Origin of the sequence: Vibrio mediterranei, from assembly GCF_013364395.1 — a bacterium.
In the GTDB taxonomy this organism is placed as follows: domain Bacteria; phylum Pseudomonadota; class Gammaproteobacteria; order Enterobacterales; family Vibrionaceae; genus Vibrio; species Vibrio mediterranei.
The window spans coordinates 1,844,596-1,959,938 of the sequence record NZ_JABXGK010000008.1 but is presented as its reverse complement, the minus strand read 5'-3'; the positions used below and the strand labels follow the sequence as shown (position 1 = coordinate 1,959,938).

General features: G+C 44.3%; 104 protein-coding genes (2 of these 104 only partly in view). 54 read left to right on the top strand and 50 right to left on the bottom strand.

The window, feature by feature from the left end; all coding sequences use genetic code 11:
* The 4 genes in view from secD to HOP38_RS25840 are tightly spaced (at most 31 nt apart) and all read left to right on the top strand, a layout consistent with a single transcriptional unit that may run on beyond the window.
* Window positions 1–376 carry the 3' end of a protein translocase subunit SecD gene (gene secD / locus HOP38_RS25855; protein WP_198559387.1) on the top strand. Its footprint begins 1,415 nt before the window's first position, so the window shows 376 of its 1,791 coding nt (coding positions 1,416–1,791); its start codon lies beyond the left edge, outside the window; its stop codon occupies window positions 374–376.
* A gap of 2 nt (window positions 377–378) precedes the next feature.
* Window positions 379–1,281 (top strand): protein translocase subunit SecF, encoded by a 903-nt coding sequence (gene secF, locus HOP38_RS25850; protein WP_198559332.1) that lies wholly within the window; start codon window positions 379–381, stop codon window positions 1,279–1,281.
* Window positions 1,278–2,369 carry a calcium:cation antiporter gene (locus HOP38_RS25845; protein WP_198559331.1) on the top strand — a complete coding sequence of 364 codons (1,092 nt, stop codon included), beginning with the start codon at window positions 1,278–1,280 and terminating at the stop codon, window positions 2,367–2,369. Before secF ends, HOP38_RS25845 begins: the two co-directional genes overlap by 4 nt.
* Before the next feature lie 31 nt (window positions 2,370–2,400).
* Window positions 2,401–3,054 (top strand): DedA family protein, encoded by a 654-nt coding sequence (locus HOP38_RS25840; RefSeq protein ID WP_006069692.1) that lies wholly within the window; start codon window positions 2,401–2,403, stop codon window positions 3,052–3,054.
* A gap of 71 nt (window positions 3,055–3,125) precedes the next feature.
* On the opposite strand, the gene HOP38_RS25835 is transcribed toward HOP38_RS25840, so the two are convergent.
* The 6 genes from HOP38_RS25835 to HOP38_RS25810 are packed head-to-tail and all read right to left on the bottom strand — an operon-like array spanning window position 3,126 to window position 8,398.
* Complete coding sequence (locus HOP38_RS25835) at window positions 3,126–3,788, bottom strand: HAD family hydrolase (protein ID WP_198559330.1); 663 nt, start codon at window positions 3,786–3,788, stop codon at window positions 3,126–3,128.
* Window positions 3,781–4,809 carry an ABC transporter ATP-binding protein gene (locus HOP38_RS25830; RefSeq protein ID WP_198559329.1) on the bottom strand — a complete coding sequence of 343 codons (1,029 nt, stop codon included), beginning with the start codon at window positions 4,807–4,809 and terminating at the stop codon, window positions 3,781–3,783. Before HOP38_RS25830 ends, HOP38_RS25835 begins: the two co-directional genes overlap by 8 nt.
* A complete protein-coding gene (locus HOP38_RS25825; RefSeq protein ID WP_198559328.1) occupies window positions 4,806–5,612 on the bottom strand; it encodes an ABC transporter permease in 807 nt (268 codons plus the stop codon). Before HOP38_RS25825 ends, HOP38_RS25830 begins: the two co-directional genes overlap by 4 nt.
* Window positions 5,599–6,492: an ABC transporter permease gene (locus HOP38_RS25820; protein ID WP_006069696.1), complete on the bottom strand. Its 894-nt coding sequence runs from the start codon at window positions 6,490–6,492 to the stop codon at window positions 5,599–5,601. Before HOP38_RS25820 ends, HOP38_RS25825 begins: the two co-directional genes overlap by 14 nt.
* Window positions 6,489–7,295: an alkaline phosphatase family protein gene (locus HOP38_RS25815; protein WP_198559327.1), complete on the bottom strand. Its 807-nt coding sequence runs from the start codon at window positions 7,293–7,295 to the stop codon at window positions 6,489–6,491. The genes HOP38_RS25820 and HOP38_RS25815 overlap by 4 nt, the downstream gene beginning before the upstream one ends.
* Window positions 7,296–7,321: 26 nt before the next feature.
* Window positions 7,322–8,398, bottom strand: a complete 1,077-nt coding sequence (locus HOP38_RS25810; RefSeq protein WP_006069698.1) for an ABC transporter substrate-binding protein — start codon at window positions 8,396–8,398, stop codon at window positions 7,322–7,324.
* Window positions 8,399–8,621: 223 nt separating this feature from the next.
* Between HOP38_RS25810 and HOP38_RS25805 the strand changes: the two genes are divergently transcribed.
* Complete coding sequence (locus HOP38_RS25805) at window positions 8,622–9,338, top strand: UTRA domain-containing protein (protein WP_038221820.1); 717 nt, start codon at window positions 8,622–8,624, stop codon at window positions 9,336–9,338.
* Here HOP38_RS25805 and HOP38_RS25800 read toward each other — a convergent pair whose 3' ends face one another.
* Both HOP38_RS25800 and pdxH read right to left on the bottom strand, forming a co-directional pair.
* Window positions 9,339–10,139 (bottom strand): AraC family transcriptional regulator, encoded by an 801-nt coding sequence (locus HOP38_RS25800; RefSeq protein WP_006069700.1) that lies wholly within the window; start codon window positions 10,137–10,139, stop codon window positions 9,339–9,341.
* Window positions 10,140–10,419: 280 nt separating this feature from the next.
* Complete coding sequence (gene pdxH / locus HOP38_RS25795; RefSeq protein ID WP_006069701.1) at window positions 10,420–11,058, bottom strand: pyridoxamine 5'-phosphate oxidase; 639 nt, start codon at window positions 11,056–11,058, stop codon at window positions 10,420–10,422.
* Between the two features lie 357 nt (window positions 11,059–11,415).
* On the opposite strand from pdxH, the gene HOP38_RS25790 reads away from it, so the two are divergent.
* From HOP38_RS25790 to HOP38_RS25775, 4 genes are all read left to right on the top strand, one after another.
* Window positions 11,416–12,807: an HlyD family type I secretion periplasmic adaptor subunit gene (locus HOP38_RS25790; RefSeq protein WP_006069702.1), complete on the top strand. Its 1,392-nt coding sequence runs from the start codon at window positions 11,416–11,418 to the stop codon at window positions 12,805–12,807.
* Window positions 12,808–12,870: 63 nt separating this feature from the next.
* Window positions 12,871–13,527, top strand: coding sequence for a transglutaminase-like cysteine peptidase (locus tag HOP38_RS25785; RefSeq protein ID WP_051647558.1), 657 nt, complete (start codon window positions 12,871–12,873; stop codon window positions 13,525–13,527).
* Window positions 13,528–13,533: 6 nt separating this feature from the next.
* Window positions 13,534–15,444 (top strand): bifunctional diguanylate cyclase/phosphodiesterase, encoded by a 1,911-nt coding sequence (locus HOP38_RS25780; protein ID WP_198559326.1) that lies wholly within the window; start codon window positions 13,534–13,536, stop codon window positions 15,442–15,444.
* A 14-nt stretch (window positions 15,445–15,458) separates the two neighbouring features.
* Entirely contained in the window at window positions 15,459–17,573 is a 2,115-nt protein-coding gene (locus HOP38_RS25775; RefSeq protein ID WP_006069705.1) for a type I secretion system permease/ATPase, read from the top strand.
* A gap of 112 nt (window positions 17,574–17,685) precedes the next feature.
* Here the strand turns inward: HOP38_RS25775 and HOP38_RS25770 are convergent, their stop codons facing one another.
* Entirely contained in the window at window positions 17,686–28,239 is a 10,554-nt protein-coding gene (locus HOP38_RS25770) for a VCBS domain-containing protein (protein WP_198559325.1), read from the bottom strand.
* Between the two features lie 236 nt (window positions 28,240–28,475).
* The gene (gene gltS / locus HOP38_RS25765; protein WP_006069707.1) at window positions 28,476–29,702 is read right to left on the bottom strand and encodes a sodium/glutamate symporter; all 1,227 of its coding nucleotides are present in this window, start codon (window positions 29,700–29,702) and stop codon (window positions 28,476–28,478) included.
* 317 nt (window positions 29,703–30,019) lie between these two features.
* Between gltS and HOP38_RS25760 the strand changes: the two genes are divergently transcribed.
* Window positions 30,020–30,793 (top strand): DUF4344 domain-containing metallopeptidase, encoded by a 774-nt coding sequence (locus HOP38_RS25760; RefSeq protein WP_198559324.1) that lies wholly within the window; start codon window positions 30,020–30,022, stop codon window positions 30,791–30,793.
* 20 nt (window positions 30,794–30,813) lie between these two features.
* The gene (locus tag HOP38_RS25755; RefSeq protein ID WP_198559323.1) at window positions 30,814–31,200 is read left to right on the top strand and encodes a thiol-disulfide oxidoreductase DCC family protein; all 387 of its coding nucleotides are present in this window, start codon (window positions 30,814–30,816) and stop codon (window positions 31,198–31,200) included.
* 37 nt (window positions 31,201–31,237) lie between these two features.
* Here the strand turns inward: HOP38_RS25755 and HOP38_RS25750 are convergent, their stop codons facing one another.
* On the bottom strand, window positions 31,238–32,113 hold the full coding sequence (locus HOP38_RS25750) for an NAD(P)-dependent oxidoreductase (protein WP_198559322.1): 876 nt from the start codon (window positions 32,111–32,113) through the stop codon (window positions 31,238–31,240).
* 10 nt (window positions 32,114–32,123) lie between these two features.
* Window positions 32,124–33,032, bottom strand: coding sequence for a LysR family transcriptional regulator (locus HOP38_RS25745; protein WP_198559321.1), 909 nt, complete (start codon window positions 33,030–33,032; stop codon window positions 32,124–32,126).
* Between the two features lie 77 nt (window positions 33,033–33,109).
* On the opposite strand from HOP38_RS25745, the gene HOP38_RS25740 reads away from it, so the two are divergent.
* Window positions 33,110–33,352 carry a DUF2798 domain-containing protein gene (locus HOP38_RS25740; RefSeq protein WP_006069712.1) on the top strand — a complete coding sequence of 81 codons (243 nt, stop codon included), beginning with the start codon at window positions 33,110–33,112 and terminating at the stop codon, window positions 33,350–33,352.
* Between the two features lie 121 nt (window positions 33,353–33,473).
* On the opposite strand, the gene HOP38_RS25735 is transcribed toward HOP38_RS25740, so the two are convergent.
* The 4 genes from HOP38_RS25735 to HOP38_RS25720 form a co-directional block, all read right to left on the bottom strand.
* Window positions 33,474–34,190, bottom strand: a complete 717-nt coding sequence (locus HOP38_RS25735; RefSeq protein ID WP_006069714.1) for a YebC/PmpR family DNA-binding transcriptional regulator — start codon at window positions 34,188–34,190, stop codon at window positions 33,474–33,476.
* 85 nt (window positions 34,191–34,275) lie between these two features.
* Window positions 34,276–34,485, bottom strand: coding sequence for a DUF3283 family protein (locus HOP38_RS25730; RefSeq protein WP_198559320.1), 210 nt, complete (start codon window positions 34,483–34,485; stop codon window positions 34,276–34,278).
* A gap of 137 nt (window positions 34,486–34,622) precedes the next feature.
* Window positions 34,623–34,823 (bottom strand): PA3496 family putative envelope integrity protein, encoded by a 201-nt coding sequence (locus tag HOP38_RS25725; RefSeq protein ID WP_006069716.1) that lies wholly within the window; start codon window positions 34,821–34,823, stop codon window positions 34,623–34,625.
* Between the two features lie 493 nt (window positions 34,824–35,316).
* Window positions 35,317–37,287, bottom strand: coding sequence for a replication initiator protein RctB domain-containing protein (locus HOP38_RS25720; RefSeq protein ID WP_006069717.1), 1,971 nt, complete (start codon window positions 37,285–37,287; stop codon window positions 35,317–35,319).
* A 1,209-nt stretch (window positions 37,288–38,496) separates the two neighbouring features.
* Here HOP38_RS25720 and HOP38_RS25715 point away from each other — a divergent pair.
* The 4 genes from HOP38_RS25715 to HOP38_RS25700 all read left to right on the top strand — a co-directional run bounded on the left by HOP38_RS25715 (window position 38,497) and on the right by HOP38_RS25700 (window position 44,788).
* Window positions 38,497–39,714, top strand: a complete 1,218-nt coding sequence (locus tag HOP38_RS25715) for an AAA family ATPase (protein ID WP_198559319.1) — start codon at window positions 38,497–38,499, stop codon at window positions 39,712–39,714.
* 6 nt (window positions 39,715–39,720) lie between these two features.
* A complete protein-coding gene (locus tag HOP38_RS25710; protein WP_038227616.1) occupies window positions 39,721–40,692 on the top strand; it encodes a ParB/RepB/Spo0J family partition protein in 972 nt (323 codons plus the stop codon).
* Window positions 40,693–40,771: 79 nt separating this feature from the next.
* Entirely contained in the window at window positions 40,772–42,808 is a 2,037-nt protein-coding gene (locus HOP38_RS25705; protein ID WP_198559318.1) for a tRNA(Met) cytidine acetyltransferase TmcA domain-containing protein, read from the top strand.
* A 306-nt stretch (window positions 42,809–43,114) separates the two neighbouring features.
* Window positions 43,115–44,788, top strand: coding sequence for a DUF342 domain-containing protein (locus HOP38_RS25700; protein WP_198559317.1), 1,674 nt, complete (start codon window positions 43,115–43,117; stop codon window positions 44,786–44,788).
* Between the two features lie 30 nt (window positions 44,789–44,818).
* On the opposite strand, the gene soxR is transcribed toward HOP38_RS25700, so the two are convergent.
* Window positions 44,819–45,253, bottom strand: a complete 435-nt coding sequence (gene soxR, locus HOP38_RS25695; protein ID WP_006069722.1) for a redox-sensitive transcriptional activator SoxR — start codon at window positions 45,251–45,253, stop codon at window positions 44,819–44,821.
* Between the two features lie 91 nt (window positions 45,254–45,344).
* Between soxR and HOP38_RS25690 the strand changes: the two genes are divergently transcribed.
* Window positions 45,345–46,541, top strand: a complete 1,197-nt coding sequence (locus HOP38_RS25690) for an MFS transporter (protein ID WP_198559316.1) — start codon at window positions 45,345–45,347, stop codon at window positions 46,539–46,541.
* Here HOP38_RS25690 and HOP38_RS25685 read toward each other — a convergent pair.
* Entirely contained in the window at window positions 46,535–46,873 is a 339-nt protein-coding gene (locus HOP38_RS25685) for a hypothetical protein (RefSeq protein WP_006069724.1), read from the bottom strand. The two genes, HOP38_RS25690 and HOP38_RS25685, sit on opposite strands and share 7 nt — an antisense overlap.
* Before the next feature lie 194 nt (window positions 46,874–47,067).
* Here HOP38_RS25685 and lpdA point away from each other — a divergent pair, with 194 nt between their 5' ends.
* Window positions 47,068–48,477 carry a dihydrolipoyl dehydrogenase gene (gene lpdA, locus HOP38_RS25680; RefSeq protein ID WP_198559315.1) on the top strand — a complete coding sequence of 470 codons (1,410 nt, stop codon included), beginning with the start codon at window positions 47,068–47,070 and terminating at the stop codon, window positions 48,475–48,477.
* Window positions 48,478–48,562: 85 nt separating this feature from the next.
* Here lpdA and HOP38_RS25675 read toward each other — a convergent pair whose 3' ends face one another.
* From HOP38_RS25675 to HOP38_RS25650, 6 genes are all read right to left on the bottom strand, one after another.
* Window positions 48,563–49,609, bottom strand: a complete 1,047-nt coding sequence (locus tag HOP38_RS25675; protein WP_031495215.1) for an alcohol dehydrogenase family protein — start codon at window positions 49,607–49,609, stop codon at window positions 48,563–48,565.
* A gap of 15 nt (window positions 49,610–49,624) precedes the next feature.
* Window positions 49,625–50,152: a TetR/AcrR family transcriptional regulator gene (locus HOP38_RS25670; protein WP_124942225.1), complete on the bottom strand. Its 528-nt coding sequence runs from the start codon at window positions 50,150–50,152 to the stop codon at window positions 49,625–49,627.
* A gap of 120 nt (window positions 50,153–50,272) precedes the next feature.
* A complete protein-coding gene (locus tag HOP38_RS25665; protein WP_124942224.1) occupies window positions 50,273–51,265 on the bottom strand; it encodes a Gfo/Idh/MocA family protein in 993 nt (330 codons plus the stop codon).
* Window positions 51,266–51,278: 13 nt separating this feature from the next.
* Window positions 51,279–52,298 (bottom strand): zinc-dependent alcohol dehydrogenase, encoded by a 1,020-nt coding sequence (locus HOP38_RS25660; RefSeq protein ID WP_124941607.1) that lies wholly within the window; start codon window positions 52,296–52,298, stop codon window positions 51,279–51,281.
* Window positions 52,299–52,357: 59 nt separating this feature from the next.
* Window positions 52,358–53,899 carry a PTS transporter subunit EIIC gene (locus tag HOP38_RS25655; protein WP_198559314.1) on the bottom strand — a complete coding sequence of 514 codons (1,542 nt, stop codon included), beginning with the start codon at window positions 53,897–53,899 and terminating at the stop codon, window positions 52,358–52,360.
* A 17-nt stretch (window positions 53,900–53,916) separates the two neighbouring features.
* Window positions 53,917–55,245, bottom strand: a complete 1,329-nt coding sequence (locus HOP38_RS25650) for a 6-phospho-alpha-glucosidase (RefSeq protein WP_031494600.1) — start codon at window positions 55,243–55,245, stop codon at window positions 53,917–53,919.
* A 206-nt stretch (window positions 55,246–55,451) separates the two neighbouring features.
* Between HOP38_RS25650 and HOP38_RS25645 the strand changes: the two genes are divergently transcribed.
* Both HOP38_RS25645 and HOP38_RS25640 read left to right on the top strand, forming a co-directional pair.
* On the top strand, window positions 55,452–56,177 hold the full coding sequence (locus HOP38_RS25645) for a GntR family transcriptional regulator (protein ID WP_124941605.1): 726 nt from the start codon (window positions 55,452–55,454) through the stop codon (window positions 56,175–56,177).
* Window positions 56,178–56,317: 140 nt separating this feature from the next.
* The gene (locus tag HOP38_RS25640; protein ID WP_006069728.1) at window positions 56,318–57,118 is read left to right on the top strand and encodes an acyl-CoA thioesterase; all 801 of its coding nucleotides are present in this window, start codon (window positions 56,318–56,320) and stop codon (window positions 57,116–57,118) included.
* Window positions 57,119–57,159: 41 nt separating this feature from the next.
* On the opposite strand, the gene HOP38_RS25635 is transcribed toward HOP38_RS25640, so the two are convergent.
* The 4 genes from HOP38_RS25635 to ulaR form a co-directional block, all read right to left on the bottom strand.
* A complete protein-coding gene (locus HOP38_RS25635; RefSeq protein WP_006069729.1) occupies window positions 57,160–57,972 on the bottom strand; it encodes a Cof-type HAD-IIB family hydrolase in 813 nt (270 codons plus the stop codon).
* Window positions 57,962–58,207, bottom strand: a complete 246-nt coding sequence (locus HOP38_RS25630) for a hypothetical protein (protein ID WP_006069730.1) — start codon at window positions 58,205–58,207, stop codon at window positions 57,962–57,964. Before HOP38_RS25630 ends, HOP38_RS25635 begins: the two co-directional genes overlap by 11 nt.
* 55 nt (window positions 58,208–58,262) lie before the next feature.
* Entirely contained in the window at window positions 58,263–59,330 is a 1,068-nt protein-coding gene (gene ulaG, locus HOP38_RS25625) for an L-ascorbate 6-phosphate lactonase (protein WP_006069731.1), read from the bottom strand.
* A 112-nt stretch (window positions 59,331–59,442) separates the two neighbouring features.
* Window positions 59,443–60,198, bottom strand: a complete 756-nt coding sequence (gene ulaR / locus HOP38_RS25620; protein WP_006069732.1) for an HTH-type transcriptional regulator UlaR — start codon at window positions 60,196–60,198, stop codon at window positions 59,443–59,445.
* 365 nt (window positions 60,199–60,563) lie between these two features.
* Between ulaR and HOP38_RS25615 the strand changes: the two genes are divergently transcribed.
* The 7 genes from HOP38_RS25615 to HOP38_RS25585 all read left to right on the top strand — a co-directional run bounded on the left by HOP38_RS25615 (window position 60,564) and on the right by HOP38_RS25585 (window position 66,492).
* On the top strand, window positions 60,564–62,324 hold the full coding sequence (locus HOP38_RS25615) for a PTS ascorbate-specific subunit IIBC (protein ID WP_006069733.1): 1,761 nt from the start codon (window positions 60,564–60,566) through the stop codon (window positions 62,322–62,324).
* A gap of 56 nt (window positions 62,325–62,380) precedes the next feature.
* A complete protein-coding gene (locus HOP38_RS25610) occupies window positions 62,381–62,860 on the top strand; it encodes a PTS sugar transporter subunit IIA (protein WP_006069734.1) in 480 nt (159 codons plus the stop codon).
* 10 nt (window positions 62,861–62,870) lie between these two features.
* Window positions 62,871–63,563: an L-ribulose-5-phosphate 4-epimerase gene (locus tag HOP38_RS25605; RefSeq protein ID WP_198559313.1), complete on the top strand. Its 693-nt coding sequence runs from the start codon at window positions 62,871–62,873 to the stop codon at window positions 63,561–63,563.
* Window positions 63,564–63,567: 4 nt separating this feature from the next.
* Complete coding sequence (locus tag HOP38_RS25600; RefSeq protein ID WP_006069736.1) at window positions 63,568–64,389, top strand: Cof-type HAD-IIB family hydrolase; 822 nt, start codon at window positions 63,568–63,570, stop codon at window positions 64,387–64,389.
* Between the two features lie 5 nt (window positions 64,390–64,394).
* The gene (locus HOP38_RS25595) at window positions 64,395–65,042 is read left to right on the top strand and encodes a 3-keto-L-gulonate-6-phosphate decarboxylase UlaD (protein WP_006069737.1); all 648 of its coding nucleotides are present in this window, start codon (window positions 64,395–64,397) and stop codon (window positions 65,040–65,042) included.
* Between the two features lie 9 nt (window positions 65,043–65,051).
* A complete protein-coding gene (locus tag HOP38_RS25590; RefSeq protein WP_198559312.1) occupies window positions 65,052–65,930 on the top strand; it encodes an L-ribulose-5-phosphate 3-epimerase in 879 nt (292 codons plus the stop codon).
* A gap of 136 nt (window positions 65,931–66,066) precedes the next feature.
* Window positions 66,067–66,492 carry a hypothetical protein gene (locus tag HOP38_RS25585; protein WP_198559311.1) on the top strand — a complete coding sequence of 142 codons (426 nt, stop codon included), beginning with the start codon at window positions 66,067–66,069 and terminating at the stop codon, window positions 66,490–66,492.
* Between the two features lie 16 nt (window positions 66,493–66,508).
* On the opposite strand, the gene HOP38_RS25580 is transcribed toward HOP38_RS25585, so the two are convergent.
* Window positions 66,509–66,967, bottom strand: a complete 459-nt coding sequence (locus HOP38_RS25580) for a GNAT family N-acetyltransferase (RefSeq protein ID WP_031493571.1) — start codon at window positions 66,965–66,967, stop codon at window positions 66,509–66,511.
* A gap of 163 nt (window positions 66,968–67,130) precedes the next feature.
* Between HOP38_RS25580 and yegD the strand changes: the two genes are divergently transcribed.
* On the top strand, window positions 67,131–68,483 hold the full coding sequence (yegD, locus tag HOP38_RS25575; RefSeq protein WP_006069741.1) for a molecular chaperone: 1,353 nt from the start codon (window positions 67,131–67,133) through the stop codon (window positions 68,481–68,483).
* Window positions 68,484–68,538: 55 nt separating this feature from the next.
* On the opposite strand, the gene HOP38_RS25570 is transcribed toward yegD, so the two are convergent.
* A complete protein-coding gene (locus HOP38_RS25570) occupies window positions 68,539–70,557 on the bottom strand; it encodes an alkyl/aryl-sulfatase (protein WP_198559310.1) in 2,019 nt (672 codons plus the stop codon).
* Window positions 70,558–70,663: 106 nt separating this feature from the next.
* On the opposite strand from HOP38_RS25570, the gene HOP38_RS25565 reads away from it, so the two are divergent.
* Window positions 70,664–71,578: a LysR family transcriptional regulator gene (locus HOP38_RS25565; RefSeq protein ID WP_124941599.1), complete on the top strand. Its 915-nt coding sequence runs from the start codon at window positions 70,664–70,666 to the stop codon at window positions 71,576–71,578.
* Window positions 71,579–71,609: 31 nt separating this feature from the next.
* Here the strand turns inward: HOP38_RS25565 and HOP38_RS25560 are convergent, their stop codons facing one another.
* The 5 genes from HOP38_RS25560 to HOP38_RS25540 form a co-directional block, all read right to left on the bottom strand.
* Complete coding sequence (locus HOP38_RS25560) at window positions 71,610–72,950, bottom strand: MATE family efflux transporter (RefSeq protein WP_198559309.1); 1,341 nt, start codon at window positions 72,948–72,950, stop codon at window positions 71,610–71,612.
* Between the two features lie 97 nt (window positions 72,951–73,047).
* Window positions 73,048–73,884 carry an AraC family transcriptional regulator gene (locus HOP38_RS25555; protein WP_062456449.1) on the bottom strand — a complete coding sequence of 279 codons (837 nt, stop codon included), beginning with the start codon at window positions 73,882–73,884 and terminating at the stop codon, window positions 73,048–73,050.
* Between the two features lie 432 nt (window positions 73,885–74,316).
* The gene (locus HOP38_RS25550; RefSeq protein WP_198559308.1) at window positions 74,317–76,059 is read right to left on the bottom strand and encodes a methyl-accepting chemotaxis protein; all 1,743 of its coding nucleotides are present in this window, start codon (window positions 76,057–76,059) and stop codon (window positions 74,317–74,319) included.
* A 203-nt stretch (window positions 76,060–76,262) separates the two neighbouring features.
* Window positions 76,263–76,967, bottom strand: coding sequence for a DUF445 domain-containing protein (locus tag HOP38_RS25545; protein ID WP_006069748.1), 705 nt, complete (start codon window positions 76,965–76,967; stop codon window positions 76,263–76,265).
* A gap of 78 nt (window positions 76,968–77,045) precedes the next feature.
* Entirely contained in the window at window positions 77,046–79,796 is a 2,751-nt protein-coding gene (locus tag HOP38_RS25540) for a hybrid sensor histidine kinase/response regulator (protein ID WP_198559307.1), read from the bottom strand.
* Window positions 79,797–79,888: 92 nt separating this feature from the next.
* Between HOP38_RS25540 and HOP38_RS25535 the strand changes: the two genes are divergently transcribed.
* The 3 genes from HOP38_RS25535 to tnpA all read left to right on the top strand — a co-directional run bounded on the left by HOP38_RS25535 (window position 79,889) and on the right by tnpA (window position 82,093).
* Window positions 79,889–80,377: a hypothetical protein gene (locus HOP38_RS25535; protein WP_006069750.1), complete on the top strand. Its 489-nt coding sequence runs from the start codon at window positions 79,889–79,891 to the stop codon at window positions 80,375–80,377.
* Between the two features lie 3 nt (window positions 80,378–80,380).
* Window positions 80,381–81,466: a porin gene (locus HOP38_RS25530; RefSeq protein WP_198559306.1), complete on the top strand. Its 1,086-nt coding sequence runs from the start codon at window positions 80,381–80,383 to the stop codon at window positions 81,464–81,466.
* Between the two features lie 180 nt (window positions 81,467–81,646).
* Window positions 81,647–82,093 carry an IS200/IS605 family transposase gene (gene tnpA / locus HOP38_RS25525; protein ID WP_042473647.1) on the top strand — a complete coding sequence of 149 codons (447 nt, stop codon included), beginning with the start codon at window positions 81,647–81,649 and terminating at the stop codon, window positions 82,091–82,093.
* Window positions 82,094–82,171: 78 nt separating this feature from the next.
* On the opposite strand, the gene HOP38_RS25520 is transcribed toward tnpA, so the two are convergent.
* Window positions 82,172–83,095 carry a polyprenyl-phosphate transporter gene (locus tag HOP38_RS25520; protein WP_171389357.1) on the bottom strand — a complete coding sequence of 308 codons (924 nt, stop codon included), beginning with the start codon at window positions 83,093–83,095 and terminating at the stop codon, window positions 82,172–82,174.
* Between the two features lie 368 nt (window positions 83,096–83,463).
* Between HOP38_RS25520 and phnF the strand changes: the two genes are divergently transcribed.
* From phnF to HOP38_RS25455, 13 genes are all read left to right on the top strand, one after another.
* Complete coding sequence (gene phnF / locus HOP38_RS25515) at window positions 83,464–84,159, top strand: phosphonate metabolism transcriptional regulator PhnF (protein WP_124941595.1); 696 nt, start codon at window positions 83,464–83,466, stop codon at window positions 84,157–84,159.
* Window positions 84,160–84,606, top strand: a complete 447-nt coding sequence (phnG, locus tag HOP38_RS25510) for a phosphonate C-P lyase system protein PhnG (protein ID WP_062456436.1) — start codon at window positions 84,160–84,162, stop codon at window positions 84,604–84,606. It abuts the gene before it with no gap.
* A 55-nt stretch (window positions 84,607–84,661) separates the two neighbouring features.
* Window positions 84,662–85,303, top strand: a complete 642-nt coding sequence (gene phnH, locus HOP38_RS25505; RefSeq protein WP_062456434.1) for a phosphonate C-P lyase system protein PhnH — start codon at window positions 84,662–84,664, stop codon at window positions 85,301–85,303.
* A complete protein-coding gene (locus HOP38_RS25500) occupies window positions 85,294–86,403 on the top strand; it encodes a carbon-phosphorus lyase complex subunit (protein ID WP_171389360.1) in 1,110 nt (369 codons plus the stop codon). Before phnH ends, HOP38_RS25500 begins: the two co-directional genes overlap by 10 nt.
* Window positions 86,400–87,299 carry an alpha-D-ribose 1-methylphosphonate 5-phosphate C-P-lyase PhnJ gene (locus HOP38_RS25495; RefSeq protein WP_006069757.1) on the top strand — a complete coding sequence of 300 codons (900 nt, stop codon included), beginning with the start codon at window positions 86,400–86,402 and terminating at the stop codon, window positions 87,297–87,299. Before HOP38_RS25500 ends, HOP38_RS25495 begins: the two co-directional genes overlap by 4 nt.
* Window positions 87,296–88,138 (top strand): phosphonate C-P lyase system protein PhnK, encoded by an 843-nt coding sequence (gene phnK / locus HOP38_RS25490; RefSeq protein ID WP_198559305.1) that lies wholly within the window; start codon window positions 87,296–87,298, stop codon window positions 88,136–88,138. Before HOP38_RS25495 ends, phnK begins: the two co-directional genes overlap by 4 nt.
* Window positions 88,139–88,162: 24 nt before the next feature.
* Entirely contained in the window at window positions 88,163–88,918 is a 756-nt protein-coding gene (gene phnL, locus HOP38_RS25485; RefSeq protein WP_096443564.1) for a phosphonate C-P lyase system protein PhnL, read from the top strand.
* Between the two features lie 14 nt (window positions 88,919–88,932).
* Window positions 88,933–90,066, top strand: coding sequence for an alpha-D-ribose 1-methylphosphonate 5-triphosphate diphosphatase (phnM, locus tag HOP38_RS25480; protein ID WP_096443562.1), 1,134 nt, complete (start codon window positions 88,933–88,935; stop codon window positions 90,064–90,066).
* 3 nt (window positions 90,067–90,069) lie between these two features.
* Window positions 90,070–90,708, top strand: a complete 639-nt coding sequence (gene phnN, locus HOP38_RS25475) for a ribose 1,5-bisphosphokinase (protein WP_198559304.1) — start codon at window positions 90,070–90,072, stop codon at window positions 90,706–90,708.
* Window positions 90,708–91,475, top strand: coding sequence for a phosphonate metabolism protein PhnP (gene phnP, locus HOP38_RS25470; RefSeq protein WP_198559303.1), 768 nt, complete (start codon window positions 90,708–90,710; stop codon window positions 91,473–91,475). The genes phnN and phnP overlap by 1 nt, the downstream gene beginning before the upstream one ends.
* Window positions 91,472–92,116 carry a DapH/DapD/GlmU-related protein gene (locus HOP38_RS25465; RefSeq protein WP_038227585.1) on the top strand — a complete coding sequence of 215 codons (645 nt, stop codon included), beginning with the start codon at window positions 91,472–91,474 and terminating at the stop codon, window positions 92,114–92,116. Before phnP ends, HOP38_RS25465 begins: the two co-directional genes overlap by 4 nt.
* 307 nt (window positions 92,117–92,423) lie before the next feature.
* Window positions 92,424–93,191 (top strand): hypothetical protein, encoded by a 768-nt coding sequence (locus HOP38_RS25460; protein WP_198559302.1) that lies wholly within the window; start codon window positions 92,424–92,426, stop codon window positions 93,189–93,191.
* A gap of 80 nt (window positions 93,192–93,271) precedes the next feature.
* Complete coding sequence (locus HOP38_RS25455; protein WP_171389364.1) at window positions 93,272–94,543, top strand: DUF1254 domain-containing protein; 1,272 nt, start codon at window positions 93,272–93,274, stop codon at window positions 94,541–94,543.
* 84 nt (window positions 94,544–94,627) lie between these two features.
* Here the strand turns inward: HOP38_RS25455 and HOP38_RS25450 are convergent, their stop codons facing one another.
* The 5 genes from HOP38_RS25450 to HOP38_RS25430 all read right to left on the bottom strand — a co-directional run bounded on the left by HOP38_RS25450 (window position 94,628) and on the right by HOP38_RS25430 (window position 98,588).
* Window positions 94,628–95,566: a LysR family transcriptional regulator gene (locus HOP38_RS25450; RefSeq protein WP_124941587.1), complete on the bottom strand. Its 939-nt coding sequence runs from the start codon at window positions 95,564–95,566 to the stop codon at window positions 94,628–94,630.
* Window positions 95,567–95,683: 117 nt separating this feature from the next.
* Window positions 95,684–96,247 (bottom strand): HdeD family acid-resistance protein, encoded by a 564-nt coding sequence (locus HOP38_RS25445; RefSeq protein ID WP_006069768.1) that lies wholly within the window; start codon window positions 96,245–96,247, stop codon window positions 95,684–95,686.
* Window positions 96,248–96,310: 63 nt separating this feature from the next.
* On the bottom strand, window positions 96,311–96,928 hold the full coding sequence (gene msrQ, locus HOP38_RS25440) for a protein-methionine-sulfoxide reductase heme-binding subunit MsrQ (RefSeq protein WP_198559301.1): 618 nt from the start codon (window positions 96,926–96,928) through the stop codon (window positions 96,311–96,313).
* Window positions 96,925–97,929 (bottom strand): protein-methionine-sulfoxide reductase catalytic subunit MsrP, encoded by a 1,005-nt coding sequence (gene msrP / locus HOP38_RS25435; protein ID WP_006069770.1) that lies wholly within the window; start codon window positions 97,927–97,929, stop codon window positions 96,925–96,927. Before msrP ends, msrQ begins: the two co-directional genes overlap by 4 nt.
* Before the next feature lie 161 nt (window positions 97,930–98,090).
* Complete coding sequence (locus tag HOP38_RS25430) at window positions 98,091–98,588, bottom strand: GlcG/HbpS family heme-binding protein (protein ID WP_038227581.1); 498 nt, start codon at window positions 98,586–98,588, stop codon at window positions 98,091–98,093.
* A gap of 164 nt (window positions 98,589–98,752) precedes the next feature.
* Here HOP38_RS25430 and HOP38_RS25425 point away from each other — a divergent pair, with 164 nt between their 5' ends.
* Entirely contained in the window at window positions 98,753–99,427 is a 675-nt protein-coding gene (locus tag HOP38_RS25425) for a response regulator transcription factor (protein ID WP_006069772.1), read from the top strand.
* Window positions 99,411–100,793: a sensor histidine kinase gene (locus HOP38_RS25420; RefSeq protein WP_198559300.1), complete on the top strand. Its 1,383-nt coding sequence runs from the start codon at window positions 99,411–99,413 to the stop codon at window positions 100,791–100,793. Before HOP38_RS25425 ends, HOP38_RS25420 begins: the two co-directional genes overlap by 17 nt.
* A 142-nt stretch (window positions 100,794–100,935) precedes the next feature.
* On the opposite strand, the gene HOP38_RS25415 is transcribed toward HOP38_RS25420, so the two are convergent.
* Complete coding sequence (locus HOP38_RS25415) at window positions 100,936–101,367, bottom strand: GNAT family N-acetyltransferase (protein WP_006069774.1); 432 nt, start codon at window positions 101,365–101,367, stop codon at window positions 100,936–100,938.
* 251 nt (window positions 101,368–101,618) lie between these two features.
* Here HOP38_RS25415 and ahpC (HOP38_RS25410) point away from each other — a divergent pair, with 251 nt between their 5' ends.
* On the top strand, window positions 101,619–102,176 hold the full coding sequence (gene ahpC, locus HOP38_RS25410) for an alkyl hydroperoxide reductase subunit C (protein ID WP_006069782.1): 558 nt from the start codon (window positions 101,619–101,621) through the stop codon (window positions 102,174–102,176).
* 114 nt (window positions 102,177–102,290) lie between these two features.
* On the opposite strand, the gene HOP38_RS25405 is transcribed toward ahpC (HOP38_RS25410), so the two are convergent.
* The 3 genes from HOP38_RS25405 to eamB all read right to left on the bottom strand — a co-directional run bounded on the left by HOP38_RS25405 (window position 102,291) and on the right by eamB (window position 104,142).
* On the bottom strand, window positions 102,291–102,998 hold the full coding sequence (locus HOP38_RS25405; RefSeq protein ID WP_242456583.1) for an ArsR/SmtB family transcription factor: 708 nt from the start codon (window positions 102,996–102,998) through the stop codon (window positions 102,291–102,293).
* Window positions 102,999–103,085: 87 nt separating this feature from the next.
* Window positions 103,086–103,430 (bottom strand): antibiotic biosynthesis monooxygenase family protein, encoded by a 345-nt coding sequence (locus tag HOP38_RS25400; protein WP_198559299.1) that lies wholly within the window; start codon window positions 103,428–103,430, stop codon window positions 103,086–103,088.
* Between the two features lie 127 nt (window positions 103,431–103,557).
* Window positions 103,558–104,142: a cysteine/O-acetylserine transporter gene (gene eamB / locus HOP38_RS25395; RefSeq protein WP_198559298.1), complete on the bottom strand. Its 585-nt coding sequence runs from the start codon at window positions 104,140–104,142 to the stop codon at window positions 103,558–103,560.
* A gap of 112 nt (window positions 104,143–104,254) precedes the next feature.
* Here eamB and HOP38_RS25390 point away from each other — a divergent pair, with 112 nt between their 5' ends.
* Both HOP38_RS25390 and HOP38_RS25385 read left to right on the top strand, forming a co-directional pair.
* Complete coding sequence (locus HOP38_RS25390; RefSeq protein ID WP_006069779.1) at window positions 104,255–105,130, top strand: LysR family transcriptional regulator; 876 nt, start codon at window positions 104,255–104,257, stop codon at window positions 105,128–105,130.
* Window positions 105,131–105,318: 188 nt separating this feature from the next.
* The gene (locus HOP38_RS25385; RefSeq protein WP_198559297.1) at window positions 105,319–106,521 is read left to right on the top strand and encodes an alpha/beta hydrolase; all 1,203 of its coding nucleotides are present in this window, start codon (window positions 105,319–105,321) and stop codon (window positions 106,519–106,521) included.
* 216 nt (window positions 106,522–106,737) lie between these two features.
* Here the strand turns inward: HOP38_RS25385 and HOP38_RS25380 are convergent, their stop codons facing one another.
* On the bottom strand, window positions 106,738–107,232 hold the full coding sequence (locus HOP38_RS25380) for a YcxB family protein (RefSeq protein WP_198559296.1): 495 nt from the start codon (window positions 107,230–107,232) through the stop codon (window positions 106,738–106,740).
* 274 nt (window positions 107,233–107,506) lie between these two features.
* Between HOP38_RS25380 and ahpC (HOP38_RS25375) the strand changes: the two genes are divergently transcribed.
* Both ahpC (HOP38_RS25375) and ahpF read left to right on the top strand, forming a co-directional pair.
* Entirely contained in the window at window positions 107,507–108,064 is a 558-nt protein-coding gene (ahpC, locus tag HOP38_RS25375; RefSeq protein ID WP_006069782.1) for an alkyl hydroperoxide reductase subunit C, read from the top strand.
* Window positions 108,065–108,275: 211 nt separating this feature from the next.
* Window positions 108,276–109,868 carry an alkyl hydroperoxide reductase subunit F gene (gene ahpF, locus HOP38_RS25370; RefSeq protein ID WP_198559295.1) on the top strand — a complete coding sequence of 531 codons (1,593 nt, stop codon included), beginning with the start codon at window positions 108,276–108,278 and terminating at the stop codon, window positions 109,866–109,868.
* Between the two features lie 60 nt (window positions 109,869–109,928).
* On the opposite strand, the gene HOP38_RS25365 is transcribed toward ahpF, so the two are convergent.
* The gene (locus HOP38_RS25365) at window positions 109,929–110,900 is read right to left on the bottom strand and encodes a chromosome partitioning protein ParA (protein ID WP_198559294.1); all 972 of its coding nucleotides are present in this window, start codon (window positions 110,898–110,900) and stop codon (window positions 109,929–109,931) included.
* On the bottom strand, window positions 110,897–112,225 hold the full coding sequence (locus HOP38_RS25360) for a sphingomyelin phosphodiesterase (protein ID WP_198559293.1): 1,329 nt from the start codon (window positions 112,223–112,225) through the stop codon (window positions 110,897–110,899). The genes HOP38_RS25365 and HOP38_RS25360 overlap by 4 nt, the downstream gene beginning before the upstream one ends.
* 310 nt (window positions 112,226–112,535) lie before the next feature.
* On the opposite strand from HOP38_RS25360, the gene HOP38_RS25355 reads away from it, so the two are divergent.
* Both HOP38_RS25355 and HOP38_RS25350 read left to right on the top strand, forming a co-directional pair.
* Window positions 112,536–113,468 carry an esterase/lipase family protein gene (locus HOP38_RS25355; RefSeq protein ID WP_124941576.1) on the top strand — a complete coding sequence of 311 codons (933 nt, stop codon included), beginning with the start codon at window positions 112,536–112,538 and terminating at the stop codon, window positions 113,466–113,468.
* Window positions 113,469–113,471: 3 nt separating this feature from the next.
* Window positions 113,472–114,332 carry a lipase secretion chaperone gene (locus HOP38_RS25350; RefSeq protein ID WP_198559292.1) on the top strand — a complete coding sequence of 287 codons (861 nt, stop codon included), beginning with the start codon at window positions 113,472–113,474 and terminating at the stop codon, window positions 114,330–114,332.
* Between the two features lie 60 nt (window positions 114,333–114,392).
* Here HOP38_RS25350 and HOP38_RS25345 read toward each other — a convergent pair whose 3' ends face one another.
* Complete coding sequence (locus tag HOP38_RS25345; RefSeq protein ID WP_242456582.1) at window positions 114,393–115,229, bottom strand: DeoR family transcriptional regulator; 837 nt, start codon at window positions 115,227–115,229, stop codon at window positions 114,393–114,395.
* Between the two features lie 43 nt (window positions 115,230–115,272).
* Window positions 115,273–115,343, bottom strand: the 3' end of a protein-coding gene (deoC, locus tag HOP38_RS25340; protein ID WP_198559290.1) for a deoxyribose-phosphate aldolase. 589 nt of this gene lie beyond the right edge of the window; only the last 71 of its 660 coding nucleotides appear in the window; its start codon lies beyond the right edge, outside the window — the gene reads right to left on this strand; it ends in the stop codon at window positions 115,273–115,275.

The window sequence follows — 115,343 nt, the reverse complement described above, 5'->3', positions numbered from 1 at the left end:
TGGGTTAATTGCGCTGCTTCCCGGAGCTGTACTTACCTTACCTGGTATTGCAGGTATGGTGCTGACCGTCGGTATGGCAGTGGATGCCAATGTACTCATTTTTGAACGCATCAAAGATAAAATGCGCGAAGGGCGAACGCTAGCTCAGAGCATTGAAAAAGGGTTTAGCAGTGCCTTTCGTTCTATTTTCGATGCCAACCTCACCACTATGATTGTCGCCATTGCACTGTATGCCATTGGTAATGGTCCCGTTCAGGGCTTTGCTATCACACTAGGGCTTGGTCTATTAACCAGTATGTTTACCGGCGTGTTCTTATCGCGCGCCATCATCAATCTTGTTTGGGGGCGTGATCAGCGCCGAGAAGTGAGGATTTAGATATGACTCTTTCACAACATTCTCTTAGCCGAGTTCGCTTTAGCATGTCGGCAATTTCTGCGCTGCTTTTTGCTTTAGCCGTCGCTTTTATCAGTTTTAAAGGTTTTAACTGGGGGTTGGATTTTACTGGCGGTCTCGTGGCTGAAGTACGCTTAGACGCATCGATTGTCGCAACGGAGCTCAAAGCGTCACTTGATAACGCCTTGATGCAAGATGTCCAAGTGGTGAGCTCGACAGAGCCCGGCCGTTGGATCTTACGCTATAACCAACTCGATGATGTGGTGTTGTCCTTAACTCCAGCATTAAAGTCCATCAGCACATCCGTAGAGATCCTAAATAGCAGCATGGTAGGCCCTCAAGTCGGCCAAGATATGGTTGAGCAAGGTGGCGTGGCAATACTAGCTTGTTTTGTGTTGACCATGCTTTATCTAAGCTACCGCTTTGAATGGCGACTCGCTCTAGGCGCATTAGTGGCGCTGGTTCACGACATTGTTATCGTACTCGGTCTGTTTGCCGTCACCCAGATGGAGTTCAATCTCACCATACTCGCCGCTGTACTTGCAGTGCTTGGTTACTCTTTGAATGACTCCATCATTATCGCTGATAGAGCCCGCGAGCTATTCAAAGCAAAGCCAAACGAGTCAGCGGATGCACTTATCAATAACTCGGTACGTGCCACTTTCTCGAGAACTCTTATTACCTCAGGCACCACATTGGTAACCGTTTCTAGTTTGTGGTTACTAGGAGGACCTGCGTTAGAAGGCTTCGCGATTGCGTTGTGTGTGGGTATTGCCTGTGGGACATGGTCGTCAATTTCACTTGGTGTCACCTTACCTCAAATGATGGGTGTCCGACCTGAACACTACAGTGTGGCAACACCGAAACCAGAGGAGGCAATGCCATGACGCAATTCTTGAAGCAGGAATTCGTACTGCTGCTTGGCATCGTTACCGTTGTATTGTTTAAATTTGCTGGTGACACTATCTTGCAGGCTCAAATGAGCTCAACTATGGGTATGGTACTTACCATTGTTCTATTCATAGTGGTTATGGCGTCAATATTTGCTGTTGTTCGCCATTCTGACGCACTAGCTATCAAGCTAGGAGACCCTTATGGAACATTAATTCTGACCCTCTCAGTCATCCTCTTGGAAGTGGTGATGATTTCTTCTGTCATGTTGACGGGAGAAGCCAACTCCGTCTTGGCAAGAGATACTATGTTTGCAGTTGTGATGGCCGTCCTCAATGGTTTAGTCGGTATCACATTACTCATCGGCGGGCTGAAATACCACACACAGAAGTACAACCTTGATGGTCTGAAATCTTACCTCGTCGCCATCATTCCTTTATCGTTGCTGTGTTTGGTGTTACCTAATTTCACCAGCGTCACGGAATCAGGAGCAATGTCTAAGGCGCTCACCATCACGCTAGTCTTGGCTTCAGTGGTGTTATACAGCGTATTTCTGTTTATTCAGACGCGCAGCCACACCCATTTTTTCATGGATGAAGACCACCAGGATAACCACGATTTTCATGGCCCTCTAGAGAGTAACTTTTACCATTCACTGTTACTTGTAGGCTATTTAATCGTGGTGATTCTGCTAGCTAAAAGCCTGGCTATCCCTATCGAAGGCACCGTCAGCTTACTTGGTGCACCACCAGCACTGGGAGGTCTGATCGTCGCTATCTTGATTCTTGCGCCTGAAGCAGTCGGGGCTGTAAAAGCCGCTTTAAACAATCAACTGCAGCGCGCGATGAACTTGTTCTTTGGCTCCGTACTTGCAACTATCGCACTCACCGTACCGGCTGTCCTTCTAATATCTGAGGTCATAAAACAACCTGTTCAACTGGGCTTGGCACCCGCTGAAATGGTCTTGCTCGCGACCACACTTATGATGACCGCCGTCAGCTTTAGTAGTGGCAGAACCAACTCCTTAAACGGGATGGCCCACCTCATTTTGTTCTTTGCTTACATCATCTTGATGTTTGAGTGATGTACTTAACTGACCATTAAGGATTTTTATCATGCAAGAAATATTCGTTGCTATTTGGCACCATGATTTCGACACTCTGGCTCAAGTAAGCTCACTCAATAGCTTTCTCTTGTTGCTTGCGTTTATTTTATTACTTGAATCCAGCTTCGTTTTCTTACCACTGCCGGGAGACAGTTTAGTGCTGTTTGTCGGCGGATTAGTTGGAGTAGGAATTTTGGAGTTTTATCCCGCAGCTGGAGCACTCTGTTTAGCCGCGTCATTGGGAAGTATTAATGCCTATATTCAAGGACGAGTTTTAAACCAAACTCGGCTTGTGCCTTTTTTGCACCGCGTGTTACCGAATGATTCACTCCCTAAGGCCAAACACTTACTGAGCCGCTATGGATTCTTATCTTTATTCATCTCCAGATTTGTCCCATTTGTGAGAGTCTTGACACCGATGCTTATGGGATTATCGAAGCTGAATTTCATGCGAACTCTATTTATCAGCATGAGCAGTTCTGTTATTTGGTGCTTGATCCTTATGCTCTCTGGTAAATGGTTGATGATTCATCCAAGACTTAATGACTACCAAGAACTACTTTCTAAATCGTTGGTGATAGTCAGTTTATGCCTAATGGCGGGAGCGATTGTTGGTTTGTTGTACCGCTACTTACGCTCTAGCAAAAACAATATCGCCACTTAAGAATAGCGCCATGATGCCGCCGCTATTGGCTTAGATAGCAGCGGCGGATTTCTAGTATCAAGGCAGGAGTACTATAGTGACCACTTGAGTTGCTTCCACCCTTGCTTTTCACCTAATGCTTTTAGTGCTGGACATGGATTGACCAAATAAGCGTAATCAGCAAACTCGCACAAAGGTCGATCGTTAATGGAGTCGGTATAAAAATGAATCTCGGTATAGCTGTTATCTTGCGCAGATAACCATTGCGCGAGTTTTGCCACTTTGCCCTCTCGATAGGTCGCAATGCCTTTTATCTTGGAGGTGAAACTGTTCTGCTTGAGTTCTAAATCAATACCCATCGCTACATCAATCCCAAGACGCTTAGCTATCGCTTCAACTAAAAAGCTAACGGAGGCCGAAATAATAATAGTTTGGATATCGTCACGCTTTAGATCTGCAAGCAAAGTCTGCGCTTGTGGAAAGAGGCGGGACAGGATTTTTTCATCGATGCACTGTTCTACCCATTGCTGTACTCTCTCAGTAGGAACGTGGGTCAACGGTGCAATAGAAAACTCGAGGTAATCTTCCATATCCATCTTCCCTTCCGCATACAACGCCATTAGCCGTTTATCTTGGTCAAGGAAATCAGGTTGCATGGCAATGCCTTTCTCTACCAAAAACTCATTCCACAGCACGGCGCAGTCAGCATCAAACAAGGTTTCATCCATGTCGAATACATATAGAGGTTTAGACATTTTCGGCTCTCACAGGTTGAATTTCGTTAAGGTTAAATAGCAGTTCTAATTGGCTGCCTGTTGCGAGTAATCGCTCCGAAGAACGGTTAAGGAGATCCACCGTCAACTCACAGTCATCAATGTCGACTTGATAGCGAATAACATTACCGAGCAACTGATGGTTTTTAATCACGCCTGTTCGCGGCGCAGAGATATGGTTAGCGTACTCGCGTCCTTGTTCTTTGACATAAATCGACTCCGGACGAATCGCGACTTTCGAGTTCACATCCATATCAAATAACGATTTTGCTTTATCCGCTGCCACCAAATTGTAGTGACCCATAAAGCCTGCTACAAACTCATTTGCTGGATGGGTATAGATGGCTTCGGGTGCACCTTGCTGAACAATCTCGCCCTTATTCATCAAGAAAATTCGATCTGACATAATCATCGCCTCCTCTTGATCATGAGTGACAAAGATAGTGGTTAGATTAAGCTCTTTCTGAATAGAGCGGATTTGTTGCCTGAGGTTCTTACGAATTTTAGCATCCAGCGCAGACAGAGGTTCATCCAACAAGAGAATTCTTGGTTTGACGACCAGAGCACGAGCCAATGCCACGCGCTGTCTTTGACCGCCTGAAAGCTGATGTGGATAGTGGTTTTCTTTACCCTGCAGTTCCACCAGCTCGACGACTTTTGCAATTTCACGCTGTATTTCGGCTTTACCCAAACTTTGCATCTTAAGTCCAAAAGCGATATTGCCCGCCACCGTCATATTCGGAAACAGAGCATAGGACTGAAATACCATGCCGATACCACGTTGCTGAGGCGCGGCATGGGTAATATCTACTCCATCGACAATGATCTGCCCACCTTCTACTGGGTTCAGACCTGCGAGACTGCGTAGCAATGTCGACTTACCACAACCGCTGGGGCCAAGTAAGGTAATGAACTCACCTTTCTGGATGGTAAATTCGATGTCTTCAAACACCGTGTTGCTGCCAAATCGTTTGGTAAGATGATTGACGGATACGTAACTCATGATTTGCCCTTCTGTTGATTACTGCTAAAACGGCTGGCAAGCCATGTCAGTAGGAAGATAAAGAAAAAGTAAGTCATCACTAACGCCGAGGTGAAGTGACCACTGGTTTGACGCATGTTGTAAAGATAGATTTGTAGTGTTTCGTAGCGAGTTCCCACCAAAATATTGGCGAACACAAACTCACCGAGTAAAAACGAGAACGATAGAAATAACGACGCCAGCAATCCTTTCTTCAAATTCGGAACGATGATCAAGAGAAATGCTTTTGTAGTGCTCGCTCCAAGCAGATGTGCTGCGTCCATCAAATCGTTGAGGTTAATGGCCTCAAAGCTGTTCGAGATTGCTCTGTACATAAAAGGCAGTGCGATGGTGAAATAGGTTCCGATAAGGATCCATGGAGTTCCAACCAAAGGAATAACGCTATCGGCATAGATCTGAAGCAAACCTACCGATGACACTACTGGAGGTACCGCAAATGGCAGCAGAATCAGTACATTCATTAGCTTGTCGAGCTTTGGAAAGTAATAAAACACAACAAAGATAGCTGGAAGGATTAATACCACGCTAAGTGCAAGTGCCGCAAAGCACACCAGTAATGAACGCCCAAAGGCGGCGAGAAAGCGAGAATCCGTCAGTAGCTGAACATACCAATTTAAGGTAAATCCATCTGGCAATATGGTCGCACCCCAACTTGACGATAACGAGTAAACCAAAGTAGCGATAATTGGAATCAGCATGATACCAACAATTCCGTAGACAACGGTTTTGTGATAGTAAACGCTCACATTGCTATTTCGATGCATGATAACTCCTCGACAATAGCCACTGATTGATGATGGTAATAAAGGCTAGAATGGCCATGAGAATCACCGAGATTGCTGCAGCAAGGTTCGGTTCTAAGAACAAATCTCCAGACACCAAACTCGCAATTCGTACCGTAATCACGTTGTAGTTACCGGTTGTTAGTGCGTAGACGCTCGCATACGCGCCCATGGCATTGGCGATGAGAATAATGAAGGTGCCAAGTAGAGCTGGTGATAACACCGGAAGGGCTATTTGAGTCCAATATTGATGCGTTTTGGCACCGAGCAACGCAGATGCCGACTGCCAATCATCTTGCAGCGCATCAAAAGCAGGATAGAGCAACAACACGCCAAGCGGGATCTGGAAATAAATATAAATAACCAGTAATCCCCACTTGCCATACAAGTTGAAACCTTCAATCAACCCATACTGCTTCAGCAGTAGCGTGACTGCACCGTTAACCCCTAAAATAATAATGAACGCAAATGCCAACGGCACACCGGCGAAGTTGCTGCTCATATTGGTAAAAGCAATCACACCATCACGAAGCTTGCTGTCCACTCGGCGCAGTGATGACACCAACAATGCTGCGATAGCCAACCCAATGACACTCGACCAAATCGATAGCCAAATACTGTTGCTAAAGGCCTGCATCATAAAACTCGAATCGAAGACCTCTGAATAGTTCTCAAACGAAAACACGCCATCATATTGAAAACTATTGAAGAAGACCCAAACCATAGGAGCAAGCTGAAACAGGTAGAAAAACAGCACAAATGGCGCAAGCCAAAGTACAGGCTTGAACTTGTTCCACAGTGATTGTTTTCTGCTTATTCGCTGCTCATCTGGACAAGCAGGTGTTAATGCTGCGCCACTCATAATGCAATCAATTCCGGTGAGTAAGGCTTGCGATGTTCCAGCCCAAGCAACTGACAACAGATGCCACAAAGCTCCGTTTGCTTCACATCCGTTGCGGCATGGGTAAACTGCTCACCAATAACAAACAACGGCACTTCGCGCTCTTCAGGCAAAATACCACCATGCGACAAGTCATTATTCATACCGTGGTCACTGGTGATCATCACTTGATAGCCCGCTTCCACCCACGTCGTAAGGTAGTTAGATAGGAAAATATCGGCGGCTCTCGCACTGTTTCGATACTGCCTAGAGTCGAGACCATGCTTATGCCCAGTATTGTCGATATTCATAGGATGTATCAGCAAAAAGTCGGGGTGATATTTCTGCCTCAAGGATTCGGCATCAAGGAACAGGGCTTCATCAGGATAATGATCCCAATGATAGAAACGACCATATTGAATGTTCAACGATTCATCGTCAGTGAATCTATCGCGCACTGCATCATAAGGCGCACGGTTGTATAGTTCACTAACCCAATGATAAGCCGCGGCCGCGGTCACTTTACCCTGAGATTTCGCCAAGCTGAATACCGATTCTTGATTCGACAAGCGAACGATTTCATTGTTTACGATGCCACTTATGACAGGAGGAACTCCGGTCAAAATGCACTCATAAAGTGGTCTGGACATAGAAGGGAGTTCGCATTGAATGGGATACAACGTCGCTTTTTGTTGCTCGATTAAGCCATTCAAGTAGCCCATGCAATCACGGGCTACTTGATAATTGAGACCATCGAGGACAACAAGGATAACCTTATTGCTCATACTTACCTCTGTATAAAAGTCTCAAATTACTGTTGGTGAATCAGTACGTTTTCTTGCCACTGGCGAGGCAGGCGACGCGCTGACTTTTCCCAAGCTTTAAAGTCTGTGACAGGATGAACGTTACCGTATTGGTCGTTAGCAATCAGTTTAGCTTGTACCGATTCAGGCAACTTAACGTTGGAACGAATTGGACGCGCATAACCTTCAGCTAGGTTGATCTGCCCTCGGTCACTAAAGATGTGTTCACGAGCTAATTTTGCAGCGTTAGGGTTTTTCGCATACTTGTTGATAATCGTGGTGTAACCGGAGATCACCGAGCCATCTTGCGGGATATTGACGCTAAAGCGTGAGCGGTCAATTTGGTCACGATAATTAAGCGCATTGAAATCCCAAAGGATTGCCACTTCTACTTCACCTTTCTCAAGATTGGCAATACTAGGGTCAGTGAATGATAGACGCCCTTGCTTGGCAAGCTTAGAGAAAAACTCAATCGCAGGGCCAAGGTTAGACTCATCGCCACCGTTAGCGAAAGCTGCCGCCAATACGGCATTATTAGCCTGCGCTGCCACCCCCACATCGCCGACCGTCACTTTGTAGTCGCCCTCAAGAAGGTCTTGCCACGTTTTTGGGGCATCTTTGACCAAGTTGTTGTTTGAGATAAACGCGATAGTCCCTGTATACGCCAGTGCCCAGTGGCCGTCTTTATCTTTGGCCCAATCAGGAATTTCGTCCCATGTGGTAGGCTTATACGGTTGGGTTACGCCCTTTTGAACCGCCACTCGAGCGAACGCAAAGCCGACATCGCCAATATCTGCTGTCGCATTTTTCTTTTCAGCTTCAAACTTAGCAATTTCCTGTGCCGAGCTCATATCCGTATCTTGGTGCTTAAGTCCATAATCAGACTTAAGGTCATTCCAAGTATCTTTCCAGTTTGCCCAACTATCAGGCATACCCACACTGTAAACCGCACCTTCCTGCTTCGCCGCTTCTGTAAGAGCAGTGACGCTATCGTTAGCAAAAGCAGTGGAAGAAATCGCAGTGGCAATAAGTGTCACAGCACTGAGTTTTGCGGTGATACTTGCACGGTTAAGCAAAGTTTTCATTGTCTCTATCCCTCTGGACTAGGTCAGTAAGTTCACTTTTTATGCTATTTGGGGAATGTGACAATTTATGTGCCTGTATTTGACGTTTTTATTGAGGTTAGATGGCAGTTATACGTCAAATTTATTAAAGCCAGTGACTGATAAGTCAGTTTCTGTTGTCATGAAACTGTTACTCGCCTGTCGTATCTTGTTCATGCCGATGAATCATGGACTAGATCACTCAATGCCAATCCAAACAACACAGCTCAGTAAAATAAAGACGACTATTCGAGAACAAATCCAAAGTAATATCATGATTGCAGGCCAGAAACTGCCATCCGAACGAGACCTTAGCGACCTGTTTTCTACTACGCGTATTACCATTAAAGATGCGCTGACTTCACTAGAAACTGAAGGATTGATTTATCGAGAGGAACGTCGAGGTTGGTTTGTCTCTCCAGAACGTATTCGCTATAACCCATTGTCGCGCAGTCACTTTCATCAGATGATCCGTGAACAGCACCGTATCGCCGAAACTAAGCTAGTCAGTGTAAGAAGTGAAATGGCGAGCGGAATGTACGCCAAGGCATTGGCCGTAGATACCATTACACCCATCCATATTATTGAACGCTTAAGGTATATCGATGGTCGGGTCGTGCTGTTTGTAGAGAACTGCCTGATCGCTGCCCTGTTCCCAAAGATACTGGAAGAGAACCTGACACTATCGCTCACTAAGTGCTACCAAGAGAAATACCAATTCCATACCCAACGTTCACACTTCGACGTCATCCCTACGTCCGCTCCAAGTCATGTGGCACAAGCCCTTAACTTGGTGGAGGGACAACCCGTTGTCAAAATTTGCCGAGTGAACTTTAACCAATATGGGGTATTAATGGATTGTGAGTTTGAGTATTGGCGACCAGATGCCATGATGATTTGTATTGATAGCGAGTCGCAATGATCAAGAGAAGCGCTTTCGATATTGCGAAGGAGAAACACCTTGTAAACGTGAAAAGGCATGCGTAAAAGTGCTTTGTCCTGAAAAGCCTGTTAACTCAGCGACTTGACCAAGGTTTAAGTTGCCTTGCTCAATTAAGCGTTTTGCGGCATCGACACGTTTGTTCAATACATATTGATGAGGAGTAATACCGATTTGCTCTTTGAATAGCATATGAAATTGGCTTTCGCCTAAAAATACGCTTCCAGCTAATTGAGCCACAGAGATCTTATGACACAGGTGCTGTTCAATGTAACGATCGATCTGTTCAAGATCGAATCGTGAGTCACGAAGTGATGTTTTAAGATCCGAGATATGGCGTTGTAATAATGCTACGACCGTGTCATTGCATGCACGACTTAACAGCAAATCATCAGGGCTGCTTTTCATTTCCGCCACTAACATTTGTATCAGCTTTTGAATTTGGATATCCAACTGAAAATAAGTCTTGGATTGAGATAACTCGTTGATTCGTTGAAGAAGTACCGGATCGTCATTGTTAGGGAGAGGCATATTCAACACGAGAATATCTGGCTGATCAATCACACCTCCGAAAGCATGATCAAGGCCTGACGTTACCACGCACCCTTGCCCCGGGCCGACGAGGTTACCCACACCACCTACATCAAACTCAGATTTCCCCTTCAACCCAATCACAACTTGGGTGTATTGGTGCTCGTGTGAGTCCATATGAGAGGGTAACCGAACGATTTCTGCTGGTTTTGGGGAAGCATGATCAAGGATGTCATTGTTTCGTGTCACCATGTTTCCGGCCATCTTGTAAAATGAGATTCGATCCGCCGAGTATACCCATTTCAATAGCAATTGGAAAAAGTAATCGCCACCAAGCTTGTGATAACGGGCACGGAGTGATGATTTTGTATCCCGCTTAGAACTGCGAAAAAGGATCCTTACTTGATCAAGCTTCCGGAACCATGATCATGAAGCGATAAGTTACGGTGGTTGTAATTTGTGCGATATAGATGATAGAGACATAAAAAAAGCTGCGAAAACCGCAGCTTAGAAACAATATTTGCACTAATGGTTACGGAGCGAGTCGCTCTGCATCCCATTGACCTTGACCGTCTTTACTAAATAAGAAACGATCATGAAGTCGGTGTTCACCACCTTGCCAGAATTCAATCGATTCAGGGCGAATGCGATAACCACCCCAGAATGAAGGTACAGGAATTTCACCTTTAGCAAATTTCTGCTTTAACTCTAGGAACTTACCTTCAAGTACGCCACGAGTTGAAATACGACTACTTTGCTTACTTGCGATAGCAGCAAGTTGGCTTTCTTTGGGACGAGAGGTGAAATACTTCATGTTTTCCATTGCCGTCAATTTCTCAGCGACACCCGTAATATGCACTTGTCGTTCTAATGGATGCCAAGGAAAGTGTAAGCTTACTTTACTGTTGTGCTCTATATGTTGAGCTTTACGACTACCCAAGTTGGTGTAAAAAACGAAGCCTTCACTATCCACATTTTTCAATAACACGATGCGTTGAAACGGCATTCCGCGTTCATCAACCGTCGCCACTGTCATTGCCGTAGGATCGGTCAATTTAGCGTCGACAGCTTGTTGCAACCAAAGATTAAATTGAACAATAGGATCGCTATTCAAGTCCTTTCGACGTAACCCCCCTTGAGAATACTCTCGGCGGATATCTTCAATTCCCATAACCACTCCTCACGTTTTTCTTGAATTCTGCGCTCTAAACTACTAGAAAACAACCCGCTAACGGTATCTTATTATCGATTTTTGAATCCAATCTCCTAGTTTGTATTCGAGCTTATGACACACGCAGCCATAACAGACAAATTTTCGATAATTCATTACTTTATAAACAAGAATCCACTGCTAAACTTCTAAATACGTTGAAAACATACCGATAGATGCAATTCTTGAAATATTAGATTGTTGATAAATATGCAGGATAGATCGACTCTTTGTTGTTGAAAAGGTTACATTTCATTAACGATGGTAATAAAATCATATTATTAGATAAATCCTAGCCATCTGGATTCCGAGTTGAACATGGATAAAAAAGAATACAAAAAGGTCTCTGACGCTGAACTCGACTACATCGATGACAAAACCGCGGCCTTACTCCTTAATACCCCCACCAGTGCTCGGATTATGCTGTGGGTTATGGTGCTCTTTTTTATTAGTGCGGCAGTGTGGGCATCTTGGGCTGAAATAGACAAAGTGACGGTCGGGCAAGGCAAAGTCATTCCTTCATCACAAGTACAAGTGATCCAGAACCTCGAAGGTGGCCTTGTTAAAGAAATTTTGGTGAAAGAAGGTGACACGGTCAAGAAAGGTCAGCAACTTCTGCTTATTGACGATACGCGTTTCCGCTCAGATTACCGCGAACGAGAGCAACAAGTTCTCAATTTGACCGCCAACGTCCTACAACTCTCAGCCTCCTTAACCAGTGTGGTCATCAATGAAGATGTCAAAGATAAAGAATGGCAAAAGTCGGTGACCCTGGATTTCAACAAACTCGCGTTCCCACCTACTTTTGAAGAAGAGAACAAAGCGCTGGTTGCCAGACAACGCGCTGAATACCGTCAGGACCTCAACAAGCTACGCAATGAGCTTTCCGTTATTGATCAACAAGTTCGTCAAAAACAACAAGATCTGATAGAAATCCAAGCGCGAGTCCATAACCTCAGAGAAGGCTATAACCTTGCACGTGATGAACTGAATATCACCAAACCTCTTGCCGATGAGGGAGTTGTTCCTAAAGTCGAACTATTAAAGCTTCAGCGTCAGGTCAATGACACTCGACGTGAGTTAACCTCCACAGAACTGAAAGTCCCAGCTTTAAAATCTGCTATTCAAGAGTCCATGCTAAGCCGCATTGATATTGCACAGAAGTTCCGTTCAGAACAGCAAGAAAAGCTCAATCAAGCTCAAGATAAGCTCTCTTCTATGACTGAGTCAGCCGTAGGGTTGGAAGATCGTGTAAACCGTACTGTTGTGGTCTCTCCTGTTAACGGCACCGTTAAGACACTGAACGTCAATACTGTAGGCGGCGTTATTCAACCTGGAATGGATATCGTAGAGATAGTGCCAACGGAAGACACTTTGTTAGTGGAAGCCAAAATAGCACCACAGGATATTGCTTTCCTAAGACCCGATCTTCATGCCATCGTCAAATTCAGTGCGTATGACTTCACCAAATACGGCGGATTAGATGGCACCTTGGAGCATATCAGTGCCGATACGACTCAAGACGAAGAAGGAAATAGCTTCTATATCGTAAGAGTAAGAACTGACAAAACCAATTTTGGACACGATGAGCAGTTACCGATCATTCCAGGTATGACAGCGTCCGTGGACATTATTACAGGCAAGAGAACGGTTCTGGATTATCTACTCAAGCCAATACTAAGTGCGCAAAACAACGCACTGAAAGAATAAAGGAATGTAGTGTTACGGATTGAGCGGACAGGAAGTCTGCAAACTAAGTTCAAAACCGCACTATTGGTATGCGGGGTAATCACAGCTATTTCTTTGGCTGGATATAGTGACGCCTATACCAAGCAAGAGCAGCGTTGGATAAGCACCGTAGCAAAAACGTATGGACCTCGAGCCGGTAAACGAGTCGAAACTTGGCGCACTGTTATCGAAGATTTACAGGGTAAATCAGAGAAAGAGCAACTTGCTGGAGTGAATCAGTTTTTCAATCAACTCAACTTTGTCGACGACATACATTTATGGGGTAAGAAAGACTACTGGGCCACACCACTAGAATTTTTGGGCAGTAATGCAGGGGATTGTGAAGACTTTACTATTGCTAAGTACTTCTCACTGCTTGAGCTCGGTATTCCCGACAAAAAACTGAGGCTTGTGTACGTCAAAGCCATCGAATTGAACCAATTTCACATGGTACTCGCCTACTACGAGACACCGCGTTCACAGCCGCTGATTTTGGATAACCTGATTGGTGAGATCAAACCCGCTTCTAAGCGAGGCGATTTGCTACCGATCTACAGCTTTAATGGTCGCAACTTGTGGACCATGAAAACAACCCAGGGCAAATTAGCCGGAAAGTCGTCGAGACTGAAATTATGGAATGATTTGCGAAGCCGAGAGCGTTCATTGACGTTAAGGAAACCTAAGGTAAATTACGACGAGTAAACAATTATGACACTATACAGACAGCTAGTGGTCGGCATGATAGCAGTATTCATTATGCTATTGACGTCGGTGTTTATCATCGAGTTCAACACGACTAAAAACTTCCTAGAGCAGCAACAACGCTCAGAGGTAAACAACACGATTAACACCGTGGGGTTGGCCTTAGCACCTTACTTGAAGACACAAGACAAGGTTGCGGTTGAATCTGTGATTAATGCGCTATTTGATGGCAGTACTTATTCCACAGTAAAACTCGTTTTCCTAGAGACCGATGAAGAGATTGTCCGCAGCTATCCTATCAAACCCAACGGAGTACCAGATTGGTTTACCAACCTAAACCTATTTACGCCCATTCATGATTCCCGCGTGGTTACTAGCGGTTGGCTGCAATTGGCTGAAGTAGAAATCATCAGTCATCCCGGTGAAGCTTACGCTCAGCTTTGGCAAGCGTTTGAGCGCCTTGCTGGAGCATTCGTTGTTATCTTTACCTTAGGTTTGTTATCTATAGCCTTTATCCTGAGACGAGCTCTCACGCCACTTAGAGCTATCGTAAACAAAATGGAACAGGTAGCGAATAAGCAGTTTGGTGAACCTTTGCTTCGTCCCAACACGAAAGACTTGATCGCCGTCGTTGATGGTATAAACAGCATGTCCGCGCATGTTGAAGAGTCGTTCAAACAACAAGCGAAAGAAGCACAGAAGCTCCGTGAACGCGCTTATATGGATCCAGTCTCTCAACTTGGTAACCGCGCCTTCTTTATGGGCCAGTTAAATCAATGGCTTTCAGAGTCTTCGCTAGGCGGTGTGGCTATCTTACACGCTGAGTTCATTAAACAAACCTACAAAGCTGATGGCTACGAGGCTGGCGATGGATTAGTGAGAGAGCTGTCTGATCTCTTATCGATGACCATCAATATTCCCAACACCGTCATTGCCCGTATATCAACCGATGAGTTCGGTTTTGTATTCCCGAACATTGATGAAAGCGAATTGAAGTTCGCGGCAAATAGCATCATTACTTGTATTCAAGATCTAAACGCCGATCCTACAGGTCTGAGCAAAGCTAATGCATCGCTAGGTGTTGTCTTTAACGAAGAGCGTAAAAACTCAACACAAATGCTCTCCGTGCTCGATAACGCACTGACCAAAGCGAAATCTAATCCGGAAATCGATTATGGTTATATCTCGAGTGAGCATACTGGCGTCATCATGGGTAAACAGCAATGGCGTTCACTGGTAGAAGAAGCGATCAGCGACGATGCAGTGACCTTTAGATTCCAAGCGGCAAACAGCAGTGGTGGTGAGACGTATCACCGAGAGGTGTTCTCTGCCATCGAAATGAATGGCGAACGCTATACAGCCAATCAATACCTACTTGCTCTAGAGCAGCTTGATGCCAGCCATATCTTTGATGAGCACGTTATCATGTCGGTGATTAACAAGCTTGAGCAAGAAGAAATGTCTGATTCAATAGCGATTAACATCACCCCAACTAGTATCGCTCAACCAAGCTTCATTCGCTGGATTAGCCAAGTGCTCGCCAAGCATCGTGACATTAACGACAAACTACACTTTGAGATCCCAGAAAGCTGCTTTATCAATAATCCGCACCATACTGCGCTCTTCTGTAACGCTATTCGCAATGAAGGTGCCAAGTTCGGTGTGGATAACTATGGTCGGAACTTCCAATCACTGGAGTATCTCAACGAGTTCAGACCAGATTATGTGAAACTGGATTATCTCTATACCCACCAGCTTGACGATGAAAAACAGAAATTTACGCTAACATCGATTTCGAGAACGGCGCACAATTTGGGTATTAAAACTATTGCCTCACGAGTGGAAACACAAACTCAGCTCGACTTCTTGTCTGAGCACTTTGTGGATGTATTCCAAGGCTTTATCGTGGACAAATAATAGGTGCAGAATCCATGAAGGATCCGTTACTAAACTCGCTTATCTATATCAGCCGATACTACGGCTTAGCCAATTCCCCAGAAGCATTGGTGAACGGCTTACCGCTATCGGAAGGTAAGCTCACACCATTCTTACTTCCTCGTTCAGCCGAGCGCGCTGGATTGGTAGCGAAGGAGAATCGCTCTGATATAGATAAAATCCCAAGCATCGTATTTCCTGTGATACTGCTGTTGAAAGGTGGCGATGCTTGCGTACTAAACAGTATTGATTCCGATGCCAATGAAGCAGAAGTGATTACGCTTGAGTCCGGCATGGTCCCCATTTCCGTCCCGCTCGAGGATTTGAAAGAACAATTCACTGGCCGCTACTTCTTGGTCAAGAAGCAGTTTCGCTATGACGAGCGCTCACCGGAAGTCCTAAAAACTCGTGATGGCCACTGGTTCTGGGGCACTCTGTGGGAATCGAAACGCATCTACCGTGATGTGCTCATTGCCTCGCTATTGATCAATATATTTGCTGTAGCCGCACCACTGTTCACTCGTCTTGTTTATGACAAAGTGGTGCCTAACCTAGCATTTGAAACACTATGGGTACTGGCGGCAGGGATATTTATTGTCTTCGGATTCGATTTAGTACTTAAGCTTATGCGTAGCTACTTTATTGATGTTGCTGGGAAAAAATCGGACATCCTGATTTCCTCTAAGCTATTTAGCAAGGTTATGGGCATCAGAATGGAATCACGTCCTCCTTCTGTCGGTGCCTTTGCGCGTCACTTACAAGAATTTGAATCAATTCGTGAATTCTTTACCTCTGCAACGATTGCTTCGTTAATCGACTTGCCGTTTGCATTGCTATTTTTGGTGCTTATTTGGCTCATGGCGGGCAATCTGGTCATTATCCCAATCATCGGTGTGTTGATATTAATCATCTACTCGATGTTGATACAAGGACCGCTGCGTAAAACGATTGAAGAAGGTTCACGCCTAGCTTCTCAAAAGTACGCCAACCTTATTGAAAGTTTAGCTGGCCTAGAAACCGTAAAAATCTTCGGTGCACAGAGCCAATATCAGTATCGTTGGGAAGAAGCTGTGGCCCACATGGCGAACTGGAACATCAAAAGTAAGCGCATTACGGATGGGATTCAAAACACCGCAGGATTTGTTCAGCAATCTTCCAATATCGGAATGATCATTCTTGGTGTGTATCTTATTGCAGAGGGTGAGCTCACGATGGGTGGCCTGATTGCTGCAACCATGCTAAGTAGCCGTGCTATTGGCCCTTTGGTGCAGCTTTCATTGCTTTCTACACGATACAATCAAGCAAAGTCGTCGATGACCATCATTGAACAAGTAATGGCAATGCCCGACGAGCAAGAAGAAGGAAAGCGCTATATTCATCGCCCAATCATCCACGGCAAAATCGAATTGGATCGCGTGACCTTTCACTACCCTGATTCTCCAATGGCGTCCATTCGAGATCTGAGCCTTACTATTGAACCTGGTGAAAAAGTCGCGATTATTGGACGTATTGGCTCAGGTAAAACTACGCTAGAGCGCCTCATAATGGGCCTGTATCAGCCTACAGAGGGTCACGTGCGTATTGATGAGACAGACATCGCTCAATTGCATCACGTGGATGTACGACGCAATATAGGCTGTGTGCCGCAAGATTGTGCTCTGTTCTATGGCTCTATTCGCGACAACATTACGCTAGGGCGACCATTGGTCGACGACCGTGATGTTATGGATGCAGCAAACCGTGCAGGGGTGACCGTATTCACTCAGCAAGATCCTGCTGGTCTTGAGCGTCAGGTTGGTGAAGGTGGTCTGCTGTTATCCGGTGGTCAACGTCAAGCCGTTGCTATTGCACGAGCATTTTTAGCGCGTCCACCTATTTTGATTATGGATGAACCGACAAGTTCAATGGATAACCGTTCCGAACTGCATATCAAGACACAGTTAAAACAACTTAAGGAATCCGAGACCCTGATTTTAATTACTCATAAAACATCAATGCTAGATGTGGTAGACAGAGTCATCGTCATGGAGAAAGGGGCAATTATTGCTGATGGTCCTAAGGTGCAGGTGTTGAGTGATTTGAGACAAGGTAAAGTTCGCGCTGCAAGTTAAAACCAAACTATGTCTTCTCGTCCTCAATGTGTAAACTCATTTCAGACGACACAACAGAAACAAAAAGGCCGCAGCGATTAAGCTGCGGCCTTTTTGTCGCTATGCACTTAGATTAAGTGTCATGAATAATGATGATATTGCTCAACTGTTGAACATCCAATTCAGACAATCCAGTTACACCCTCGAGTTCAATGGTGACACTCTTATCGCCCTTGGTGACATTAACCAAGGTGCTCGTATTATCATCGTTTTCAGTGAGTGTAATCTTGTCTCCGCCGACGGCGACATTATCTAACAGTGCTTCTAATGATGTATTACTATCTTCAAATACCTCTGACAAGTCGATAACGTCGCGGTTTCCTTCCACTTGAGAGAAATCAGTAATCACATCATGACTGCCGTCTAAGTCACCTTCGCTCCATTTGAAGGTGTCATCTCCAAGACCACCAGTTAATACATCATTACCAAGTCCACCGGATAGAACATCGTCACCATCCGTACCATGGATAACTGTGACGCCACTGCCTCCCTGGACTGCATAATCGACTTCTTCAGACTCGTCCACATTACCATTTGGCATGATATTGACGTTAACGGTTGCCGTTTCTAGGCTTGGAAGTCCATCTGAATCGATAGCTCTATAATCAAATTGATCCGCTACCTCACCATCGGTAACCTTCACGCTTTGAAGCACAAAACCAGCGTCTTTGCCCTCAGCGTTAAATGGCATAATGCGCATTTCATCAAATGGTATATCCGATGCTACCTCAATAATTGCTTGATGGTCGTCGATAACGCCGTTATCCATCACGATTGGATTATCATCTAATAAAACACCACCAGCATATAGGTAAACAAAGACTTGAGCCGCACCATTACCGTTAGCCGCAGCACTAAATTGTCCAGTTAAGCTTCCTACGCCGACAAGAGCTCTTGTCATCATGCCTGCCGTAAATTTAATGGACATAAATTCACTTTGTTTGGCTTCAGTTTCTTTCCCCTGACCTCGCTCATCATCACGTTTAGTGTAGAAACCAGATTGCTTAGCTGCGCCTGCGCTATCAAAAGCTATCTCTTCCATTTCAACGCCAAGATGAGGTTTGTCACCCTCGTATGTTCCTCCAGTAACAACAATGTCATTACCAAACGGCTCATCTCCTTGAGGATTATAGCCCAGCGCTGAAACATCAAAACCAACTTCTAGGTCGTAAAATATATCGACACTATCTTCCACCACATCGCCAACGTCTAAGTCGAAGCGCTCACCAGAATTACTTAGGAAATAAAGTTGACCATACTCTGGCTCATCTGTGATTTCCACAAGAGTTGCTTTTGTATTACTGGCATCGTCCTCACTATCCGTAGAAAAATCTGCAAAATTGAGTGGAATAGTGTCATCCGGAGCAAAAAACTCAAAGTCTATGACTTCAGGAGGTGTATTTGATGCAGATGGCTCTGGATTATCTAGTACGACAAGGTTAATCGATTCTGAAACAACCTCATCTACCGGAGAATAGGTACCGTCCAATTCAGAGGCAATCGCTTTGATTGTAATAGGATAGGTTCCAACATCAGCCACTTTAATTTGCAGATCATTCAGGTCACTCCAATCAGATATATCGACTTCTCCAGAAGGTCCTATGATCGAAGTTTGAGTACCATTGGTGACAATAGCGCCTTGTGGTAACCCTTGAATCAGTAGAGTCAGTACTTCTGAACCATCGGTATCATTTAGACTGGCAGAAATATCACTAATATCAATGAAGGTGTCCTCGTAACCTACATTGCTTCGTGTCGAAAGTACTATATTATCAAGCAATGCCCCATAGCTATTCTGCTCAGGCGACTCAAAAACAACTCGATAATTAAAGCTATCCGGAGTTTGGAAAAACAGCTGTTCATCTTCAGACCAGTCTCTAACCACCAAACTATGCTCTTCTCCGCTACCATAGGATCGCAATGTTTCAACTTCAACCCAAACACCTGATGAGGTCTCTTTTTCAAGCTTAATATCCATCGGTGAATCGCTACGTCTAGCCGCAGCATCGAAGTTTAACTCGTAGAATTGTCCTGGAGTTCCTTTGAAGCTAGTAAATAAAGAGTCTTGTTGACCACTACGCCCCTCTATTTCAAAGATCTGGTTTTGCTCACCATTACCCAGATAAACGCCTTCTTTACCGACTTCACCTCTATTGGTAATAACGCCCCAATCCCCACTATTTAAGTCATCAGGAGTATCCACACTGAGTTGCGCACCACTAATATTGCCTTTCCAACTGCTATTACCCAGATTGACATTTTCAAAATTGATTGCAGAAACAATGTTCTCGCCGGTCACAATTAATGTTGGGGTATCTGTTATTGGTCGGACAGTAACCGCCAAATCATGCTGCTCTACCACATTATCATCTGCATCACGACCGGACACCGACAAAGTGAAATCGACATCGCTATCTTGTGGTGGCTTAATGGATAAATTCGCTAATTGTGATGGCAGAATATTTGCGGCATTGTTGGTCACGACTATCTCATCAGTACCTGAGAATAAGGTTGCTCCATCAGGAATACCACTAATCACAACTTCTGTTGCATCACTGTTTGCGGGCAACTGTATATCCAACGCAATCTTGTTGTCTTCGTCACCAATCGCGGCGGCAACAACTAGATCAGCGATCGCAGTAAAGTTAATAGTTGAAACTGCGGTATTTGATGGTTGCATTGCATCATCAAAGATCGTGATTTCAATGATTCTGTCCTCATCATCCGGAGATTGTGAGGAGTTGGAGAACTCAATTAGCTGAATAGCAGCTTCATAATCAGCAGGTGTCGCTTCTCCGCTCAGAGTGATTTTAATTGCACCAGAATCGAGTAGTTCTGTCGTATAACTAATGCCGCTAAGCAGTGGGTTAGTCGCACCATCAATCCCAAAATTGTCATCCGCTTTTGGATTGGTTAAGACAATTTCTGCCTCATGAATGACATTTTTCTCATCAAAAATAGTGATGTCACTATCGACAACATCAATAGCGCTATCACCCTCTTGGTAATTCGTATCGAAGCTTGTACCGTCAGCACTTAAGTCAAGATCGAGCGTTGGTGGCATATTGTTTTCACGCTCATCAACAATAGTAACAACAGATTCAGTGCTTTCACCTTCATCAGAGTCAACCGCTTTGTATTTAAAGCTGTCGTTCAGTGCGGTTTCTAGATAGCGTAGGTCCCAATTACCTCGACCATCAGTACCAACACTCACTCCCTCAATAAGCACCCGTCCTTCAAAATCACCTAAATCATCAACAGAGAAGCTCAGTTCATGGAATAAGACGTCATTTCCTGACGTATCTTTTTGTACATCAGGTGTGTAATCGACGGTATCGCCATTGCTGAGTGTGACCTTAATCGTCACAGCAGATTCGTTTCGGCCACCTAAGTCGCTATAGAAATAGCCTCCCATGCCATCCAAGCCAAGGTTAACGTGTGTGGCAGGACGATCTTCAAAGTTGATCGATAGCCATTCCCCCTCGTTAATACCTTGGCCACCACCAATACCTAAGCCATGACCAACATGATTATCTTGGACATCCCCTCGATACTGAGTGAGATTACCTTTGTTACTGATAATGGTGATATTGTCTGTGCTGCCGTCAGTGTTAGAGAGCTCTAATACTCTATTCTTACCATCGACTGCAGTACCCCAGTTGTAAAACTCTTCTTGAGTGCTTTCCATATCACTCGATGTTGGCACCACTTTAGTACCAAGAATGAAGCCTTGAGCATCAGAGTCAGGCTCATAGGTTATCTTAGTTGGATCAAACGTATCACCATTGGCAACATTTGTCTGAGTGATTTCCTCACCATCATGATAGAGCGTACCACCAATAGGAAGCTCGGTGATCGCAACTAGAACCTGTTCAGAATTTAAGTCATCTTCAATATCCGAAATATGGTCGTCGCCGTCTCCAGAATCTACACCATCAACGGCAGCTCTCGTAGTATCAAATACGACGGCTGTAACATCATTATCAGTGATACTGAAACTAAAGCTTTCTGATTCTGGTCCGTCATTGATAGGAACGACATTAATCGTTGAAATTGCCGTGTTTGATTCGATATTTTGGTCATCGAACACCTTGATTTCTATCTGTCTCGGAATCGCGCTTGGATCTTCACTATCATTACTAAACTCAACCCACTTCAGTGCAGCCTCATAATCTGAAGCACTGCCCGTGCCACTTATCACAATAGTATCGGAGCCTAATGCATGAGTGATTGTCAAACCTGAAGCAAGTACCGCCGCAGCTGCGAGTGCAATTGAGTCACCAGACTGAGCGTTGGTAAGGGTAATTTCAGCTCTAGTTATCACATCGATATCATCTGTGACAGTGACGTCTTGGTCAACAATGACAACAGGATCATCACCTTCACTAAAGGTTGTAGTGTAACCCGTACCATCACTTGCATTAGTCGGACGCAGGGTGACGACTAGATCATTAAAGTCTTTATCACTCTCATCGTACGCGATATCTTCAACACGGATTTCCAGTGCACCGTCATCAACTCCAGAAACCGTAAATTGATACTGAACACTATCTTCTGTTGATAAGTAGACAGGCTTACTTGGTATCTGGCCGTTTACCAGCAAGTCGCCTTGAGCATTAAAACTGAGTACTGCATCATCTGGGGTTTGATTTGCACCATTGGCAATAAGGAAAAACTCCAGCCCTTCCTTAGAATCCAGTTCAGCTAGTAACTGATCATTGGCAAGTCCCGCATTAGTATCATGTATTAACACTACAGGGTCGGTTGGATTACCTTGTGAGTCGGTGTAAAAATAACCAAACACATTAGAGTAACCCGCTCTTTCACTCTCAAAAACAATCTCGTAATCTTCGCCATTTAAGTCAATGGTAGGGGCTAAATTATCATTATCACCACCAGACTGCCCGCCTAGTTGCCCATCATCAGAAATAGTGGCACCAGCAGACACGCCTACGTTACCGTTAACTGTCAGACCAGCTGGCTCAGTCACTTTTAACGTAAAGTTCTCATCTTGCTCATAGACATCGTTATCTTGGATACCTACTTGGATATTGACGGAGGTAACACCAGCAGGAATGGTAATCTGGCCATTAACAATCTGTAGTGGAACATTGGTCGTCCCATCGTTATAGCTCGCCGTCGTAGTAGTAAAGTCATCATCATCGGTATCAACATCGAGTCGATCGAGCGCTACCGTGAGGTCAACATCAGAAGGATTACTTAAAGACAGAGTGAACGGAACACTTCCCGCATCTTCGCTCACTTCCCCACCACCACTCAATGAGAGTGTGATTGGATCGTTATCTTGAATATCTCCAGTCACGGTTTGACCGTCGACTACCAGAGTAAAGCCTTCGTCACCCTCATAACGATTATCATCGATTGTCGGCAACGTAATCGTAAAGTCAGAAACGTTAGCAGGAACTTCAAGCTCTCCAGTCACCTCGTTGTAAGTGACCCCATTGCTGAAGGTCATAGTCGATGGGTCAACATCATTAGCTGAAGCCTCATCGCCATTAGCGCCGAACTCAATGTCAAAGAAAGTCTTCACATTGGTAGAACCGTCCAGAGTCACGTTATAGGAGAAGCTCTCCCCTTCTTCAACACTAGCCGTACCTATCTCAAACCCGCTGACTGAAATCGGTCCAGGGTTGACCAGAACATTCACTGTTGCAGTGTCAAAGCCACCTTTATCGTCGGTAATTTGGTACTGGAACTCAGTGCGACCCGCAAAGCCTTCAGGCAAATCGAAAATGACATTACCACCTTCAATACGCGCATCACCTTGCGTCTCCCCGAACACGTAAGTGATACGAATATCATCACCATCCACGGCATCGTCGTTAGATAAAAGCTCTGAAAGCGGAATGACGACAGGTTCATCATGGTCGAAGACATAAGCGCCCGCACCGACCACTTCAATGCCCTGAAGGAAATAATCAGAAGAGTCAGTGCCACGTGCAGGGCCACCTGTAAAATCAACAGACTCAAATACCAATTTGTCGTAGGCAAAACCGCCCGTTTCAATATCAAACGTGCCTTTATTACCTGACTCATTATGGAAATAATCACTGGCAACCAGAGTATCGCCCAAATAAGCACTCCACTTACCTTGTTCATGACTGCCTGCCCCGCCCTCATTGGCGAACAAGTTGGTTACAGAAAAAGCCCCATCTACAGCTGGCTCTTTGAGCGTAATAATGAGCTGCTCAGACTCTTCTTCATTTCGGTTATATTGAATTTGAGATTCAGGGCCACCGTTGGTAGTGCCATCAGGAATACCAATACGGTCAGTACCGTCGATATTGTAGTTAACAGTTTGGCCATCATATTTCGCCTGAATGCTGTCAACCATATCCCAACCTTGATCGCCCGCTCCCATATCACCTTGAACAAGGCTATAAGACTCTGGATCATCAATCGCATCTGGTGCTAGGTTGGTACGTTGGTCATCGATAGTCACTGTTGATTCATCACTATATGCGCCATCAGAATCAAGTGCTTTATAATCAAAGGAGTCTTCTAAACTCGTCTCTAGGTATCTTAGTTCCCAGTTTCCATTACCTTCAGTTCCAACCGTGACACCATATATTTGTAACCCTTCAGCGCCAGAAAGATCATCGATTGATATCGTAATGTCTAAATCAAGATCGCTATTACCAGACGTCGTCTTTTGAATCGGATCTAGAACTCTCGTTGAACCATCGCTTAAGGTAACGGTAACTAGTACTGATGACTCATTGGCATTGTTGAGATTTTCATCAAAATAGCCACCTAGACCATCTAGCCCTAATGTCACTGAAGTGGCTGGTCTCTCGGAGAAATCAATCGAAATAGTCTCTCCCTCATTGATGCCTTGTCCACCACCGACACCAAGACCAAATCCAACGTGGTTAGCGTCTCCCCGGTACTGAGTGAGATCCCCACCAATTGAGGTAATCCTGATCGAGTCATCACCCAAAGTTAAAATGCGCTCTCCAGGATTATTACCGGGAGACCCCCAGTTTAAGAAATCGGTTTGCGAACTGGCTTCGCTGTCCAACCCTTGCGAATCTTTAACACCTAAAACAAAGCCTTGAGCACTTTCATCAGGTAGATAGGAAATATTATCTGGATTAAACGGTGTGCCGTTAGCCCCTCCTTCGACATGGAGGTCAGCTTCAACAATCGCTCGAGTTTCACCGTTTTCAGTGTAGAGAAGTGTACCGCCTAAAGGCAGCTCAGTGATTACAACTGACAGTGACTTTCCATCCGTGGTACTACGATCATCTTCATAGTCGGAGATATGGTCGGTTCCATCACCCTCAATAGAACCTTCTCCAGTATCAAAAATAACTGGAATCGCATCATCTCCGGAGAGTGTAATTGAGAAGTCTTCGGAGTCAGGTCTATCATTGGTACCGTTGATAGTAATTGTTACCACTTCAGTGTCAGTTGCTCCCCACTCATCTTCAACGATGACGTCAAAGGTAATTGGCAATGTCTCACCTTGAGCTAGCTTCTGAACGGCGTCTGATTCGTTATCTAAAACAAATTTCCACTCCCCCGTTTTTGGGTCAGTGATAACGAACTGACCGTACTGTGAGGTACCATCAGCAACTGAGAAAGTGAGGTCGTGCCCAGTATCTACATCATTAGCCACTATGGTCCCCGTTGCTTCAGGTGACCCTACATTGATGCCACCAGACTCAGTGACTGCACCCGTAAGGTCGCTTTCGTCTTCGTCAATTACTGGTGCATCATTGCTGCCTTTGACAACAATTCGAATCGTCTGCTCAACACTAGCACCATGTTCATCTTCCACGACTACCGTGTATTCAAGACGTTTCTTCTCACCTTCTGCCAACGCATCGGTCGCTGGTAGATCATCCTTCAGCTCGTAACGCCAGTCACCGGTTTCTTCATCAACAGTGAATGTGCCGTAAGTGGTGTCTGCTGGCTCTTTGAGTGTAAAGCTCAGCTCGGCTCCATTGTCGACATCCGACGCATCAATGAAACCCGTTGTGACAGCTTTACCGTTGTCATCATCACCGGCTTCACGCACTCGACCTTTACTGTCAACATCGTCTATGACTGGTGCATCATTGCTGCCTTTAACAACAATTCGAATCGTCTGCTCAACACTAGCACCATGTTCATCTTCCACGACTACCGTGTATTCAAGACGTTTCTTCTCACCTTCTGCCAACGCATCGGTCGCAGGCAGATCATCCTTCAGCTCATAACGCCAGTCACCGGTTTCTTCATCAACAGTGAATGTCCCGTAAGTGGTGTCTGCTGGCTCTTTGAGTGTGAAACTCAGCTCCGCTCCGTTATCGACATCCGACGCATCAATAAAACCTGTTGTGACAGCTTTACCGTTGTCATCATCACCGGCTTCACGTACTCGACCTTTACTGTCAACATCGTCTATGACTGGTGCATCATTGCTGCCTTTAACAACAATTCGAATCGTCTGCTCAACACTGGCACCATGTTCATCTTCCACGACTACCGTGTATTCAAGACGTTTCTTCTCACCTTCTGCCAACGCATCGGTCGCTGGTAGATCATCCTTCAGCTCGTAACGCCAGTCACCGGTTTCTTCATCAACAGTGAATGTGCCGTACGTGGTGTCTGCTGGCTCTTTGAGTGTGAAACTCAGCTCCGCTCCGTTATCGACATCCGACGCATCAATAAAACCTGTTGTGACAGCTTTACCGTTGTCATCATCACCGGCTTCACGTACTCGACCTTTACTGTCAACATCGTCTATGACTGGTGCATCATTGCTACCTTTAACAACAATTCGAATCGTCTGTTCAACACTGGCACCATGTTCATCTTCCACGACTACCGTGTATTCAAGACGTTTCTTCTCACCTTCTGCCAACGCATCGGTCGCTGGTAGATCATCCTTCAGCTCGTAACGCCAGTCACCGGTTTCTTCATCAACAGTGAATGTCCCGTAAGTGGTGTCTGCTGGCTCTTTGAGTGTGAAACTCAGCTCCGCTCCGTTATCAACATCCGACGCATCAATGAAACCCGTTGTGACAGCTTTGCCGTTGTCATCATCACCGGCTTCACGTACTCGACCTTTACTGTCAACATCGTCTATGACTGGTACATCATTCGTCCCTTTAACAGTCACCGAGATAGTTTGAGTAACCACCGCGCCCTGCTCGTCTTCAACTTGAACGGTAAAACTCAGAGGAACTTCGTCACCTTCAGCTAACGCTTCTACAGCATCCGCTTCGTTATCAATAACAAAACTCCATAAGCCATCGCTAGTGATACTGAACGTGCCATACGGGTTGCTAACGTCGCCTACTGAGCTCCACGTTAGGTTAGAAGAATCCACATCTGTCGCTGAAAGTTTACCACCTGTACTTGGTGCTCCGGCATCCTCAGTACCATTGTCAAAATGCCCAGACTCTCTTACTTCGCCTTCTGTAACCAATTCTGAGTCAATTACTGGCTTGTCGTTCGTACCTTGGATATTGATAACAATCGTTTGAAAGACATCAACACCTTGGTCGTCAGTGACTTTAACTTTGAATTCAAGAGAAGTTGATTGCCCTTCTCGTAAGGCTTGAACTTCATCTGCAGTGTTGTCTAGTTCAAATGTCCAGAAGCCGGCTTCTGTAATCGAAAAATCGCCATATGTAGAAGACACATCGCCGTCTTTTGACCAAACCAAACTTTCGACTGGAGAGTCTACATCTGTGGCATTCAACTGTCCGCTCACCGATGACGTTCCTATGTTCTCTGAACCGTCATCATTGTGTCCAGCTTCGACAACGTCACCACTGATTTCGCTATTTGCACTGATAACAGGTTTATCGTTAGTGCCAGTAATAGTGATTACAAATGGTTGTGACGTAGAGGAGTTTAAAGGGTCGGTGACTTGGACGGTAAAGGAGAGTGTGACAGTATCATTGACGTTTAAAGCTTGTGTGGCATCCGAGTCATTATTTAAACGGAAGGTCCATTGCCCATTATCAGCTAGCTCAAACTCACCGAAGTCAGATAGATTGTCCGGAGTAGAAATCACATCCCATGTTAACGTTGCATCGTCAAATTCAAGGTCGGTTGCTGAAAGCTGACCTGTCAGCTCAGCCGTACCGTCAAAATCACTACCGTCAGAGTTATGACCTGCTTCCACAACGTTTCCAGCTAAGGCTTCACTAAGAATTTGCGGAGCTGAGTTAACGAGTACCTGAAGAAGAGTATTAGATTGCGTCGCGGTTAGTCCTTGCGCCTCAAGGCCAGAGGTGTCGAACTGAGTTTTAGCTAGAGTTTGCGAATCATCACGCTCGATAGCGCCAGTAGTCGTTGGGCTTGAACCATTGGCTTCACCTGCAGCAGTAGCTTGTTCTTCATTTTGAGTCGGATCTTCTCCGGCCTCAATGGCAGCGATGATTTCTTCGGCATCAATATCAGAGACATCTATCTCTTGGTTTTCCCCATCTTCTTGAATCAATACAAGGTCTATATCCTCTCCGACTTCTGTATCGTTCAAAACGTTGATAACAACGTCCCCAGGTCTTGGTTCTGTTCCTTCAGGAAGGATGGTGAGTTTTCCTTGAGCATCTATTACTAACGTACCAGACACTTTTGCCAACCCAAATAGAGACAACGCACTCATGATTTACTCCTTGAATTGCTTCCGACGCCAGGAAACAATATCTTTTATCAGTTCTAGCCAGCCTTGCTTGCGCGGATGGACATATGCCCAAGCTCGAAATTTTACTTTTATTTTACATTTAGATATCAGATTAGTTGACGAAATGAAACTTTTTGGGGAAGTATTTTTCGTTTGTCTCAAAAACGAAAAAAGTCTCGCAAATACGAGACTTTTTGATGAATGTTTTAAGCTTAATCTTAGCCGATTACAGTGATAAATCCTTGTAAGATGATTAGGTTCACAATATCAATGAAAAACGCTCCCACAATAGGCACTACCATAAAGGCTTGAGGAGATGGACCGAATCGATTAACAATAGACCCCATATTCATAACCGCTGTCGGCGTAGCCCCTAAACCAAACCCACAGTGGCCACCGGCTATAACCGCTCCATCGTAGTTTTTGCCCATCACTCTAAACGTAATGTAATAAGCAAACAGCCCCAAAATAACCGATTGAACAGACAGTATGATTAAGAAAGGAATAGCCAGATCAAAGATGTTCCACAGCTGAAGACTCATCAATGCCATTGCTAAGAAAAGCGATAATGACACCGTACCGAGAATATCGACCGTTTCTGCATCCACTTTATAACTTTTGGTCACTTCGCAGATGTTGGTAATGAAAACACCGATAAATAACGCATAAACGAAGTCAGGAATCATTAACCAAGATATTTCAAATGTATTGACCCACGCATGTAAATACTTCGCTCCAGTCACACAGATGAGTAAGATAAACAGAACTTCAATAACCTTTTTAGCAGTCACGCGATCTCTTTCGTACTCGTTATAAGTTACCAATTCAGGGAAGCGCTCATGAGTATCATTGCCTCGGCCATACTCTGACTCAAAGTTATTCTTATCAATGAGTCGTTGTGCAACTGGACTACCAATAATACCGCCGATAATTAGACCAAAGGTTGCAGAAGCCATCGCTATTTCTAGTGTGTTGCTGATGCCGTAAGTCTCAGTAAAGGTTTGAGCCCAAGCAGCCCCAGTACCGTGTCCGCCCGACAAGGTAATAGAGCCCGCAATTAACCCCATTAACGGCTCTAAGCCGAGCATGGTGGCTAATCCAACTCCGACACTATTCTGGATAATAATATATACCGATGCGACCGCTAAAAAGACAAAGACTTTAGCGCCACCTTTCATTAGTTGGGTGTAGTTAGCCGCCAATCCTACGGTGCTAAAAAACATCAACATAAATGTTTTCTGCAAGGGCAACGAGAACTCAAGATTAACGTTGTTAAAGTGTAAAACCGTAATGATAAGGGCAACGATTAATCCACCAACGATGGGTTCAGGGATGTTGTATTTTTTTAGAACAGGGAGCTTACTATTAATGATGTGTCCCAGAAAAAGAACGCTGATAGCGATCAAAAAAGATTCTAACGTGCCAACAGAGATGGTGTTGTTCATATAACCTCTTTTTTTGCTTTATCGCTCATCTTCCTTAATGAGGTTCGACTAAATTGTAAAGTGTAGTAGAAATAGAATAGATGGCGACTCGCTTTACGCAGACACCAAACGACCTTGTTTAGACTATCTATCACTTCTTAAGGTGCCGGGAAGAATCGGCAAATATGTGGCCATAGTTAATTAACAGAAACACTGTTAACCTGTTGGCTACATTGAGTTTATGAATATAAAAAGAAGAACTACACTAAATTAATCGCGCAGTGTACCACAGTCAGGCCATTGCGACTAATTGAACCATCGAATATATGGATAACGGAATGAAATCTATACTAACAAGGACTGTTTTTTCAGTCGCTCTATTGACACCATTCGCTGCGATAGGCGCTGTCAATATTAGCTATGGCGATACAAATACAACGTCAGAACAACAAGCGAAAACTGCAATCGCACAAAGCAAAATAAATGAGCTGGTGGTACAGCTCTCCGATGCTTACTTTCCATTTAACAACGACCTAACGATTCAATATGGCGGTGATGACGGACCACTTTACGATCCTCAAGCTCATGTCGTGCATATTCCGTATAAATTCTATACCGACTCACTCAACTACTTTTTAAACAACGATTACCAAAAGAAGTTTGGCAAACCAGCTAAAGATGGGGCGCTTGATACTCTACTTCATACATTGTTGCATGAAGCAGGACATGCTTACGTAGCAGATCATGGGATTCCTATTCTAGGCAAAGAAGAAGATGCCGTAGATAACTTTGCGGCAGTGTTAATGCTCAACTACGTAGAAAACGGTGCCGATGCCACTATCAGCGCTGCAGATATGTTCTCCTTTGAATCCGAAGACCGGCCCGACTATTACGATTTTGCCGAGTACATCGGTGAGCATAGTTTTGATCTACAACGTTATTTCAGCACACTTTGTTTAGTATATGGTAGTGACCCAGAGAACCATGCCACGCTTCTGGATGAGATAGAAGAAGACTATAGAGACGAGCAAAAAGATAAATGTGAAATGACTTTCCAACAGATCGATATGAACTGGAAACAAGTATTAGGAATACAAGAAGAGCAAAGCTGAAAACAAAGAAAGGAGTTGATATGGCGACCCAGCTCATCGTATTTTTTGATGGTACGTGCCCACTTTGCGTCAAAGAAATGCAATCTCTAAAGCATCATGACAAAGCACTAGCCATTAAACTTATCGACATTTTCTCTCCAGAGTTTGAGGCCTACCCTGATATCGATCCTAAAGCGGCCTCAGAGCGCCTTCATGCCTACGATACAGAAGGAAAGTTGCTTCTCGGCTTGGACGTTACTCATAGAGCATGGAGCTTGGTAGGAAAACCACATCTTTACGGATTCACACGATGGCGAATCTTCAAGCCTGTTTGCGATTGGGCATACCTGAAATTTGCTCGTAATCGCTACCAAATATCGGGCTGGCTAACTGGAAAGAAACAATGTGAGCGGTGTCGGCTTGATTAATCGACTACCGCTCAGCGCTTTATTTACACTGTAAACGTTACAATTCAGCGTCTTTGCGAACTGCTTTAAGCAAAACAGACGTATCTGAACGATTTTCACCTTGCGAAGAGAGTGCTTTATATCTTTCGACCGTCTGTTCCGTCAATGGAAGTCGAATGCCCTGACGAGCCCCTTCATCCAAACAAAAACCGAGATCTTTAATCATCCAATCGATGGCAAAACCAAAGTCATACTTATCTTCATCCATGGTTTTGGCACGGTTTTCCATCTGCCAAGAACCCGCCGCACCATTTTTCAAGCAATCAACTAATGAAGGAATATCTAAACCACTCTTTTGCGCGAGTATTAACCCTTCAGACAATCCAGTTAGAACTCCAGCGATACATACTTGGTTAACCATTTTAGCTCGTTGTCCTTGACCAACAGTCCCCATCAAGACTGATGACTTACCGTAAGCATCAAATACTGGCTGCAAAGCGGTAAAAGTTGCTTGTTCGCCACCGCACATGATGGTCAGCACACCATTTTCTGCGCCAGCCTGTCCTCCAGATACGGGCGCGTCCATAAAACGGACATCCGCTTTATCACACGCAGCTCCAAGCTCTTCTGCCAACTGCGCTGATGTAGTCGTATGATCAACGAGAATAGCCCCTTTCTTCATGCTCGCAATGGCACCAGAAACGGATGTGGTCATCTGTCTAACGTCATCATCGTTGCCCACACATACCGCCACCACATCGGCGTCTCTAACACAATCCGCCACTGTTTCATGATATCGACCATTGTATTCTTCGGCCCAGCGTTTCGCTTTTTCTGTAGTGCGATTAAATACGCAAACCTCAAATCCTGCTTTAGCCAAATGACCAGCCATTGGGTATCCCATAACGCCTAATCCAATAAAACTAACTTTCATTTGTACTCCTTTAATTGCTGGTGGGGTTTACCGCGGCATCCATTGTATCTGCACTAGATAAAATCGCGTCTATTAGCGATTTGACGGCCTTTGGTTGGTATTTCCTATCTTTGTACACCAAAAACGCCTGTCGGTCACTACGATAGTGCTCAGGCAGCAGATGAACTAAATTTGAGTTGCCACGCACATGGCGTAAAGGTAGTGATGCAACTCCTAAGCCTCGCTCAACTGCATCGAGTAACGCTTGGATATCATTGACAACAAGCCTAGGTTTTATCGTCATGCTTTGCTCAAGAGTGTCATCACGGTAAATCGCCAGCTTCTGACTATTATCTATGGCAAGCCAATCTAGCTCTTGTAACTGCTCAATGTGGGTAATTTGGCCACATTTTGCTAAGTACTCAGCGCTAGCAAAAAAGCCGTGACGTGCAGTAAACAGTGGTCGAGCAATGAGATCATCCATCTCACTGATGTCAAACGTAATCAACAATTCTCGATTCGTTTGTGGTTTTAGCTGATCATGGTTTAAAGCGAGATCGATGTGAACTTTAGGGTATTGTTTTAAATACCCTTCAACCACAGGTGCTACGAAAGAATGGTAGAAACTGTGAGGGGCGGACAAACGTACCGTACCAGCAACCTGCTCCGTTTGCTCCGTTACATTACCTAACCCTATTTCGATCTGCTCAATACCACTGCTCAGTTGATCGAAAACAAGCTTACCAATTTCAGTCGCAGCTAATTCCCTACCCTTCTTCTCTAGCAAACGTAGCCCTAAACGCTCCTCAAGCGATGAGATACGTCTTGATACCGTCGATTGAGGCACACCCAATAGATTAGCGGTTTTTAAAACTGAGCCGTGTTCCACGACCTTACAAAACAAGTAGACGTCGTCTATATACCCAAATATGGAATCCACAATTCTAAATTACCCAATATTATCTATTTATGAATAGGTTTATACTTCTTATAACAAAAATCAACAGGAGAATAACAATGAGCAGAAAACAATTTTGGATCTCAGCCCTACTTTCATCTCTCACTATGGGAATCATGATGTCCGGTATTATCTCAGGATACAAAATGGGCTTTAGTAGCGCATGGCCACCGATATGGCTACAGAGTTTTCTTATTGCTTGGCCATGTGCTCTGTTGTTGAACCTTACGGTCTTGCCTCAAGTGAGAAACTTCGCAGCATGGATATGCACTCCAAGAAAGATCAAGAGCAAGGAAGCATGATCATGGGAAAGTACCTTGATCATGCTTCTGGAAATATCATATTCAATCACCGTTTAAAATCGAAAAAACGGCAATAAAAAAGAGCCGACTATGTCGACTCTTTTTCTTCATAACGAGCGTATTATTGCTCTGCGTTATGGTAAACCTGCTGAACATCATCGCAGTCATCTAGCATGTCGAGGAATTTTTGGAATTTCTCAGCATCTTCGCCAGCAATTGCAGTATGAGTTTGCGGTACAAACGTAATTTCTTCTACATCAACCGTTAGGTCTGGGTATTCTGCATTCAATGCCGTTTTCGCTTTGAAGAACTCAGTATGTGGTGCAAATACCGTGATGACGCCATCTTCAAGCTCAATATCAGTTACATCAACATCAGCCATCATCAGAGCTTCAAGCACCGCTTCTTCGTCGTCACCTTTGAACTGGAACACCGCTTGGTGATCGAACATGTGAGCCACAGTACCAGGGCTACCAATCTTTGCGCCAGTCTTAACAAAGCATTGACGAACATCTTGGAAAGTACGGTTGCCGTTATCTGTTAGACAGTCAACGATGACACTAACGCCACCAGGACCAAACCCTTCGTAACGTGCAGGCTGGTAATCTTCACCACCACCACCGCTAGCTTTGTCTAGTGCTTTATCGATAACGTGAGCAGGAACTTGATCCTTTTTAGCTTTAGCAATCAGGTGCTTAAGTGAAAGGTTCATTTCTGGATCTGCACCACCGTTCTTAGCAGCTACATAGATCTCTTTACCATACTTGGAATAAACTTTAATTTTCGCGCCCTGAGTCTTGGCCATTGAGGCCTTGCGCACTTCAAAACTTCTTCCCATCGGGATGTTCTCTCTAATTCATTTTAACGCGGAGGATTTTATCAAATCGTCGGTACAATTCAATTGTGAACGCCGTGAATGGCGCTTACATCACTCCCATCATTCGTTTGTATTTGTCGACACACTGTTCAAACCATGCTTGTTCAGCCTCATCCGCTATCTTTTCGAGTTGCTCGCGTATAGCTTCAGGCCCCGCTTTGGCTTCTTTTAATTGCCACACAACAAAGGAAGCTTGTTTATCAAGTTCAACTTTATTCTTTTCATAGGGTGGGAGAAGCGACAAATTATGGGACATGGTATTTAGTCAGTTGATGTTGGCAAGGGAGCAGAATATACCATTGATGAAGTATTAAACTCAAATGAAAGGGTGTGATTTGGGATAGATAGAAAATACAAAGGGTGGCCTTAGCCACCCTATCTGGTTATCCAATATTAGTGAATCAAGCCTAGCTCTCTTGCTTCTTCGAGAGTTAGACCACTTTCTCTGATTTCCCTCAACGCTTCAATGCGACGTCTAGCTTCTGCGGATTTTCCCTGTTTCGCAGGACGTATGTTTTCTTGGACTTCTTCAGAGTGATCCCACTTACTTGTCATGGATGTCATTTCGTCATGGTCGATTGAATTAATGGACATTGTTACCTCCTGATGAACCATGTCTGAACACCTAATCTGTAGCAAACGACAATTTTGTTGTTAAGAAAAACTGAGTCAGAATGTGATAGGGGCAATAGTTCTAAACAGAAGTTTTAGAAAGCGGTTTTTAAACTTTGAAATCCATCAGCGGTGGGATTACATTTAGGAGATTCCACCTCAGAAAATCAACTTGATCGAGATCTCCTTTTTTCTCCTCTAAGCCCACACCAGATATTAGTTGCACCTCACCCAGAAATGAGGGAATCGTCGAATTTCAGACAAAAAAAAAGCGAGTCCAAATTGAACTCGCCAAAATATATCAGAATGAATGTAACAATATGAGCCAATCTACTTATTTCATTAGAAAGGACAAAAGGTTGTCTATTCGGAATAAATATTAGCCAACCACACTTGTTACTTTGTCAGCTTATTGTCAGCGTTATGTGTTATTCCTAACAAGTTAGTACTAAGTGTAACAAGGGGTTAATTAGCGCTAAATAGCGACCTCATCTAGCACGCGAAATACCGTTTCATCGATATGCCCTTCGTGCACTTGTTTACACACTTTTTTACGGACGGCCAACGCTGAGATCAGTCGTTCAATCGACAAATGCTTGTTTTCTTGTCGAGAGTTATATAACTCCACAACACGACTTAGCACTTCATAGGGAATGACCTGGTCATCAACACGCAACCAATCCAGCTTCTCCATAAGCTCTGAGCACTCTTGTTTGATTGAGGCGACCGAATGCCCTGTCATGGCAGACAATGCCGTTACACTGCGTTCTAGAGCTTCTGATGAAGTATATTTAGATAAGATGATGGTTATTTCATCCGCATTGATTTCAACTAAGTGTTTTCTCTGCTTCACTCTACGGCCCAGGTTTCCTCTTGGAGACGGTGCTTTACGCTGAATTGGCTCAAACTCACCGTCAATGATTGTCGACAGCTCATCGAGTTGCTTACGAGTTACCAACTCGTTGCGTAACGGGTTAGGTAAGGTTGGTGCCATGTTTCGCTTACCTGCATTCGTGGTTCTTGCTCTTGAGTAACGCAATACTTCTTCCACATCACAACGAATATCAACCTGATAATCTGGTAGCTTAGCATCAGGATCTATGCATTGTAGTGTCAGATGATAGCCCCATAAGTTTACATCAAATTGATCATTGCTTGTGGATCCTTCCCCTAGTTTTCTAAGCTCTCGAAGAAGATCCATCGAGAAGCGTCGCCATTCTATGTTACGCGCAAGCTTTTGATTAAGCTCTGAAAGAAGAAGAGTATCGGTATGACGTCGGGCCATACGACTTCTGAAATACGAATACAACTGAAATACCAAGGTATGCTGTTTTAGAATTTCAGGCGGGAACAAGAAAAAATAGTCTCTCGTCAATAACTCTTCGTAGAACGACGGCTCCCACACCAAGATATATAAATTAGGCTTGATCTTGATCTCACCATCCGCGCCTTCACGTGGTGCCTCTTCAGATGCAGTGATCGTTCTGGCTAGAAACCTAAAACGATCACTCTTGAATCCTTCAGGCATATTTTCGCTGAGCCAACGACCTGTAAGCTCGTGCAATTGGAAATCGGTAAATTCAATTCGATCAATACTGTCACGAATGGAATCACGTGCTGGGCCACTGTCTTTTTTACCTCGAAGGGAAAGGATGTCAGTGATATATAAAGGGGTCTTGTTAGGCACATGTTTAGCATCAAGGTGATACTCTTCGTGGTGATGATCATGGTATTGCACCGTTAGCGTAAACAATGCAAACAGCGTCATAAGATCATCAACAGTCATGATATTCTTAGATGATCGAGTTTCAATCACCGCTTTTGTACCTGAGATGGATACCATCGACTTCTGATAGCTTTTACGTGTACGTGGTGGAGCGAGTGCTTGATCGATAATGCCTGCCCAGTTTGTTGGAGATACTACAAACTGATCTGCTTCATCGCGCATAGCTGGTGGCGTATAAAGTCCATGTTCATTCAACAAACGTTTATTCACTTGTGTTTGAGCCAATGCTTTTGATTTTTTTTGCTTTTCAGATTGCTTAACCGATTCGGTAACCAGGCTGGTTGCGCCCAAAACGGATACTAATTGATTGGGATTAATAAACCGATGAAGCATCGTTTTGCCAGCGAGGCCTTCCTCAAACTTAACACCATGTTGGCTAAACAAACCAATATTTACTGCGGCTCTCAAACGTTGCTGAATAGCTGCACGAGTTAGTTTACCGTCAGTGGCGTCGATTAACTCGGTAGTTGAAACGTAACCATCTTTAGAACTGAATCCGCGTAAAGAGATAAGATTCAGCAGTTCCAAAATGCTCTTGGTCACGCCTTTGAAGTGCTGATACTGCTCAATCCAATCGACAGACGTTTCTGTCACTTCAAAAAGATGTCCGCCTTTGTGATCTCGTGGAGATCGGATCAATAATTTTTCATCGTTGCTCATGATTGGATCTATATCACACTATCCGTAAATTCGATATTGTTCCATAGAATAAAGAATAATGCCGAATAAATAAAGATCTATTTTATTGCTCTTAATAAACTGATCTTTACTGATAATACTGATCTAATATGATTAAGTGATCTTATGATCTGGCACTTTTATGGATTGTAACTCTATGTTTTTAAAAGCAAATGTTTGACAAGGATTCGGACGCATGATCATAGTAATTACGAAACGATGATCATTGTTTTTCGAATGCATGATCATAGAACTCTGGAGGCATGATCATCATCTGCCCGAAAATATGATCATTACGCTTACGGATAGATGATCATGAAGTCATCACAACTTATCCACAGAAAAAGTAGAAAAGCTGTGAATAGCTTAATGTAAATATCTTTTAAATCATAAATTTACCTCGAAAGCATGATCAAGGTGGAAGAATTATTTGTCGTCTTAGGCAATTGATGAAAGTAATTGTTCAGATATTACTCGAATTGAATAAAGATAAACGAACAGACGCTTTTTCATCGTTAATGGCTTTAACCCTTATATATTAGGAAGCATGATCAAGTAAGTTTATTGAACCTGTTATTGCATTTTGAATTCTGTCGTTAATCACTGAATCTTACCACTATCCCTTGTTCTATCGGGCATAAGCCGTAATTTGGTCGGAGATTTACATGCTTCCGTAGTGACAAAGTACTTGATCATTCTTCCAAGATAAATGATCGACGTAACAGACCAATAATCCAACGTCTGTTTCTAAAACTCCCCTTGATCATGCTTCTATAGTTTCGGAACTATGATCATGAGTTTTGTCTTTTGGTGCTCTAACATTTCTTCACTGACCAATGAACAATTATTTTTGTGCCTAAAAAGACGCCTAATTTGAAATAGCTGAGGTAGAAACAACAAAGTCCGTAAGTTATCCAATATTTATAATCGTTCCGAGATGTTTTTTATTTACATTGTAAATAGGTTACGTGGTAACGTTTGAAATCTGTTGAGGTTTCTGTGTCTTTCACTTCATTATAACTTGGATTGTTTGATGTATTTTTCATCAGCTTTGTAGGCAAAATCACGATTTAGCTTTTATGTGGTCAATTTATTGTAAAAAACAACACTAAGTGAGTGGACAGCTTTTTGATGTGAATGTACGATATAGCTGTACATTAATTCATTAGGTTACTTGGTTGGAACTTAGGTATGAAAAGAGAACAAACAATAGATAATCTCTACCAACTTGCAGAACAAACTCAGCAAGTACAAGCAGATCGCATCGAAATTGTATTAGAAGAACGAAGCGATGATCACTTTCCTGCAATGTCAAAAGCAATGATGGAAACTCGTTCTGGACTGACTCGTCGTAAACTGGATGATGCCATCAGTAAGATGGAAGCAAATGGTCATCAATTTACTAAAAATAATGCCAATCATTATTCTATTTCGTTGCAAGAAGCACACATGTTGATGGATGCGGCTGCGGTACCTAAATTTCACGAACGTAAACAAAGCGCCAATAATAAACCGTGGATTATTAACGTTCAAAACCAAAAGGGTGGTACTGGTAAGTCTATGAGCGCAGTTCATCTAGCTGCCTGCCTAGCGCTAAACTTGGACAAACGCTATCGTATCTGTCTAATTGACTTGGACCCTCAAGGTTCACTTCGTTTGTTCTTGAATCCACAAATCAGTATTTCCGAACATGAAAACATCTATTCTGCGGTAGATGTAATGCTAGAAAATGTACCGGAAGGGACTGATATTGATATTGATTTTTTACGCCGCAACGTTTTGCTACCAACTCAGTATCCTAACCTAAAAACGATTTCAGCCTTCCCTGAAGATGCGATGTTTAACGCGGAAGCATGGCAAAACCTTTCTCAAAACCAATCTCTCGATATTGTTAAACTACTAAAAGAGAAGTTGATTGACAACATCGCGGATGACTTCGACGTCATCATGATTGATACTGGCCCTCACGTTGATCCACTAGTTTGGAACGCTATGTATGCATCTAATGCGCTGCTTATTCCATGTGCAGCTAAACGTTTAGATTGGGCTTCAACAGTCAATTTCTTCCAGCACCTTCCGACTGTTTATGAGATGTTCCCAGAAGATTGGAAAGGATTAGAATTCGTTCGTCTGATGCCGACCATGTTTGAAGATGATAATAAAAAGCAAGTGTCTGTCTTAACAGAGATGAACTACCTACTTGGTGACCAAGTTATGATGGCGACAATTCCTCGTAGTAGGGCATTTGAAACTTGTGCAGATACCTACAGCACAGTATTTGATTTAACGGCTTCTGACTTTGAAGGTGGTAAAAAAACGCTGGCGACAGCACAAGACGCAGTACACAAAAGTGCACTAGAGTTAGAAAGAGTGCTTCACAGCAACTGGTCATCATTGAATCAAGGGTAACGTTATATGGCTATTAAAACTTCTGAACTTAACGCTAAGCTTTTCGGAAAAGCAAATAAGAGACGTGCAACTACCCCTCAGGAAGCGCAAACCGCAGCCAAGGAACAAGCCCAATATATTGAGTTATCAGTTGCAGGGGAGGAGCTAGTTTCATTTGAACTTGTGCGTATTCCTGCAAATGAAGTGGAATCGAAGACGTTCGTATTTGAAGAAAATGCACGTGAGCAATCATTCTTAAACGAGCACGCACTCTCTGATGTACTGGCAACTTTAAGAGATAAAGGGCAACAGTATCCAGCAGTTGGCCGCCGTCAAAAAGACGGAACCATTGAAGTTCTTGATGGTAGCCGTCGTCGTATGTCATGTATTCTGGCTCAAAAAGAGTTCTTGATTTACGTTGCTGAAAATATCAATGGCGACCACGCTAAATTCTTGTCTGATGTTGCGAACGCCCATAAGCCGCTATCTCTATATGAAAAAGGTAAAGAGATGCTAGCTAAGCTTGAAAGCGGCGAAGCTGAAGACCAAAAAGCGCTAGCGAAAATGTTTCAATGTAGCGAAGCACTGGTAAGTGGAGCTCTGAAAGCTGCAGACTTACCACTAGAACTTCTTCAAGCATACCCTAACGTGAGTGATTTAGGACGTCCAACGATTGTGCGTCTACATAAGCAATTTAGCGAGCTTGATGGTGACAAACAAAACCAATTAATTGAGCGTTGTCACCAGAATGAAGGTTACGTGTGGCAGAAAAGTCGTGCTCAAGGTGTTGCACGCATTACCAAAGATGTGTCGGAAACTCTAGAGAACTGGATGCATGAACTTGCGCCACCTAAGAGAGCTAAAGTCGCGAAAATTGATCTCGTTAAGGGACGGGCTAGTTACACTCGCAAAGGTCCAAATTTAGCACTCAACCTTAAAAAGGTCGATGACCAAACAATGGATGAAATCCTAGAGTTCATAAAAACTAAGATGAACTAAATAACTTTCAAAATACCTCGCCATAGCGAGGTATTTTTTTGTGTTAATATTGTGGTAAGTCCCCACAGCAATGATACCCATGACGGCTTTATTTTCCTCACAGCTTCATCTTCTCGAGCAACAACATGCAATAGCGGATGAGCGCTTTCAACGAAGTGCGCTTATTTTAGAAGGCTCACTGGCATGGCAGCATGAATTGATTGAGCAATTCTCGATGCGCTTTCCTAAAGACTCTAAGTTTCAGCTAGGAGAAGAATCTATCGGCTCTCTAGACGCTATTCCGGTTAAACAAGGAAAACGTCTACTAGGAAGGGAAGTTAAGCTACTCGTCGTGACGCTTAGCGATGATTTTGATGCTAATAGTTTTAATGCTGCACTTGGTGCGCTCGTAGGAGGCGGTGTACTCATTCTGTTAAGTAATGGAAGTGATGTACATCCTTGGTTAGAGCGACACCTCGCTTTGCTACCTCGACTGAAACAATCAAGCCGTAACCTGATTAATGATTTGGCTTATTGGCAAAATCAACACCAGGCGCGTGAGAGTAGCAATATTTATGTAGAACAAAACGAAGCCATCGAGGCCATCGAGCGAGTCCTTACGGGACATAGAAAACGTCCTTTGGTTATTACTGCCGATCGAGGGCGTGGCAAAAGCAGTGCCCTCGGACTAGCGGCGGCAAGAATAGTCGCTTCACGTCCGTGTCGAATCTTGGTCACTGCGCCAAGCAAAGCTGCTGTTCAGCCTGTCTTTGATTTCAGTCAGATAGAACAAAGCGCTTCGTCATCTATTGAGTTTGTTTCGCCAGATGAACTGATAAAGTCAAAGCCTGTTTGTGATTTATTGTTTGTCGACGAAGCCGCAGCGATTCCAGTTCCACTCTTAAAAACCATTGTTGCCTATTACCATCGTCTAGTTATCAGTTCGACTGTTCATGGTTATGAAGGGTGTGGAAGAGGGTTTAGCCTTAAGTTCCTTCCTTGGCTCCAGAAGGAACGTAAAGGAACCAAACTACATCATATGCAGCAGCCGATTCGATGGGCTCAAAACGATGCTTTAGAGAAGTGGTGCGCCGGTGCGTTTCTATTACAAGCTGAGCTAACACAGTTGGCAAGTGACGTTAAGTTTGATTCGTTTGATTCAAAGCGTTGGTCTTTTTCTTCAGTGGCAACAAATGATTGTAGCAATAATGAATCAATATTGTCTGAAGCCTTTGCTTTACTCGTTAATGCGCACTACCAGACTTCTCCTAACGATCTGATGTTATTGCTCTCGTCAAAAACAATGACGCTTTATACCATGAGTTACGATGGTCAGGTTGTCGGCGCTGTTCTCTTAAATAGGGAAGGGGATTTGTCTCTTGATATCGTAGAGAGAGTCCAACTAGGGCAGTCTCGTCCGCCGGGTAACTTGGCGCCGGTTGAGCTAGCTAATCACCTTGCTCTATCAGAGCCGGCAACGCAACGTTGTGGCAGAGTGATGCGCATAGCGGTTCATCCTCTAGTACAATCCTCCGGTGTCGGTTCTGAGATGCTGCGTCGTTTGAAACTACAAACAGATGATCAGGTAGATTATCTTGCCACCAGCTTTGGAGTGACGACAGAGCTGTTTAGATTCTGGCAAAGCAACCAATTCGTTCCGCTTAAACTGGGTAGTGCTAAAGATAAAGCCAGTGGTACCTACAGCCTTACTTTGGTATTGCCAACATCTAAGAATAGCGAAGATTGGCTTTCCCAAGCTAAACAACAGTTCAGCCGAAATCTGGTTTATCAATTGAGATCGGTCAATCGGGATATTCATCCATCGCTTGCATGGTTATTGTTTTCTACTTCAATTATAGAGAGAAGCGCTGCGTTGCCATCGAAGCTCGCCATTCTGTACTCAAGAGGTGGCAACTCATTGGTTTCCAGCCGTAGCGATTTGTTCGACTTCATGGTGTCTCTCGCAAATGCCTCAGTAGATGTTGATAGTGCGATTGTCACGGCCGTCGTGTTGCAAGAATGGTCTTGGGAACACGTTGTCCATCAATTGAGTCTAGCGGGACGTAAACAAGCTGAAGCTCAATTTAGGCTGGAACTCTGTTCACTCATCGAACGTTTACAGTGTAAATTGACTTAAACTTCTCTTACCTTGGATTTACACTGTAAACAAAGCCACCGACGTTTACAGTGTAAATTGCCAGAATCCTGTTTTTACACTGTAAATCCTCTTCAAACTCAAATTCAGTTCTCTCTCATCTACCACACGTTCATAGTTGAATCAGAGTCAAAGAACCAACCGAATTACCGTGACGCCAACCGGAGTTTTCGATATTGAACATAGTCTCACTACTGAGACTACATTAAGATAATTAAAATTGTTGAAGCATGATCACATTGTTCAGTTTGAGCTTGTGTAATGAGCATAAGGAAGTGTCTAGCCATCATGTGGAAAAGTGTTCTCAAAATATCGTCAAATGGTAATGAAGTTATTGCCCAATTACCGAGTGAGTATGAGCAAGGTCTGGCATTAGAAGCTTCTTTGCTAAACAACATGTTGGGTGAGCTTAATGCCCAGCATTTCTTTCTTGACGAATCTGCTGTCAATCAATTCATAAAGTGTGCTGCAAGTGCAAAAGGTGAAGCCTTTTCTGGCATCACTATTGCCCAAATTAAAGATGCTAGCGCTGAAGTGATACTAACCGAGCAAGATATGATTGCTAGTATTAAAGTCACTGGAGCATACGGCGGCAATCCACTTCAGCCTAATGACATCATCAAATCACTCACAGAATCCAGAGTAGTTAAAGGACTTAACAAAAAAGCGTTAAAGAAAGTACTGCTACTCAGTCGTCAGCTTAAAGCTGGTGAGAGCTATACCCAACCTGTGGCGATAGGAAAAAGGCCGAAAGAAGGTAAAGATGCGCAGTTTATTCCACTAGTAGCTGACCCTAAAAAGCGTGTACTCAAACCGCAAGCTACCGGCGATGGAGACAAAGTGGATATGCGTGATTTAGGAGCCATTGTTACGGTAGGTGAAAATGAGCAAGTGATGAAGCGAATACCGGCCATCAAAGGTGAGAATGGATTCACAGTCACTGGAGCCATCATCCCTCCTAAAGCAGTCAAAGACAATCCACTTAAGCCGGGAGCAGGGACCAAGTTCTCGGCTGATAACCCGAATACATTGTTGTCTACGATGTCAGGAATGCCGGTAATTAAATCATCGGGTGTCGAGATTGATGAAGCCCTTTGCTTGAGTAAAGTGGATATATCCACCGGACATATCAAATTTAAGGGCAGTGTGGTGATTTCTGGAAATATTGAACCCAATATGGAAGTGACAGCGACAGGGACTATTACTGTTGGGGGATTTGTTGAGTCGGCAATTTTGAAGTCGAAAGGGGATATCATCGTCAGCAAAGGTATCATCGGACATAATGTTGATGATGGCGAACCCAAATCTTGTCTCATTGAGTCTGGCGGCGATGTTGTCGCTAATTACGCTCAGTTTGCCAATATCAGCTCACAAGGAGATATTCACTTTACGGTGCATAGTCTAAACAACGACATCGTGTGTGGCGGTGATTTAATAGTGACTGGCGCAGGGAAGAAACAAGGGATTTTAAGTGGTGGAGAAGCGATAGTCGGTGGCAAAGTGGTTTGTAATCAACTCGGTGTGGAAGGTGATACTGCCACCTACATAAAAGCTTTTGCGCAGTTCCAAAATTACCAAGATGGACTAGAACAACTGCAACTACGTTATACCGAGCTTCAAGAAAGTAAAATGAAAGCAATCCGACGCGAAATAGAGCTTAAGAAGGTTCCTAAGTCAGCAAGAACGGAAGAACAGAATAAAGAGCTCGAAGCATTAAATAGTTCAAACACCGAAGCGTTAGATGAACTCAATGCTGAAAAAGAGAGATTGGAGCTGGAGCTGTTTGCTAAGTTAGAGCTCAATACGGTAGAGTCTTTGGTTCAAACTCACACACGTGTAACCGTCGCGTTTGACGAAGAAAAGGTGACGACAAAAAATACGCACGGCCCTGCATCATTCAGCTTTAATAAGCATATTATCCATTTTGCTCCAAAGCTAAAAGAAGAAGACCTTGCAGTTTAGAACCAAGTTTTTGTTAGCCTAGACTATGACTTAGGTGCTTTGCTTCCACAGCAAAGCGCCATTTCCTTGCTGGGCCAATATATCGTCAGGATTTCTTAGTCGACAGCGACTTAGCGAGAGGCAACCACAACCAATGCACTCCCCAAGCTCGTCTCTAAGTTTGGTCATTAGCCAAATTTTCTCATCTAATATTCGCTTCCAGTTTTTGCCCATAGACTCCCACTCTTCTTGAGAGGGGGCTCTATGAATAGGAAGCACCGACAATGCCTCTTTAATCTCTTCTAGGCTGAGCCCGAGTTGCTGTCCTGTTTTAATAACCGCTATACGTCGCAAGACTGAGCTGTCATAGCGACGTTGATTCCCTTGGTTTCGCCAACTAGAAATCATTCCTTTCTGCTCGTAAAAATGCAGTGCTGATACAGCAACTTCCGCACGCTTTGCTACCTGACCGACTGATAATTCCATTTCATTCTCCTTCTACACTCAAGTATAGCTTGACCTCAAGTAATATTGAGGTTTTAGCATTGAAGCAACTCACAAAGATAAAGGAATGATGATGAAAAGGACTTCGCTGCAACATCTCTCTGCACTGCTGTTCGATGGTATCGCTTCAGGGATGATGTTAATGGCGCTCCCATGGAGCATCTTGACGCAAGGAAACAACAGTACATTCTTGGCTATACTCACGTTATGTTGCACGGCGTTATCGTTCTTTGTGACCCCATTCTTTGCTACGGCTATTGACCGTTTTTCGCGAAAGCATATCTTAGCACTGGTCCAACTATTACAGGCGCTAGCTGCATTACTCGTTGTTTTTACTTGGTATATTGAACCAAATGCACTTTGGCCCCTTGCTGTTGCTCAACTGGTTTTTTGGTTAACTAACGATCTTGCATGGGGGACAAACGGTGCATTCACTCAAGAGCTCTATAAAAGATCAGATTATGCAAAAATCTCTGGACAACAAGAGATCGTCCTACAGATGACCACCCTGACTGCAGGCGGCTTAGGCGTATTGTTATTGGAACTGTGGTCAATTGAGTACTTTGCCTTGCTGGCCATGTTACTTTCTGTCAGCGCTATGATTTGCTATGCCAGTATCCATTACAAACCAAAGCAACGCGAGACCAAGCATGTATCTTTTATGACACAGCTGAGCGAATCTAAAGCCATATTTTCACGCTCACCGATGTTTTTCTTGTTTGTTGCTCTGTCCTGTCTGAGTTACCCAATGATGACTTACTTGTCTAAGTTGGTGCCTATCTATTTTTCCGAGCAAAACATTGAAGGTCATTGGTTTGCTTGGTGGCAAATAAATTATGGTTTAGGCGCGATGTTATGCGGAGTTATCATTACGCAGCTACTGATTCGTTTTCGACAAGAACAACTAATGATTGTCAGTGTTGTCGGGTTAGCGGTGTTATTGAGTGTACTAGCTAGCTCGATGTCAGCACTTAGTCTCGTTATTTTTGCGTTATTTATTGGCTTATTCAATGCGACCAATCGAATCGCTAGAGTAAATAAGCTGCATGAAACGATTGATAATAGAGTTCGAGGCAGAGTAGATGGTGGAATGAAGTTATTCTCTACTTTTGTTCAAAGTATGAGTTATGTTCTTATCGCCTATTTGACTCACTACGATCTTACGGAGCTTGGGTTTGCGGTGGCCGCCGTTGTGATGATGTTAGCCGCTTTGGGTATGTTGTTATTGTATAAAAATAAAAATAATACTCATACGTTACAAAGCTATTGAGGTTTTGCCGGTAATGGCGTTGGGACAGGCTGCGCTGCTTCTTCGGGTTTGGATATGGTAATACTACGGATGAATCGACTGAAGTAGAGTTCTTTTACCAGCTCGTCGCAGCGTTCAGTTGTTAGATTGCGTTTCCATTGCTCGCTGCTCACGGAGATGCGAGTTTGATTGGTTGCTCGATAGCCGTTGGCAACTTCGCATAGCTCTATTGTGTCCATGTAATTAGGGTAAGTATTAACTGATGAGGAGCGAAGGCCAAGCTGATTCATTTGATATGACGAACAGCCCGTCATGATGAGCAAGGTGAAAGATAACAGTGCTTTTATTCTCATAGCAGTTAGTGGTTTGTCCTAGGTTTGTGCGCAAACGCTCATACTAAACACTATTTGAGACAGATAAAGAGAAGTTTTAAACACAGGTCACCTAACAGCAAAAATTAACACTGCTCAGACATTTAGACGATCTATACTGGACGGAATTTATCGTGTTGCGGTAGTGACGTTTCTGAAAAATGAGGAGAATAGGGATGGTGGATTCTATCAACGTAGATGTAGTTGTACTCGGTGGTGGACCTGGAGGTTATACCGCAGCTTTTCGCGCGGCTGATCTTGGACTGTCTGTATGTCTAGTAGAGAAGCAAGATACTTTGGGTGGCGTGTGTGTAAACGTAGGCTGTATACCATCCAAAACCTTATTGCATGCAGCGGCGTTAATTGAACATGCCCAGCATGGAAAGCAAATGGGTATCGCATTTGGTACTCCAAGCATAGACATTGACGGTTTACGATCTCACAAAGAAAACACGATATCAGAGCTGACGAAAGGAATTGCTAACCTAGCAAAAGCTCGCAAGATAACACGCGTTCAAGGTGTTGGTCAGTTTACCTCACGCAATGCACTGTCAGTGGTTGGTGAATCAGAAACGCAAATCTTGTTTAAGCATGCCATCATCGCAACCGGATCACATTCAGTATCACTTCCTATCGCGCCTAATGATCCGAGGATTTGGGACTCTACCGACGCACTAGCGCTGACGACGATTCCTAACAAACTGCTGATCATTGGCGGCGGGATTATTGGTCTAGAAATGGCACAAGTGTATTCAGCATTGGGATCGCAGATCACTATTGTCGAGGCACAAGAGCAAGTGATTCCTGCAGCAGATAAAGACATTGTTCAACCTTTAGTTAAGTCGGTTAAGAAGCGCTATCAAATGTTGACCAAGACGTTGGTGACTGGCATTGAAGCGGGTACTGATGCTATCACGGTATCTTTTGACGGTAAGAAAGCACCAGAAAGCGAGTGTTTTGATGCTGTATTAGTGGCTGTTGGGCGCAGGCCAAACACGTCCAACTTAGGGTTGGATTTGCTAGGCATTGAGGTTGATAAACAGGGGCTTATTCCTGTGAATGACAAGATGCAAACCAGCGTCCCTAATATTTTTGCTATCGGTGACATCGTCAAAGGACCGATGTTGGCTCACAAGGCAACACACGAAGGCAAGGTGGCCTCAGAGGTTATCGCTGGTATGGATTCAACTTTTCATGCTGTAGCCATTCCATCGGTGGCATACACCAGTCCGGAGATCGCTTGGGTCGGTGTGACAGAGAAGGAAGCTAAGCAGCAAGGTATAGAATTCCAAACAGGCAAAGTGCCTTGGTTGGTCAGTGGTCGAGCTCAGAGTGTTGGGGCGACGAATGGCGTCACCAAAGCGCTTTTCTGTGCCGAAACAGGTACGCTTTTAGGTGCAGGGATTTGTGGAGAAAATGCTGGGGAACTCATTCACGAAGCAGCTGCGATGTTAGAGCTAGGGGGGCGTGCTAAAGATATCGCTCACACTGTTCATGCTCATCCTACATTAGCAGAAACCTTTGCCTTTGCTGCCGAATTGGTTGAAGGCTCTATGACCGATATGTTACCTCCCCGCAAGAAATAACCAATATCGAACGTCTTGTTACCAAGAGATGATGCCCACTTGTTAAAGCAAGGGGGCATCATTGGAGAGTTGGCTGTTTTTAGTATTATCCTTGTGTCACTTGCAATACAATTTTCCCGATATGGCTTTTCTCTACAAATTCCCGTTGTGCCTGTTTGATATCTGATAATGCAAACACTTTCCCCACCAGTGGTTTTATTTGTGAGTGTTCGATTCGGCTGATTAGGTTTGGAAATACCTCATCTTCGAGCCCAGTACAGCCGAAAAAAGACAGATCTTTTAGATACAGTGTTCGAACGTCGAGTTCGACCATCGCGCCACCAATAGCACCAGAGACGGCATAGCGGCCTTTGGGTTGCATCACTTCAAGTAACTCTGGCCATTGAGGACCTGCAACGAGATCAACGACAACACTAACGCTGTTTCTACCCAATGTATCCACCAAGCTTTCACCACGTGATACCGTTTTATCGGCACCGATATCAAGTAAGGCTGATGCCTTCGATTCACTAGTTACTGCAATCACCTTAGCACCACGTGCTTTCGCCAACTGCACTGCAGCAGAACCCACACCGCCCGATGCGCCAGTGACTAAAACAGTATCATTAGCTGTGACTGATGCTCTGGTGAGCATGTTTTCTGCGGTTGAGTAAGAACACGGAAAAGAGGCGAGCTCAATGTCGCTGTAGCTTGAATTTACACTGTAAGCCTGGCGAGAATCCACTACGGTATATTCTGCAAAACCACCATCACACTCAGAGCCAAAGTACCAGAAGTGATCAAGGCGTTCTCCATCGGAGTACCGAAGGCAAGGATCAATGAGCACGCGTTCGCCAATTCGAGCATCGTCAATATGCTCTCCTACAGCGATAATATGACCACAAACGTCCGCACCTTGAATTCTTGGTAGAGAAAGAGCATTGCCAGACCAGCCTGCGTCTTCACTATCGTTATCGCCCTTGGAGTACCAGCCAATACGAGTGTTGATATCGGTGTTGTTTACGCCTGCGGCGCTGACTTTAATGAGAACTTCATTAGCGGCTGGTTTAGGAACCGCGATGTCTGATTTAACGACAAGTTGTTCTAAGTCACCGTGCCCAATGAGCTGAACGCCAGTCATAATTGAACTCATGTGTGGTTTCCTTTTTTAGTTGTTTGATGTTGTCGCTGTGAATAGTGCGTTGACTGCCGTTTTAGCTGCACTCACGGCAGCTTCTCCCAGGATAGGGTAAGCGGCCGTGATACCTTCATGAAGTACATATAACGCCTGACTTAGATCTTCACGACCACTTATCTGCGCCAATTGTTGAATTACCGCATGTTTATAGGTTTCAACAGCGGAGTGAATTTCTGCATTGTCAGGAAATGCCGCTAGAGCATTTGCAGAAAGACATCCTTTTGGTGCGTTCTGCCTCATCCAGTGACTAAGCGTATCAAACGCCGATAAGGTGGCAGCCAAGCCAGGAGCACTGTGGCAGCTTTCTAGTAACGATAGGTAACGTTGATGACGATAATCCAGCGCGCCCACGACCATACTTTCTTTAGAAGGAAAATATTTATAAAGCGTTCGCATACTGACACCAGAAAGTGCTTTTAGCTCAGCAACACTCGGTTCTGCAAACCCTTTTTGCGCAAAAGCACGTTCCAGGTTCTCGGCTATTTGTTGTTGGGACATCATAAAACCTATAGGTAGAATGTTTGTACTACCTATAGGGTAGAATAATTGTTCTACTCTCGTCAATAAATAAAAAGCCCCGATTGGGGCTTTGCAGAAATTGTTCGGGGGTAGGAGCAGTTATGCGTTGGTGTCACAAGAAAAGACAATCCCTGCACTCAATCGCGCTTGCTCGATAACGTTCATTACGGAGACGGAATGGTTAAGGTGTCGATAGCATTGTTCCAGATTTTGTTCTCGGAACATACGTGCGAAACTCTGGAATTCCTCTACCATGTGATTTTCAGGATTCGCTTCATCATAGGTTTCTGATTGTTCACCACATACAAAAGAAACGCTAGGGCAGAAGTTAGTAGCACCTTCTACTTTAATGTAGCCTTTCTCTCCTTGAATGATGGCAAAATTAGGACTGGTCGAGTCTTTTGCGGCCGCACATGATGCGATGAATTCCGGGTATTGAAGTGTGCATACTCCTGAAGTGTCGATACCGTTGTGTCCTCGGTTTGCTAGGTAATGCACATTATCTGGAGTGCCAAACAAACCCATGACAAAATGAATGTTATAGACATTTAAGTCATAAAGCGCTCCCCCAGAGAGCTCAGGACTGAACGCGGGCAGTACATTACCTTCTTTGTACTGAGGATAGCGGCTTGAAAACTGAGAGAAATTACATTGTACTAGTTTAATATCTCCAAGTTTTTTTATCTTATCTAGGATGTAACGGTAGTTTCTAAAGTGGAGCAAGGTGATTGCTTCAAACAAATACAGCCTTTTTTCAACTGCGAGACTTGCTAACTCTTCGCTTTCACTCGCCAACGACGTGAATGGCTTTTCACAGATAACGTTCTTATTCGCTTCAAGCGCTTGCTTGGTGAATAGATAATGCAGGCTGTTGATAATACCTACGTACACGGCATCTATATTCGAGTCTGCTAAGAAATCGTTATAGTCGGTGTAAATTGTTGGTATCGAATATTTCTCAGCAAGCTCCTCTGCAACCTGACGTTCCTGTTCTAGAACACAGATGGCAGACACGGTAATTTCATCAATCTTATCAAGTGCAGCTAAGCAGACGTTTACGATACCACCAGCACCGACAATTCCTATTTTCATCATCGATCTCCTGTTATAGCTGTGTCCAGTCGAACGCAACGCACTTGTAGCTATCGCGATCTTCCATCAGTCCTCGGTAGCCTTGCATTGCATCACGAGGAGATAGAATGTGGCTGATATAATCTTCTGCCTTTAGACGACCATCCTTCAGACAATTGACGATATATTGCATGTTACGCTCTACACACATACGTGAGCCTTCTTGTTCGTAGAATGGGTATAAGCCGTTGTAAGCCCCCTTTACTGTTAACATACGCATGTGGATGCGATTTAGAATTGCGGTAACGTTACCTTGATGTTCCGCGCGTGGTGAGCCGCTGAGGATCACTTGGCCGTTAAATGCAGCACAATTAACGGCAGTCTCGATAGCAGGAGAAACACCTGCGACATCGATAGCGATATCAACACCACGACCGTTCGTCAGCCTCATGACTTCCGACTCTTGATGTTCTGGCGCACAGCTAACTACGTGTTGAATGCCAATTTTCTTTGCGTCTTCAGTACGAGAAGTAACAGGATCAATGGCAATTACTTTTGCACCTGCAAGTTGGAGAAGCTTAGCTGTAATGAGCCCAATAGTGCCTAGACCAAATACCGCAGCGGTGTCCCCAAGCTTAACGTCAGCGATAGCGACACCATTCATCGAAATTGATGCAAGGTAAACGAGTGCAGCTTGTTCTAATGTGAGTTCTGGATCGACTTTAAGGATGAGCTCTAAATTGCGTCCGTTATGCTCGAAACGTTGGAATTGCTTGTGAGGGCCATTAAACATGACTCGGTCACCCACTTCGATGCCTGTTAATTCATTGCCTTTTTCGACTACTTTACCAACAGAAATATAACCAGTATATAGTGGGTACTCTACGCCTTTTTTAATACCATAAACTCGCGACAGTTCGGTCCCTGCGCTAATAAGTGACATCTCATTTTTAATAATGGCTTCATTTGGCTTAATATTAGAATCATCAAGTTGTTCATTTAATAACTGTACGTCTTTTAAGCCAATAAGTTTGACGTTATATGTGTCTCTCATAACTTACCTCAAAATTAAATTTAAAAAGGGAGAAGAATTCCTCCCTGAAATTTTCTGGACTAGGCTTCTAGACCTAATACGTCACACATCTTTTCTTTATAGGTTTCTACATGCATGCCTATGATTATTTGAACATTATTGCCATTAATCACCACACCAGTTTGTTTACCTTTTTCTATTTCAGATTTGTCTATTAACTCTGGGTTCTTAACTTGAACCCTCAATCTAGTAAAACAGTTGCCAACAGTCTCAATATTATCTTGTCCGCCTAATCCTGAAATAAAGTGTTTAACATCAGAGTCATCATTGACAGCACTCTTAATCACATCTTCGTTAGACACATCTTGGTCCTGGAAGATATCAATATTACGTTTCTTGATAATCCATACTGCAGGGAAATACCATAATGGCATCATCAATATACCAATTAATACTGTGAAATGAGCTTTAGTCAAACTCAGAGGTATTGCGATGTTAGTGATAATTAAATCAATAATGCCATTTGGCATATAAGTACTAACACCAAGCATATAGGTAATACTATCGGCAATACCACCCACTAATCCGTAGATAAACCAAATTGATGGAGCGATAAATATATAAAGGAAGTGCAATGGCTCCAGAATACCAGTACCTACAGCAACGGCCAGACTTGGAATTATAATACTCTTCGCATAGGCCTTTTTCTCCTTTGCCGCTGTTCGTATGAAGGCCGCTGCGATAGCTAGTGAGCCGAACACCTTAGTAAGACCGAAGCTGACGTATTTAATCGATGGGTCTAACTCAGTAATTTCATTCATATGTGACATTTCAGCTAGGAAGATGGTTTGTGCTCCATGAATCACTTCTCCACCAACTTCTGCAGTTCCGCCCAATGGAGTATAAAAGAATGACATCCATAGAGGATGGTGCAGACCTGTCGGTATCAACCAAAAGTTCCATGCTGTGTAATTGAAAATACCGAACACACCTGAAGTTTCGATCAACGATGCTAAGTTGTTGATCATATTATTCATTGGTGGCCAGAAGTAACATGATGAAATAGCGAGTGCTGCAGTAATTGGTATCATGAGAATAAATACAAAGCGTGAGCCTTCATAAATTCTAAAATAAGCACCAAAAGTTAACCCTTGATATTTATTATGCAGCCAACCAACTAATATTCCCATTAGCATGCCGAGAATAACGCCCATGTCGACAACTTGAAATCCTAGTACCATTGCTTGACCAGTACCGTATAATCCAGCGATACCTTCCTCAGCCAACATATTGTTGTTAGTAAGGTAAGTATTGTTTGCTACTAGGAAAAATAGGAACGATATTAGGGCTGTAATAGCGGCATCGACCTTTTTCTTTTGAGCTAATGCCGCAGCAAGCCCCATACAGAATATAATAGGGAGGTTACCTAGCATCCCAAACATCATCGACATAATCATGTCGCCGATAGAAATAATGAAGCTGGGCATGAACTCCATTCTCATGATTGCCGCAACAGCCATTGCTGTACCCATTACGGCAATAAATAGAATAACCTGTATGGCTGCTCTGGAGAACTTTTGTGTCGCCTCCTTGGCATTGTGTCGTAGGGCAGAGGTATTCATTTTATTATCCTTGTTACTTATTTATTAAACTGGGGTAAATAACTTCCGTTTTCTTCAAGAATGTCTTCAACGATCGCTTTCGCCTTGGGTACATTGACCACAGTACGGTTTAGAGTAAGGGCATTGATAAGTTTTTGCTTGTTACCTTCATACCAAGCATCTACCACCAGTTTTTCATAGCCAAGCTGGCTTTCAATCATGGCTTTTTGGAATGTCGGTATCTTGCCGACGCTGAGGGCTTTTGGTCCACTACTTGTTAGTAAGCATGGGACTTCAACCATCGCGTCTTCTTGGATATTTGAGATAGCTCCGTTATTTGGAACAATTACCAAGTAGGTTTCGCACAAGTTGTAAGCAAGTGATGCCGCGACTCGAACCATATAACGACCGTGAATGTCTGCGTGTAGTTCTTCTTGAGCTGTACTGTTTGCTGAGATTACGCGCTGGCAAAGGTCAAAGACACGTTTCTCTCGACCATTGATCACTTGACGAGCGCGAGTGTTGTTAATGTCTTCTTTCGCAGCCATTTTCTCTGGGTACAAGTAGTATTGCAGGTAGGTATTTGGTAAGTATTCTGGGTTGTCACGTAGCATGGTTTCCATGTTTTTAAACGTTGCTTGCCATGACGGGTCATTGACGATTTCTGAATCTACAGCTTTGATACCTTCATTAAGGATGACGTTCTTAATTTGATCGGTGAGATCTTCACCTTGTCGATTTTTAATACCTGTAAACCAGCCGTAGTGGTTTAGCCCAAAGTATTCAGGTACGAGATCCCAAATCTCACAACCTAGGATTTGTGCATAACTGACCATAATGGCAGCAGGCATATCACAGATGTTGAGAATTTTCTTATCATCAGGAAATTCGCGATTTAGTGCTTCAGCGACGATCGCTGCAGGGTTGGTATAGTTGAGGATCCAAGCATCAGGGCATTGTTTACGAATGTCGTTGATGATTTCAATCATGTCACCAATGGAGCGAAGCCCATAAGCCATACCACCTGGACCGCAGGTTTCTTGACCAACACAGCCATGTGCGAGAGGAATCTGCTCATCACGTTCGCGCATTTGTAGACCGCCACTGCGGATTTGAATGAAGAAGAAGTCACTATCCTTGAATGCCTCTTCTTTGTTGGTGGTGTAATGAAATTCTTCTACTTCTGGGTAACGTTCTTTTAATAGAATTTTAGTAGCTTCTGCGTTGAGTGCTTGGCGCTCTGCATCAGTATCATAAAACGTGATTTTTCGTAGCGGGAACGTGTTTTTTTCCGCAATCAAACTCATGATCATGCCGATAGTATATGTGCTGCCAGCACCGACGATAGTGAGGTTTTGTTTCTTCATTTCTGAACCTGTTGGGTGTCGATTAAGTTATTTAAATGTACGTATCAAGAAGGTACATATGAAGTACATTTGAATATATGGATTCAAAAAGTATGGTTAGATCACATAAATGTCCTTTTTAATCTGCGTTAAGGTCAATAAGTACTCTTTGTTGAAGTAAAAGTACTATTAATGTATCCTTGTTGGAAATTTAGTGAGGTGAAGTTATGAGTAAACATCTCTATATGAGAGTGTCAGAAGTGTTGGAGCAAAGAATTGCAGACAAGACCTATCCACGAGATTCATTGTTACCAACAGAACAAGATCTACAAATGGAGTTTGGAGTAAGCAGAGCAACTATCCGAAACGCAATGAAAGTGTTGGTTGATAGAGATTTAGTACATAGAGTGCGTGGAGACGGCACTTACATTAAATCAGCTAAGACACAGCACGACGCCTTGAGTCACTCGGGTTTTACGGAAGAAGTAGAGCAACAAGGTGGAAAAGCTTCCACGCGCATCATCTCGTTTCAGTTGCAAGAGGCTGACGAATACGTCGCTCAGAAACTGGATATAGTGCCTGGAGACCAAGTATATTTTATTAAACGTGTTCGTATGATTAATGAGATTCCTGAAGTGTTAGAGCGCAGTTATATGCCATTTGAGTTGTTTCCAGATTTGTCGGTCGAAACAATACAAAACTCTAAGTACCAATATGTAGAGCATAAGTTAGGACATAAAATAAAGCACAGCAGGGAGAAAGTGTATGCAGAGGGTATCTCTGTTGAAGATGCGAGGCCGTTGAAACTAAAAAGTGGTACACCGACTTTGTGTGTGGAAGCAATGGGTGTGTTGGAAGACGGCACCATTTTCGATTTCGCCATCAACCGATTTAGCCTAAAACAATATTCATTTGAATACACATCACCTCGAAGTACTATGATTCAAAAATAATATTTCTTTATTTGTTAACTTTATTTCATCATAAATGCAACAAATTTGATGCAGGTTAAAGAATAACGCAGGCCCCGTTGATTTATCTTATCCGACCAGTTATCGTTTAACTAACAAGCTGTTAACATAAGGTGGTCGGCATGCATTTCGATGAATTATTAGAAAAAGCTAAGCAATGTGCTCAAACTGGAGAGCATATGGCCATTCCATCTTCGTGGGGTCAAGGCAGAACGGTGTTTGGTGGCTTATCTGCCTCTCTGTTGTATACCATCATGCAATCCAAAGTTAATGGTGAACGTGTATTGCGTTCATTGAACACCAATTTTGTTGGTCCGCTGCTTGTAGATGTGCCTTTCACATTTGAAGTCGAAGTGTTACGTGAAGGAAAAAGCGTGTCTCAGATGAGTGCTCGATTGATTCAAAATGGTCAGGTTGCTGTTTTTCAGCAAGGGTGTTTTGGAGCAGATCGCGACTCGAATATTAGTGTTAACAACAACGATAACCACATCATGCCACTGCCGGATGAACTACCTAGATTTCCTGAAGTGGCTCAAGGTGCACCTAATTATACCTCCCATATCGATCTTGCTTTGGCTAGAGGTCATCTGCCATTTACTGCAAGTAAAGACTCACATACTTGGGGTTGGATGCGATTCAAGCAAGCTCCAAAACAGATTACAGATGCACATCTTATTTGTTTGGTCGACGCATGGCCTCCAGGTGTACTGCAAATGATGTCAACGCCGGCGCCTGCCAGCAGCATGATGTGGAACTTGGAATTTATACATCCTCACCAACCTGTTGAACCAGAAGATTGGTTTGCTTACCAATCTCATACTCGTCAGGCGGCTCAAGGGTACGCTCATGCTCAGGCCAATATATGGAACAATAGAGGTCAGTTAGTGGCAGTCAGTCGTCAGAGCATCGCAATCTTCGATTGATAACAAAAGGACATAACTAGGAGAGATACGCTCTCCTAGTGCTAAGAAATTATCTTTATGGCTTCAACGATAGCGTTTTGGTCATTTGAGGCTTTGGTTACTATATCCGCACAGTTTTTAAGTTTCTCGGTCGCATTATTTACCGCAATGCCAAGTCCTGCACACTGCAACATAGATACATCGTTGTCGTTATCGCCTATTGCCACAACATCTTCAAGCTCAATGCCTAACGAAGTGGCTAAGCGCGAAAGCATGGCACCTTTACTATTGCCTTTTTTATTAAAGCCAATGCGGTTAAACCAGGATTGTTCGTAGCTGAAATTGTTATAGATCAGCGGATCAGAGATAAAGGCATCAATATCATTTGGACTACCTTCTGTTACGAACGTCCAGACATGCTTGCAATCGCTCAGCGCGCTCGCGAAATCAGCAACACGCTCTATTTGGGGCTGGATGTTTGACTCAAGTGTGGCGCCCCATGACTCCAATTTTGAGATGTAATTAGCGGGATGTTGGTAGCAAAGCAAGATTTTGTCGTCAGCATAAGCAATCAGATCGAGAGACTCAGACTGAGAAACAAAGTGCGCCGCTCGCTGTTTGTCTATAGGCTCAGCAAAAGTAATTTGTTGGTTTTCAAACTGGTAGACATAAGAGCCATTACAACAGATGGCCGGAGTGTTCAATTGCAGCAGTTGGTGATAATAGGCGACGGTGGTGTGGTGGCGACCTGTCGTTAAGATGATGTTTGTTGTTGAAGCTATGGAGCGGATTATTTGCTGGGTTTGGGTATCAATCTCCCCTTGTGAATTGAGTAGCGTTCCATCTAGATCAATGGCGATGAGCTTATACTTCATGTTGTACCTCAACTTGATGAGGTTGCAAACCAATCGCTGTTGCGGCATTGATTAGCGCGCTCATTGTCATGAACACGCGAGGGGTGAGATCGCGTCCTGTTTCTAAGAAGCTGTTGACTCCCCATTTTGAGCTCATAATCAGCAGATAGTAGCCCCTTGCCGTGCGAGGTTTAAGGGCTATTGCTCCTTCAATATCACCTCTTGCAAAATGATGTTTGAATTCCTTTAGCAGCATTCAGATGTTCCTTTCTTCAGATAAAAAAAGGGGCGAATATCGCCCCCGGTTCGCCTTATAGGAATGCTTTATATGGAAGCTCCGGCTCATTTTTGAAGATGTCTTTGAAGCCGCGGAAATGCTGGTAGTGCATGCGACCTTTATCTGTTGGATAGGTGTATTTACCACCGACTTGCCAGAAGAAAGGTGCAAAACTGTACTGCAGACGGTCTTTCTTCATATTCCAAAGTACTTCGATTTCTTTAGGATCGTTTTGGAAGTTAGCCCAAATATCGTGGTGGAACGGCATGACTACCTCACAGTCTAAAGATTCAGCTGCGCGAAGGATGTCAGATGACGTCATTTTATCGGTGACACCGCGAGGGTTTTCACCATAAGACAATAGGGCTACATCTATTTGGTACTCGTTACCGTGTGCAGCGTAGTAGTTTGAATAGTGTGAATCACCTGAGTGGTATACGCTACCGCCTGTGGTCTCAATCAAGTAGTTTACAGCGCGTTTATCCATACCATCTAGGATCTCTTTATCATACGAAGAAGTACCTTCTGGCAGAGTTACTAGAGCAGTGCGGTCAAATGAGTCTAAAACGCGAATCTTCATATCGCCCACTTCAAGAACGTCACCTACTTTTGCCACGATACAACGATCTTCTGGAACACCCCAGCCCATCCAAAGGTCAACACACGCTTGTGGGCCAATGAATTTTACATGATCGCCACAGTTCTGTAGTACCGCCGCGGCCACGTTAACGTCGATATGATCGGCGTGATCGTGAGAGGCCATAACTGCGTCGATATCTTTGATCGCAAAGGGATCAAGTGGGAAAATTGCTGTACGTAAGTTTGGTTGAAGTGCTTCAACACCACCCATACGCATCATTTGGTGCTGGTTTTTCATGAACTGGTTCTTTTGTGTTTTTTTACCAGTACCACACCAGAAATCGATAGTAACGTTAGTATTGCCTTCACTCTTAAGCCAAATACCCGTACAGCCTAACCACCACATTGAAAATGTGTTTGGCTCTACGACAGTATTTTCAATCTCTTCATTTAGCCAAGTACCCCACTCAGGGAAAGTGCTTAAAATCCATGATTCACGAGTAATTTCATTTACGTTGCTCATAACAATACCTTTTATTTCAATAAATTGGTCAAATTTTGGATGTAGGGTGCCTAGCACCTCTTTTTGCAAAGAGGTACTTGGGTATTTTTTCTGGACTTGGTTAGTTAATTATTTACACGAGAAGCACTTCGGTGCCGTTACTTCTTATTGCTTCTATCACTTCAGGGTTGGCATCTTTGCCAGTAATCAAGATATCTATTTTGTCTGCTGGGCAGAAAAGCATGCCAGTGCGATTACCTATTTTCGAGCTATCTACCACAACAACGAGTTTGTCGATCTGTTCTACCATTTGCTGCTCAGATACTGCGGTTAACATATCCGCTTTGTACAAACCGTTTTCAGTGAGCCCTTTACCACTGGTAAACATCCAGTGGCCGGCGTATCCGCCTAAAGAGTTTGGTGACGGATTAAGAAATATGTTCTGTGCTTTGTTGTATTGCCCGCCAATAATGATGACATCTTCATGATCCTCATTAATTAAATAGCTGGCGAGTGGAAAATAGTTCGTCACTATTTGCACATCTTGCTGGCATAGCTCTTGTCCTAATAAGAAAGCTGTTGAACCACAGTTAATCACAACGCTATCGCCTGGTTGACACAAGGAGGCGGCTTTCACTGCAATGCGTGATTTTTCGTGGTAATGATCGGTGGTATCAATATTGAGTGGGCTCCAAGCCTTACGCTTAATCTCAATACGTTCTGCACCATTTCTTACTTTTTTTAATTTACCTAGCTCATCTAGTTTTGCGATATCACGTCTGGCGGTTGCAGGCGAAACATCGAAGTTCTCGATGATGTGAGCCACATTGATGACTCGCTTTTCATCAAGTAGAGACAAGATTCCATCATGTCTTTGTAATTCATTCATGGTTATCACCTTAATTTGTCATCAAGTGATTACTTGGTGATTATTTTTGATTTGTAATGATTCTATTTTGCTCAGGGCTGACTGTCAAATTCTCTCGCCCTAAAAGTGCTAAGTAAATCACTAAAAATAGTTAAGTTATTGATATTAAACAGCTTGTTGTTTTCGTGTGTGATCGTGTTGGCAAAAATAAAGTTTATAGAACGCGAAAATTGATAAAAATCAAAATAATCATAAATGAGCATTGAATGATTACTTATGATTGGTAATGTTTGTGTTGTGAGCAACTACTGAACAGAACATCAGTGAACGACACGGACAATCTCTGACCTACACATAAATATAAAACATTACCAAGGGGCAAGAATATGGAGTTTCTATACGACATCTTCTACATATTTTACAGTCAAGTAATGACCAAAGCGCCGCTGCTACTGGGTCTGGTAACTTGTATTGGTTACTGGCTACTCAGACGTGACGGCACCACCATCATCAAAGGTACAATCAAAACTATTGTCGGCTTTATGCTGGTACAAGTCGGGGCGGGAACCTTAGTCGCAGGTTTCAAACCCGTAATTGAAAAACTCTCTGAGTTCCACGGACTCACCGGTTCGGTCATTGACCCATACACATCAATGATGGCTACCATGGAGACGATGGGTGATAACTACTCATGGGTAGGCTATGCCGTTCTTTTAGCACTCGGCATCAACATTCTACTAGTTCTTTTCCGTCGCTATACCGGTATTCGCACTATCATGCTTACTGGACATATCATGTTCCAACAAGCGGGTTTGATCGCAGTATTCTACTTCGTGCTTGGTGCTAGTATGTGGGAAACGATCATCTATTCAGCAATTCTGATGGCGCTGTATTGGGGTATCTCCGCCAATATCATGTTTAAGCCAACAGAAGCCGTCACCGGTGGCGCTGGGTTCTCAATTGGTCACCAACAACAGGTTGCTTCTTGGATTGCTACCAAAGTGGCACCAAAACTGGGTGACAAAAATGATAGCGTTGACCAATTAGAACTGCCTAAATGGTTGCACATATTCCACGATAGCATCGCGGCAACAGCGATCGTGATGACGGTTTTCTTCGGTATTATCCTTCTTTCATTTGGCCTCGATAACCTACAAACCATGGCTGGAAGCACGCACTGGACAATCTACATCCTTGAGACTGGTCTTAAGTTTGCGGTAGCGATTCAGGTTATTGTTGCCGGTGTTCGTATGTTTGTCGCTGAGCTGTCAGAAGCTTTCAAAGGTATTTCTGAGCGAGTAATTCCAAACGCGGTATTGGCAATTGACTGTGCGGCTATCTACGCATTCTCTCCAAACGCAATGGTATTTGGTTTCATGTGGGGTGCGATTGGTCAGTTCGTCGCGGTTCTTGCGATGTTAGCGTTTGATGCGCCAATCATGATCATTCCTGGATTCATTCCAATGTTCTTCTCTAACGCAACGATCGGTGTGTTTGCTAACCACTTTGGTGGCTGGAAAGCGGTAATGAAGATCTGTTTCGTAATGGGCATCATCGAAGTTGTGGGTTCGGCTTGGGCTATCCACTTATTCACCCAACAAGGCACTGAGTTCAGCGGCTGGATGGGTATGGCGGACTGGGCGTTAATTTTCCCACCAATCATGCAAGGTCTATCTGCATCTAACTTGTTCTTCTTCGTTCTTGTCGCGCTATCTGGTGTGTACATGTTCTACGCATCACGTGCATTGCGTGCAGAAGAAGATGCTCAAGGTACGGTAACGGTTACAGAAGAACCAGAAGTGATTGAAGCTGTAGCTAAAGCGGTAGAAGCCAGCGACGGTGTACGTCCAGTAAGCATCCTTGCTGTGTGCGGTAACGGTCAAGGTTCATCAATGATGATGAAGATGAAGATTGGTAAGTATCTTGAGAAGAAAGGCATACCCCACGTGATGGATTCATGTGCCGTGTCTGACTACAAATCGAAACTCGCATCTACCGACATCATCGTGTCATCTAAGCACCTTTCTGCTGAGATGGATCCAGGCGATGGCAAGTTTGTGCTGGGTGTACAAAACATGCTTAACCCAAATTCATTTGGTGATGAGCTACTCGACATCATAAACACCAACTTCGCAACACAAAAATAATAACGACACACCAAAAAGGGCCAGCGTAATGGCTGGCCCGATGAAGGAGATAAATCATGGCTCTGAAGCAATCCCTAATCGAAAACAACTCTATCAAATTGCACGCTCATGCGGGTGATTGGCGTGAAGCGATTACCATTGGTACCGACATGCTTATTGCCTCTGGCGCTATCAAGCCCTCTTACCATGAGGCCATCATCAGTAGTGTAGAAAAATTAGGTCCTTACATCTGTATCGCTCCGAATCTTGCACTTCCTCATGCGAGACCAGAAGACGGTGTGATTAAAACCGCGTTTGCACTAGTGACTCTGAACACGCCAGTCTATTTCGAAGGTGAAGATGAGCCTGTCGATGTGTTGATTACTTTAGCGGGTAGTTCGTCTGATGAGCATATGGAAGGCTTAATGGAAGTTACCCAGGTACTCGATGATGAAGACAGTGAAACGGGCGTTGATCTCGATAAATTGCGCCGCTGCCAATCAAAAGAAGACATCTACCGCGTTATCGATGAAGCCTTAGCCGCTGAGATGGCTTAACGGAGGCGTTATGTATCAAGCACTAAAACAACGAGTTCTCGCTGCCAATCTCGCATTACCAAAATATGGACTAGTGACGTTTACTTGGGGCAATGTCTCTGAAATTGACCGCGAACGTGGCGTCATTGCGATTAAACCATCTGGCGTTGAATACGATGACATGAAGGTGGATGACATCGTAGTGATTGATCTTGATGGCAACCGAATGGAAGGGTCGCTAAATCCATCCAGTGATACCGATACGCATGTTGAACTCTATAAAGCGTTTCCGGAAATTGGTGGCATCGTTCATACCCACTCACGCAGCGCTACTATTTGGGCTCAAGCGGGCATTGATATCCCGTCACTGGGTACGACCCATGCAGACTATTTTTACGGCGACATTCCTTGTACGCGTAAGCTAACTAAAGCGGAGATCGCAGGGGAGTACGAGCGCAATACTGGCTTGGTGATAGTGGAGGAATTTAACCAACGCAATATCAAACCGATGTCGATTCCAAGTGTGATTGTAGCTGGACACGCGCCATTTTCTTGGGGCAAAGATGGTCACGATGCGGTTCACAACGCTGTCGTGCTTGAAGAAATCTCGGCGATGGCATTAGCGACACGTTCTCTCAATAGCGGTATCAAGATTCAACCAGAACTGTCAGACAAGCATTACTTGCGTAAGCATGGTGAGAACGCCTATTACGGCCAGAGGTAAGCCTATGTATAAAGTACTGGCTCTTGATTTAGATGGCACGGTATTAACGGATGACCACACGATTCACCCGGAGGTGAAATCTGCTATCCACATGGCTCGAACGCAATGTCATGTCGTCATTGTTACTGGCCGACATCATACCGCAGCAAAGCCATTCTACGATGAGCTAGAGCTGACGACGCCAATCATATGTTGCAACGGTACCTATGTGTATGACTACCAACGAGATGAGGTAGTAGAGCATAACGCTATCGATAAAGACAATGCGTTGAAGTTCATTGAACTAGCCACTGAATTTCAAATGAAAATGGTGATGTACGTAACGCATGAGATGACGTACAGCCGAGCCAATCCTATTGCTTATATGCAAGCGCTGGAGTCTTGGGCAATGCAATTTCCGAAGCAGCATCAGCCACAAATACGCAAGATAGATTCGTTCAGCCAATTGGCACAACAGACTGATTATGTGTGGAAATTTGTGGTGGAGGGCGCGCCGAGTTCGGTTCAGCGTCTCTCAGAACACTCTTGGATAAAGCGCAATTTTAATGGTGAGCGCTCTTGGTCCAATCGTATTGATTTTGCCGCTCAAGGGAATAGCAAAGGTAAACGATTGGCTGATTACGTCAAAGGACTTGGCTACGAAGCACATCATGTCATTGCTGCTGGTGACAACCACAATGACATTTCCATGCTTGAGTATGCCGGGCTTGGCATCGCCATGAAAAATGCCGATGAGATGGTAAAACAAAGCGCCAAAATCACCTGCAAAACGAATAACAACGAAGACGGCCTTGCCCGTTTAATACGTGAAAAAATTAAAGGATAAGTAAGATGACTAAACCAATGATTCAAATCGCTCTAGATCAAACCAATCTATCTGCAGCGATTGAAGTAGCAAACAATGTAGAGAGCTTTGTGGATGTGATTGAAGTAGGCACCATTCTCGCGTTTGCAGAAGGAATGAATGCAGTAAAAACACTAAGAGCGAACCACCCTGAGCATGTACTTGTTTGCGACATGAAAACTACTGATGGTGGTGCAATTCTTTCTAAAATGGCATTTGAAGCTGGTGCAGACTGGATCACGGTGTCAGCTGCCGCTCATATTGCAACCATAGGCGCATGTAAGAAAGTTGCTGATGAGTTTAACGGTGAAATTCAAATTGAAATTTACGGCAACTGGACCATGGAAGATGCGCAAGCATGGGTAGATCTAGGTATCAAGCAAGCCATCTATCACCGCTCTCGCGATGCAGAACTTGCGGGTGTTGGTTGGACTGAAGAAGACTTAGTTAAAATGCGTCAATTGTCGGACTTAGGCATCGAGCTCTCCATTACAGGTGGTATAGTGCCAGAAGATTTGTACTTATTTGAAGGCATTAAGGCAAAAACGTTTATCGCAGGTCGTGCACTCGCTGGCGAGAACGGAAAAGCGACCGCAGAAGCACTGCGTGCGCAAATTGACCGTTTCTGGAACTAAGGAGCCACTATGTTTCAGATGCTAGATAGACCGCGGATGGGACTGTATGAAAAGGCGTTGCCTAATGAACTGTCGTGGGAAGAAAAACTGCAACAAACCAAGCTGCTCGGTTTCGATTTCTTAGAAATTTCCGTCGATGAATCGGATGAAAGAAGAAGCCGCTTAGATTGGGATGACGAGACCATTTACGATCTGAAAAGGTTATGCGAACGCTACGAGATCCCTTTGCAATCAATGTGTCTTAGTGCTCACCGCAAGTACCCTTATGGATCTTTGGATCCACAAGTACGTCAACAAGCACACCTACATATGGAGAAAGCGATTACGTTAGCGTTTAAATTGGGTATCCGAACCATCCAGCTCGCGGGCTATGATGTTTATTATGAGCCAGCTAACCAAGAGACGCACCAGAACTTTATCCAAGGGATGAAGCAAGCTGCAAAAATGGCAGAGCGAGCTGGTGTGATGCTAGCGGTCGAGATAATGGATACCTGTTACCTCAACTCATTAAGCAAATTTGAAGTGCTTAATCGTGAAGTAAACTCGCCATTTTTCACGGCCTATCCTGACGTGGGTAACATCTCAGGTTGGAATTATGACGTATCGACGGAACTGGCCTTGAGTATGCCGCACATTGTGCAAATTCACCTTAAAGACACTTATAAAGTTACCAACGATTACCAAGGTCAGTTTAGGGATTTGGTGATTGGTGATGGTGAAGTGGATTTTGAGGCGATTTTCGAGACACTTAAACGTACCGATTGTGTCGTACCAATGGTGATTGAAATGTGGGCGCAAGATGATAACTGGCGCGAAAATATTGAGATAGCCAAGCAACGATTAAACCAAGTTTGTCAAAGCGTGGAGGTACCTCTGCTGTTCAGCTAGTTGGCAAACATTGGTTAATATGAGCTCCTGAAGTAAGACGCAGCGATTTCCCTCCAAGCTGCGTCTTTTTTCATCTATTGACATCCCTCGTTGATTACCTCAGAGTTAGCCCTCCATTTTCGACACTAAGCCTGCTATGAAACTTCTGCATCTCCAATTATTTTGGCATCAAACACAGAATACGTTGCTAGAAATGGAAGATCTTCCAGTTTTGACTGAGCTACAGCAGCGAGATTTCAAACTGTGGATGAAAAAACGTAGGAAAATCCTAAGCTTTGAAGTACATCAACAATCATGGGTCAAGGTTAACCAAGATGGCTTTAGTTCGCTTATTGAGCTACGTCCTAATGGTAGTTTAGTTGAGCGTGATATGTTTGGCGGCAGGTCGTTATCGGGTTTGTGGAAAGTCATTGATGGGTTACTGTTTATTAAAGTGATCAGCGGCGAGTTCATCGTTGAATATCAAATCGCAGGTAGTTCTGAGCAGAATATTCACGATGGTGTAGAATACATAAACGGTAAGGTCAGTACTTATAGTAAATTTGTTCAAGTCAAAGCATAGTAACGAACGTTGTGAATTATTGCTCCTGCACCCAACGAAATACTATATCTTCTAGCCCTTCTTCGTTATCGCTATTACCTTCATGTTCGGTAAATCCAAGTCGACGATAAAACTCGATCGCGTTGTGATTGATTTGAAATGTTCTCAGTGACAATTCCCCTCCGCTACGAGCTTGTGCTTCTTCGACTAACAAACGTCCGATGCCTTTTCTCTGAAACTCAGGTGCGACATACAGTTGATTAATTTCATTCCGATCAATTGCCATAAACGCTACGGGTTGTTTCGATTCTAGAGTGAGTACCACCCAGATGTCATGACTGTGCGGCAAAATATTGGTTAAAAAATACAACTGAGATTCAACAGAATGAATAGGCTCTATGCCTAACGCCTGCACGAAAGCGCGGCGCCAAAGCGTCACGATTTGCTTAGCGTGCTTAGGTTCGAAGCGCTCTAAAGTGAACGGCGGTTCATGCATCACACAACCTTTATTCTGCTTTACACTGTAAAAACGATGTCTACAGTGTAGCGCAAAATTTCTTTTGACCTGTCTACATGTGTAGGGTTTAAGGTTCTGCCCCTTGAACTTCATTGTGAGGCTGCTATTCTTTGCCGCCCTTTTTCTTATGTTGAGGTAACCCATGGCCATTGGTTTTGACTACGGAACCGCGAACTGTTCTGTCGCTCATCTTGTAAATAACGCCATCGAGCAGATCCCACTGGTGGGTGATAACTGTTATATCCCCTCAACGCTTTGTGCTCCGACGGCTGAAACTGTGTCTGAGTACTTGTTTCGTTGCTTGGATATTCGACCTTCCAACGAAGTAGGTGAAGCCGTGCTTCGACGTGCGGTAAAGCTCAATCGAGAAGAAGGGATTGAAGTGATTCCTACGGATGTACTGTTTGGTGAAGCAGCGCTGGATCTGTACCTCGAAGACCCTAAAGACGTCTATTACATTAAGTCGCCGAAATCTTTCTTGGGCGCGATGGGGCTTCGAGATATGCAGCTATCATTTTTTGAAGATTTGGTGTGCGCCATGATGAGCAATGTAAAACGTCAGGCGGAATTGCACTTGGGACAAAGCATCAGCCAAACGGTTATTGGTAGACCTGTTAACTTTTTAGGTCGTGGCGGTGATGCCTCTAACCGTCAGGCGGAAGGTATTTTATCGCGAGCGGCAACGCGTGCAGGCTTTAAAGATGTCGAGTTTCAGTTTGAACCTGTAGCAGCAGGGCTTGAGTACGAGTCATCGTTAACTGAAGATAAAAATGTGCTGGTGGTCGATATCGGTGGTGGTACGACGGACTGCTCATTTATTCAAATGGGGCCAAGTTGGGTGGGGAAAGCAGATAGAGACTCTTCACTCATCGCCCATACCGGCCAACTTGTAGGCGGAAACGATCTGGACATTTACATCGCATTTCGCCGCTTTATGCATGCATTCGGAATGGGGACTAAGCGCCACTCAGGGTTAGACATTCCTGTGACGCAATTTTGGAACCCTATAGCGATTAATGATGTTCAAGCTCAACGTAAGTTCTACGCTCATGACAATCTAAAAGAGCTACAACTTCTTGCTAAAGAAGCCATTGAACAAGACAAAGTATCGAGACTGGTCACACTGCACAAAGACACGTTAGGTTATGCCGTTATTCGCGAAGCTGAGAAAGCAAAAATCGCACTTGAATCTTCAGCAGAATATCGCGCTATGATTGATTTGTTCTCTGAACAAGTTGGCATTGATATCAGCCATGCTCAAATGGCAGAAGCCATTGATAACCCGACCAGAAAAATCCAGGCGTTAGTCAAAGAAGCAGTAGAGCAATCTGCGACCTCACCTGATGTCATTTATATGACTGGCGGATCAGCACGCTCTTCAGTATTACGCAATGCAGTTCAAGAAGTGCTACCTAATATCCCTGTAGTATCTGGCAACTACTTTGGTTCGGTAACGGCAGGGTTAGCGCGTTGGGCGGACGTGTGTTTTAAATAGTGTGTGTTTTAGATTGAATAAAATAAGCCCAGAGCTTAGCTCTGGGCTTATGTGTCTATTTGGTTGGCATCGGAAGTATTTCAAACATTCCGTCAAATTCGTCCAAGGTGGCAGCAAGTTTTCCGATTAACTCGCCATCCCCTTTGATTCCTGCTTGTCCCGACTTCAACAAAGCTTCTAATGTCGTTTGACCCAATGCAATTCGTGTTAAATCCGCTTTGTGTACGATGAGCTCAACATCAGTTTTCGGTAGAGTGTCCACTTCGATGTTACTCATGTTGGCATTAGACACTTCACCGTAGTAACGCTCTGCCACATCTGGGTGATATAAACCGAAACTAAAGTCCAATTCAGCTTGTTCTGCTTTTTCTGCGTTGAGTTTAACTGCAATAAAATCAAGGAACATGCCTGTAGGAGTATTAGCAATTACGTCAGCTGATGCCAGCTTGATTGAAGGTGATATCTCGCCAGTTCTTAGCTCCACTGCACCTTGTAAGTAGGAGTTACGCCATGCCATAGTTTCTGATTGGTAGCCTTGTTGCTCAAAGCTGTCTGCTAGTGCAAAGCGATAGTCAATGTTATTCGGGTCACACTGCACTAAGTCATTGAGCAGTTGGGACGCCTCTTGATACTGACCATTGTTGAAATGTGCCAGTCCTGCTTGATATAGAGTGTCTGCACCTGCTGCTTCTACGTATACACAAGATTTCTCTTTAGATTTTAGTGGGTTGGTATTTACGGGGTTCATATCATGATAACCAAGATATAAGTTCACAACAGCTCGCGCGTTGTGGCTATAAGAGCCATGATACCCATTGGTGTGCCAGGTTTGCTTTTGTGATTCTGGTACTAGGCGTTCAATTTCTCTGCCCACATCATGGATGGTGACGCCGTGGTTAGCAAGACGCATTGCTTGGTTGTGGATGAAACCATAGTTGTCGCGTTGCAACGCCATATAAGCGGAAATCTCGTTACCTTCCGTGTTTGGATCGTTCCAAACCGGAGCTGAGTGCGCGGCGTGAATGTTATCGACTAAGCCAGAATCAACATAGCGTAGCTTCAGCTCGGTTAAATACTTAGTCCAAACCAAGGAATCACGTACTTTTGCACCGCGGAAGGTGTAGATATTGTGCATACCATCATAGGTTAGCTCTGCGGTATTAAGGGAGCGATACTGCGGAACATATAAGACGATTTCAGCTGGTGCCTCCGCGCCCGGCATATTGATAGCGTGGAAATCTAGGCCGTCAATGGTAATAACTTTTTCGCGTTCTTGGATTTCTGTTGTTGGAGCTACTAAGGTCACTTCACCGCGCGATGTGCCAAGACCTAACGCGTTATCAACGATCCCTTTCGCATCGTTCAACAGTGTCGTACCGTATTGGTAATTTGCTCTGCGTCCCATTGCTGTACCGGCGATGACATTCTCATCTGCTAGCTCTTTGATAAAGTCTTTTGGCGCATAAATCTTTGCATTGTCAGCAAAATCTCCAGATTCAACAATGCCTCTTGAGCCACCAAAGTGGTCAGCGTGCATGTGCGAATAGATCATGCCGGTGATTTTGTGCTCGCCATTGATCTTTGGAAGGTGTTGCTTGGCAAAGTCCCAAGATGCTTCAGCGGCTTCGCGTGATAGCAATGGATCATGAATAACGTAGCCGTTGTCAGTGCGATAGATGGTCATATTAGACAGGTCGGCACCACGAATTTGGTAAATGCCATCGGTCACTTCGTACAGTCCACCAGCAGCGTAGTTCAACATACCTTGGCGCCAGATCGATGGATTTACCGTCGGTGGGATGTCTTCGACTGACATTTCAGCCATAAATTCGAAGCGATTTCTCAGCTCACCTGCAGCATGATTACCAAATTCAGCAATCAGCCCCTTTTGCGTGCGTTCAAAAGCAGAAGTATCTTCCCAAGGAAGAGTGGCGGCTAACGCTTGGTTAGCTTCAATAGTATGACTAGTCGCAGGTTTGCCTTGATAGTCTTCTAGGCCAACGTAATCAGCACTAGCGTTGAATGATGCAAGAATCGCAATGGTGATAGTAGATGGCACAAGTTTGCGGTACATAATTGACCTCACACGGTTAGAACAGGAATTAAGGTCAATATAGCGGCTTGACTCATAACTAAATATGCAATTTAATTTAGTTAATACATAACTAATGGTGATGTTTATGAATGCCTCTGATTTTGATCTTAACCTGATGCGCGTGTTCGTGACCGTATATCGTTATCAGTCGATAACCGTGGCGGCAGAGGTACTTAACTTGACCCAACCTGGTGTCAGTGGGGCTTTAAAGCGACTTCAAGCTCAACTCGGTGAGCAGCTTTTTGTTCGTGATGGTCGAGGCATTGCGCCGACGCATTTAGCTCACGAATTAGCTCGCCATATTGAGCCAGCTCTGGAAACCATAGAGAGCACCATTGATGGTGTTAGAGATTTCAGTGTGCAAGGAAAAAGGCGTTTTGCCGTTTACACGTCAGAACCAGTGATGCTGATGCTATTACCGAAAATTGAAGCGGATAAAACCTTGGGAGAACGTGAGATCGTACTTCATCCTACCTTAGCGACCGAAGAGGAGTTGCTCGATAAGCTCAATTTACGTCAAGCAGACCTAGCGATAGACTTTGCCAAACGTACACCTTCGCTGTGTTTTTCACAGCCGTTCTTTACTGACCAAATCTGTTTGATCGCCAGCAAATCACATCCACGAATCAGCGGCAATATCACGGTTGAGCAGTACTATCAGGAGAAGCACATCACTCTTAAGCTCAGACGAGAAAACGCCTTCTTAGCGGACTATTTTACTGAGGAGAATATTAGAGGGAGAAAGGTAGCTGCAGAAAGCGATTCTCTTTTGGTGTTGATGGCATTAGTGGCAAGTAGTGAGAGCATTGGAATGATGAGCCGTAGCGTGGCTACTTTGTTTGCGGAGCGTTTTGATATTCAGATTATCGAAGCACCGTTTCGCCCGATCCCTGTCGACTTTAAGTTGGTCGCTCATAGTCGAGAGCAGAGCAGCAAAGCCAATATATGGCTTCGGGAGAAGCTGCTCTCCTACCTGTCTGAGCTAAACCTCGGTCACTGAGAGTCGACAAAAGTGGCGACTCCCACTTTATTTAAGTACGAATCGCTGCCATTTTCTGTGACTTTATAAAAGTTAGTAACAGTCCCAAACTGATGATAGCTGTCATGGCCTCTGCAAATAGAATACTCGCCCAAATGCCATTAATAGGGAACAAGCTTGGCAGGATAATGACGCCTAGTGCAACAAATACAAACCCACGAGCAAGAGAGATTATGGTTGCCTGATTGGGTTTTGCAATGGCCTGAAACAGGTTGGCGACGACAAGGTTTAGTCCCATTAGCGGTGTCGCATAAAAGAAAAACAGTAGCGCAGTCGCTGATAGTTCAACGAGCTCGATATTATCGCCAAGGTAGAAACGTGCGACTGTCTCTGAGAACAATCCGATCACTGCGAGAAATAGTAAGCCACTTCCAATTGACGTAACAAGCCCAAGTTTGAGCGTAGCTTTCACTCGTTCTGGCAAGTTAGCACCATGGTTAAAACTGATAATAGGCTGACACGCCTGATTAATGCCAACGATAACAAATAACGCAAATACACCCACATTTGCGGTTAAGCCGTAAGCGATGATGTAGCTCTCTCCAAATTGGCTAAGCAGTAGGTAGTTGAATAAGAGTATCGTCAGCGCAGAGGTGATCTCAATAAAGAAAGTGGGGGTGCCTATCCTTAGGATCTGTCCTACCTTATCCAGACCAAGCCCTTGTAAGGTCAGCCTTAGCTGACCTTTAGCTTGCCAAAAGTGGCTGAGAAGAATCAGTGCTATGACCGCTTGAGAAATCGCAGTCGCGTATGCCGCTCCCTTCATTCCCCAGCCAAACTGAAGCACAAAGAAGTAGTCCAAGACCAAGTTGGTGACTGCGCCTGCTGACATGGCGTACATAGCGAGTTTTGGGTTGGTATCATTACGTATAAAGCAAGACATAACCCAAGCAAGAGCATAAAGAACAAAGAACTTGAGCATCACACCCAAATAGTCATGCGCTAGTTGTGCCATGTATCCAGTAGCGCCCATCAAGCGGATAATATCATCTAGCCATAAGAGTGCGATTGATACAGCAATGGTCGAGATAATGGCTGTGGCAAGCATCGCCTGACTAAACAGCGTTTGGCCAACACTTAGATTGCCCTTTCCAAATTCAATCGACATGAGCGCTGCACCACCGATACCTATCATCATTGCAATCGCAGTGAACAAGGAAAAGGCAGGAATCGTCAAAGAGATAGCACCAAGACCTTCAGCGCCGACACCTTTCCCCACAAACCAAGCGTCACCCATAATGAAAATGGACTTAATGACCATGCCTGATAGCGCTGGTAGAAGATACTGAATGAACGATTTCTGGATTGGATCGGACTTGAGGTTTATGCTCATTGGAAACGACAATACCTATAAATTGATGAACAGAGATAATGGTATTATCGTTACGAAATTTGACATTAAAAAGGGATTATCTGCCTTTAATCTGGCACTATTTGGACGTTCTTCTTCGAAATTCAGCCGGAGATTCACCCATGTTCGTACGGTAAAATCTGCCAAAATAAGCAGGGTCTTCAAACCCAAGTTGCAGTGCTATGGCTTTAACGGTTTTCGTCGAAAAGATAAGTTCACGGTTCGCTTCCAGAAGTACTCTATCATGAAGCAACTTGGTAATGGTTTTACCTAGGTGTGCTTTACTTAGCTCATTAAGGCGCTTACTGGTAATGGAAAGTTTATCGGCATAAAACGCCACGTTTCGTTCGCTCTGATAGTGGGTTTCGATAAGTGTTATCACCTGTGAAATTCGTTCATCCCGCACAGTAATTGCTTCGGTTTTGTCCACCGAAAAGCGAACAAGATAGCGCAAGAAACAGGTAAGCAAGGATTCGATCAAATCCCAATCGGTGTCTTCACGTTGATACTCTTCCAGCAGCAAATCGAAAACGGCATCAAGTTGCGTTGCTCCTCTGCCCTGAGTATCGATATAAGGGTGCTGATTTTGGTGAGCAGAAAATATTGCGTCAAACATCAATTGATGGCGGTAGCGATTTTCGAAAAAATCGGTCGAGAAAATGAGCATTTTGACGTTACTACCTAGTGAGTTTGACTCATGAACTTGCCCTGGGGCGATTGTAAAAAACCGCCCTTTTACACTCTGATAATCGACAAAATCGATACGTTGAGAGCCGGAGTCATCCAAACACCAAATGACTTCAAAATAGTCGTGACGATGTGGTTCCAAGAAGACTTCTTCTGACTCCATACGGCAATCGACGACCTGACAAGGATGACCTTTGGGTAATGTTACCAAGTTAATTTTGTCTTTCATGATTCACATAGGCGGCAAGGAAAGATGTGTCTAGTATGACATTGATTGATAAGTGATTCGAGGTGACAAACTGATTACGAGTAGGAATTGACCTACCTTAGGTTGGGATGAGAGCAACACGGTTTTAACTATAAAGTGGTAATTAACTTGGGTTGGCGATAAGTTGAGCTGTGATGTAAATCCAATAGTACATAAATTGCTGATATAAATGGCAATTGTTGCTTGAATTTGTCTCGTTTATGAATCTAGAATGATTCGACCCTCTGATTTAAGGGTCACCTAGCCAACTGACGTTGTTAGTGAACACCTCTTGTTCACACGTTATATAGCCAATCGCCTTGTTTTCGCGATTGGCTTTTTTCTTGTCGTAAACTTGTCCTAGCATTAAAAAAGCTCACCGAAGTGAGCTTGCAACGATATATGGAGCCGGAGCTACACTTTGAACTGTTCAACGGTAGTGAGAAGCTCTTGGTTTCTGCCTTTTAAGTCATTGGCATTTTGTGTTGCCAGCTCTCCATTTTGGACCAATGTGCGCACCATATCTTGAATCGTCACCATGTTCTTATTGATCTCTTCCGATACTGTACTTTGCTCCTTCGCTGATGATGCAATTTGAGCAACGAGACCATTGATCTCATCAGTAAAGGTCATCATGGAGTCGAGAGAGTTAGTCACCCCGCTGGTTTGTTCTTCATACAGCTTACAACGATGCTTGGTGGAGTCCATATTGGCGACAACGGCTTCGTTGCCAGCATGAAGCTTAGATAGCATTTCATTGATTTCAGATGTGCTTTGTCGAGTGCGAGAAGCCAGAGCTCTCACTTCATCAGCGACGACGGCAAATCCGCGTCCTTGTTCACCTGCGCGTGCAGCTTCGATTGCAGCGTTAAGTGCAAGTAGGTTGGTTTGCTCTGCGATATCACCGATTACTTCAAGTGTGTCACCAATCTTCTGTGTATCGGCACTCATAGCTACAACAGCTTGTGAGGTGTTTTCCACTTCTGCGACCAGAGCCTGCAAACTTGAGATAGCTTCTTCGACAATCAGCTTCGAGTCAGAGCTGGCTTGGTTAGCCGTTTCAGTATTATTTGATGCTAGTTGCGCATCATTGGCCACTGTATCGGAAGAGGCACTCATTTCATGAATAGAGGTAACAATCTGGTCCATTTCATTTTGGTGTGATTGGAACAGAGCCTGATTTTCTTTAGCTTGTTGCTCGATATGTAGGATTGAACGACTGGTTTCATTACAAGACTGAATAACATTGCCCACTAAGGTTTGCAATTGAGCGATAAAGGTATTGATGTCTTGGGAAATTTTACCAAACTCATCGTTAGAGTCGACCGTAAGTCTTTGAGTAAGGTCGCCTTTACCTGTTGCGAGGTTTCTCACCACGTTCTGAAGCAGTGTGATAGGTTTTAGTAAGAAGGCGATTATCATCATACTCAACGGAATAATGATAACAGCAGCTACGAGCAGTGCTTGGGTTATTTGCGTACTGATTGTGGCGGCATTAGCCTCTGTAACAGCACTATCTAAGTAAGCGGTCAATGTCCAAGTATCGTTTAATACAGGAATCGTTGAGTCAAACTCGATATGTTGACCCGGAGTCGTATTGGAGAAGAGGACATTGCCAGCACCATCTTTGAGTGTCAGGTAGTCACCGTTGCCGCTGGTTTCTGCGAGCGGTTGAGTAATAAAGCTGAGATCGAGTTGGTAGAATGTCACTTCATTACTTTGAACATTGGGTACCACTATATTCAGTAAGAGCTTATCATCCTGTTTGACGATTTCGTTTGCAACGATCTGTCCGTTGGCTTTGGCTAATTCTGCCTCTAATGCCGCAACAATATTCTCATCTTCCACAATGCCGGATTTGTCAAAAACGAAACCAGAAGACATTTTAGTGATGTTATCAAACTCGGTTTTTTCGACAATATCTTTTACGTCGATAAAGCTGACATTAAGGGACTTGGCTTGTTGAAAACTGTAGTTAAGTTTGTCGGTAACACTTTGGTTCAAGAGGGTAAGCTTTTCTTGTGTTGTAGAAGAACCACTGCGCTCAATATAGGATTCCACAAAGCTATTAGCAGCAAAATAACTGGTGCCAATGGTAGTAAATATAATTGCTATGACTATTGAATAGAGTTTTAGTTTGAAGGAGAGGTTCTTCATTATTAGTAGGTCCATTTACCGAAGTTATTGATGTGTATAGTAATATTTCCATCATTTAGGTAACGTGACATAGGTAATAGTTATGAACCTAAGTTTATTTATGTCTAGTTTTGATTAAAGATGTCCATTTATATTGAGTAAGATACAAAAAAGCCAGCGAATATACCGCTGGCCCTGCATAGCAATTGTCAACACGACAAGTGCTAGACAAATAGTGAGGACAAAATACCAATAATCCCACCAAATACACCGCCCCAAACCACAAGCCAGCCTAGGTGCTCCTTTATCATCTTTTGAACGATTTCTTTAACCAGTTTTGGTGTTAATTCACTGAGTCGCTGGTCGATAATCGCTTCAACATTGTCTTTTACTTCGTTTAACATCTTCGGTGATTCGAGTTGTTCAACTAGAGCTTGTTTTACTGAATCGCTTTGGCTGATTTCAATCACCGACTGCTGCATCTTTTCAACGAAAGGCTGTTTCATTGGTTCCAATGCTTCGGTGCCGCCAAGCATCGCCAACATACCACCAAATTGAGAGTTCGCGATCACTTCAACCAGCGAATCAAAAGCAGGGTTAAAGTCGACCTTTTCTAATATTGGTTCTAAATCCAGTGGAATACCTGAGCTCATTTCTTTATTGAGGAAGCGATCGATGTTCTCATTGGTAAAGAACTGCTCCATCATTAAGTTTTTTATCGCTAATTTAAAATCTTCAAAGCGTGCTGGTATAACTCCAGAGCCATAAAGTCCCGGCACTTTCTCGAACAACATATGGATCGCGAGCCAGTTAGTCACCGCACCTGAAAAAGCGAACAGGCCAGCATATAGCACTAGGGTGTTGTCGAGTTGATAGCCCGCAGCGAGTAGCGCTAGGGCAATGAAATTAGTAATGAGACTCTTATTCATAATGTCTTGCTAGATTAATAACGTTGCGCTGATTCTATTGAAAAAACGTCGCTATAAAAAGCCACTTTTTGTCGACGATTAGTCAGCGTTGTCACGAATAGTTTTGATTTTTTCTAACAAGACGGTTTTATTAAAGGGCTTTGATACGTAATCGTCCATTCCGCTTTCGGTACAGCGACGGATATCATCATCAAGCACACTGGCAGTAAGAGCAATAATTGGCGTTCGTGCTTTGTTGTATTGTTCCTCGTAAAGCCTGAATTCTTGCGAAGCGGTAAAGCCATCTTTTACTGGCATCATGCAGTCCATTAATATTACGTGGTAGTGGTTGGAGTCATCGCAAAGAAAATTCAACGCTTCCTGTCCATTATTGGCAATATCAACTTCGTAACCAGACTTCTTCAATAACAGGCTCGCGACCTTCTGATTCACTAGGTTGTCTTCGACCAGCAATATAGATTGGCTGTCTGGGTTGCTCACTATGTTAAGCAGCGACTTAGGCGCATTTTCTGAGTTTGTATTAGCAGCTTCGTCACCCACAATCTCAAGGGTATTTGCAGTGGGCTGTTGCAAGGATTGATGCTGACTTGGTGCATGTTTCAATGTATCAATCAACCGAGCGCCCAGCAGAGGGAAAGTGACTAAACCAGAAATGAGTTGTGGGTAGTGAGTGGAAGAAGAGTTTTGTGTCTGTACGAGCACAATTGGGCTGTCAGGTGATCGTTTAGCAATATCAATCAAGTCGGCCTCGCTATCATGCTCTTCGCTTGCACAATAAAGAATAATAGAGCGATCGTTTGGAGAGGCTTCCTCATAAGAAGTGCACATAGACAGATTTTCTAAACCAAACTGATGCAGTTCTTGGCTTACTTGTGCTGCATAAGTTTGTCCATTACTGATGATAACAAAATTGCTGCCGTCCAATTCATTGATATGCGGTGATGTGGCTTGATTTATACTAGATTCGATAGTGAAAAAGAATCGGCTTCCTTTACCTTTTTCTGAGTCAATTTCAATATTTCCTCCCATCAACTCAACTAATTGCGATGAAATAGCGAGTCCCAAGCCCGTACCGCCGTATTGTCGTGTCACAGAACTGTCTTCTTGCGTAAATGGTTTAAAAATTGAGTCTTGTTTATCTTTGTCGATACCTATACCAGTATCGACAATGGCAAAGTAAATACTGCAGCGCTGTTCATCGATCTCAGTCACGTTGATCTCCATTCTTACATGACCTTTGTTGGTAAATTTCACTGCATTCGACATTAAGTTCATCAAGATCTGACGCAAACGGTGATCGTCGATGATCAGCATATGTGGCATCTGAGGTGAGAAACTGATCTGCAGTTGGAGATCTTTTTCCTTCGCTTTTGACATTACGATCGCGATCGTGTCATAAGCGATCTCGCGCAAGTTCGAGCTATGCAAAGAAATCAATAGGTTACCTGACTCAATCTTAGAGATATCTAGGATGTCATTGATCAAGATAAGTAGGGTCTGCGATGAGGTGTCGATGGTGTTGAGATAATCGCGTTGAATCGGATCGAGATTAGATTCAGAGAGAATGCCAGACATGCCGATAATGCCGTTTAGAGGCGTTCTTATCTCATGAGACATATTGGCAAGGAAAGAGCTTTTCGCCACGTTGGCTCGTTCTGCTTCCTCTTTGGCTGCTAGCATTCTGTGTTCATTTTCCCGTCTTTCATGAATGAGCTTGTTCATTTTCTTACCAAAATGACTGAACTCATCTTGTCCCTCGGTTGAGGCTAGAGTATCTGATTCCTCTTGATTCTCGAGCCGCTCAAATGTTTCTAGTGTATTGTTTAGGAAAAAGATGATTCGACGAGTGATGTTTATACTCAAAATGAAGAGCGCTGCCATAATCGACACAGTGAGGCCAATGGTTAACCAAAGACGCTGTTCCAAGTCTTTGATGCTTTGAGCCATTTCATTGGTCAGCTGTTCATTGATTTGATCGGTCGCTTGCTGAATAAGCTTTAGCCTCTTATCTAGAGCAGCAATACCAGATGTAATCTCTTGCGTTGCCAGCTCCGGCTGGCTTTCATCTAGTACACGGTCCCTAAAAAGGATGCTCTCCACAAAAGACTCATCGGAAAACGTTTTTAGCAGTAAACTGACTTGAGATGCATCGGCACTGATATTAAGGAAGCGTTCTATAAGATACTGTTGGCGCTCAAATAAAGTTGAGAGTTGTTCATGAGCTGCATGAGAATCATGATGCTCTTCGGCGTGTCCTTCGACAATATCAATGTGGATTAACCAATTCTCTTCTGTTGCCCAGAGACGAATCCATTCGAGGGTAAATAAAGCGTTTAAATGCGATTCCAGTTTAATCGTTCCGGTATCTACTTTAGTGCTTTCTAATTGCGCGATCAGTTGATTGATAAGGTCATTAGTCCATGAACTCCATTCTTCCAGTTCGTCCATTTCCGTGACGGATTGCAATTCACTCTGAGCGTCTCGAAGCTCTTCGAGAGTAGTATTTGCCATTGAGAGTGCGTCTGCAGAATAAATACTCTTCACGGTGTTGGCTATTTTGTCTAAGCATTCATTTAGCTCGCTAAATATGACATTTTTATTACTACCAAATGTGTTTTCGAGCTTTTCTAGACGAGATTTATGGAGTGATGTGCTATATCCGGAAATATAACCTAGAGCGGTCACTTCACTCGATAAAACAGACATTTGTTGCAGACTGTTTTGAGTTCTAAACGCTTCCCAAGCGGAAAATATTAAGATAACGGTCAAAGGTAAAATAGCTAGTAGTATGATCCTGCTCTTAATAGACATCTTATTTAGCAAATTCATATCACTATTCCTTGATAATAATCTTGAACATCGTTTTTGGTGAACTAATCTGTTTGTTAGTTTAGGAAAGGATTTCGCCTGAGTGTAATAAAATGACTCAAAACTTACTGACAAACATAGGCATACGGATAGGGCTATTTCGTGGCAGCGCCATAATAGCCTTGGGTTTGATGTTAGCTTTATCATTTGAAAGTAGAGCTTTTGCTGCGAATGAATATGCGGTGTTCACCTTAAATGACAATTTTGATGAATTAAGTCGGAGCAAAGCTAGGATGCTTTATCGAGGTAAGACTAAATCGTTGCAAGGGAAACGGATAGAGCTATCCGATTGGCCTGAAAGTTCATCTGAGCGTTCTGAGTTTTATCAATACTTGCTAGGGAAAGATGTCTCGCAAATGAATGCCTACTGGGCAAGTCTTTCGTTTTCTGGCAAAGCCCGACCGCCCAAAGAAATTGATGATGCCAATGTCAATGCGCTTATCACCTGGTTATCAGCAAAACCCAACCGAATCGGCTATGCCCCATTGGACGCTTTGCCTAGTGACGCAAAAGTGCTCTACATCGTGAGTAAGGAGAAATAGCAAATGACGAATAAAACTTCATTACTCGCACTTCTTACTACGGCCATTAGTCTTCCCGCGGTTTCAGCTATCGATATTAACGACAACTTCTCAATCAGTGGTTTTGGCTCTACCTCCTGGGCTAAGTCTGATAATGAAACGCCACTACTTATCAATAGAGGCATCAGTGACGAAAACTGTTTTGATTGCGACACAACATTTGGGATTCAACTGGACTACTTCTATGACGCATTTAAAGCTTCGGTGCAGGTGGTAAAACGTCCACAAGATAACTGGAGCGAACTTCAACTGGAGTGGGCGTATCTTGGTTATTCCATCGGTGATTTTGAAGGGCGTGCGGGTCGACTTCGTCTGCCTGTCTTTCTAGCATCTGAGTATTATTATGTTGGTCAAGCATACACGACAGCTAGGCCAAACGAAGAAGTGTACAACAGTATCTTAGGGGTAACTGCATTTAACGGGCTGAGTGTTACTTGGAATCATAGTCTTACTGATGAGCTACAATTGTCTCTCACACCATTTGTAGGTTTTAAAGACAATAATGAAGTGGAATTTAACCCGAGCTTAACGCTAGAGTTTGAGACGAAGAATATGTGGGGTGTCAATGCTCAGCTTATCGGCGATAACTTCCGAGTGAACTTTGCCTACCTCGATTCCAATTTTGACCAAACGATAAAGCAACCTCAGTTACCGCCTCCGTATAATGAGATCTTACTCGCCGACCAGAATATTAAGCTCTATTCATTAGGGGGTGAGTATGATTTTGGGCAATTGAAGCTAACGGCTGAAGGACAAAAGAATGATTTGGCCTCTTCTTGGTACGGCAGCGCGGCTTATCGTATTCAAAAATTCACGCCTTATGTCGTTTATGGCCAAACGTATAGTGAAGGTGGCGATAATCGATATGATGGAAAAACAGGGGATAGTTGGACCTTAGGGTTACGTTACGACGTGTTATACAACGTCTCATTGAATGCTGAGTGGCAAACTTTTAATAGCTTTGGTGGACAGACTGGACCATTTGTAAGTAACCCTGGTACAGACACCGATGCCAATATGTACACCGTCATGCTTAATTTTGTGTTCTAGTTCGTAGGTTCGCTTACCTAATATCAAAAAAGGGGCTCACAATGGTGAGCCCCTTTTGTCGTTTTCTAATCCTAAACCACCTTCTAGGAAGGTGGTGATCGTCCATTAGGGCTTTGCCCGAAGGACGCTCATGTTCAAGATATCCAAGTTTGTAACCAGCAAATCAAGGAGAAAAAGAACATGAGCAGATATGAATCCGCTTCGCACGTATATTACAGGTGCCAGTACCATATAGTTTGGACGCCCAAGTACCGCCTCAAAATACTCAAGGGTAACTTGGGCAAAGAGCTGTACCGAAGTATCTACATCTACAGCAACATGAAAAACTGCAAGGTTGTAGAGTTGAACGTTCAAGTAGATCACGTCCACTTGGTTGTGAGAATGCCACCCAGTTTGAGTATTTCAAAGTATATGGGATTTGTAAAAGGACGGACAGCGATAAGGTTGTTCAACAAATTTCCGTATCTAAGAAAGCAGAAGTTATGGGGCAATAAGTTTTGGCAGCGTGGTTATTTTGTTGATTCGGTAGGAATGAACGAGGAAATAATCCGAAGATATGTCAGGCATCAAGATCGTGTTGGAAAGGAAGAAGAAGAGCGTCAGATGCATCTGGGGTTGAGTAACTAAAAGTTAGCCCCCTTTTAGGGGGCCATTCAAAGCCACCTGCTCAGCAGGTGGATTATTTACTTCAAGCGTAAGTAATCGTTACTTGTCGCTACTTTCTGCGATTTTCTCTAGTGCAAGCACTAAACCTACTGCGGCCAGCATCAGAACAATTGCGATAGCCAGTTGCGAAGGTTGGCCAGTTACAGACTCAAAGTTAAATGGTGATAGGTTCTCTTGAATAAGAGGTACTTGCTCGCCCTTTGAGTTGATGCGCCATGAGATAGTTTCTTTCCATGGCCATAGTTTTGGTAATGTACCTAGCATTAAGCCAGTCAGGAACACTAATGCGAAATCACGGTAGCGTTTTAGTAACCATGATAGAACATGGGAGAATGACAATAGACCAATCAAACAACCCATCGCAAATAACGCCATTACATCGATTTGTAAGCCCTTCACCGCGCCCAATACCGGCGTGTACATGCCTAGTAGCAATAGAATAAAGCTGCCCGAGATACCTGGAAGAATCATGGCACAAATTGCGATACAGCCAGCGAAAAAGATATTGATGCTGGTTGGATCCATTTGAAGTGGTTTCAATACAGTGATGCTGTAGGCAAATACGGCACCAAGTAATAAGAACACGAAACGCGATAGTGTCTTTTGTTCGACTTGCTTAATCATGTGATACACGGAGACCATGATAAGGCCGAAGAAGAAGGACCACACTGGCACTGGGTGAGTTTCTAGTGCCCAAGAAATGAATTTCGCTAGTGATAAGATAGAGGTCAGGATGCCACCAAACAGTGCGATTAAGAAAAAGCCGTTGATGTGGTCGAATGCTGCCTTGAATCCGTCACGTTTCCAGATCCCCAAAATACTTGGGTTAATACGACGGATGCTTTCCAAAAGTGTGTCGTAAATACCTGTAATAAAGGCGATCGTACCTCCCGATACCCCAGGTACAACGTCTGCTGCACCCATCGCCATTCCTTTTAAGAATGTAGTCAGATAGTTCTTCATGATTTCTTCTAGGTTTAAAAAGTTGATGCAGAGTATATATGCATGCTTGTTTTGATGCACTATTCAATTAGTGCCTTAAAGTTGTGATATCACGTATCAAGTTATTGTGAATTCGTGATGTATATATGTCCTCCAAATAGGGTGAAAAGTTCCCTTTTACTTCAATTAATTCAATGCCTTCTGCTTGTCTAGATAAGTTGTAAGTGCCTTAGGAATGTTGCAATTCTGCAAACAAAGCGACACGTAACTTTCATCTTTCCCCGTCAAAGTACAGTTATCAGAGAAAACACATGTGACATGAACAGCAAGCGGATTGCTGTTTTTAAGTTGAGCACATGTCTAGATAACTCACTCGCTAGGGGATCACTATGCCAGTTTACTTAGACATTGCGTCGGTATTAGAACAAGAAGTTCGTGAACGTTATGTTCCGGGCGACTACCTGCCGCCAGAAGGACAACTTGCTCAGCGCTTTGATGTCAATCGCCACACGCTTCGTCGAGCTATTGATGAGCTCGTTAACACTGGCATGGTTCAACGTCATCAAGGTAAAGGCAATATGGTGATAAGGCAGCCTAGTGAGTATCACGTGCATTCGGGCGCGCACTTTACTAAGAATCTGATTGAGCAAGGGGCAAGGCCACGCTGCGAAGTCATTCAACATCGAGTGTTTGTCGCTCCTATGGACATCGCCGCCAATCTTGGTGTCGTAGAGGGCAGTAAGATCATCCATATCCGCACACTGCGAAAAACCGAGGAGTGTCCTCGCACCATCATTGATCACTACCTAGCCAATATAGAGTGGTGGAGCATTTTGAAGAATTACCAAAGTGGTTCATTACACGAATTCATTAAACGTGGGCTTGATATAGACCTGGAGCGCAAAGAGACCCGAGTAGGGGCCAAAACGCCAACAGGTGAAGAGTGCCGACTGCTGCAAATTACATCAAGCACACCAATTCTAAGAGTCAAAACCAAAAACGTTATCAAGGGGACCGACATGGTGGCCGAGTTTTCGACCTCCAATAGCCGTTCCGACGCAACTGAAATAGTAATGGAGCATTAAATGACTGCTGTGAGTGAAAGAGCAAGCTGGATGTCAACATTGGCACAAAGTCAGCAGAGCGAGTTAGAGCAACTGTGGCACTCAACCAAGATTGAAGCGAGTTATCAAATGGTACGTCAACCAGAGATAGGGTTGGCACAGGTACGTGCTCGAATGGGGGGGAGCGGTCGTGAGTTCAATATGGGGGATGCCACGATCACTCGAGCAGTCGTCAAATTGGACAGTGGGGAGATGGGCTACAGCTACTTGCGCGGTCGCAATAAAGCGCAAGCAGAGCTAGCTGCCGTTATTGATGGCCTACTGCAGACCCAATCGCACCATGAACAATTAATGCGCATGGTCATTGAACCCTTGGCAGCGATGAAGCAAGAACAGCAGCAACTCAGAGCAAAAGAAGTGGCGACCAGTAAGGTGGACTTTTTCACCATGGTACGCGGTGAAGATTGATTCAAGGAACATGAACAAGTTTGGTTTAACGAATTAACCAAGTAAGGCAACGATAATGACCACAATTACTACTGCATTCAAAGATGCAGTTCACGACAGCCAGCAGTGCTTCAGATTGCTGCTTAAGGCGATGTCTGAACCGGGTGAAATAGTCACTCTAGAGATGAGCGAAGGTTTTGGTGCGATGCATAAAGCAGCGACACAAACCTTGTTGAGCTTAAGCGACAATGCGACGCCGATATGGCTGTCAGAGTCACACTTAAAAGACGCTGCTATTCGTGAAAATATCCGCTTTCACTGTGGCAGTCCCGTAACTGAGCGACAAAACAGTGCCAGTTTTGCTGTGATTGCTGAACAAGATTTGGCTGACTTCGATTGGAATAACGCCACATTTAGCCTTGGCTGTGAAGAGTACCCAGATCAGTCTACGACGGTCATTGTTGAGCTAGGCAGCTTAACCAATGGCTCTGACGCGAGTCCATCTAAAGGTGGCCTCACGCTAACGCTATCTGGACCGGGAATCGAATCACAATCGGTGTTGAATATTGGTGTGGCCTCTAAGGCATTTCAGCACTTCTTACAAGGACGCCAAGAGCATTTCGCTTTTCCGCTTGGTATTGATTTGATCTTGGTAAACGATGAGAGCATTGCCTGCTTACCACGTACCACACTTGTTGAGGTGAACTCATGTATGTAGCAGTAAAAGGTGGCGAAAAAGCCATTAACAACGCGCATCAGCTGCAGGCTAAAAAGCGTCGTGGTAATCCTGAATTTGCTGAATTGACGGTGGCACAAATCAGTGAGCAGCTCTCTGGCAGCGTTGATCGCGTGATGACGGAAGGTGGCATTTATGACCGTGAATTGGCCGCACTGGCTGTCAAGCAAGCGAACGGCGATCTAGTAGAAGCTATCTTTTTGTTGCGTGCTTATCGTACCACGTTGCCGCGCCTTTCGGTTTCACAGGCTGTGAACACCAGTGAAATGCGCATTGAGCGCCGCATCTCTGCTACCTACAAAGATCTGCCTGGTGGACAAGTATTGGGGCCGACATATGACTATACCCATCGTTTGCTGGACTTTAGTTTGATTGCTGAAGGTGAAGCACCGCGAGTCGACACCTCAGATGTTGAAGCGATGGAAGTGTGCCCTCAAGTGATGAGCATTCTTGAAAATCTCGACTTGATGACGACCGAAGAAGATAACCAACAAACCCCAGAAGATATCACTATGCATCCGGTGAACTATCCGTGTGACCGCAGTGCGCGATTACAGAACTTGGTTCGCGGCGATGAAGGATTCTTGCTGGCACTCGGCTATTCAACGCAGCGCGGCTATGGACGAAATCACCCATTTGCAGGCGAAATTCGTATCGGTTTCTGCGATTTAAGTTTGATGCCAGAGGAGCTTGGCTTTGCTATTGATATCGGTGAAGTTGAGTTAACCGAGTGCCAAATGGTGAATGGTTTTGTTGGTAGCAAAACAGAAAAAGCCAAACTGACTCGCGGTTATGGTTTGACGTTTGGCTCCACCGAGCGCAAAGCGATGTCAATGGCGCTGGTGGATCGCTCACTGCAAGCGGCAGATTACGATGAAGCCATTGATGGGCCAGCTCAAGACGAAGAATTCGTGTTATCGCATTCAGATAACGTGGAAGCTGCAGGCTTCGTTTCTCACCTGAAACTGCCTCACTACGTGGATTTCCAAGCAGAGTTAGAACTGCTTCGTAAGATGCACAAAGAGCATGATGAATTCATTCAGTCTCAGGGTGAACAGAACCAACAGGAGAGCCAGTCATGAGCCAAGTACAAACTAACACTCATGCGCAAGGTGTGACCGGCTACAACTACGGTTACCTTGATGAACAAACCAAACGTATGATTCGTCGAGCTCTGCTCAAAGCGGTTGCGATTCCTGGTTATCAAGTGCCATTTGGTGGTCGTGAAATGCCGATGCCGTACGGTTGGGGAACCGGCGGTGTTCAGATTACCGCAGCGATCATTGGTCAAACTGACACGCTAAAAGTGATTGACCAAGGTGCCGACGATACGACGAATGCGGTTTCCATTCGAGAGTTTTTCAAGTCAGTAGCAAGCGCGAAAACTACCGAGAAAACGGTAGACGCCTCAATCATTCAAACGCGTCACCGCATTCCGGAAATCACTCTCGATAAAGACCAGATCTTAGTGTATCAAGTTCCGATTCCAGAGCCGTTGCGCTTTATTGAACCGCGAGAGACGGAAACGCGAAAAATGCACGCGCTGGAAGAGTACGGAATCATGCACGTCAAACTGTATGAAGACATCGCACGATTTGGTCATATTGCTACCTCTTACGCGTATCCGGTTTGCGTCAACGATCGCTATATCATGGACCCTTCTCCGATCCCTAAGTTTGACAACCCGAAAATGGACAAAATGGCGGCGCTTCAGCTGTTTGGTGCAGGACGAGAAAAACGAATCTATGCCATTCCGCCATTCACAAAAGTGAAGAGTTTAGATTTTGAAGATCATCCATTTGAAATCCAACAATGGGATGAGCCGTGTGCCATTTGTGGCGCAACGGACACCTTCCTAGATGAAGTGGTGATGGATGACAAAGGCAATCATATGTTTGTTTGTTCGGACACTGATTACTGCTCTCAGCAAGTCGAAAAACACACCATCCATACTAAGGAAACGGAGAGTCACGCATGAGCACGTTAGCGGTGAAACAGCCAACATTAGACACCAATACCTTTGATGTAAGTGAGCAGCCACTATTGTCGGTTCGTAATCTCACCAAACTTTACGCACCAGGAAAAGGCTTTACCAATGTCTCGTTTGATTTGTACCCCGGCGAAGTGCTAGGCATCGTGGGCGAGTCAGGTTCAGGTAAAAGTACCTTACTAAAATCACTGTCGGGTCGCCAAACGCCAGACAGCGGTGAGGTACTTTACATCCGAGGTCGCGGAGAAGATCAGGTAACTCAACTCGAAGACCTCTATTTGATGGCAGAAAGTCAACGTCGTCAATTACTGCGCACTGAGTGGGGCGTTGTGCATCAGCATCCGATGGATGGATTGCGCGGCCGTGTTTCTGCGGGCGGTAATATTGGTGAGCGTTTAATGGCCGTAGGCGAGCGTCATTATGGTGATATTCGAACGGCATCAACCAAGTGGCTCACTGATGTAGAAATTCCTCAAGACCGAATTGATGACATGCCAACCACGTTTTCCGGCGGTATGCAGCAGCGCTTGCAGATTGCTCGCAACTTGGTGACTCATCCGAAACTGATTTTTATGGATGAGCCAACAGGTGGATTGGATGTCTCGGTGCAAGCAAAACTCCTCGACCTATTACGCCGCCTTGTCACAGAACTGGAACTGGCTGTGGTTATTGTCACTCATGACCTAGCGGTGGCGCGTTTACTGGCTCATCGACTGATGGTGATGCGTCGCAGTGAAGTGGTAGAAACTGGGCTGACGGACCAAGTACTTGATGATCCGCAGCACCCTTACACCCAATTACTGGTTTCGTCCGTGTTGCAGAACTGATGGCTGAATAAAGGAATTACTATCATGACAACTGAAACAAAAATCATCGTTTCCGATGTAAGCAAAACCTTTGTTCTACATAACCAAAATGGCATTACTTTGGATGTCCTGAGCAACGCTAATTTTAGCGTCGCAAGCGGCGAGTGTGTGGTGCTTAATGGCCGCTCCGGTTCAGGGAAATCCACTTTGCTACGGGCACTATACGCCAATTACCTCGTAGATACTGGCAACATCGAAGTCGAGCATCAAGGGCGCTGGGTCAATATTGCTAAGGCGCAGCCGCGTGAAATCATCAATGTTCGCAAACATACCATCGGTTGGGTCAGCCAATTTTTGCGTGTCATTCCTCGTATTAGCGCTTTGGAAGTCGTGATGCAGCCAATGTTAGAAATGGGTGGCTGTCGTCATCAAGCTGAGCAAAAAGCGAAAACACTGCTGACTCGTCTTAATGTACCAGAGCACCTTTGGAATCTAGCGCCAGCCACGTTTTCTGGTGGTGAGCAGCAAAGGGTGAATATCGCCCGAGGCTTTATCGTCGACTATCCCATTTTGCTGTTGGATGAGCCTACGGCGTCGTTAGATGCCACCAACAGTGCAGTTGTGGTCAATCTGATTCAAGAAGCGAAAGATCGCGGCGCCGCCATTGTGGGAATTTTCCACGATGAAGCGACTCGAGATCAGGTGGCTGACCGTTTGTATGACGTGAAGAAACAAAACGAAGCCACTCGACAGGCCGAGCAGGGCAGTGCTCAGGCAACCTCCATCTCAGCATGCGCATAACGGGAGAAAGCAGCATGATTATCACCAATGTAAATTTGGTTCTTGAGAACGAAGTAGTAAAAGGCTCATTAGAGCTCCGTGACGGCAAAATCGTTAGTATGTCAGATTCACAAAGTCAGGTGGCAGGTGCCTATGACGGAGAAGGTGACTTTCTCATGCCGGGCTTTATTGAACTGCATACCGACAACCTAGAGCAGTACTTTACTCCGAGACCAAAAGTGGATTGGCCGCCTTTCTCTGCGATGAGTGCGCATGATACTCAATTGATTGGCTCAGGCATTACCACGGTACTAGATGCCGTGGCGCTGGGTGATTTTCGAGATGAGAAACGTCAAACTAACTTGGATCTGTTCATCAATACGGTCGTGGATAGCCAAAAACGCAACTTGACTCGTGCTGAGCACCTACTGCACCTTCGCTGCGAAGTACCTCATGAAAGCACGGTCGGCATGTTTGAGAAATATGTCGACTTACCGGAAGTCCAGTTGGTGTCGTTGATGGACCATGCACCGGGTCAGCGCCAGTTTGTGGATGTAGAAAAGTATCGTACTTACTATCAAGGCAAGCACAACTTAACGGACAGTGAGATGGTGGCGTTTGAGAAGAAACAAGTAGAGCTCTCTGAGCGCTGGTCGACACAAAACCGCAATGAAATTTGCCGTCAGTGCCGAGAGCATAACATCCCAATGGCGAGCCACGATGATGCGACAAAGGCGCATGTTCAAGAATCAAAAGACTTAGGAATGGTCATTGCAGAGTTCCCTACGACAGTGGAAGCGGCGAAACGCTCTCATGAGCTTGGACTGAAAGTGTTGATGGGCGCACCCAATGTGGTTCGCGGAGGGTCTCATTCAGGCAATGTCGCTGCTCACGAACTGGCCTCTCACGGTGTATTAGACATTCTATCGTCAGACTATTACCCAATGAGCCTGTTAGAAGGTATCTACAAGTTATCGTGGGATGAGCGCAACACGTTAACGCTGCCGCAAGCTGTTCAACTGGTAACCAAGAACCCAGCGCAAGCACTGAGCCTAAATGATCGCGGTGTTATTGCAGAAGGGAAGCGTGCCGACCTCGTATTGGCAAAACAAGTGGATGGGCATCCTTTGGTCGCTCGTGTTTGGCGACAAGGTAAAAAGGTGTTTTAGCCGATGACTAATAACACATTATTAGAAGCATCTTCGGATGCTTCTTTTTCATCTACGGCGGACTACGCCGACGCCTCAACCAAACGCAAAGGTAAGCTCTACTACGTGATAGGCCCTTCAGGTGCGGGCAAAGATACCCTGATTGACGCCATTCGCGCCGATCATCCTGAAGATATTATTGTTGCTCATCGCTATATCACGCGTCCTTTTGGTGCTGGTGGTGAAAACCATGTAGCCGTTAGTGAGCAAGAGTATTTATCAAGACAGCAAAAAGGGCTATTTGCCATGAGTTGGCAGGCCCATGGGCTGTGCTACGGTGTGGGGTTAGAGGTGAAAGCATGGCTAGATAAAGGCTTTTCGGTTTTGCTGAATGGCTCGCGTGCGGAATTGGCTCAAGCGCAGCAGTGCTTTGGCTCAGATCTGGTTCCGGTTGTGGTCAATGTAGATTTGGACGTATTGCGGACTCGATTGCAAAACCGAGGACGTGAATCTCGCGAAGAGATTGAACGTAGGTTACAACGCGCCACCGAATTCACCCTATCGAAACAAGAGGGTTTTTACCCAATTGATAATAGCGGTGACGTGCAGTCGAGCGCAAAGCAGTTCCGCCACATTCGTTTTCAACTTGAAGGGAAATCGTGATGAAGCTTGTCATGTTGGGCTCGGGGAACAGTGCCATGGTGCCTGTTTGGGGCTGTGACTGCGAAATATGTGCTGAAGCCAGGCTGGATAGAACTCTGCGACGTGAGAAAAGCTCGGCTTATGTTGAACACAATGGTCGTAAGCTGCTGTTAGATGCCAATGCTCCCGATCTTCTGGATCGTTTCCCACCTGGTTCGATCGATAAGATTCTGTTAACACATTTTCATATGGACCATGTGCACAGCTTGTTTGATCTTCGCTGGGGGAAGGGGGCGCTTATTCCCGTACATGCACCTGAGGACGAGCAAGGGTGTGATGATTTGTACAAATACCCCGGCGTGTTGGATTTCTCGCAGCGTTCACTGCCGTTTCAATCCTTTATATGGCAAGACATCACTGTAACGCCACTCCCCCTCAACCACTCTAGACCTTGTGTGGGCTATGCCTTTGAGCTGAATGGCCATTGCATTGCTTACTTGACCGATACCAATGGGCTGCCAGAAGCGACGACGCAGTGGCTTAAACAGCGCACAGTGGACTGGATTGTCACCGATTGCAGCTTTCCCCCTGTCGAGTGCGAACACACAAGACTTAGCAATAACCATAACGATATCTACCAAGTGCAGAACATCGCTGAGCAATGTCAACCTGAGCGTATTGGCCTAATTCATTTAAGTCACAACGTTTTGCTTTGGGCCAAGCGACATCCACAGTGTTTTTCTGACAGCTTTCAGCTTCTTCATGACGGACAGGAGATCCCACTATGAACCAGCCGCTATCACCAACGCTCTCTGCTGAACCGAGCGTATCGCCGTGCAGCCAATTACATCGCACCGAATTAGGTCGTTGGACTGAGATTGCCCAGCGATGCGTGTTAAATAACGTCACCGTTGGTGATTACAGTTATATCCAAAATGATTGCAATTTGATGTTTACCGAGGTGGGAAAGTTCACGTCTATCGCCGCCGCCGTTCGCATCAATCCAAGCAATCATCCATGGTGGAGGCCAACTCTGCACCACTTCACTTATCGCCCAGGTAAATACGGTTTGGGAGATAACCCATCGGTATTGGATGACGAAGTGTTCAGTTGGCGTGAAGAAGACAAGGTAGTGATAGGTCATGATGTTTGGATTGGCCACGGCGCGATCATTTTGCCTGGAGTGACCGTAGGCAACGGCTCGATTATTGGAGCAGGGAGCGTAGTGACAAAAGATGTCCCAGCTTACTCAATTGTGGTCGGTAATCCGGCGCGAGTCCTTCGTCCCCGTTTTGATGATGACAGCTTCGGGCCCCGCTTAGAGGCTCTGGCATGGTGGAACTGGAGTGACGAGCAAATCGCGATGGCGCTGCCGCTGTTTCAAAAGGATACTCGAGAATTTTTAGCTTACTTTGAAAATATGCAGTAACCCACTTTCTTCCTACCTGATTATCTGTAGATGCTCGAATAAGCGCGACATCGTTGGTGTCGCTGCACATTATTCGCGGCATCTACCTATCCATTCTACGGTTAAATCTGAGATATTACTTTAGGTAATATTTTAAGTTTAATGAGTCATTTCAGACGCCAGTTAACTTTGTTTTATTATTCATTCTGTCAGGTGAAGGTATGGCTTGCCTGAGTTTGCTTGGAATTAATTGCCTGAATTTAATAAGTAATTAAGTCCAATAATTTGTTTTTGCTAAGGAGGGCTTTTGAAATAAATCAGAGTAATTATGAATTTACAAACAGCAAAAAGTCCGCTGAGTTGGACGATTTTAACAGCATTGGTTTCTTTAACGTCATTTTCAGTAACGGCAGACGAATATCAGGATATGTCTGACCCACTAGCCGTGTATTCGCAAGCGGGTATGGGCGTGACCAATAAAGGCATCAACTTTAAGTTTGGTCAGGCTTACGATACTAATAATGACTCAAACATGGCGATGCATGTACTAGAAGCGAAAGGGTTTGCTGCAGACAGCTTGGGGCTAAAGGGGGATGATAGTTTCGACTCACTACGCTATCGACATTTTAATGTCGACATCAATAGTGGGCTGGGCTCTCAAGTTGATCTTAGCTGGGACTTTGATAACAAATTAGGCTCAGCTTCCTATTCCTTGATTCAAGCGTTACCAAAAATGGGCGCCGTACAGTTTTATCCACTAGCGGGAATTGGCATTAATGTGGCGGATGTTCATTCGTCTTTGATTCAACCGAGCCCGGATTATGACGGTTCTATCGGTTACACCATCCCCTCGAGTTTTGCTCTAGTGGGTTTCTACTCAAAAATCGAAATTACCGATGATATCTGGCTGAACTACAACCCGATGTACACCACTCAACTTGGTGGAGTGGAGTCTTTCAGCAACTTTTATGGCTGGCAGCATGAAATTGCGGCGAGCTATCAGTTGAACAACCGAAGTAACCTGCGAGCATTCTGGAACTTTGGCGAAGTGCTACAAGGCACGGACTTTAGAGTGGAATACAACTACCAATTCTAACTCTGGCTTTCTTACCACCCATCAAGACGACAATCCAATGAATTGCTAAGGCAATCACAAACGGTTTTATAGGTACGACGATGAAAAAAACAACACTCTCTTTATTAGTGGCATCTTTGTCTTTCGGCTCTCTGGTCAGCGCCGCAGATACCACTCCTACGGATGCAGAACTTACGGGTCAACGTGTCTACCATCATATGGAAAATATGGTCGCGTTTATGGAGCAAAATGGAGTGAATACTTTTGAGTTCCCAGGGTTGGCAGACCACACATGGGATGTCATTACCCCTGCACTGGACCATATTTATGGCAAAGCGATGCTGGATGTAACAGCAGGTCCTGTGGAGTTGACGGTTCCCCCTCGTGAATCAGAGCGTTATGCATCTCTGCACTTGGTGGATGCGGAGCACTTCTCGGTTTATCACGAAGTGACACCAGAAGTTGGCGGTACTTATCTAATCGTACGAGAAGGCGCTGACTATACGATTCCACAAGGCGATTATATCGATACAATTACGGTGAAAGACGACCTTATTTTCTCTTTCATTCGTGTCCAGACATTTGAGTATCGCGATAGTGGTGTTGCCGATGTTTGGCGTAAACAGATTGAGGTTAACAACCTTGCGCCGAAGTCTGAGATTGCGTTGCCAGATCGCAACAATATTCATGCTGTCATTAAGTTTGCCGATGAGATTTCAGATGGTTGGGCACAAACGCACAGTAATATGCAAACCATTATTTCCGATGACAGCTTTGATAAACAAAGACTTAATGAAGTTCGCAATTACGTACACGAACTAGGAACATCTGGCTTGGTGGTGAATAACTTATCCGGTTTTGAGCACCCAGGACATGCTGATGACCTTGCTGATGAGCGACGTCGTTCGCTGTTGACTCATTTAGGTCACTTAGGCTTCCCTGCGGAGCACGCTTATTATGAGCTAATTCCAATGACGCCTGAAGGTAAGCAGTTGAATGGTTCAGAAGATTTTGTGTTGACTATGCCTCATGACCAAGCGGTGGGCAAGTTCTGGTCGGTGACGCGTTATTCTGATGAGACGCGCTTACCGCTGGACCCAGCGACGATAGGTGGGTCTGACCGTCAAGTATGGGCTGGTGGCAATACTACGCCAGACGATGAAGGAAATGTCACCATTACTTTCTCAAGCGACAACCCAGAAAATGGGACTTATTGGATGCCAGTAGTTGATGGGGAGGATTATTACTTTGTGGTCCGCTATTACCTGCCTCAAGCGGGTCTTGCAGGTAATACTGCGCAAAGTATTATCTACAAGGGAACCGAGCTGGAAAGTTTGATGGTTCCTAAAGCGACGTTTAACTATGGTAATTAACTGAGCGTACAACCACGTTGATACTTTTTGCCCCACTGTAAATGAGCTAGTTACGGAAACTAGTTCGCAGTGGGGTTTGTGGTATTAATGCTCTTGCTCAGTCTTTTCCTGCTGATCAAATACGGTGCGAACTTCGCTATATAACCATTTCACCAATGGCGCATTGGAGAGTTTGCTTGGAATCAAGGCACCAATATCACTGCCTAGTTGGTGTTCTTTATGAGCTGAGAAGAACTGAGTCCCTTGCGGTAAATCAGCATCAAAAATGTCGACACAAGGCAAGATCGAATCGGTTTGAGCAACGACATGTAGGCAGATACTGAGTTGGTCCGCTCTAAGCCCGACTTGCGGCGTAATTCCGACTTCTCGCAGTTTGGTTTCAATTAAGTTTTCTTTCTTATTGAAGTCAGGAAGCTGAAGCAATGCGAGTGGATATTGTCCAATATCTTGTGTGGTTCTTTGTGTTTCAAGGACTGGATGCCCGTCTCGACAAATGAGTTTGAAATAGCAATGAGTCAGTTTTTTCTGTATCACCTGTTTGGAGATATCTAGAGGTAAGTAATTGATGCCAATATGAAGGCGTGCAAGCTTAAGATCGTGCTCGGTATCTTGCCCCCAGTTGATGATTTTGAGCGTAGCGTTAGGCAGCAAAGGACGAAGGTGGTGATACAGGCGCCTGGATACTGGTCTGTATAGAGTGGTATTGATGGCGATGCTAATGTCACCGGTATACAACGCTGGATTGAATTGTTGATTTCGAGAGAATAGATCTTCCAATAGCTCGAACAGAGCAGGCAGCTTTTCCAGCAGCTCCAAACAATAGGGTGTGGGTTCTAATCCATACTGCTTACGGATAAACAGCTCATCGGCAAACTCTTCCCTGAGCTTTTTAAGCTGCTTGCTGACCGCAGGCTGTGATAAAAACATGCGGTCGGCAGCGCGTTTGGTGTTGCGTTCTTCACCAAGGACTTTCAGCAGCTTTAGTGTATTAAAGTCTAGCCTTCTTAATAGGTTATCATCCATCTGGGCTGGTATCCCGCGTCATGTGTATTCACTCAATACTACAATGTCATAAGTAGCTCGACCAGCTTAACCTAGACCATGTAAAGCTATAATCCTCTCGCAATCTCGTTTCCAGTTTTAGTTGCTTAGCTGTTTTAACTTCATACCTAAAAAGACAAAACTGACTCCTTCAATTAGCAAAGAAATGCCAATGAAAGTACCCAGCAATGAAGTGGAGAAAGCGGGGTCTTCAAGTAACGTGAAGAAGTAACCACCTATGATGACGGACAGAAGTCCGCTGAAAATGATGAGGCCACTACTTGGAAGGCTGCGGTTGGCGAGCCCGAAGAAGATTCGTGTCAGTCCGTTTAATATCATCACCAACACCATCAACATAGTAATGGTGACCAGGCCTGCAAGTGGCTTAAATAAGATGAATAAACCGCCGATTATGTAGAGTACCGCGCTTAAGACATACCACAGCTTTTGTCCCCACGCATTTATCGAAAAGGTGTGATAAGCCTGCACAAGCCCACTAAACAAGAGTACGGCACCGATAATGGTTGAGATGGTGACACCAGCAAATACAGGTAACGCCATTGCCCCAATACCCGCGAGGGAAACGACGATGCCTACAGTAACAAAATACTTCCATCCTTTTGAAAGGAACTGAGCTTGTGGGGATTGGTTTGAATCTACCATTGAGCGCCTCTTAGATTAATGCCTTGGTTGCATATTCAGCTTAGTCTAAGAATCATCAATCGCTCAACTGGATAGCATTTTTCGAAACACTCGTTGTTTCAATGTCTTCCAACGGGCGAGAAGTAGACCTATAGCGATTACGATGTAGATAGTAGGTTCTGCCACTTCTGACTTTACCGACCAGTAAAAGTGAATCGGTGCCAAGATGGCAGCTAAATAGACCCAATTATGCAGTTTCTGCCATCTTGCGCCCATTTTACGTTGTATTGCTTGAGTGGATGTAACCGCTAGCAGCAACAAAATCACCCACACTGCCGCTCCGACGGTGAGATATGGACGTTTAACGATCTCAGAGGCCAATAAGCTCCAATCCAATCCTAAGTCTAGCGTCGCGAAGGCAACCAAATGGAGCACTGCCCAAAAGAAGCTGTACAGTCCCAATAGCCGTCTTACGCGAAGAAGCAAACCTTGTTTAGTCCATTTTGCCAAAGGAGAAACCAGCATAGTAATAAACAAGGTATTCAACGCGCTAATACCAGTGTAATGGATGATGCCTTGTACCGGATCGCCACCTAAGTTATCGGTATTAATAGCAATGACAAGCAATGCTAAAAATGCCAATGATACAGCGTGGATGACGACTTTTAGCGCGATGATCGTTTTTGGCGTTAGCTTTCTCAATAGAACTTCCTCAGATCCATATTTTTGTATAGATGCGCCACTTCTTCTTCATAGCCGTTGAACATTAGGGTTGGCTGCCTGCGTGTACTGAGGACACTACCTTCTCCGATGAAACGCTCACTGGCTTGACTCCAACGCGGGTGGTCGACATTAGGATTCACATTGGCGTAAAAACCATACTCATTAGGAGCCAAACGATTCCACGTTGTTGGTGGCTCTTGGTCGGTGAGACGAATACGAACAATCGATTTGATGCTCTTAAATCCATACTTCCATGGCACAACCAGTCGAAGCGGGGCGCCATTTTGTGGGGCGAGTGTTTTGCCATATAAACCAACCGAGATCAGAGTTAGAGGGTTCATGGCCTCATCAAGGCGGAGTCCTTCTACATAAGGGTATTCAATGCTACTAAATGAACCTTGAGCCGGGAACTGTTTGGGGTCGTAGAGGGTTTCAAAAGCAACATATTTGGCACTACTTTTTGGGTCGGCCATTTTAATGATGTCTGCAAGTGGAAAACCAATCCAAGGAATGTTCATTGACCATGCTTCAACGCAGCGAAGGCGATAGATGCGTTCTTCTAACGTGAATTTACTAAATATGTCGTCATAGTCGAGTTTCATTGGGTTGTTGACCAGCCCGTCGATTTCTACGGTCCAAGGGTCTGCCACAAACTCCGACGAGTTCTTCGCAGGGTCGGATTTATCAGTACCAAACTCATAGAAGTTATTGTACTTCAGAACCTTACTTTCTGGCGTTAACGAAAGGTCGGCTTGGTATTGTTGTGGTTTAGTGGCTTTGAGATCAATTCGACTATCAGTGACGGGTTTCTCATCGGAAGAAAAGATATCCAGTATGCCCGCTTGGGCATTAGCCGCGATAGGCATGCCGACGACAGCAATACCGAGCTTCTTTAGTATGTCTCGACGCTCTTTGTAGACAGACTCTGGCGTTGCTTCGTTTTCAGACAGAGCCCAGCGATGATTCTTTTTGATCCACATAATCTTCCCCGAGTGTGATTTACGTTTTAGTAAACAGCAAATTGGTGATACGTTGATTAGAGCAGACCGTAGCAATGTCGATTCTCTTTCATAAAAATCAAAAAAACACGCATTCATAACAAAATGCGTGTTCTAAAGGCTGTGGTTATAACTGATTCTTTTTAGAAGAACTTTTTAATGGCTTTTTCGGCACATGCGACATCAAGGTGACCTCCTGGTGCGCCTCCAACACCGATCGCACCAATCATTGCGCTGTTAACTTGAACGGGTACACCGCCTGCTAAGAACAGCAGATTGTCGTCCATATTTTGTAGCGGTTGCATGATAGGTTTGTCAGCAATCAGCTTCATTAAGTTACCTGACGGTTGTTTCATACTCGCCACTGTGAAGGCTTTTTTACGTGAGCTATCCAGTGTGTGGATCCCAGCACCATCAGAACGAAGCTGAGCAATCACATTCCCTGATAGATCGACAACTGTCGCGGAGACTTTATAGCCATCCGCTTCGCATTGATTTACCGCTTCATGAGCCAGTTCGAATGCCGCTTTTGATGAAATTTGAGTGATTGATACTGTTTGTGCATCTGAGGCCAGCGCGTTGTTAGAAAGGCTCAGAAAACCAAGGGTTGCAGCGAATACAGTCAGTGTTGTCGTTTTCATGTTTACTCCGTTAATAGCGTGTTTTTATTCAACGAGTTCATAGTAACCAACGGAGGATTGCGACAGGCTTTCTAGAACATTACAAAGTTGTAATCTTGGTTATATTCGAGAAAGGATATTGATAAAGTATATTCAGACCAAGGTTAAGAGGTACATGGACGTTAATGAAAATTCTACTGATCGAAGACGATAGCCATATCGCGAAATTTCTAGTGAATGGCTTCCAGCAAGAAGGAATCACGGTAACGCATTCAACAGATGGTGTAGACGGATTGCACGAAGCCGTTACCGCAGACTTTGATGTCATTATTCTCGACATTATGCTACCTAAAAAAGACGGCTTTGAAGTGTTGGCGGAGCTGCGAGGACAAGGACATGCTACTCCAGTCATCATATTGAGTGCCAAGCATTCTGTAGAAGAGCGGGTGCAAGGACTGCAATCGGGTGCGGATGACTACTTAGTTAAACCATTTGCTTTTCCTGAACTACTCGCTCGGTGTCAAACCTTGATGCGCCGGGGCAAGCCACCTTCGCCTCAAGCATTAGAACTGAATTATGGCCCTCTTAATTTGGATTTACTGAAGCATACTTTGCAAAGGGAACAGCAAAATATCGCCATCAATCAACGTGAGTTCATGTTGATGAAGTTACTGTTGGAAAACCCAGAAACCGTCATGTCGAAAACTGCCATTCTTGAACATGTGTGGGGGCATCAATTTGACCCACAAACTAACGTTGTGGATGTGTTAGTTTGCCGATTGCGCAGCAAAGTGGATAAAGGCTTCGCGACACCATTAATACATACACTGAGAGGTGTCGGTTATGTCCTCAAGTCATAGTATTGAACAAGCTCTTGCTGGTACGCAGCGACATCTTTTAGTGCGCTTTATGGCGACCTTACTACTGTGTTTATTACTGGTGGAGCTAATTGTAGGCGCGATATTTTTCTACGATCTGTTTCAAACAGAAAAGAAGATTCTAACGTCCATGTCGACCGAGTATCAGCGTATTTTGACCTACGATTCGAGTGACCGTTTAATTCATGTTTTAGAAGCCAACCCTCACCGACTGGTCGACAACAACATCGCTGCCTATTGGGCGCAAGACAATTCGTCTCGACCAACGTTTGTCGCGGGTGATAAAAATGTAGTGCTTAACCTGCCCTTTGCTGACTATCAGATTGATGAGAGTCGTTCTTGGTTTGATACCTTTATTGTCAATCCGTATATGACCTTAAGCATCAAAGGGGAGCAACAGCAGTTTTGGTTGGTTCTGGATAATCGTGCCAGAGACTATATCGCATACAATCAATGGTTAATGACATTCTATGCACTGATTGCATTGGTGATAGTGACGACTGTTTTCACTCGTAAAATCATCCAAAGTGCCATGTCGCCGTTAGTGACATTTGGAGACCTGTTAGACAGGCTAAAAAAAGGACAGCTAGAGTTCGCAGAACCAGAGCCAGAGATTGGCCAAGGACTTACGGTTATTAGCTCTAGTGTTCACTCTGCCGTGGCCAAATTACAGCATGTCACCACCACGTTAAACACGACGGTAGACGCTATCGCACACGATATACGTACGCCGCTATCGCGAATTACTCTCGCGTCTCAAAGTGCGTTGCTGAATAACGCTGATCCGCAAGCAATGCGTGATGCTTTGGCCGATTGTGCAGAGCATGCCATGCAGGCCAGCAATATGTTGACCGCATTAATGAAACTAAACGATGAAGTGACCGGAAAGCGCCAGCCACAAAAGGTGGATACTCAAGTGTCCGAAGTGATTTCCAAGGTAGTAAGCTGGTACGACGATGTGGCGGAAGATAAACAGATTCAGTTAGTCAGTGACGTTGCCGATGGGCTTATTATCCAGTCCGATCCGGATAAACTGACTCAAGTACTGGTTAACCTTGTTGACAATGCGATCAAGTATACCGAGCCCGGTGGCCGTGTGACGATTAAGGCTGAACAAAGCTCGAACATCAAGGCTAAGATAAGTATTCAAGACACCGGTATTGGCATTGACCCCAAATACCAAGATCTTATTTTTGAGCGGCTTTATCGAGTGGATAGTAGCCGAAGCAATATCGAAGGTTATGGTCTTGGCTTATCGTTGGCACTTGCTATGGTGGAGAATCTTGAAGGACAGTTGATGGTGAAATCAGAATATGGTGTAGGTAGTACGTTCACGATTTTGTTGTGATTTTCCCTGACCATGTAATATGCAAGCAACCCTGTGGGGAGCGAGATCATAAGAACCAATACGGAAATGCCCAAAGTTATTAGCTTTGGGCATTTCTTCTGGCATTTTGTCAATCACGGACAAGGTTTACGTACCGAGATGATTACAACGTCATATGCAGAATTGGGAAAGGTTTTCCCGTCTCATCAAGAGGTGATCGAGAGCTGATCTTAAAGCCCATGTGTTGGTAAAAGCCAACAGCACTAGGGTTTTGTTCATTAACGTCTACTTTGTTTGCTCCTAGTTTTTCTATTGCGTATCGCAAGAGTACTGTGCCAGTACCTTGTCCACGCTGTTGGTCTAGGACAAACAACATTTCGATCTTATTCTCATGAACACCAACAAAACCAACAATTGCTCCTTTGGTATTCTTAACACATTTCAATGTTACCGCAGGGAATGCTTGCTCGATAATGATGGGTTTAAAAAACTCAATATCTTGTTCTGTTATAAAGTCATGAGTCGCTCGGACAGAATTTTCCCAAACATCAAGCAGTTCAGCGTAATCTTTGGGAAGCACATTTTCGACAATCATAGAGTTCTCTCTGATTAGATTGATTAATTGACTGATGAAGTGTGCAGCCGCTCGGGGATTGTAGCAGTTAATTCCTTATTAAACACACCGCTTTAAGCGAAGTTTTACCACCAAGCCCCTTTGATAGATTTTACCAATTGAATAGATAGGAAAGGACGAATTCTCAAATATGCTCTCGCATTGCAATATAAACCCATCAGCGCAGGACAGCGCCAATCCGAATTACAAGACCATATTGAGAGAGTAAAATTATGATCAACACGACTATTAAGCCATTTTCAGCAACTGCATTCAAACAGGGCGAATTCGTAGAAATCACAGAGCAAGACGTGAAAGGTAAGTGGGCTGTATTCTTCTTCTACCCAGCAGACTTTACTTTCGTTTGCCCAACAGAGCTTGGTGATCTTGCAGACCACTACGCAGAGCTTCAAGAGCGCGGTGTAGAAGTTTACTCAGTATCAACAGACACTCACTTCACTCACAAAGCATGGCACGACAGCTCAGATACTATCGGTAAAATCAACTACTACATGGTTGGCGATCAAACGGGTACTATCACTAATAACTTCGGTGTGATGCGTGAAGGTCAAGGTCTAGCAGACCGTGCGACTTTCCTAGTTGACCCAGAAGGCGTTATCCAAGCAATGGAAATCACTGCAGAAGGTATTGGTCGTGACGCAGAAGACCTAATGCGTAAAGTGAAAGCAGCGCAATACGTAGCGGCTAACCCAGGTGAAGTTTGCCCAGCGAAATGGAAAGAAGGTGAAGAGACTCTAGCACCATCTCTAGACCTAGTTGGCAAAATCTAAGTCATACAAGCATTAGCTTAAACGGAATATCGGGTCCGTGTTGCATGCCCCAATATCGCATAGCGAATTGGGGCATGTTTTTATTTAGCTTTTATGATGAATACCAGCGCAGAGTTATGTGCTGATGGAAAAATGCCGTTTAAGCTCCTGACGGCCTTTAGGTGTAATTATCACCTCTCTGTATCCGGGAACTCTTTCAATCCAGTCATTGTTTTCTAAAAATTCAAGGACAGAGGCGCCTAAGTAGCCGCCTAGATGAAATGTCCTCTCACTCCAGTCTAAACATGGACAACATTTTTTCCGCTTAGTTTTGGCATCGACGGTAATACCAAGTTTCAGAAACTTTTCTTTACCTTGTAGGGTTAGGTCGCTTCCATCACTTTCGAGCCAATTGTTTGATATTAGGTAGTTGTAGAATCTTACTGCTATGTCTCCGGCTAAATGGTCATAACAGGTTCTTGCTTTCAAGAGCTCTTTTGGGATTTTCGAACGCGCAGGGTTGTTGGGTTGAAAAGTAATATTCATCATGCTTTCCAGTAATGAAGCAATGCCATTGCTATAAAGGCGAAAGTACCGGTGTCGACCTTGGGATAAACAAGTGACAACATTGGCTTTCATTAGACGAGCTAGATGTGAGCTGGTTGTAGATGGGGAAATGTCAGCGACGGCACTTAACTCTGTTGCAGTCCAAGCTCGCCCGTCCATAAGAGCACATAGTATCTTCATCCTTGAGACATCAGACATGGCAGCAGCTAATGCGGCCATATTGGCCTCTTGGCTGTGGACTTTAGGCTCACTAAAAAGCGGATTTTGTTTACTCACGTATGGGTTACCTACGCTGTTCTGACCTAGACGGTCACTGTATAGTGACTAAGAATGACTATCAAATGTTTAAGACCAATTAGTACGTTATCCATGAGTGTGAACGCTATCTGCAGGCGCTTCGGTGCGTTGATTCATACCATAGTCTCTGACGACACCTGCCACTCTTAGTCGATAGTTTTCAAATATGGTGTTACGTCCTTCGGATTGCGCAAACCGGTGGGCTTCTAAAGCACGCCACTCTTGAATAGACCCTTCATCTTTCCAAAATGACAAAGAAAGGACTTTTCCTTCATTGGTTAGGCTTTGAAAGCGTTCAACTGAAATAACCCCTTTTATTTCAGATAGTAATGGTTTTAGATTATTAGCAATATCTAAGTACTCGTCAGACTTGCCTTTGGCAATTTGAACTTCGAAGATCACAGCAATCATGGTTTATTCTCGTTAATCTGATTGGATTGATGCGTTTATTGTAACGACAAAATTTATGGATACTTCGTTGGGTGTCGAAATGTGATCATCGCAACTGCCTATTCTATCTTCTGGTTTCAACGCCTCTTTAAACAAACAACTGTGTTGCGCAATAAAGCAGTGTTGCCGCTAAAGTAATATTGGTGGCTTTACCATATTTCTGGAACTGAGATTGAAGTAGCTTGCCTGCTATAGCCCATATTAAGTTACTAACTAGTGCGATTAACGCTAACAAGAAACTGATTGCCAAAATCCAGTAGAGATTTTGTGTGTAAGGGAGCACGAAAGTAGAGATCGATGTAATTCCATATAACATGATTTTCACGTTGGCGAACTGCAAACCAAACCCAGTTAATGCTGTAATTCCCCCCGAACTCTCTGAAGCGGTTTTTAAATCACTCATGGCGATTCCCCAAGCCAACCATACGATGTAGGCCGCCCCAACCCAAGTTAGCCAAGGTGTAACTACTGGCAAAAGAGTGATCATGTGGTATGAAAAAACGCTGCAAAACAGCATTAAGACGATGTAACCACAGAACATTCCGAAAATAACTTTTAGAGCTCGCGTTAGCCCGTGTTGCGTTGCAACACTGAGCGACAGAATGTTGTTAGGACCTGGCGTGATCGAAGTAATGATGACGTAGGTGAAAAATGCGCTATAGATGGAACTCATCTCTATCTCTCCTGTTTTTGCTGAACTATACTTGCTCTTTATTGTTTTAAAAATTGAATATATTTAAATCAAGAGTTCGAATTAATGAAACTATTTACTTGGGAGATTTGTCATGAATCTAAAGCGATTTCTCACGTTTAAAACCATTGTTGAGGAAGGATCATTTCTTAAAGCCTCGCAGAAATTATATTGCACGCAGTCAACGATAACCTTTCAAATCAAACAATTAGAGCAAGACCTCTCCTTGCGGTTGTTTGAAAAAATCGGGCGTAAAATGGTGCTAACTCAGGCAGGAGAGAACATCCTACCTTACGTCTACGAACTTATACGAGTAATGGAAAATATAGAGGGGATGGCGCAAAAACAGGGCTCGGAGCCAACAGGCGAGTTGAAAGTCTTGGTCGCAGAAACACAGCTGGCCTATAAAATGGCCAATGTTCTACGAGAATTTAGAATTAAAGCACCGAAAGTCAGACTCTCGTTGCAGTCGCAGAATTGCTATCAGATTCGAGATGAGTTGATTGCCGATAAAGCGGATTTAGGAGTATTTTATCGTGTGGGTAACGACGATGCGCTTAAAGTCCATGAATTTACGAAAGAACCATTAGTGCTTGTCGCTTCACCGCTTCTAAAACAGTTGGATTTATTACAGTGTGGCCGGCATATCGAATCTGGGTTTATCAGTAATGGGCCGACATGCCTTTTCCGCCGAACCTTTGAAAGCATTATCCAAGAGCGTAACATTAGCATCGACAACATGATCGAGTTGAGCAGCATCAATACCATCAAAAACTGCGTTGAAAGTAATATTGGTATCTCATACCTGCCTCGCTTTACTGTCGAACAAGAACTCCGAGAAGGCACCCTTCAAGAGTTGGTGCTAACCGAGACACCGCAAATGATCACCCCACTCTGTGGTTACCATGCTGGCAAGTGTGTGACGCCAGCGATGGAAGTCTTTATCGACTGCATGCGCAACGAATACTAACGATATTTTGTTTAACACCAATAGTGTTTGAAATTCCTTGTCATCGACAAATACAAGCGCAAGCGGTGATATCTAGAGCAATCTCCACATACTGCTCGAAGTGAGGGTCAAATATCGACGTTTTTTCGACATCCACAGGAATACTCTACATGTATTGAATTAATCCACTGACATGAAAAGAGTATGGTATGAAAAAGAAACATCTCTCCCTAAGCGTATTACTAGGCCTAACCACATTGTCGACACTGGCTTCTGCAACTACTTCAAACAACATTGACGCACATAAGAAATTCCGAGGAGAACAAGCTCTTGAGGTGGACCAATCACAATGGTTTCGAGAACTAAGAATGGAAAATTGGACTCACGTTGTACCCGAGCAAGACATACGAGATACGTTGGTTAAAATTGATTCGGGTGAACCGCTGCGCGATTTCATCAACACAAATGAAGCGGGTCACTGGACATATGAATTCGCTCAAGCTGCTGATGATTATGCAAACTCAGCGAGTGATTATGAGTCGTATCGTAAGGCATCCATGATGTACTTAATTGCTTCATACCCAAACCACATGACAGAGCACGAACACGAAGCCATCGAGCGATCGGTTGATATGTATCTTAAAGCAGAAGCATTGAGCCCTACTATTGATGTAGAGCGCGTGGAGATGCCGCTTACGACTAGAGGTTCGATCACGGGTTTATTACATATCCCAAAAGGTGCCGAGAAGCCCGGCGTTATCCTTTACACAGGTGGAGTCGATAAAATTCTGACTGAACACCGTGATGCAATTGATACCCTTTTGAGGCAAGGTTTTGCTGTGCTGACTTTTGATATTCCCGGTGGCGGCTTGAACAACAACATCATTATTGAGCTGGGTAAAGAAGATCAGGCTCACCAAGCGGCATTAGCGTACGTTAAATCTGATTCAAGGCTGGATAGCAACAATGTCGGAGCGCTGAGTTCATCGGGTGGTGGCGTTCCATTGATGACATTCATCCTAAACACTCCACAACTCAAAGCGGGTGTTGCTCGCTGTGCAGTAGTGACTGACGTACTGACAGATACGCAGGTATTTCACCATGCCCCTCTCATGTCATCGATGTCTTACGGTTATCGAATTGGTGTCAAAGACGTTAGTGACCTTAATTCTTACGGACAATGGACGATTCCATTAGCACTTATGACTAAAGGCTTTAAATCTAATGAAACCGATGTTCCTGTATTGACGATTAATACCAAAGATGACATGGTGAACCCGCCGGAAGAAATGAGGTATACAGCAGGGCTTTCAACAAGAGGTGAAGTGGCATACTTCGGTAACTCAGGCCATTGCCCGGATGGAGCAGAAGCTGAGTTGGCGATTACTAACTTTTTCCTCAGGTACATGTAAGATAACTAAACTTAGGCAGCTTTGTTGAGATTACAGCTTTGTTGAGACGACATAGTGCCTCAGTTCTATTGCTCTAAAGTTGCCGTCATCCAAACTCTCAGTGATACGATGCGGCCACTTTAACTAAATGACTGCCTGTCCTAACATGCTTAACTGATTGGAAATGACGCCCCTGTTCATTTCCATTTCATCGCACCTATCCTATGTACATCGATGCTAGTTCATTTTTGATTCTGAGTGTTGCTCGATCATAAAGTCAATCACTTCATCATTTAGGCAAGATTTACTGACGTATTGGCGTTGTTTGCCTATATGAAGGATAAAACCCAAATCGCTTTGTTCAAGCTGATCAATATCATTCCAAGTGATGTTTCGGGTGTTCTTGCCGCTTTTATAACTCATACCGTCAGAGTTAATTTTAAGAAGTACTTTACCGCCAGAACTCGTACTGAGTGTTTGCCTCCACAACCACCAAGTTCTTTTAAAATAAACACTTAAAGCTTCAATAATACTCAAGACAATAAAGAACCAACCCACATAACCACTTGGAAGCAGCTCAAATTTTACGAGTACTACACCAAAAATAAGAAAGAGCATCCCTTTATAATAAGCTTTTGGAAATGTAGCGGGGTGGCTAGTTTGATCAAAGCATTCCGCAAAAAAGGTCTTGTCGAGCGTGTATTCTGTAGTGAAATCATAATCTTTAGACATAGGCAGTTACTTTGGACTTTTCTGTGAGTGAGTATTTCATGCTACGACCGTGCAGCGAGAGTATTGTATAGCTTTACGGTGTGTTGTTTTAATTGTTTTTGCCCCTCTTCGTCTCTACCTACTTTTTACTCAAGAAAATGTTTTGATAGGAAACCCCTATCAAATAGATAGGAAAGGACGAATTTTAAAAAATACGCTCTCATTGCAATATACATACATCGGCGCAGGACAGTGCCAAAACAAACAACACGAACACTTTGAGAGAGTAATCACTATGATCAACACAACTATCAAGCCATTTTCAGCAACTGCATTCAAACAGGGCGAATTCGTAGAAATTACAGAGCAAGATGTAAAAGGTAAGTGGGCAGTATTTTTCTTCTATCCAGCAGATTTTACATTCGTATGCCCAACTGAGCTTGGTGATCTAGCTGACCATTACGCAGAGCTCCAAGAGCGTGGCGTAGAAGTTTACTCAGTATCAACAGATACCCACTTCACTCACAAAGCATGGCACGACAGCTCAGATACTATCGGTAAAATTAATTACTACATGGTCGGAGACCAAACGGGCACTATCACTAATAACTTCGGTGTGATGCGCGAAGGTCAAGGTCTAGCAGACCGCGCGACTTTCCTAGTTGATCCAGAAGGCGTTATCCAAGCAATGGAAATCACTGCAGAAGGGATCGGCCGTGACGCAGAAGACCTAATGCGTAAAGTGAAAGCAGCACAATACGTAGCGGCTAACCCAGGTGAAGTTTGCCCAGCGAAATGGAAAGAAGGTGAAGAAACACTAGCACCGTCTCTAGACCTAGTTGGCAAAATCTAAGCTAATCACACACTAGCTCAGCGGAATATCGAGTCCGTGTTGCACGCCCCGTCGTCACTTTTATTGCTTCTACCATTGGCAGGTAAAAGTGGGGGCGTGCACCCTTAAACCATCATTTTAGTGAATAACCAAACATCAAAAGGGTCCCCTTTTATTTTTCCCCTTTTTAATTCCTTCTGATGTTAAGCAGTCTTATAGAATAGGTATCAGTATGTTAGATCAAGCAATGAAGCAGCAGCTAAAAGCGTATTTAGAAAACGTAAAAACCCAAGTTCAATTAGTTCTCAGCCTTGATGACAGTGATACTGCGAGCAAGATCGAATCTCTTGCTAACGACATAGCATCACTTAGCAGCAAAATTGACGTCATTCGCGACGACGCTGCAAGCCCTCGCAAGCCAGTCATGCGCGTTATTAACCCAGAGAAGGGCACCGCTATTGGTTTTGCCGGTCTGCCAATGGGTCACGAATTTACGTCACTTGTGCTAGCGCTACTGCACACAGGTGGCCACCCAATCAAGCTAGAAGCGGAAACCATTGAGCAAATCGCAGAGCTGAACTCACCGCTAGATGTCGAGATTTTTATCTCTCTATCATGCCAGAACTGTCCAGAGGTAGTTCAAGCCTTCAACATGATGGCGGCAATTAACCCGCTGGTAAACGTCACTATGATCGACGGTGCAGCGTTCCAAGATGAAGTGAAGCAGCGTGACATCATGGCAGTACCAAGCGTGTTCATTAATGGTGAACTGTTCGGCCAAGGTCGTATGTCACTGAATGAAATCCTAAACAAAGTCGACACAGGTGCAGCGGAGAAAAAAGCTAATCAGTTAAATGAAATAGCACCGTTTGATGTCCTTGTCGTGGGCGGCGGCCCTGCGGGCTCTTCTGCGGCTATCTATGCAGCTCGTAAAGGTATTCGCACTGGTGTGGTTGCTGACCGTTTCGGTGGTCAGGTGATGGACACCATGGCAATCGAGAACTTTATTTCAGTGAAAGCGACCACAGGTCCTAAGCTGGTGGCAAGCCTTGAAGAGCACGTTAAAGAGTACGGCGTTGAAGTCATCACTGAGCAGCGTGCTGCAAACATCATCGATTCAGAAGATACCGATGACGGTTACACCCACGTAGTACTAGAAAGCGGCGCAGTACTAAAAGCTCGCTCTGTGATCACAAGTACTGGTGCTCGCTGGCGTGAAATGAACGTACCGGGTGAACAAGAATATCGTAACAAAGGTGTGGCGTACTGCCCTCACTGCGATGGCCCACTATTTAAAGGTAAACGTACCGCGGTTATCGGTGGTGGTAACTCTGGTATTGAAGCAGCCATTGATCTTGCGGGTATTGTGGAGCACGTAACGGTTCTGGAGTTTGCTGATACACTTCGCGCTGACCAAGTGCTTATCGACAAAGCGAATAGCATGGCGAATATAGACATCATCACGATGGCACAAACCACAGAAGTTCTGGGTGATGGTACGCGTGTTACTGGTCTTGAGTACAAAGATCGCAATACGGACGAAATCAAGCATATTGAACTTGCTGGCATCTTCGTACAAATCGGCCTAGTTCCTAATAGTGAATGGTTGAAAGGAACAAAAGTTGAGTTGTCACCTCGCGGAGAAATTGAAGTAGACGCTCATGGTGCAACCAGCATGAAGGGAGTCTTTGCGGCAGGTGATGTCACCACTGTTCCATACAAGCAAATCATCATCGCAATGGGTGAAGGGGCAAAAGCTAGTTTGGGAGCGTTTGATTTCTTGATTCGTAATCCAGCTCCTGTGAAGCAAGCTGAAACGGCTTAAGGTTAAATAACCTATTTTCATAGCGCTGTTCTCAACTGAGAGCAGCGCTTTTTCGTTTTGTTACTGAGAAAAAAACGCCCGACGAAAATCAGCAACTTGCCGGGCATAGTAGTGTTGCCACTCATCCTGTGATAACCCCGAAAATTGCGTCACTCTTTGTTGTTCAAGGGAAGCTTCTAGGCGCTGTAGTTCACTCTGGTAGTTACTGACGACGGCTTGTTGTTGAGTGACCTGCTGCTGCCGAGTTGCGATCTCTGCACTCTGTTGGGGGGTCAGGAAATGGTGTTCTAGCTCGCTAATCAAAGCTTCACGCTCTGATTCACTGAGATTTTCAGGTACAAGAGCAACAGCCTGTTCAAACTTAGCTTGGTTGCTCACCAGTCCTAATGATTCTGCTCTTTCCTGCCATGCCTGCATCAGGTCTTCAAAATTCTGAATATAATCCTCTGCCGAAATGTACTCTGGAGCTTCCACCTCCAAATGCTTACTCTGAATGGTAAAATCATACAGCGCAAATTCATCTTCAAACATGACGTCAGCCAGTTGACCCCAGACTCTTCTCGCCTCTGCTTTTAATTGTTCGATACGTGCAGCTAATGATATTTGTTCATCAAACAATAAATTGCCGAGCGTTTGTTGCCATTGGTTGTTCAGTTGTTGATAGTTTTCAATAAGATAAAACCGTTCTGGTGTGAGAAATAGAGCCAGATTATCTAGTAACACATCGCAGTTATCAGCTAAGTTACATTGACGCCAAAACGACTCGATGTCAGCGATTAAATCGCGACCTCTCGCCTTATTGAAAGCTGCTGCGGTCGCTTGAATGTCGGATTCGCCTTGTTTATTTATGGATGGTGTAAACGATATTTGTTCTACAGGTACTAGAATGTCGGCTGTCGTTGTTTTTGAAATCGTTGAGGTAATGTCAACGGATGCCGTAGCTTGTTTGACTTGTGGATGGTTGTTGTCGAATGACCACCAAACCGTGCCCACCAAGATGGCGGACACAATGATTAGCGTGAATTTGTTCATGGCTTTATAACAGCCGTAACGGGAAAGTGATCCGAGAGATTATAGTGTTTCCATAGACTCTCATCCGTTGTGCGAGGCACATCAACTCGGTTGTCGTTATACGATTTTGTACCATATTCATTGCTGACCATGACGTAATCGAGATATTCAACATTAGTACCACCTGACAGTGCCCCACCGGCGAAATCATTGATCCGAGGGTCGAATGTTGATGCGGTATAGCCAGAATATTGCGGTTCAGAGACGTTTAGGTTTGTCATCATTTGTTGATAATCATCTGGGAACTTGAGTTTGTTGACATTAAAGTCACCACTGTAGATTACCGCTTCATTTGCTGGGATATCGAGAGATTGGGCTAATGCACGTATTTGTTTGAACTGGCGCTGACGATAATCACGAGCGGTGTCGGTATCAAATGATGCGGTATGTGTTGCAAATACATGATAAGCCTGACCACCTTTAATGACTTCTGCGTAGTTTACTCCTTTATCGGCAAAACAATCGGTTCCGGAGCAATCTGGAAATACGTACTGAGCTTCATTAACGATGGGATAGCGACTAACAATGATGACGCCCCCGTCGTAAATATTGATCCCTTCCTTATCCAACATTTTCGTTTGATAAGGGTATTCTTTGGCAAGCTCTCTTAAGAATGCGTCGCGTCCACTAGCAAACACTTCTTGTAGCGCAAGTACGTCATAACCCTTCACATATTCTGGAATTAGCTCGTATCGGTCGCCAATATGAGAGGCGATAGCGGGAAGTGCCCAGATGTTATAGGTCATTAGCTTTAAGTTTTGTTCGTCGTTATCGACCTCTTCATCAACATGAGTAGGGGTAATGGTGTAGTACAAGTCATCGTAGCGTGCGGTCTTTGCTGATTTGAACGCCAATTCTGTATTGAGACTGCCAAATGAGTTTGTGTTTTGGCGATGAATATTTCGATCATCTTTTAAGGTTAAGTCGACATCGGCAGCGGACATTCCATACTCTATGGTTGAATTGTACCAGTGACCCTCCATCACTTGATTAAGCGATACGCTTTCACCTTGAGGATTCGAGACTATGGTTTCGAAGCGATAAGTCTGATTTGATTTCACACCTTCCCAACGATTAAAGCTCAGTATCGACTTTGTTTCCCAAGGGGCTAGAACTTGAACATGTTGCTGCCATTCCTCTCCCTCTTCCAGTAAATCAGTGCCTTCATGACTGATCTGGATCGTTAGCGGCTGATCTGAGTTATTGGTTAGGTACACATCAGTGTCTGCCAAGGCTGGCAAGGCGATTAAGCCACTGAGTAAAAGATTCCACTGTGAAAACTTCATCTTATTTATCCATGGTTTGAGTTAGAGTAATGATTCTGATTGATAAATGTTACTCAAGCGTTAAATTTAAATTAAGCAAATAAAACTTGCTCATTTTGTTATTTAATTGTGAACCTGATTCAAAATTGGTGTGATTCGCTAGAATAAACCACGCTATTTCTCCAATTCTTATCATCTTGGGTGTCGCTTTTGGTGTATCTACAGCATATTTTTCGGCATAACTTCACAATTTTGTAACACTAACTTGGCGGGCTAGAATTGTGCAATCTACGCTCAATTACTCATCGGAGGTCTGACAAGGAGGTGTTAAATGAAAGCGTTCTTCACATTCATTTTATGTAGCGTAATCGCATGGAATGCACAGGCGATAAGTTTTTGGTCGAGCAAAGGGTATACCGAAACCAAATACCCAATCGTATTGGTTCATGGCTTATTTGGTTTTGATTCACTAGCAGGGTTCGATTATTTCTATGGTATCCCTCAAACATTGAGCAAAAGCGGAGCAAAGGTTTATGTTGCCCAAATATCGGCGACCAACAGTTCGGAAGTACGGGGTGAACAGCTTCTAGCACAAGTGGAAAATGTCTTGGCGATCACGGGTGCCGACAAAGTAAATCTAATAGGTCATAGCCATGGTGCGCCGACGGCTAGATATGTTGCATCAGTTGCACCGCAAATGGTTGCTTCAGTTACCAGTATTGGAGGCGTGAATAAAGGGTCGAAAGTCGCGGATATAGTGCGAAATACCGTTCCGGAAGACTCAGTTTCTGAGGCAATCGCTGTTGAACTGGCTAGTGCACTTACGACGATCATTGGTGTGTTATCTGGAGGTAGTGACTTACCACAAGATGGTTTGAGCTCATTGCAGGCGCTCACCACAGAAGGGTCGTTGGCCTTTAATGAGCATTATCCAGAAGGCGTGCCAAAGTCGTCTTGTGGTGATGGTGAATGGCAAGCTGCAAATGGTGTGTACTACTACTCATGGACCGGGACTTCGACTTACACTAATGTGCTAGACCCGGCTGATCCCGCAATGTTTATCCTAGGTTTAACGTTTGATGAACCTAATGATGGATTAGTAGGAAGGTGCAGTACTCATTTAGGTCGAGTCATCCGTGATGATTACAAGATGAACCACCTAGATGAAATCAATGGTCTACTCGGTATCCACCATCTGTTTGAAACGGATCCTAAGACCTTGTATCGGCAGCATGCTAACCGTCTGCAGCAACAAGGACTTTAGGCCATGAACAGGTTCTCCAAAACAAGTGCAGTGATGGCCTTATTGGTGGTGATAGCGGCAGGATTGCTCTCTGTGTTCGACGCGGATGATCATGACTCGGTCAAAGTGAGCTCCCAGCTCGATACTCAAATCGACAACGCATCAGAGCGTGATACCTTCGAGTATTTTATCTCGGGGCTTGTCGACAACGATACCGATACGATAGAGCAGCGGTTTGAACACTACAGTCAGCAACGGGATGGCTCTGAACAGCTTGAGCCAGAGTTGTTCGAAAAATATATGCGATACAAAGCTGCACTAGCTGCGCTTAAACGAAACGGTGGCGAAGCTACAGATTTTCAAGGTCTGCACCAGCAAATCCTACTAATGCAAAGTGAATTTTTCACTGCGGATGAGCAAGAGCGTTTATTTGGTGAAGAGAATCTACTGCGTGAACTCGCCCTGACTAAAAAAGCTATTAAAGAGTCAGCACAAACCCCAGAGGAGTATCAACAACGTTGGGAGAATGAACTTAGCCAACTGCCACCAGAGCTGCAAAACAGCTTTCGCAATGCCACTGTGTTGACGGCTCTCAATGATACCAATGCTATGGATACGCAAAGTCAGTACATAGCTCGAGAGGCACTGGTGGGTAGTGAAGCCGCAGAAAGGTTAATGACGCTGGATCAAAAACGTGCTGATTTTGACCAGCAGTTCGACTCTTATCTAGTAGCGAGAGCCGACATATTGAATAACGCATCATTTAATGATGCAGAAAAAGTTCAGGCTATTAACGACCTTAGAGAACCGCTGTTTGATAAGAATCAGTGGCGAAGGGTTGAGGCGTTAGAGCGGATTCATGATAGGCAGGAGGGGACTGAGTGAGGAGAGAAATATCCCCTTAGATAAAAGGCTTAGTATTGAATACTAAGCCTCAATACTTAATCAGTTATTTGGTATCAAAACTTGTAGACGTGCTTCATTGCAAGCCGCATCGAGCTTATGGGGTAAGGCATCATCAGAGATCAAATAGTGGAAATCCAACAAGTCACCGATTTTATATGTAGCAGTTTGATTGATGGTTTTCTTCTCTACTATCAGATACTTTTTCATGCTTCTCTCCATAACGAGGTTAGCAATATTTGCTACCAACACATCCGATGCTGTAACGCCAAACCTATCGTGAACACCTGCGGATGAAATAAACACTTTCTGAAATATCATTGGCGTTAACACATCATTAGAAGTGGAAATGAAGATATCGTGTACAGCATTATAATCGCCGCCTTGCAAGATAGCCTTGCAGTTAGGCTTGCTCTTTAAGGCCAAAAAGACATTCATTGAAGCAGTAACACCGGTAAATTTCACATAATCGGGGATAGAACCAATAATGTCAGCGTTGAGCACACCATTGTCGAAATAAACCACATCATTCATCTCGATAAAATCAGAGACGATAGCCGAGATATAGTTGTTTACTTTGACTGGAGGGAAAGCGGTCACGGAATGTGTTTGCTTAATTGGAGTAACGACTGAGGTTGGTTCAGCAGACGGTTGTTCAAGCTCTTCGCCTACCTCATCATGCACAATCGGGTGACCACGGCGGATATATCCGCCGTAGTACTCAAGAGGGAAAGAATGAGCAGCGTTGGAGCTTAAATCACGACGAACCGTCATTTCTGACACTTCTAAAAGACGGGCGATTTCTTTCAGATGAATTTTGTCGCTATGTTTTAGGCATGCTTCAATTCGTCGAAGTCTTTCTAACTGCTTTGTAACCATGTTTCTCCATTTTCGGCCTTTTACAGCCGAAGGCTTCTTGCTCTTAGTAACCATTAGTCGTTGGAGCTTCACCCATGACAATGCTCACACTAGCACTAGCACCGATTCGAGACG

Coding starts and splice junctions, on each gene's coding strand:
- secF (WP_198559332.1), top strand. CDS start 379: ATGACTCTTTCACAACATTCTCTTAGCCGAGTTCGCTTTAGCATGTCG.
- HOP38_RS25845 (WP_198559331.1), top strand. CDS start 1,278: ATGACGCAATTCTTGAAGCAGGAATTCGTACTGCTGCTTGGCATCGTT.
- HOP38_RS25840 (WP_006069692.1), top strand. CDS start 2,401: ATGCAAGAAATATTCGTTGCTATTTGGCACCATGATTTCGACACTCTG.
- HOP38_RS25835 (WP_198559330.1), bottom strand. CDS start 3,788: ATGTCTAAACCTCTATATGTATTCGACATGGATGAAACCTTGTTTGAT.
- HOP38_RS25830 (WP_198559329.1), bottom strand. CDS start 4,809: ATGAGTTACGTATCCGTCAATCATCTTACCAAACGATTTGGCAGCAAC.
- HOP38_RS25825 (WP_198559328.1), bottom strand. CDS start 5,612: ATGCATCGAAATAGCAATGTGAGCGTTTACTATCACAAAACCGTTGTC.
- HOP38_RS25820 (WP_006069696.1), bottom strand. CDS start 6,492: ATGAGTGGCGCAGCATTAACACCTGCTTGTCCAGATGAGCAGCGAATA.
- HOP38_RS25815 (WP_198559327.1), bottom strand. CDS start 7,295: ATGAGCAATAAGGTTATCCTTGTTGTCCTCGATGGTCTCAATTATCAA.
- HOP38_RS25810 (WP_006069698.1), bottom strand. CDS start 8,398: ATGAAAACTTTGCTTAACCGTGCAAGTATCACCGCAAAACTCAGTGCT.
- HOP38_RS25805 (WP_038221820.1), top strand. CDS start 8,622: ATGCCAATCCAAACAACACAGCTCAGTAAAATAAAGACGACTATTCGA.
- HOP38_RS25800 (WP_006069700.1), bottom strand. CDS start 10,139: ATGGTGACACGAAACAATGACATCCTTGATCATGCTTCCCCAAAACCA.
- pdxH (WP_006069701.1), bottom strand. CDS start 11,058: ATGGGAATTGAAGATATCCGCCGAGAGTATTCTCAAGGGGGGTTACGT.
- HOP38_RS25790 (WP_006069702.1), top strand. CDS start 11,416: ATGGATAAAAAAGAATACAAAAAGGTCTCTGACGCTGAACTCGACTAC.
- HOP38_RS25780 (WP_198559326.1), top strand. CDS start 13,534: ATGACACTATACAGACAGCTAGTGGTCGGCATGATAGCAGTATTCATT.
- HOP38_RS25775 (WP_006069705.1), top strand. CDS start 15,459: ATGAAGGATCCGTTACTAAACTCGCTTATCTATATCAGCCGATACTAC.
- HOP38_RS25770 (WP_198559325.1), bottom strand. CDS start 28,239: ATGAGTGCGTTGTCTCTATTTGGGTTGGCAAAAGTGTCTGGTACGTTA.
- gltS (WP_006069707.1), bottom strand. CDS start 29,702: ATGAACAACACCATCTCTGTTGGCACGTTAGAATCTTTTTTGATCGCT.
- HOP38_RS25760 (WP_198559324.1), top strand. CDS start 30,020: ATGAAATCTATACTAACAAGGACTGTTTTTTCAGTCGCTCTATTGACA.
- HOP38_RS25755 (WP_198559323.1), top strand. CDS start 30,814: ATGGCGACCCAGCTCATCGTATTTTTTGATGGTACGTGCCCACTTTGC.
- HOP38_RS25750 (WP_198559322.1), bottom strand. CDS start 32,113: ATGAAAGTTAGTTTTATTGGATTAGGCGTTATGGGATACCCAATGGCT.
- HOP38_RS25740 (WP_006069712.1), top strand. CDS start 33,110: ATGAGCAGAAAACAATTTTGGATCTCAGCCCTACTTTCATCTCTCACT.
- HOP38_RS25735 (WP_006069714.1), bottom strand. CDS start 34,190: ATGGGAAGAAGTTTTGAAGTGCGCAAGGCCTCAATGGCCAAGACTCAG.
- HOP38_RS25730 (WP_198559320.1), bottom strand. CDS start 34,485: ATGTCCCATAATTTGTCGCTTCTCCCACCCTATGAAAAGAATAAAGTT.
- HOP38_RS25725 (WP_006069716.1), bottom strand. CDS start 34,823: ATGTCCATTAATTCAATCGACCATGACGAAATGACATCCATGACAAGT.
- HOP38_RS25720 (WP_006069717.1), bottom strand. CDS start 37,287: ATGAGCAACGATGAAAAATTATTGATCCGATCTCCACGAGATCACAAA.
- HOP38_RS25715 (WP_198559319.1), top strand. CDS start 38,497: ATGAAAAGAGAACAAACAATAGATAATCTCTACCAACTTGCAGAACAA.
- HOP38_RS25710 (WP_038227616.1), top strand. CDS start 39,721: ATGGCTATTAAAACTTCTGAACTTAACGCTAAGCTTTTCGGAAAAGCA.
- HOP38_RS25705 (WP_198559318.1), top strand. CDS start 40,772: ATGACGGCTTTATTTTCCTCACAGCTTCATCTTCTCGAGCAACAACAT.
- HOP38_RS25700 (WP_198559317.1), top strand. CDS start 43,115: ATGTGGAAAAGTGTTCTCAAAATATCGTCAAATGGTAATGAAGTTATT.
- soxR (WP_006069722.1), bottom strand. CDS start 45,253: ATGGAATTATCAGTCGGTCAGGTAGCAAAGCGTGCGGAAGTTGCTGTA.
- HOP38_RS25690 (WP_198559316.1), top strand. CDS start 45,345: ATGAAAAGGACTTCGCTGCAACATCTCTCTGCACTGCTGTTCGATGGT.
- HOP38_RS25685 (WP_006069724.1), bottom strand. CDS start 46,873: ATGAGAATAAAAGCACTGTTATCTTTCACCTTGCTCATCATGACGGGC.
- lpdA (WP_198559315.1), top strand. CDS start 47,068: ATGGTGGATTCTATCAACGTAGATGTAGTTGTACTCGGTGGTGGACCT.
- HOP38_RS25675 (WP_031495215.1), bottom strand. CDS start 49,609: ATGAGTTCAATTATGACTGGCGTTCAGCTCATTGGGCACGGTGACTTA.
- HOP38_RS25670 (WP_124942225.1), bottom strand. CDS start 50,152: ATGTCCCAACAACAAATAGCCGAGAACCTGGAACGTGCTTTTGCGCAA.
- HOP38_RS25665 (WP_124942224.1), bottom strand. CDS start 51,265: ATGAAAATAGGAATTGTCGGTGCTGGTGGTATCGTAAACGTCTGCTTA.
- HOP38_RS25660 (WP_124941607.1), bottom strand. CDS start 52,298: ATGAGAGACACATATAACGTCAAACTTATTGGCTTAAAAGACGTACAG.
- HOP38_RS25655 (WP_198559314.1), bottom strand. CDS start 53,899: ATGAATACCTCTGCCCTACGACACAATGCCAAGGAGGCGACACAAAAG.
- HOP38_RS25650 (WP_031494600.1), bottom strand. CDS start 55,245: ATGAAGAAACAAAACCTCACTATCGTCGGTGCTGGCAGCACATATACT.
- HOP38_RS25645 (WP_124941605.1), top strand. CDS start 55,452: ATGAGTAAACATCTCTATATGAGAGTGTCAGAAGTGTTGGAGCAAAGA.
- HOP38_RS25640 (WP_006069728.1), top strand. CDS start 56,318: ATGCATTTCGATGAATTATTAGAAAAAGCTAAGCAATGTGCTCAAACT.
- HOP38_RS25635 (WP_006069729.1), bottom strand. CDS start 57,972: ATGAAGTATAAGCTCATCGCCATTGATCTAGATGGAACGCTACTCAAT.
- HOP38_RS25630 (WP_006069730.1), bottom strand. CDS start 58,207: ATGCTGCTAAAGGAATTCAAACATCATTTTGCAAGAGGTGATATTGAA.
- ulaG (WP_006069731.1), bottom strand. CDS start 59,330: ATGAGCAACGTAAATGAAATTACTCGTGAATCATGGATTTTAAGCACT.
- ulaR (WP_006069732.1), bottom strand. CDS start 60,198: ATGAATGAATTACAAAGACATGATGGAATCTTGTCTCTACTTGATGAA.
- HOP38_RS25615 (WP_006069733.1), top strand. CDS start 60,564: ATGGAGTTTCTATACGACATCTTCTACATATTTTACAGTCAAGTAATG.
- HOP38_RS25610 (WP_006069734.1), top strand. CDS start 62,381: ATGGCTCTGAAGCAATCCCTAATCGAAAACAACTCTATCAAATTGCAC.
- HOP38_RS25605 (WP_198559313.1), top strand. CDS start 62,871: ATGTATCAAGCACTAAAACAACGAGTTCTCGCTGCCAATCTCGCATTA.
- HOP38_RS25600 (WP_006069736.1), top strand. CDS start 63,568: ATGTATAAAGTACTGGCTCTTGATTTAGATGGCACGGTATTAACGGAT.
- HOP38_RS25595 (WP_006069737.1), top strand. CDS start 64,395: ATGACTAAACCAATGATTCAAATCGCTCTAGATCAAACCAATCTATCT.
- HOP38_RS25590 (WP_198559312.1), top strand. CDS start 65,052: ATGTTTCAGATGCTAGATAGACCGCGGATGGGACTGTATGAAAAGGCG.
- HOP38_RS25585 (WP_198559311.1), top strand. CDS start 66,067: ATGAAACTTCTGCATCTCCAATTATTTTGGCATCAAACACAGAATACG.
- HOP38_RS25580 (WP_031493571.1), bottom strand. CDS start 66,967: ATGCATGAACCGCCGTTCACTTTAGAGCGCTTCGAACCTAAGCACGCT.
- yegD (WP_006069741.1), top strand. CDS start 67,131: ATGGCCATTGGTTTTGACTACGGAACCGCGAACTGTTCTGTCGCTCAT.
- HOP38_RS25570 (WP_198559310.1), bottom strand. CDS start 70,557: ATGTACCGCAAACTTGTGCCATCTACTATCACCATTGCGATTCTTGCA.
- HOP38_RS25565 (WP_124941599.1), top strand. CDS start 70,664: ATGAATGCCTCTGATTTTGATCTTAACCTGATGCGCGTGTTCGTGACC.
- HOP38_RS25560 (WP_198559309.1), bottom strand. CDS start 72,950: ATGAGCATAAACCTCAAGTCCGATCCAATCCAGAAATCGTTCATTCAG.
- HOP38_RS25555 (WP_062456449.1), bottom strand. CDS start 73,884: ATGAAAGACAAAATTAACTTGGTAACATTACCCAAAGGTCATCCTTGT.
- HOP38_RS25550 (WP_198559308.1), bottom strand. CDS start 76,059: ATGAAGAACCTCTCCTTCAAACTAAAACTCTATTCAATAGTCATAGCA.
- HOP38_RS25545 (WP_006069748.1), bottom strand. CDS start 76,967: ATGAATAAGAGTCTCATTACTAATTTCATTGCCCTAGCGCTACTCGCT.
- HOP38_RS25540 (WP_198559307.1), bottom strand. CDS start 79,796: ATGAATTTGCTAAATAAGATGTCTATTAAGAGCAGGATCATACTACTA.
- HOP38_RS25535 (WP_006069750.1), top strand. CDS start 79,889: ATGACTCAAAACTTACTGACAAACATAGGCATACGGATAGGGCTATTT.
- HOP38_RS25530 (WP_198559306.1), top strand. CDS start 80,381: ATGACGAATAAAACTTCATTACTCGCACTTCTTACTACGGCCATTAGT.
- tnpA (WP_042473647.1), top strand. CDS start 81,647: ATGAGCAGATATGAATCCGCTTCGCACGTATATTACAGGTGCCAGTAC.
- HOP38_RS25520 (WP_171389357.1), bottom strand. CDS start 83,095: ATGAAGAACTATCTGACTACATTCTTAAAAGGAATGGCGATGGGTGCA.
- phnF (WP_124941595.1), top strand. CDS start 83,464: ATGCCAGTTTACTTAGACATTGCGTCGGTATTAGAACAAGAAGTTCGT.
- phnG (WP_062456436.1), top strand. CDS start 84,160: ATGACTGCTGTGAGTGAAAGAGCAAGCTGGATGTCAACATTGGCACAA.
- phnH (WP_062456434.1), top strand. CDS start 84,662: ATGACCACAATTACTACTGCATTCAAAGATGCAGTTCACGACAGCCAG.
- HOP38_RS25500 (WP_171389360.1), top strand. CDS start 85,294: ATGTATGTAGCAGTAAAAGGTGGCGAAAAAGCCATTAACAACGCGCAT.
- HOP38_RS25495 (WP_006069757.1), top strand. CDS start 86,400: ATGAGCCAAGTACAAACTAACACTCATGCGCAAGGTGTGACCGGCTAC.
- phnK (WP_198559305.1), top strand. CDS start 87,296: ATGAGCACGTTAGCGGTGAAACAGCCAACATTAGACACCAATACCTTT.
- phnL (WP_096443564.1), top strand. CDS start 88,163: ATGACAACTGAAACAAAAATCATCGTTTCCGATGTAAGCAAAACCTTT.
- phnM (WP_096443562.1), top strand. CDS start 88,933: ATGATTATCACCAATGTAAATTTGGTTCTTGAGAACGAAGTAGTAAAA.
- phnN (WP_198559304.1), top strand. CDS start 90,070: ATGACTAATAACACATTATTAGAAGCATCTTCGGATGCTTCTTTTTCA.
- phnP (WP_198559303.1), top strand. CDS start 90,708: ATGAAGCTTGTCATGTTGGGCTCGGGGAACAGTGCCATGGTGCCTGTT.
- HOP38_RS25465 (WP_038227585.1), top strand. CDS start 91,472: ATGAACCAGCCGCTATCACCAACGCTCTCTGCTGAACCGAGCGTATCG.
- HOP38_RS25460 (WP_198559302.1), top strand. CDS start 92,424: ATGAATTTACAAACAGCAAAAAGTCCGCTGAGTTGGACGATTTTAACA.
- HOP38_RS25455 (WP_171389364.1), top strand. CDS start 93,272: ATGAAAAAAACAACACTCTCTTTATTAGTGGCATCTTTGTCTTTCGGC.
- HOP38_RS25450 (WP_124941587.1), bottom strand. CDS start 95,566: ATGGATGATAACCTATTAAGAAGGCTAGACTTTAATACACTAAAGCTG.
- HOP38_RS25445 (WP_006069768.1), bottom strand. CDS start 96,247: ATGGTAGATTCAAACCAATCCCCACAAGCTCAGTTCCTTTCAAAAGGA.
- msrP (WP_006069770.1), bottom strand. CDS start 97,929: ATGTGGATCAAAAAGAATCATCGCTGGGCTCTGTCTGAAAACGAAGCA.
- HOP38_RS25430 (WP_038227581.1), bottom strand. CDS start 98,588: ATGAAAACGACAACACTGACTGTATTCGCTGCAACCCTTGGTTTTCTG.
- HOP38_RS25425 (WP_006069772.1), top strand. CDS start 98,753: ATGAAAATTCTACTGATCGAAGACGATAGCCATATCGCGAAATTTCTA.
- HOP38_RS25420 (WP_198559300.1), top strand. CDS start 99,411: ATGTCCTCAAGTCATAGTATTGAACAAGCTCTTGCTGGTACGCAGCGA.
- HOP38_RS25415 (WP_006069774.1), bottom strand. CDS start 101,367: ATGATTGTCGAAAATGTGCTTCCCAAAGATTACGCTGAACTGCTTGAT.
- ahpC (WP_006069782.1), top strand. CDS start 101,619: ATGATCAACACGACTATTAAGCCATTTTCAGCAACTGCATTCAAACAG.
- HOP38_RS25400 (WP_198559299.1), bottom strand. CDS start 103,430: ATGATTGCTGTGATCTTCGAAGTTCAAATTGCCAAAGGCAAGTCTGAC.
- eamB (WP_198559298.1), bottom strand. CDS start 104,142: ATGAGTTCCATCTATAGCGCATTTTTCACCTACGTCATCATTACTTCG.
- HOP38_RS25390 (WP_006069779.1), top strand. CDS start 104,255: ATGAATCTAAAGCGATTTCTCACGTTTAAAACCATTGTTGAGGAAGGA.
- HOP38_RS25385 (WP_198559297.1), top strand. CDS start 105,319: ATGAAAAAGAAACATCTCTCCCTAAGCGTATTACTAGGCCTAACCACA.
- HOP38_RS25380 (WP_198559296.1), bottom strand. CDS start 107,232: ATGTCTAAAGATTATGATTTCACTACAGAATACACGCTCGACAAGACC.
- ahpC (WP_006069782.1), top strand. CDS start 107,507: ATGATCAACACAACTATCAAGCCATTTTCAGCAACTGCATTCAAACAG.
- ahpF (WP_198559295.1), top strand. CDS start 108,276: ATGTTAGATCAAGCAATGAAGCAGCAGCTAAAAGCGTATTTAGAAAAC.
- HOP38_RS25365 (WP_198559294.1), bottom strand. CDS start 110,900: ATGAACAAATTCACGCTAATCATTGTGTCCGCCATCTTGGTGGGCACG.
- HOP38_RS25360 (WP_198559293.1), bottom strand. CDS start 112,225: ATGAAGTTTTCACAGTGGAATCTTTTACTCAGTGGCTTAATCGCCTTG.
- HOP38_RS25355 (WP_124941576.1), top strand. CDS start 112,536: ATGAAAGCGTTCTTCACATTCATTTTATGTAGCGTAATCGCATGGAAT.
- HOP38_RS25350 (WP_198559292.1), top strand. CDS start 113,472: ATGAACAGGTTCTCCAAAACAAGTGCAGTGATGGCCTTATTGGTGGTG.
- HOP38_RS25345 (WP_242456582.1), bottom strand. CDS start 115,229: ATGGTTACAAAGCAGTTAGAAAGACTTCGACGAATTGAAGCATGCCTA.